The organism is Pseudoalteromonas sp. SR43-7, from assembly GCF_014163785.1.
GTDB lineage: Bacteria > Pseudomonadota > Gammaproteobacteria > Enterobacterales > Alteromonadaceae > Pseudoalteromonas > Pseudoalteromonas distincta.
Map to the genome: position 1 here is coordinate 57,672 of NZ_JACJDY010000005.1, position 115,343 is coordinate 173,014.

A 115,343-nucleotide genomic window follows, 5' to 3' on the forward strand; every position below is an offset into this window, starting at 1 on the left:
CGCAGGTAGGATATAAAATGAAAGCGGTCGGTGTAGCGCCGTTTGAGCTTTAAAATGAAGGTCCCGCTTTTAAAGCTGGCCCTTAAATATCATTAAATTTAGAGTCGGTAAAATTAAAATAACTACTTTTGGCAATTTGAGCAAAAAATAGTACTGCGCTGCCCCAATCTAATCTCTTCTAATTTGTTTTCGCACGTCATACATGGCTTGCCTTTGCGCCCATATACTAATAACTCTTGAGCAAAATACCCAGGCTTACCATCACTTTGTGCAAAGTCTTTAAGCGTTGTACCACCTTGTGTAATAGCCGCTGCAAGTGTGTCTTTTATAATAGGGATAAGTGCTTGATAGCGTTTGAGCGATACTTTTCCGGCTTCTCGCTTTGGATGTATACCCGCTTTAAATAATGATTCATTCGCGTAAATATTACCAACACCAACAACCACTGCGTTATCCATAATAAACTGCTTTACCGGTACTTTTTTATTGCGCGATTGTTCGTACACGCGTTTAGCAAAAAAATCATCTGTAAGCGGCTCAGGACCTAGCTTAGAGAGTAGCTTATGCACTTCACCGGGCTCTTGCCATAAGCAACAACCAAAACGACGAGGATCGTTTAAGCGCAGCGCTTTACCGTTGCCAAAAATAAACTCTACATGGTCATGCTTTTTAAGCGGCTCACTTTTATCTACTACACGCAAATTACCTGACATACCCAAATGTAAAATAGTGCTCCCAAGCTCACAATGTAAAAGTAAATATTTAGCTCGTCGTTCAATACTTGTAACAATTAGCCCTTCAAGTTGATACACGTCATCTGGCACAGGCCAGCGCATACTGGCATTGTAAATATTTACCTTTGTAACAACTTGGTTTTGTACGTGGGGAGTGATGCCCATTCGGCTCACTTCTACCTCTGGTAATTCAGGCATTAATTAGACTCACTTTGTGAAAAATCAAAACTAGGGAATAACTGCTGAGCAGTTTTTAAATCGAGTGCGAGTATTCGCTGGCTTCTCTTTTCGAGTAAATAATATTGTCCATCGCCTTTGTAGAGCAAATAAACCCACGGCATACTTTCGCCAGCTAACTCAAATGTAGCAACGTATAAAGGCGCATTAGGATTAAAAACAACAGACTCATTAACCCCCATTAACGCCGCGCTTTGCCATTGGTTAACTAAATCACTAAGCTGCTGCTCAGACGCTTTCCAAACGAGCGGTATATCTTTTTGTAGTGGTGTTGTACGCCAACTTGTTCCTATGCGCTCAATTTTTTGATCAACAAATTGCAGTGTCAGTACAAAACTTTGCTGAGGGAGTACAGCTTGTAACGCTGGTTTATCCTCACCTCCTAAAAATTGCTTATGCCAGCCATTTAAAAAGAAGATCATAATCAACATCGAAAATATTATAACGTTGTTCCAACCTTTACGGCCCAGTCGCATACAAATACACCTAGTAAATTCAAGATTTTAAAGTGTAACTAAAACTTAATTGCGCTGTCTATATGTTAAAGGCCGCAGACTTTGTTAGAATATCGGCAAATTTAAAGGAGTTCCGTCAATGTCTATGTATGTAGTGGGCCATAAAATCCCAGATTCAGATTCTATTTGTGGTGCAATTGCACTGGCTTATTTAAAAAACCAAATTGATGAGCCAGCAATTCCAACTCGTCTTGGTGAAGTTTCACCTGAAACTCAATTTATTCTTGATAGATTTGGTTTTGAAGCACCAGAGCTTAAGCTAAGCTACGCTGGTGAAGATGTGTATATTGTAGATCACACAGAAAAAACACAAGCACCTGATGATATCGACCAAGCTCGCGTTGTTGGTGTGGTAGATCACCATAAATTAGGTGACTTAACATCATCGACTCCGCTTGAATGTTGGATTCGTCCTGTTGGTTGTTCAAACACCATTATTAAAATGATGTATGACTTCTACAACGTAGAAATCCCTAAAGACATCGCTGGTATCATGATGTGTGCAATTTTAAGCGACACAGTTATATTTAAATCGCCAACATGTACCACAGCCGATATTAAATGTGTTGAAGCGCTAGCTGAAATTGCAGGCATCGAAGACTTTAAAGAGCTTGGTATGGATATGTTCCGCGTTAAATCTGCGGTAGAAGACACACCAGCACGTGATTTAGTAATGCGTGACTTTAAAGATTTCAACATGAACGGTAACCTAGTAGGCATTGGCCAGCTAGAAGTAATCGACCTTGCTGTTTTTGACGATATTAAAGCAGACCTTGCAGCCGATATTGCTAAGCTAAAAGTTGAGGGCAACCGCCACTCTGTATTTTTACTGCTTACCGATATAATGAAAGAAGGCTCAGAAATGCTAATTGTATCTGACGATGCAAACTTAGTTGAGCAGGCTTACGGTGTAAAACCAGAGAATGATAAAGTATGGTTAGATGGTGTACTGAGCCGTAAAAAGCAAGTAGTACCACCACTACAAGATGCATTCACAAAAATCTAATGATATCAATTTTATTAAAAACATGATTATTTTATCGCATTAAATAAATCACTAATTTAATGCTATTGGTATAACGTTTTTTGATTTAAAAGCCTTGTTGGTTATGCCAACGAGGTTTTTTTATGTCAATTCGCTAATCATAGTTTAAAAACAAAAAACCCAGCCTAAGCTGGGTTTTTAAATTCTAAAAGAGATAAAATTACTTAATTTTAGCTTCTTTAAAAAGAACATGTTTACGAATCTTTGGATCAAACTTTTTGATTTCCATCTTCTCAGGCATGTTACGTTTGTTTTTGTCAGTAGTGTAGAAAAAACCAGTACCGGCAGTTGAAACTAAACGGATTTTATCGCGCATGATTCAGATCCTTAAACTTTTTCGCCGCGAGCACGGATTTCTGTAAGAACCGTGTCGATGCCTTTTTTATCGATAATACGCATACCTTTAGTAGTAGTGCGTAATGTTACAAAACGTTTTTCACTTTCAACCCAGAAACGGTGTGTTTGTAGGTTAGGTAGGAAACGACGTCTAGTCGCGTTTCTCGCGTGTGAACGGTGATTACCAACCGCAGGACGCTTACCTGTAACTTGACATACTTTAGACATGTCTATATATCTCCAATAACTTCGCTCGAGCTTAATTTAATCTAAGGCCGTGTATTTCCGCCCTAGAGATAAATCGAAGGGCGCTCTTTATACAGCTTTTACAGGCAAAGATCAAACACTGATCTATCCAATCAGCTCATATATGTAAATTTGATAGCGGCTAATTATAAAGATCGAATGCCCTTAGGGAAAGTAAAAACTGCATTTAAATTAAACTAATTTGCCGAAATACGTTAAACAGCTCATTTTTAACACACTTCTGTATCTAACAAAGCTAAATAAGGCCTCTCTCTGCAAACGAAACACACGTTTCCCCACCAACAATGATGTGATCAAGCACACTTATGTCAACCAATTGCAGTGCTTGCTGCAATTTATTCGTAATAAGTTTGTCTGCTTGGCTCGGTTCTGCAATACCACTTGGGTGATTATGTGCAAAAATAACAGCGGCTGCATTATTTTTAAGAGCAGCCTTTACCACTTCACGCGGATACACACTGGCAGAATTAATTGTGCCGTAAAAAAGTATTTCATCTTTTACTAATCTATTTTGGCTATCTAGGTATAACACCATAAATACTTCTTGTTGCAAGCCTCGCATTTGAATTGTTAGATAGTCATAAACTGAGTTTGGCGAATTAAACACTGCATCTCGTTGGCAACGCTCCTGCATATAACGTTGGCTTAGCTCTAATACAGCTTGTAGCTGCACATACTTAGCGGTCCCTAACCCCTTTTGAGAGCAAAACTCCTCAATACTGGCATTAAACAAATTATGTAGGGTTTTATTTTCATTTAGTAGATGCTGAGCCAACTCAATTACATTCATTCCTGGTAACCCTGTTCGTAAAAATATGGCAAGGAGCTCAGCATCAGTAAGTGCTTTAGCTCCTTTGGAGATGAGTTTTTCACGAGGTCGAAGTGAGTTTGGAAGTGAAGTAAGTTGCATTGTTCATCCTTGAGAGGCGAAAGTGTCTTATAAATGTAATGCAAATTTAAAATTTAGCCTGTTATTTCGAATTAAAAAACTTCGCTGTACGGGTAAAGATTTGTTATTTTAAGCCCAATATTTAATAAAAACTGATGAACATTCATGACTAACTTAACAAACAAAAAAATTGTACTAGGTATTACCGGCGGTATTGCAGCTTATAAATGCGCAGAACTTGTTAGGCGATTAAAAGACGCTGGTTGTGAAGTAAAAGTAGTTATGACTGAATCAGCTAAACACTTTATTACACCACTGACCATGCAAGCCGTTAGTGGAGAAACAGTCTCTGACTCATTGCTAGACCCTTCTGCTGAAGCTTCAATGGGGCATATTGAATTTGCAAAATGGGCTGACTTAATTTTAGTTGCCCCAGCTACCTGCAATATTATTGCAAAAATGGCAGCCGGCATTGCTGACGACCTACTAACGACGTTACTACTAGCAACGCCTGCAAAAGTAGCTGTAGCACCAGCCATGAACCAGCAAATGTATGCACACGCAGCTACACAAGCAAATTTAGCCACATTAAAAGCACGTAACGTACTTCTTTGGGGCCCAGGTAAAGGTGAGCAAGCCTGCGGCGATATAGGCGCTGGGCGCATGTTAGAGCCACATGAGCTAGTTGCACTATGTATAGCAAAAGAGCAACCGCAATTACTTGCAGGAAAAACAATTACAATAACGGCAGGCCCAACGCGTGAGCCTCTCGATCCGGTACGTTTTATATCAAATCACAGTTCTGGAAAAATGGGTTATGCACTAGCAGAAGCCGCTTTGCAATTCGGTGCTAAGGTTAATTTAATTTCGGGTCCTGTCACTATAAAAGCCCCTACTGGCGCAAACCTTATTAATATAGAAAGCGCTGAGGAGCTATTAACTGAGTCACTTACCTATGCACCACAATCTGATGCTTTTATAGGTTGCGCTGCAGTTGCGGATTATCGAGCTGCAAACATTGCGACTCAAAAAATGAAAAAGCAAGGCGACGAACTCACCCTTACTTTAACTAAAAACCCTGACGTAATTGCAGCTATTGCAAACCTTACACAAAACCGCCCTTATACGGTTGGATTTGCCGCCGAAACTCAAAATGTAGAAAGCTATGCTAAAGGTAAACTACAAAATAAAAATCTAGATATGATTTGCGCTAATGACGTATCAAAAAGTGGCTTAGGGTTTAATTCCGATCATAATGCTTTAACACTGTACTGGCACAATGAACAACTAGAATTACCAACAACAAGTAAAATAGAAATAGCTCGCAAGGTGATCGAACAGCTGGCTAAACATCTATAAAAAGGCTGGAAACAAACTGAATAAAACATTAACATACGCCAATCATTTGAACAAAAAATGACTAGGGTTCTTAACTGCGCCACTAAGAATAACTAATAAAAAGGAATGTTCATGCCTGCGACAAAAAGAAGTAATCGCAAAGAGCAAATACTGCAAGCACTCGCACAAATGTTAGAAACTAATTTAGGCCAACGTATCACCACAGCAAAACTAGCTGCTGAGGTGGGTGTGTCTGAAGCTGCGCTATACCGTCATTTTCCGAGCAAGGCGCGTATGTTTGAGGGCTTAATTGAGTTTATTGAAGATACCCTTTTATCTCGTATAAATATTATTATTGAAAACGAAAAAGAAAGCCAAACGCGCATTTATAACATTCTATTATTACTTCTAACCTTTGCTGAAAAAAACCCAGGTATTACTCGTATTTTAACGGGCGATGCTCTGCAAGGTGAGCAGGAACGTTTACGCGAACGTGTACAAACCTTGTTTGAAAAACTAGAAACTCAGTTTAAACAAGTGCTTCGTGAGCGCAAATTACGTGAAGGTAAAAACTTTCAAAGTGATGAGCTTACACTTGCAAACTTTTTACTTGCCTACGTTGAAGGCAAAATGAATCAGTTTGTACGTAGCGACTTTAAAGCAAAACCAAGTGTTCAATTTGAAAAACAATGGCTTGAGCTACAAAAAATTTGGCTGTAATGTTTGCTAAATTAATAAATTAAATACTAAAAAACGACCTGCTGGTCGTTTTGTCGTATGTAGCTGCCATTTATCTGATCCGCTCGAATTATGAACCAAACTCGTTACAATGAAACAATGTCATAATACGAGAATCAATAATGAAAAAAAAACTCACCTTATTAAGCACGGCACTCTTTGCCAGCTTAACTAGCACCGGCATACACGCCAAAGAATCGCTACAATTTAAAGACGTATTTAGTTTTAAATCAGCTAAAAGCACACAACTATCTGACAATGGTCAAGTACTCACTTTTAGTGCAACGCCGTATCGTGGAAATGCAACTGGTCAAGTTTACTCACTACAAAGCAATACACTCATCGCAGAAGTAGAACGCGGCACTAAGCCTCATATTAATAAAGCCGCTAACTGGGTCGCTTTTACACAAGTACCTACCTTACTTGAAAAAGAAACAACCAAAAAAAAAGACACACTTAAAAACAATCTGGTACTTGTAAACACACAATCAGGTGCCCAACAAAGCTTTGCTGATGTAAAAGATTACACGTTATCTGATGACGGTATGTGGCTTGCTTATCGTTTAAATAAAAAAGACGATGACGCAAAAGTAGAAGATAAAACCGATAGCACTAAAAACGAAGAAGGCAACGCTATCACGCCCGATAAAAAAGATAAGAGCTATGCGCTTGTTATCGTAAATTTATCTGATAAACGCACTCATACAATAGAAAACGTATTTAGCTACGCTATTAACTCAGCTAACAGCCAGCTATTAGTGAGTCAAAGTTACAGCGATGGTAATAAAAACCAAATAGCGTTAATTGAGCTCAGTGACTTTAATAGCAGCGTATTAATTGATGAACCGGGCGTAATCGCAAATAAAATAGCGTGGCACCCCACTGACAATATTGCAGCGTTTACATTGGGCAACTATGTAAATGATGACACGCGCCGCCGAAGCTACACTTTACAGCTATATAAAAACGAGAAGCTCTCAACTATTGATTCACCTAATAAAGCATGGACGTTAGGGAAAACAGCCACCCTTGAATGGTCAGAAAATGGCGAGCGCTTATATTTTGAAAACCATCCAAAATTAGCAGCTAAAGTAAAAACTAAAGAATATACCGACGAAGCCTCACTATACGACTTTGATACCATACGTGAACACAAAGGTCTTAATGTATGGCACAACAACGATGCGCAAATAAAACCACGTGAAGAGCAGCAATGGAATGAAGTTAATAAAAATCGCCATTACAGTGCGGTGTATCACGTTAACTCGCAAAAAGTTGCGCAACTTAGTACACCAAACATGCCTGAGGTTGCACTAAACCCTCAGCGAGATGTGTCTTTACTTGGCTCATCTAACATCCCCTACCTAGAAAAAATAATGTACGGCGGTTTTTTTGCTGATTACTTTGCAGTAAATATAAATACCGGTAAACAAACTCCAATTATAAGTAACTACCCGTTTAGACCGAGCCTTGCCCCTAATGGTGAGTTTGCAGCTTATTTTAGCGATAGCCAAATACAGTTAAAAGATTTAAAAAATAATAAAGTAACACCGCTTACAAAAGCGATTCAGGCAACCTTTGCTGATGATAAACACGACTACCCATCTACTCAACCTGGTTATGGTTTTGCAGGTTGGATGACCGATAGCAGCCAAGTCCTTGCTTATAGTAAATACGATATTTGGGCGTTTGATGTAAAAACGCAGCAAGCTAAACGCCTAACTAATGGTAAGCAAAGCAATACGCAGTACCGTGTTATTAAGCTTGATAAAACCCAAGTGGGCTTTAAAAAAGGCGATACATTACTTGTCTCTGCTATTAACTTACAAACTAAACAAAGCGAAGTTGCAAAGCTCGACTTAACCACTAACACACTAACTAAGGTGCTTAGCGGTGATAAACGCTTTGATATGGTTAAAAAAGCCAAAAAGGCTGACAAGTACTTATTTACCTCGCAAACTTATAGCCAATTTCCTGATTACTACCAAACAGATTTTAGCTTTAGTTCACCAAAACAAGTGACCACGCTAAACCCACAAATTAGTAATTTTGCCTGGGGCGAAAAGCCAGAGCTGATAAGCTATAAAGGTTTTGATGGCGAAGACTTACAAGGCGTACTAATAAAACCTGCGGGATATAAAAAAGGCGATAAAGTGCCTGTGGTTGTGTATTTTTACCGTTACATGAGCCAGCGTATGTTTGATTTTCCAAAAATGGAATTAAACCATCGCCCTAATTTCCCTATGTTTACCTCAAACGGTTATGCGGTATTTTTACCTGATATTCGTTTTGAAATAGGTCACCCGGGTAAATCGTCAACGCAAACCATGATAAACGCCACCCAAAAATTAATAGATTTAGGCATAGCCGACCCAGATAAAATAGGTTTACAAGGTCACTCTTGGGCGGGCTATCAAAGTGCGTTTATGATAACCCAAACAGATATGTTTAAAGCGGTTGTATCTGGCGCGCCAGTATCAAACATGACCAGTGCTTATAGTGGCATACGTTTAAAATCAGGTCTTGCTCGTCAGTTTCAATACGAAACAGGGCAAAGCCGTATAGGTAAAAACTTATTTGAAGCACCAGAACTGTACATAGAAAACTCACCGGTGTTTTTTGCAGATAAAGTAAATACCCCTATTTTAATTATGTTTGGCGATAAAGACGATGCAGTGCCTTGGCACGAAGGCGTGCAGTACTACTTAGCACTTCGCCGCGCTGGTAAAGATGCAACCTTTTTACAATACGAAGGTGAACCACACCACTTGAAAAAGTTTCCTAATCAGGTCGATTTTTCAGTACGTATGATGCAGTACTTTGATCATTACTTAAAAGGCAAACCAGCTGCAAAGTGGATGACACAAGGCGAAGCATTTATAGAGGAATAGATATAGCATTTATTCAGAGCTCTACGTAAGCGATAACGGCGAGCTCTGCGTCAATTAAATCAAGGCGAGGCATATTACATTTAAGTAATCAGTAACTACCTAGTCCTTCATACCTTTGAAAAATGCTGTAATGATCTTTAAACTTTTATAAACACCACCGTATATAAGCGTTTTAATCAAAGTAAAAAACTATAATAAAAGCCTAATATAAGTAATAATCACTAAATTCAGAGGCTAAAGAGTCGTTCATTATGCTAGGTTTTTGGTACAAAGAGTTTCCACAATACCCAAAAGACCATAAGGATTTTTGGCGTACTCGCTTAATAGCCCACTCTTTACTAATAACTACATGTTACTTTTTAGTTTTAACACTCCTCAATCTTTTTTATTTTAAAAGCTATGACATTGCTTTAATTGATGCCTTAGGACTTACGATATCGTTAGGTATTTATACTTGGTTTAATAAAACAGCCAACGTAAATGCAGCAGCGTGGGCTGTTACCCTTATGGTCGTTAGCTTAATAATGATGTTTGTGGTTTCTGTAGGTGGGCATGCGCATTCTTTATTTTGGGCGACGTTAATCCCGCCTTTTAGCTTTTTTTTAGTTGGAAGAAACTGGGGAAGCCTATTTAGTGCAGCCGCTTTTGCTATTTGTGCGTATCTTGTGTATTTACAACAACAGCAAACTGTAACAATTGGCTTAGGCTCTTTATTTAATCTTATAGAGGTAAGCCTTGCTCATATTTTAATTTTTAGGTTTTACGAAAAAACACGGTTTTCGGCATACACTCGATTATCTATCCGTAACTTAGAAATTCAACACTTAGCAGAAACCGATAAGTTAACGGGGCTTTATAACAGGCAAAAATTTGATTTTGAATTATCACAGTTAATTGCTAAAAATGACGTTTTTAAAACCCCACATTGCTTACTTATTTGCGATATAGACCACTTCAAAAATATAAACGATACCTACGGGCATTTGGTTGGTGATAAAGTGCTAACTGAATTTGCAAAAATATTAAAAAGCCGTATGGGAAATGACGCACTTATTGCGCGATGGGGTGGAGAAGAATTCACTATTATTTTATCCAACACCTCTTTAAATGATAGCGCTAAAAAAGCCGATGACCTGAGAAAGTATATTGCCGAAAACACAGTTACAAATGTAGCATTTACTATAAGTATTGGATTAGCAACGATACAAAAAGACGATACAGTGCTAAAACTACTGGAGCGGGCTGATACAGCGCTATATAAGGCTAAAAATAATGGACGCAATAAAGTATGTGTTAGCGATAACGATTCAACCGTTATCGCTCAATCAACTTACTTAAATGGGTTTATAGCCTAAACTTAAGCGTGCTGCCCACAAGCAAATCCACAGCTCCACGCATATTGGAAGTTGTAGCCTCCAAGCCAACCTGTTACGTCAGTTACTTCGCCTATAAAGTATAGGCCTTTAGCTTTTTTAGCTTCAAAGGTTTTTGAGCTCAACTCGTCGGTATCTACACCGCCCAATGTTACTTCTGCTGTTCTATAACCTTCTGTGCCATTGGGTTTAATTTGCCACGCATGAATATAATTTACTAACTCATTTATTTGAGCATGGGTAAGCTGATTAATATTACAATCTGGTATCGCTTTGCTTTCGTGCAGTATTTCTATAAAGCGTTTAGGTAAAATAGTTGCAAGGCTATTTTTTAAGGACTTTTGGGCTTGTGTTTCTCGCCAATCAGCAAGTTGCTGCCTTAAATCAATTTCAGGTAATAGGTTTATAGTTACAGCCTGCCCTGCTCGCCAAAATGAGCTTATTTGCAATATTGCAGGGCCCGATAACCCTCGGTGAGTAAAGAGGATATTTTCTTTAAATACGGTGCCGTCTTCGCTTGAAACTTCACATGGAATACTAATTCCCGAAAGCCCTTCAAAACGCTCTTTATCATGCTGATGCAAAGTAAACGGCACAAGTGCAGCCATAGTTGGTAACACGCTTAAGCCAAACTGCTCTGCAATTTTATAACCTATTGGTGTAGCCCCTAGTTTTGGCATAGTTAAGCCACCTGATGCTATAACTAACGACTCACAGCTTAAGGTTTCTTGCTCTGTAGTAACGCTATAGCCGGTTTCGGTTTTTGATACGCTGATCACTTCACTGCGTAGTTTTATATTTACTCCGGCCCACTCGCATTCGGTTAGTAAAATATCAACAATGTCTTGTGCATTGTTATCGCAAAAAAGCTGGCCTAGTGTTTTATGGTGATACGCCAAGCCATGTCTGTCTACAAGCTCAATAAAGTCATGCTGTGTATAGCGACTTAAACATGATTTAACAAAATGAGCATTTGCGCATAAGTAGTTATCAGGGGTTGCGTTTTCATTTGTAAAATTGCAACGCCCACCACCACTTATTAAAATTTTACGACCTGGTTTTTTCCCCATATCAAGTACTGTAACGCTTCGGCCACGGTATCCAGCTTGCGCTGCACACATTAATCCTGCTGCTCCCGCACCTATTACAATTACATCTACTTGACTCATTATTTTACCCTACTAAAAAATTTTTCCGATTATAGCAAAGTTTGATAGCTAACAACGTAGCATTTAAATTATTAGCAATTACACAACAAAAACGCATCAGTAATAAGTCGGGAATAATTACTCGCACAACAAACCAACCCTTTATACTTATTTTTAATTTATATGACAAATACTAAACAACGAGTAAACCGCTAAAAACCTGAGTTATAACTAAATGAAAGAGGTACATAATAAATTGATATTTTAACCTAGTTAACAGATCGTTTACTTTTGTTCCCGCATCGTGATCCTACATCACGAAATAATAAATAAAAATCTAGGGATAATTATGACAACAAGTAAAACTTTTAAAAGATGCGCAATTGCAATTACAGTTAGTACGCTTTTTGCTGCAACATCTGGCATGGCTCAATCAGTTTCAAGTTCAATGGCTGAAACATCGGCTAAACTACAAAGCCAAGGCGGTTTCGAAACTCAGTTCATTATTAAATATAAAAATAATAACGAAATGGCGAGCCTCTCAACTGCAGACGCAAGCCCAGCTAGCATGAAAAAGCGCGCACAAAGCTTTGTTAAAAACTTCGCTTCTAAAAAAGGCAAAGTAAAAGCAAAATACGTTCGTGCAATGGCACTTAATAATCATCACGTAATGCGTGCTGATAAAAAATTAAGTGCGGCAGAAGCTCAAGAGTTTATGCAAGAAATGGTTGATTCTGGCAATGTGGAATACATTGAAGTGGATCAAATGCTAAAGCCGTTTTCAACTCCTAACGATCCACGTTTTGATGACCAATGGCACTACTACGAGCAAGCCGGTGGTTTAAACTTACCGACCGCATGGGATACCGCAACGGGTAGCGGTGTAGTTGTAGCTGTACTAGATACGGGCTACCGCCCTCATGCTGATTTAAACGCTAATATTTTACCGGGTTACGATATGATCTCTAACCTTTCGGTAGCTAATGACGGTGGTGGTCGCGATAGCGATGCACGTGATCCTGGTGATGCAGTTGCTGCGAATGAATGTGGCACTAACGGTGCACAAAACTCTAGCTGGCATGGCACGCACGTAGCCGGCACAGTTGCTGCGGTAACCAATAACGGTGAAGGTGTTGCAGGCGTAGCTTATAACGCAAAAGTAGTGCCTGTTCGTGTACTCGGTAAGTGTGGTGGTTTAACCTCAGATATTGCAGATGGTATTATTTGGGCATCTGGTGGAAGTGTTTCAGGTATTCCTGCTAACTCAAACCCTGCTGATGTAATTAATATGAGTTTAGGTGGCAGCGGTTCATGTAGCTCTACAACTCAAAATGCAATTAACACAGCACGTAGTAACGGCACTGTGGTAGTTATTGCTGCAGGTAACGATAACGATAACTCAGCAAACTACAACCCAGGTAACTGTAACGGTGTAGTAAACGTAGCCTCAGTGGGCCGTAATGGCGGCAGAGCTTATTACTCAAACTACGGTAGCAATATTGATGTTGCAGCACCAGGTGGCGCTCAAAGCTTTGCAAACGACTCTGAAGGCGTTCTATCAACTTACAATTCAGGTTCGTCTACACCTTCAAGCGACAGCTATGGCTTTTCACAGGGTACATCAATGGCTGCGCCCCACGTAGCAGGTGTTGCGGCACTTATTAAGCAAGCAAAGCCAGATGCAACGCCTGACGAAATAGAAAGTATTTTAAAATCAACTACCCGTTCGTTCCCTGCGACATGTACTAGCTGTGGTACGGGTATTGTTGATGCAGCCGCAGCTGTTGCAGCAGCAAGTGGCGGCACTACTCCACCTACAGGCGGCGATAGCGAGCTTATTAATGGTGAAGCTAAAACAGGTTTAAGTGGGGCTGCAAATGCACAAGCATTTTACACGATGACAGTACCAAGCGGTGCAACTAACGTAACATTCACTATGAGTGGTGGTACTGGCGATGCTGATTTATACGTACGTGCAGGCAGTAAACCTACAACTACTACCTATGATTGTCGTCCATATAAAGGCGGTAATAGCGAAGAGTGTTCTATTGATAACCCTACTGCGGGAACTTACCACGTAATGCTTAACGGCTACTCTGCGTATTCAGCTGTTAGCTTGGTAGGTAATATTACTGGTGGTTCATCATCGGGTGGCGGTTCAGGTACTCCACAAGCAGGCGGAGGCACTATAAGCGATGTGTCAGCCAATACTGGGCAGTGGAAACATTACACGTTAGATGTACCAGCTGGAATGAGTACGTTTACAGTAACAACATCGGGTGGCAGTGGCGATGCTGATTTATTTGTAAAATACGGTAGCCAACCAACAGCAAGCTCATACGATTGCCGCCCTTATAAAAATGGCAATGCAGAAACATGTACATTTACTAATCCACAAGCAGGTACTTGGCACTTAAGCGTTAACGCTTATAGCACTTTCTCTGGTTTAACGCTTAGCGGGCAATACCAACCGTAATTTAAAGTTTGAGTCTTTAATAAAAAAACCGATGTTGTTCCAACATCGGTTTTTTCAATAATAACTAGCTGATTAGTTAAAGCTAAAATCTACACTTTATTACTGTTATAGCTTCTCTAATACTGATTCTGCGCGGCTTACAACAAACTCTTTGTCTTGTTCTACAAATAAACCAGTTACTAGTGCATTTTCAATAATCATAGCGTAACGCATTGAACGTATACCACCAAAACTAGCAGTATCTTTATCAAGCCCTAACGATTTAGTGAAACTTCCATCGCCATCCCCAAGCATTGTAATTTCTTGCGCGTTTTGTGAGTCACCCCATGCTTTCATAACAAATGCATCATTAACTGATACACAGTAAATAGCATCAACACCTTTTGCTTTAATTTTATCAGCAAGGGTAATAAATTCAGGTAAATGGGCATTTGAACACGTTGGTGTAAACGCACCAGGTACTGCAAATAACACGACTTTTTTACCTTCAAACAATTCTTTATTTGTAAGAGATTGCATACCGTCGTCAGTTAATTGCGTTAACGTCACTGCTGGTAATTCTTGGCCTTGCTCAATCATGGTAATTCCTTGAAAAGATTAATACAGAATAAGTAACAATCGTACTACGTAGCCTACTACTAGGTATAAAAAGTACGGCTAACTTAGTAGCTCAAAATAGCCTACCATAGAACGAAGAATACGCGCTGTATTAAGGTAAATTCAAATCATTTATAAAACTTGAAAAATCATTACCTAGCTTTTCATCTCGCAGACTGTACTCAACAATTGCTTTTAAGTAGCCTAACTTATCTCCACAATCGTGAGAGCGACCACTCATATGAAATGCTTCCACGGTTTCTTGTGCCATTAATGCGTCAATAGAATCTGTAAGTTGTATTTCACCGCCAGCACCTACAGACGTTTTTGCAAGTAGAGGCCAAATATTCTTACTCAGTACATATCGCCCTACAACAGCTAGATTAGAAGGCGCTAAATCTGCATCAGGTTTTTCAACCATTGCTTTAATTGCAGCACTTTTACCTGGCATTAACTCAACACCATTTATATCAGCAATACCATATTTACTAACGTCTTCTTTAGCTACCGGCTCAAGCATTATTTGGCTTGCTTCAGTTTCTTTAAAGCGTTTAATCATGGCCGCTAAGTTTTCAGTCTCTTGATCCGCAGTATAGGCATCAAGTATCACATCTGGCAGGAGCACAACAAAGTTGTTATCACCAACTATTGGTTTAGCGCATAAAATAGCATGTCCAAGCCCTTTAGCTTCACCTTGGCGTACACTCATAATAGTTACATCATTTGGACAAATAGAGCGAATTTCATCTAATAAAGCTCGTTTAACACGCTTCTCAAGAGTCGCTTCTAGTTCATAACTTGTATCAAAGTGGTTTTCGATTGCATTTTTAGAGCTATGCGTAACTAACACAATATCTTTAATACCAGCGGACACACATTCGCTGACAATATATTGAATTAGAGGCTTATCGACTATTGGGAGCATTTCTTTTGGGATAGCTTTTGTCATAGGGAGCATTCTCGTCCCTAAGCCAGCTACTGGAATTACAGCTTTCATATCTGTCCTTAGTGATTAAGTTTGTAAATAATATCAATTCGCTTAATTAAGTGATCTATTTTTAGGATGGAAAAACGTGTTGATAGCTAGGCAAAAAATTCGCTACTTAGTTGTTCTAAATGAGAATTTTTTAACACAGGTGCGACACGTTTAGCCCCGCAAAATAATTAAGTATCATTGCGTATTGGTACAAACTAGCAGATACAAAATAGATACCAGCTGAATAAAGTTACCTCTTTTGAAGAAGTAAATTTGAAGCTGTTTATTAAACAGAGACTCTACATTTTTGGTTATTTAAAATGAGCAGGTAAGTTATGAAGTTTATTAATGATTTTGTTGTGGGGTGAGATTACATTAGCTAAACGAAAAAAGCCTGGGTTTGCTATAAATAACAAACCCAGACCAATAAATTTCTAACTAAAGGTCGCGTTACAAAACCTTTTTATAATTAAAGACCTGCACGCTCTTTAATTACTGCAATAAGCGGTGAGCTGGCAAAATTCCCTTCAGCCCAAGCAATATCAGCACCATCTGTTAACGCACTTTTTGATAAGTTTTTAACTATATACTCACCAGTATCTACTGCATTACTAGCAACAGCATGACGTAATAAGTTATTACCATTACATTGTACTGCATCATAAATATTACGAATTTTTACACGAGAGCTTTTAAGCTTGCTGCGTAATCGGTTTTTATCGTCTGCCGCAATATATTCACAAATAGATACTGCTAATTGATCTTCAGCATTTACAGGTGCTGTATACGAAAACGAACTAACAGCTACAACGGCAGTAAGTGCAACTAGCTTTGGTAATTTAAACATGACAAACCCTTTATAATACTTTGTTCTTATATAGACTATCGAATATTATATCAATCTATCAAAATTTACGCAATAATGTTAACGTTCTTTATATAAAGTTACGAATTTATAACTAGATAAATTCTTGTCATCCGTATGGTTTTCTTGCTCTTCTTTCACGTACCAATTAGCAACTTTATTGTAATCAGGAAACTGTGTATCGCCTTTAACATCTAAATCAATAAAAGTTAGATACAGGCGCTCTGCTTTTGGTAAAAATTGCTCATAGATATTACCACCACCAATAATCATTACTTCTTCAGCAGTAGCAACGAGTTCTAATGCGGCATCTGGCGTAGTTACTACTTCAATACCCTGTGCAGTATATTCGCTGTTTCGAGTAATAATAATATTACGGCGCCCAGGTAATGGACGACCTATAGACTCAAAAGTTTTACGACCCATGATCACAGGCTTACCCGTAGTGACCTTTTTAAAATGCTGAAGATCTGCAGGTAAATGCCATGGCATTTTATTATCTAGACCAATTACACGGTTATTTGCCATTGCTGCAATCATTGAAATTATCATAATATACACCTAGTACTTTATTCTTAAACAAAGAAAAAGGAGCATAAGCTCCTTTTTAGTAAATTCTATTTAATTAACGCTCGTAGACAACTTCTACGTCGTAATCATCTTCATCCCAGTCATCCCAATCATCATCATTGCCCTTACCTTTAGTGGCTTTTTCATGATAGGTATCCCACTTAAATTCAACTTCTTCATCTTCCACTTGTACAAACTTCTCTTTAGGCATGCTATCAAGTAGTGTCATTATGTTGTGGATTAATGGTTGAGTGTTAAGTTTATTAATTGCTGAAATGTGATAGATATTTTCAGTTTCGCCCAGCTCTTCTGCAATCGATTCGCATAACGCTTTTGCTTCATCCTCTGGTAATAAATCTATTTTATTAAATACTAACCAGCGTGGCTTCTCAGCTAATTTAGGGCTGTATTGGTGCAGTTCGTTAATAATCGAAAACGCATTATCAACAGGGTTTGAACCATCTACCGGCATTACATCAATAATGTGTAACAACACACGACAACGCTCTAAATGTTTCAAAAAGCGAATACCTAGGCCTGCGCCATCAGATGCACCTTCAATTAGACCCGGAATATCGGCTATAACAAATGATTTATTTGCTTCAGGACGTACTACACCTAAATTAGGAATAAGCGTCGTGAATGGGTAATCAGCTACTTTTGGTCTTGCTGCAGATACACTGCGGATAAACGTAGATTTACCGGCATTTGGTAATCCAAGTAAACCAACATCAGCTAATAATAGTAACTCTAATTTTAAGTTACGTACTTCACCTGGTGTGCCTAATGTTTTTTGACGAGGTGCTCGGTTAGTACTTGATTTAAAACGCGCATTCCCCAAGCCGTGGAAACCACCTTTTGCAACCAAAATTCGTTGACCATGTTGCGTTAAATCGCCAAGTCCCTCTTGGGTATCAACATCCATGATGCGCGTGCCTACAGGCACCATAACAAATAAGTCATCAGCTTTTCGGCCTGTACAGTTACGGCTACGACCGTTAGTACCACGTTCAGCTCTATGGAAGCGCTCAAACTGATAATCAATTAAGGTATTTAAGTTTTCATCAGCTTGTAGATAAACACTACCACCGTCTCCACCGTCACCGCCATCTGGTCCACCATCTGGAACATATTTTTCACGACGGAAAGACACGATGCCGCTGCCACCGTCTCCAGCTTCTGCGCGAATTTCTACTTCATCTACAAACTTCATGATTACTCACTTTAGGGATTGGCTTGTTTAATAACTCTATTATATACCCAAGCCAGCACAAATGCAGGCTTGGGTATATATTGGCTGACTACAAAACAAAAAACCCCGCAAAGGCGGGGTTTTTAACTACCTTACTGATTACTCAGTTACGATAGTTACGTATTTACGGTTTAAAGGACCTTTTTGTTCAAACTGAACTTTACCATCTGCTTTTGCGAAGATAGTGTGGTCTTTACCGATACCTACGTTAGTACCAGGGTGGAAACGAGTTCCACGCTGACGAACAATGATGCTACCCGCTAGAACTGATTCGCCACCAAAACGCTTAACACCTAGGCGTTTGCTTTCTGAATCGCGACCGTTACGAGTACTACCAGCTGCTTTTTTATGTGCCATTTCTAAGTACCTCTAATTAAGCGCTAATGCTAGTGATTTTAACTTCAGTGAACCATTGACGATGGCCCATTTGCTTACGAGAATGCTTACGGCGTCTAAATTTAACAACCTTAATCTTCTCACCGCGACCATGTGAAACAACCTCAGCTGTTATCTTGCCACCGTTTACGAACGGTACACCGATCTCGATTTTCTCACCATCAGCAACTAAAAGTACTGAATCAAATTCTACTGCCGCACCAGTTTCAACGTCTAATTTTTCAAGACGAATCGTTTGACCTTCAGTCACACGATGCTGTTTACCACCACTTTGGAAAACCGCGTACATAATTAACTCCGTCTGTGCACCCTCAAATCGGCGCAACTAAAATATTCTTCGATAGGGCGCGAAGTTTACGCTAACGCGAAATAACTAGCAAGCCTATTTTGTAATTAAAATGAATAAAAAGTAGCTGCTTTGAGAGCAATTCAATATTTACCCCATTTTATATTAATTGGCCCTTTTGCCAAGCGCTTTTTAACTCTTAGCCGAAATAAATTAATGTACTCAAATATGACCCTCACAGCTCAATATCTAAGCACACCATAAACTCTATATTGATTATCAATTAATCAGTTATCTTGGCTAATTCAGTCTAAATTAAGTACTTTAATAGTGTTTTTTCAATCAATCGTCACAAAATATCGAGCTAGTGCATTTTTTGTTGTACAATCTGCGCCGTTCACACATAAAAATTGGCTCGGAGATCAATGGATATAAAAGCTATCCAGGCGTTAATCGAAAGCGACATGAATGACGTCAATCAACTTATACACGCGCAAATGCGCTCAGATGTGGCGTTAGTTAATCAGCTTGGTTTATATATAGTTAGCAGTGGCGGCAAACGCGTTCGTCCAATGCTGGCTATTTTAGCAGCCAAAGCGCTCGGTTATCAGGGTAAAGATCACATAACACTTGCAACAATTGTTGAGTTTATCCATACAGCAACGCTATTGCATGATGATGTTGTAGATGAATCAAACTTACGACGTGGCACGCCTACAGCAAATGCTGAATTTGGTAATGCTGCTAGCGTATTGGTTGGTGACTTTATTTATACTCGCTCATTTCAGCTTATGGTTGGCCTTGGAAAAATGCAGATTATGCAAGTACTTGCCGATGCAACAAACATTATTGCTGAAGGTGAAGTATTGCAGCTGATGAACTGCAATGACCCAGATACGACTGAAGCCAGCTATATGCAGGTTATTTACTCTAAAACGGCTAAATTATTTGAAGCAGCTACAGGCCTTGCTGCCATTATCACAGAGCAAGACCAAGCGACACTTGATGCACTAAACTTATACGGTATGCATTTAGGTACTGCGTTTCAACTAGTAGATGACGTACTCGATTACAATGCAGATGCTGAGCAGCTAGGTAAAAACATTGGCGATGATTTAGCTGAAGGCAAACCAACCCTTCCGCTTATTTATGCTATGCAACATGGTAGCGAGCAGCAAACACAGCTCATTCGTGATGCAATAGAGCACAGTAATGGTATGGAGCATTTAGAAGAAATTTTAACTGCACTAAAACAAACTAATGCGCTTGAGTTTACAATGCAAAAAGCAGAGTTTGAGGCCGAAAAAGCCATTGCCTGTTTAGACTTTTTAGCTGAGTCTGACTATAAGCAAGCACTTATAAGCCTTGCCCGTATTGCGGTTGACCGCGACCACTAGTTTTAACTAGTTACATAGTGTGACATTAATTCTGAGCAATAAAAAAGCCTGCAAATGCAGGCTTTTTTATATACCAATTTTATCAAAACATTAAGCATTCTTTCGGGCTAAATAACTCATTAGCTGCGTTAAATATTATTTATATAGAACAACTATACATCGTAATATTTGCCTTGCTAACGAGCTATTTATCCATCGTAATAACTGCTCATTTATTTAATGCAATTGGTATCGCTCAAACCGGCTATTACGCCATGAAATCAACACCTTCTTTGATGTCTTTTTTCAGAGTTTCAAGCATGTCATTTTTTGCTTTTGTTTCAAATGCGCTTAGTTCGCCGTAAGAAAGAATTTCTTCTACACCGTTTTTACCTAAACGTACTGGATGTGCAAAGTACTCTGCATCGCCATTTTCAACAGCAACGTAAGCGTAATCTACAACTTCTTCACCTTGTAGGCCTTTAACTAAAGACATACAAAAACGAGCTGCAGCAGCACCCATAGATAGCGTAGCTGAACCACCGCCTGCTTTAGCATTTACAACTTCAGTACCCGCATTTTGGATACGTGGAGTAAGTGCAGCAACTTCTTCATCAGTGAAAGAAACACCTTCAACTTGAGAAAGTAGAGGCAGAATAGTTGTGCCTGAGTGACCACCAATTACTGGTACTTTTACAGTTGCTACGTCTACGCCTTTAAGTTCAGCAACAAATGCTTCTGAACGAATAACGTCAAGCGTAGTAATACCGAATACGCGTTTAGCGTCGTAAGTACCTGCTTTTTTGAATACTTCAGCAACAATTGGAACTGTGCCGTTTACTGGGTTAGTAATAATACCTACTAACGCTTTAGGACAGCTGGCAACAATGCCTTCTGCTAACGTTTTGATGATGCCAGCATTTACATTGAATAAATCAGCACGATCCATACCTGGTTTACGCGGCATACCCGCTGGGATAAGAACGATGTCAGAGCCTTCAAGCGCTTTATTTAAATCGTCTGCGCCAAAGCCTGCAACTTTAACATCTGTTGGGATGTGAGAAAGGTCAACCGCAACACCTGGTACAACTGGTGCAACATCATAAAGTGATAATTCAGAGCCAGCTGGTAAGCCTGTTTTTAATAATAAAGACAACGCTTGGCCGATACCGCCTGCAGCACCTAATACAGCAACTTTCATTGGAATTCTCCGTAATTTGAGGTAGGAAACATTTGTGGCTCTTAAGATAATGAAATTAGCGACTAAAAACAAATTTATCCTGTCTATTTCAAGTATATTTTCGACCATAGTCGTAAACTTATGTGATTTAACGCATCAAACTGGCAAGTTAACTAAACAACTGCTGCATAATTATTCATTTTTGTGTAGAATTTGCGGCATAAATAACAAAAACGAATAAAGACTATGCAACCACAAGATAAACAAGAAGCACTGGTAAAAGCATTTAAATCACTATTAAAAGAAGAAAATTTTGGCTCTCAAGGCGAAATAGTTGATGCGTTAAAAGATCAAGGTTTTGACAATATAAGCCAAAGTAAAGTATCACGCATGTTAAGTAAATTTGGCGCTGTACGCACACGCAATGCCAAACAAGAAATGGTTTACTGCTTACCTGCTGAAATGGGTGTACCTACGGCTAAAAGCCCATTACGCCAATTAGTAATCGACATTATGCACAACGAAATGATGATCATCATTCGTACCAGCCCAGGTGCTGCTCAGCTTATTGCACGTTTATTAGATTCATTAGGTAAAGCAGATGGCGTACTAGGAACTATTGCCGGCGATGACACTATTTTTATCGCTCCTGCTAAAATATCTGAAATAGATGTAACACTTGAACGCGTTCGCATTTTATTTGATACGGTTTAATAGCAAATTAAATTTGTTTTAAAAACCCTATTGAAGGTGCAAAGAAAGCAGAGCCCATATCGGCTTGAGTAAAATCAAGCCAGTGGTCGTAGCAATCCCCTTCCCCTAAACGACTATTAAGTACTTTTTCAAATGCGGTGCCCGTACAAGCGCATGTAATTGATAACATTCCCTGCTCATACACGTCGCCATAAGGCATGCTTTGATTTAATAGTAGCGGTTGTCCGTCTTCGTCTTTTAGCTCACTTCGCGAAGCATGGCTGGTTTCGATCGCTGGGGTAATTAGCGTGTTATCAAGACGCGTACGTCCCATTATTTGCTCTTGCTCACTCAATGATAAATGCTGCCACATAGTTAAATCATGTTTATAACGCTGAACATGAATATAACTCCCCTGATCTTCAAAGCTACCAGGGTTGCTGATTAAAGCCGTAGCGCGCTTTTTTCTTCCATGTGCGGTGTCGCCACCATAAATAAAACCGTTAAAATCACGACCATCTAAAAAACGAAAATTACGAATTTGCTCCACCAGCTCAACATCGGGGGCAAATAATTTTAAAATTTGCAGCGCAAATAAATGGTTAACATCTTCACGGTCAGAGCGAATTTGCACAAATAAATCGCACGGTTGTACGCTCATTTGGTGATCGCTATGGGTTATATTGGGAAAGCTCTGTAATTCGCTTGGAATGTATTCAGGGAGGATATGCGGCCAGTATTGCGCACCAATAGCAACCATACAAGAGAGCATTGATTCTGAAAATTGATCGCTAAACTCTTCTTCTATAGCGCTTACTTGTTTTAACTTTGCGCGAAGTGATTCGTCTTGACCATCAAACACATTAAAAAATAAGTGCAAACCGTGTAAGTTTGCTTCAGCACAAATCCCTGATTGCGCTTGCGCCATTGTTATTCCTTAGTTTTACAGATAAAAACACAGCGAATAACAAATTAATTACGATTCGAAAAAATTCACCGTGTGAGGTTTTATTTTTATTATAACCTGATCATTATTTTCAAATGACTGGCCATATTGTGCAGCAACTTCAATTTCTTGTTCATCAATAACAAGCGAATAAACATACGCCGAACCAATAAAGCGACGACTTATGATTGTAGCTCGCTTGCTGAATTTGTCACTTTGGTTATCTGCCACTAATTCTATTTGATGAGGGCGCACATATATAAGCCCTGCACTTACATTATGCTTACTCTCAACATAAGATTCGACTAAACCAAATGGTGTTTTATATTCAGTTGCGGTTAACACTTCTGCGCTTAAGTATATGCCCTGACCCAGAAACTCTGCAACCTCCTTTGAACATGGAGCTGCAAAAAGCTGCTCAGGCGTGCCTTGTTGCTCAATTTTACCGCGATGCATAATGGCAAGTGTATCTGAAAACGCAAACGCCTCTTCTTTTGAGTGTGAAACAAACACAGCAGATACTTGAGTTGCCTTAATAATTCGACGTATATCGGCAATTAATTCAAAGCGTACTTGTGTGTCGATGTTTGAAAAAGGCTCATCAAGGAGTAATAAACTAGGTTTATAAGCTAATGCACGAGCGATAGCGACGCGTTGCTGTTGGCCACCCGATAACTGGTGTGGAAACCTGTCTGCACAGCCAATTAAATGTACAAGCTTAAGCATTTCATCAACGCGTTGCTGCTTTTGAGCTTTGCTCATATTACTAAGCCCGAATGCAATATTATTTGCCACCGTTAAATGCGGAAACAACGCATAATCTTGAAACATCATGCCGATGTTACGATGCTCAGGTGAGACAAACGATTGCTCATCACTCACTAATTTACCGTCTATAAAAATAGACCCTTGCTTGGCTTCAATTAAACCTGCAATCGCCTTTAATGTGGTTGTTTTGCCGCATCCACTCGCCCCGAGTAGACAAACAATTTCATCTTTACCCACTGTTAAATCTAAATCGTGAATAACCTTTGTGCCGTTATAGTGATAGCTCACGCCTTGTAAAATTAAACTACTCATTTAACTACGCTGCTCCATAGAACGATTAATAAAATACAAAGGAATAAACCCAACAATAACAATAAATAATGCAGATATTGAAGCAAGCTCTAATTGCTCATCACTCACATACTGAAATACATGAGTAGCTAAGCTTTCAAAATTAAACGGTCTGAGCAATAGCGCAGCTGGCAACTCTTTCATACACTCAATAAATACCAATAAGGCAGCAGTGAGCAATCCTCTTCGCAGTAAAGGTAGGTGCACTAAACGCAGCGTTTGCCCTTGGCTTTTACCCATTGATTGGCTTGCCATATCAAGTGATGGACTAACACGTAAAAAACTCGACTCAATTGCTCCGTGTGCAATGGCGTAAAACCTAACAATATAAGCAATAATAATAGTAAGAATGCTACCTGTAAGCAGTAAGCCAATGTCTAAGTTATACTTCTCGAGCGCTGTGTTAATGGTGTTCTCTAATAATGTAAGAGGTAATAAAACCGCAATAGCGAGTACAGTTCCTGGCAATGCATAACCAGTGCTTGCTAAACGCCCAGGAATAAGCGGATACGCTTGCTTTGCAACACGCTGATAAAAAACCACAAAAACACTCAATGTAATGGTTATAACACTTACAACTCCTGCCACTTTTAAACTTTGCCAAGCGTAGCTAAAAAACTCAACATTCCATGCTTTATCAAAGTAGGTAATGGCGTAATTTATAAGTACTGCAATAGGAATTACAAAAGCGATAAGTAAAATAAAGCTACAAAATGACGTTGCGAGCCAAGCAGATTTTCCTTTTAATACATAGAGAGATTCGCTATTTACACTTGATTGTCGCTCAAATACCGCTTGGTTTCGGCGACTAAAACGCTCTGCCATTAATGCTAAAAATAACAGAAGTAACATCACACCCGATATTTTAGCGGCCGCTGTAAGTGAGTAATAACCAAACCACGTATCGTATACGGCGGTTGTTAATGTACTTACGGCAAAATAACTCACTGTTGCAAAGTCGGCCATGGTTTCCATACTAATAAGTGCAAGAGCCGCCACAATTGCCCCACGAGAGAGCACTAAACTGACTTTAAAAAAGCTTTGCCAAGGAGATAGCCCCATTAACTGGCTAGCTTGTACTAATTTGAATGACTGCTCGCGAAGGGCTGTTTTAAAAATTAAAAATAAATACGGGTAAAGTACCAAGGCAATCATAACGATGGCGCCGGGTAATGTTCGTATATCAAAAAACCAATAGTCGTTAGGTGATTGCCAGCCAAACCATTCTCTCAATGCTATTTGCACCGGGCCCGCATAATCTAATAAATCAGTGTATACATAGGCAATAATATAGGTAGGCATAGCAAGGGGCAGCATAAGTGCCCATTCAAACTGTTTTTTACCCGGGAAACTACAGTAAGCCGTTAGCCACCCAAGTGGCAAAGCTATGGCGCAGCTAAGGACGCAAACACCTAAAACTAACAATACGGTATTGGTTATGTAGTCCCAAAGCACGGTATCCCACAGGTGAGAAAACACCTCAGAGCTACCTTGTAGAGATTCAAAAAGAAGAAAAAACAACGGGGCCGATAGTATTAAGCCAGTCGACCACGCAAAGAGCTGCCATTTAGACAGCTTAAATTTATTAGTCATTAAAGATCGAACTTCACCTCATCAATTAGCTTAAGTGCTAACGGACGATATTTACTAATCTCATCAAGTGGCAAGCTGTCTTCTTTAAAGCTACCCCAAGAGGCAACCAAAGTTGATAATTCAACACCCGACTTAACTGGATACTCCATATTTAATGAGGCATACATGTTTTGTGCTTTGCTGTCGGTCATATATTCTATGAGCTTTAATGCATTTTCAGGGTTTTTAGCGTATTTGGTAATAACCGCACCCGATACATTTATGTGTGAGCCACGATTAACTTGATTCGGAAAGTTAATATTTACGGCCTCTGCCCAACCTTTTTGTTCTTTATCTTCTAGCATTTTGCCAAGGTAGTAACTATTACCTAATGCCAAGTTACATAAACCTTCTTTAACAGCTTTAACTTGAGCACGATCGTTACCTTGAGGCTTGCGTGCTAAATTAGCCTTAACACCTTCAAGCCACTCTTTAGTTTGCGCTTCACCATGGTGTGCAATCATAGAAGCTACTAAACCTAAATTATATGGATGTTTGCCAGAGCGCGTACAAATTTGTCCTTTGTATTTAGAGTCTGCTAAATCTTCATAAGTGAGCTTAGGTAACTCACCAACTCGCTCTTTTGATGAATACACATTACGCACTCGCTTAGTAAGCGCAACCCATTGGCCATCACCGTCACGAAAGGCGGCTGGAACATTATTATTTACACTGTCACTTTTTATAGTTTGTGTTATTTTTAAATCTTCTAATTGAATAAGCGCACTAAAGTTAGAGGTTAATACTAAATCAGCTTTACTGTGCTTGCCTTCGCGTTTAACACGCTCAATTAGCCCTTTTTTAGCAAAAACAACATTGGTTTTTATGCCTGTTTGCTTTGTAAAGTCTTCTAAAATTGGCTGAATTAAAAACGGTTGACGAAAAGAGTAGATGTTAACAACATCGTTTGCAAAGACTGGTGCCGATGCAACTACCCCTAAAACAAGTGCAAATACTTTCTTCATTATTCCACCTAAATAACTGTTATTATCAACGAATTCTACCGTGCTCATTCTAAAAGTGCACACTTTAAATAAATGTAAATATGTAAATAACGCCCAAAAAGGAAATACGGTGTAAGAGATATCTTACGGATGTGACAGCTAATGAGTAAAAAACAAGATAAAAAACAACCGAAAAACAGTTAAATACATGATTAATATGATATTTGTTTTTATTACTATTGCAAAAACACTAATTGAATGTAGTTTTATCTCTATTTTAGTTGCTCTATTGCACTATAATTTACGCATCAACCAAGCAATGACGCTTATTGAGTAAAAGGAAATGGACTGCTTACTCAACCAACCAATGATTAGGTTATCAGGACAACACGGATTTTAGGACAGGCTCAGGATGAGTATCACAACGCAATGTTGTAAAAAGGACAGCGTCAGGAAGATGCGAAAAGGATAACAACAAGGCTAAGTTGTTCAACAGGATGTTGAAGGAATAAATGGACAGGCCTTTAAGGCAACACAAGGGATTGGTTAAAACAAGGATACACTAGGAAGTGTAATTAAGGATTTGGTAATAGTATTTACCCTACAAGACGTTTAGGAATTTAAGGATACAGGCCCGGACGGTCTACATTACATAGAACTAAAAAGTAATATAGTAATAAACATGGATTAGTGAAAATTGGAGTTGATTAAGTTCAATTGCAGGATGCAGAAAATTAGAAGATTCCGCAAGCGCGCCTAGAGATAGAGCGCGCTTTTCTTTGTCTAAAATTTGGGTTGAGTAAAGCTCTGAGCAACTATCACTAATTTTTACTGAGTAATATATCGCATCCCTGCCAATCAATGCTAAGACCTTAAAATACTTTACTTATATTTTAAATTTCGCTAAGTTTTTTATTAATTGCGCCGATAACTAAATAACGCAAGGATCATTAATACTCAATGGATATGAATTTTAACACATCTCAAAGTAATACCTTTTTATGTAAAGTATCAGACGCAATTACAGCAAAACCAATTGGTGTATTTAGTGCCCAACCCCCCAGCGAAAATCCGTATAAAGCTTTATTTAACCCCAAAGGTTATAACTTTTTAAATATGCCAATGAGTGAGTTTAAAAATATACTTAACGAAATTATTCAGTTAGAACGCGACATTCGTATTAGCAAGTGGGGTGAAGGTGCTCGACCTGATGAGTTTAGCTATCAACTTAATAGAATAGCAGACGCAATTGCAACGACTCAATTTAATGGCAAAATAGACATTAGCTGCTACTTTTTAAAACGAGTTGAAGAAGCAAAAGAAATGATTGGTGAAGACTGTATCTCGTTTATTCAAGTGCATAATAGTATAAGTCAATTGTATAATACTGTTTTACAATTAACATCTGAAGAAGGTTTCAGAGCAATTCAAAATAAAGCACTTGCTCACTTAAAAAATCAGCAAGCATTTGCTTAACTTCGTAAAATTAATCTTCTAGCGGTCGTCCCTTGTTGCGCTTACCCAATAAATACGCATCACGAAACTTAATAAAATGCTGCTCTAATTTTGTCGATGCATCCATTTCGCCCGCAAGTGCTAATACCATAATAGCCACTTCAGCAGTGCCTAGTTGATGTGCATGAGGGGCTACACGTAATCGGTAATCAGATAGTTTATCAGCAGTAACAGAAAGTACAGGCAAGTTATCTAAATAAGGGCTTTTGCGAATCATTTTCTTAGCTTCGCGCCACGTACCATCTAAGAATATAAATAGCGGCTTTTTACCTGATTCAATACTCACTTCTGTAATGGCTCTGCCCTCTTCTACATCTTCAGCGGGAAAGACGACCATAGGCTGATACTGCGAATCATTTATTAAAGCTAAAAGAGCGGGGTTAGGATCTGTTCTATCCCATCTAAATGCGTGGTTATCTGGCACTATTTCAGCAATTAAACGCCCTGTATTAGAAGGTTTAAAGCTTTCATTATGATACATCAGTAAGCACACAGCGGCCTTACAATCTGCATGCTCAACACCTTTACAAATACAGTAGTGCTTGGCAATCAGGCATTGTTCACAACGATCTAATTTACCGCCTCGAGCATTAAACTCTCGACGAGATTCACTTATTTGTTGAGCGCGTAATGCTAGAACTGAGTTTTTCACTGTATTTACCTTCAATTAATTAAGCGCGCATTGTAACGACTTCTTGTTATTTAATCTTATATTTATCTAAGTTAAAAATAGACATAAAAAAACCCAACCGAAGTTGGGTTTTTCAAGCAAATACTAAAAAGTTAAATTACTTCTTTTTAGCTGCTTTTTTGTTTGGTAAATCAGTGATTGAACCTTCAAAAATTTCAGCTGCAAGGCCGATTGATTCATTCAATGTTGGGTGAGCATGAATTGTAAGCGCTAAGTCTTCACCATCAGCACCCATTTCAATACCTAAACCGATTTCGCCAAGCATTTCGCCCGCGTTAATACCGATCATAGCACCACCGATTATACGGCCACTTTCTTTATCAAAGATAAGTTTAGTAGAACCTTCAGTACGAGCAGATGCAATTGCACGACCAGATGCTGCCCACGGGAATACCGCAGTTTCAACTTTTAAGCCTTGCTCTTTTGCTTCTTTCTCAGTAACACCTACCCAAGCGATTTCTGGGTCTGTGTACGCAATTGAAGGAATACATTTAGGGTCGAAGAAATGCTTCTGACCAGAAATAACTTCTGCAGCAACATGACCTTCATGAACCGCTTTATGCGCAAGCATAGGTTGACCAACTAAGTCACCAATTGCAAAAATATGGCTTACGTTAGTACGTAATTGCTTATCAACATTAATAAAGCCACGCTCATCAACGTTTACGCCCGCTTTTTCAGCATCAAGTAAGTTACCGTTTGGAGTACGGCCAACTGCAACAAGTACTTTGTCGTAACGTACTGGTTCTGCTGGTGCGTTTTTACCTTCAAACGTTACGTATAAGCCGTCTTCTTTAGCTTCAACACCAACAACTTTAGTTGAAAGCATTACGTTGAATTTTTTGCTTACGTATTTTTGGTAAATTTTGATAATGTCTTTATCAGCTGCTGGTACTAATTGATCAGCAAATTCTACAACATCAATTGCAGAACCTAGCGCACGGTAAACCGTACCCATTTCAAGACCAATAATGCCACCACCCAATACAAGTAGTTTTTCTGGTACGTCTTTAAGTTCTAATGCACCAGTTGAATCAATTACACGGTCATCTTCTGGGATGAAAGGTAAGTTAACTGGTTTAGAACCTGCTGCAATAATCGCGTTATCAAACGTGATAGTTGTAGCGCCGTCTGCGCCTTCAACTACTAAAGTATTGCTGCCAGTGAATTTGCCGTATCCAGATACAACTTTCACTTTACGCATTTTGGCCATACCTTCTAGCCCACCAGTTAACTGGCCAACTACAGAATCTTTCCAAGTACGAACTTGGTCAAGATCGATTTTTGGTGCGCCAAAAGTAACACCGTGAGATGACATTTCTGCTGCGTCATCAATCACTTTAGCTACGTGTAAAAGTGCTTTAGAAGGAATACAACCAACATTAAGACATACGCCACCTAATGTTTCGCGAGATTCTACTAATGTAACTTCTAAGCCCAAGTCAGCAGCACGGAAAGCCGCAGAATAACCACCAGGACCACCGCCTAGTACAACAACTTGAGTTTTTAATTCGTTGCTCATGCTTTTACCTTAATTGTTTGAACGGGACACTGCCCTAAAATTTAACTGCCATGTTTCTGCAAGGCAGAAAGAGTGAGCAGCGCACAAAGTGATGCAATTCGTACAAAGATTGTATCATTGCAAATGGTAAAAATCCCAGCTAAAAACAACTGGCTGGGATTTGATTCTATTTATTTTATTGCGTATACCAATTTTACTAAACTGGTTACATCACCAACTGGCGAATATCGCTCATGTAACTTGCAAGAGTCACAGTAAAGCGTGCAGCTAATGCTCCGTCAATAACCCTATGGTCGTATGACATAGACAGCGGAACCATTAGTTTTGGTTCAAACTCTTTGCCATTCCATTTAGGTTTCATCTCAGATTTAGATACACCTAAAATAGCAACTTCTGGCGCATTAACAATCGGCGTAAATGCCGTACCGCCGATACCGCCAAGGCTAGAGATAGTAAAACAGCCACCTTGCATATCAGACGATGTAAGCTTACCGTCACGTGCTTTAACAGATACTTCCATTAGTTCACGTGATAATTCAATAATGCCTTTTTTATCAACATCTTTAAACACTGGCACTACTAAACCATTTGGCGTATCAACAGCAACACCAATGTTAATGTACTTCTTAAGAATTAAACTTTCGCCGTCATTAGACAGTGAAGAGTTAAATGTTGGGAAGTCTGCAAGTGCTTTAGCCGCTGCTTTCATCACAAACACAAGTGGTGTGATTTTAACGCCAAGCTTTTTCTTCTCGCTAAGTGCATTTTGCTCTTTACGGAATACTTCAAGACTTGTGATATCAGCTTCATCAAACTGTGTAACATGTGGGATTTGTACCCAGTTACGGTGTAAGTTTTTACCTGATAGCTTTTGAATGCGAGACAGTTTTTTCTCTTCAATTTCGCCAAATTTAGCAAAATCTACTTTAGGCCATGGAATAAGACCAAGCTCACTACCACCTGCGCTACTACCTGCAGATAATTGACCAGATTCAACTTGCTTAACTAAGTTTTTAACGTAGTTTTGCACGTCTTCTTTAACTATACGGGCTTTGCGACCAGTGCCTTTAACGTTAGCTAGGTTAATACCAAACTCACGCGCTAAACGGCGAACAACGGGTGATGCATGAGCATACGCGCTGTTCTCTGTGAAGCTTTCATTACTTGCTTTTGTAGGTGCTGCTTGAGCCGGTGCTGACTCAGTTTTAGCCGCTGCTGCAGGTGCTGATTTTTCAGCTGGTGCAGATGCTGCTGGCGCACTGCCTGCAACTTCAAATACAAAAATTAATGAACCAGTCGATACTTTATCGCCAGCGGCTACTTTAATTTCTTTAACTGTACCTGCAAATGGAGCTGGTACTTCCATTGCAGCTTTGTCGCCTTCAACGTTTAAGATTGATTGATCTTCTGAAACCTCATCGCCAACGGCAACCATAATTTCAGTTACTTCAACTTCATCGCCACCAATATCAGGCACATTAACTTCTTTAGTGCTTGGTGCTGAACTTGCTGTTGAACTATCAGCTGGCGCTTCTACAGGAGCCGACTCTTTAGCCGGTGCTGCAGATTCACTTCCTGCTACTTCAAAAACAAACACTAACGAGCCAGTTTTAACTGTGTCGCCAGCGGCTACTTTAATTTCTTTAACTGTGCCGGCAAATGGAGCTGGAACTTCCATTGCTGCCTTGTCGCCTTCCACGTTTAAGATAGATTGCTCTTCTTCAACAGTGTCACCAACAGCAACCATGATTTCAGTTACTTCAACTTCATCATCGCCAATATCTGGTACCGTTACTTCTTTAATTGAAGAACCTGTAGAAGCAGCTGGTGCTGCATCTTCAGATTTGGCTGGAGCAGCGGCTGATGTATTTTTCTCATCAGTGCCTTCACTCTCGCCTTCAAACAAAAATACTAAAGAGCCTGTTGTAACGGTGTCGCCAACGTTAACTTTAATCTCTTTTACAGTCCCCGCTTGAGAAGCAGGTATTTCCATTGATGCTTTGTCACCTTCAACATTTAGTAATGATTGGTCAACATCTACTTTATCGCCAACGCTTACTAATATTTCGGTTACTTCTACTTCGTCGTCACCAATATCAGGTACTTTAATTTCAATACTCATTGCAAACCTCTTATGCGTATAGTGGGTTAAGTTTGTTAGTGTCGATGTTGAACTTTTTAAGTGCTTCAACAACTACTGACTTCTCAACTTCACCGCGTTTAGCAAGTTCAGATAACGTAGCAACAACAACGTAGCTTGCGTTAACTTCAAAGTGACGACGTAGGTTTTCACGGCTATCAGAACGACCGTAACCATCTGTACCTAACACTTTGTAGTTGCTGCTTGGAATGAATGAACGCGCTTGTTCTGCGTAGTTTTTCATGTAATCCGTTGCTGCAACAGTCACAGAGTCGTTTAATACGCTTGTGATAAATGCTGTTTTTTGCTCGCTTTCAGGATTAAGCATGTTGAAACGCTCAACATCTTGACCATCACGCGTTAGCTCATTGAAAGATGTTACTGAGTAAACATCTGATGCAATACCATATTCTTCGCTTAAGATTGAAGCAGCTTTGCGCACTTCAGTCATAATAGTACCTGAGCTTAATAGCTGTACGTTGGCTTTTTTACCTTCGTAACTTTCAAGCTTGTAAATACCTTTACGAATACCTTCTTCAGCGCCTTCTGGCATAGCTGGCTGATGGTAGTTTTCGTTCATAAGCGTTAGGTAGTAGTAAATATTTTCTTGGTCGTCACCGTACATACGACGAATACCGTCTTGTACAATAACTGCAACTTCAAACGCGTAAGTTGGGTCATAAGAAACACAGTTAGGAACCGTGTTTGCAAGAATGTGGCTGTGACCATCTTCGTGTTGTAAGCCTTCACCATTTAGCGTTGTACGACCCGCTGTAGCACCTAATAAGAAACCACGTGCTTGTTGATCGCCCGCCATCCATGCCATGTCGCCAACACGTTGGAAACCAAACATAGAGTAGTAAATGTAGAATGGGATCATTGGTAAATCGTTAGTGCTGTATGAAGTTGCAGCAGCAACCCATGACGACATTGCACCTAACTCATTGATACCTTCTTGCAATACTTGACCTGAAGTTGCTTCTTTATAGTAAGAAACAATATCACGATCCTGTGGCGTGTAGTTTTGGCCATGCGGATTGTAAATACCGATTTGACGGAATAAACCTTCCATACCAAATGTACGCGCTTCATCTGCAATAATTGGTACGATATTTTTACCAATGCCTTTATCTTTTAATAAGATATTAAGTGCACGAACAAAGCCCATAGTAGTAGATATATCACGCTTTTGCTCTTCAAGTAGTGGCTTAAATGCATCTACTTCTGGCAACGTAAGTTTTTCACTAAAACGTGGGATACGCTTAGGTGTGTAACCTTTAAGCTCATCACGACGCGCATGTAGGTACTTGTACTCTGGTGAACCTTCTTCAAGCTCTAGGTATGGTAATTCTTTTAATTGCTCTTCAGATACTAAGTCATCAAGACCAAGGCGTGAACGTAAATGTGCAACATGCGACATGTCCATTTTTTTCACTTGGTGCGCAATGTTTTTACCTTCAGCGGCTTCGCCCATGCCGTAACCTTTTACAGTTTTAGCAAGAATTACAGTTGGACGACCTTTTGTCTCTTCTGCTTTTTTAAATGCAGCAAATAGTTTTGATGGCTCATGACCACCACGCTTAAGCGCAAAAATTTCATCATCTGTCATATCTGCAACAAGGGCAGCTGTTTCAGGGTAGCGACCAAAGAAATGCTCACGCACGTATGCGCCATCTTTAGCTTTATATGTTTGGTAATCACCATCAATTGTTTCGTTCATCAATTGTAGTAATTTACCTGTTGTGTCTTTAGCAAGCAGAATATCCCAACCGCTGCCCCACACTAGTTTAATTACGTTCCAGCCAGCGCCTTTAAACAAGCCTTCTAACTCTTGAATAATTTTACCGTTACCCATAACTGGGCCGTCTAAACGCTGTAAGTTACAGTTGATTAAATAACAAAGATTATCTAGTTTTTCACGTGCAGCGAAAGAAATAGCACCACGTGATTCTGGCTCATCCATTTCACCGTCACCTAAAAACGCATATACACGTTGGTTTTTAGTGTCTTTTAAGCCACGACCATCTAAGTATTTTAAGAAGCGTGCTTGATAAATTGATGAAATAGGACCTAAGCCCATTGATACCGTAGGGAACTGCCAAAACTCAGGCATTAACTTAGGGTGTGGGTACGATGGTAAGCCTTCGCCATCAACTTCTTGGCGGAAGTTATCTAGTTGCGCAGCCGATAAACGACCTTCAACAAATGCTCGTGCATAAATACCTGGAGAAATATGACCTTGGTAATAAACTAAGTCACCACCGTCTACATCATTTGGTGCTTTAAAGAAGTGGTTAAAACACACTTCATAAAAAGCAGCAGATGATTGGTAAGACGCCATATGGCCGCCTAAGTCGAGATCTTTTTTAGATGCACGTAGAACGATCATAATCGCGTTCCAACGTATAATTGAACGAATACGACGTTCAAGATTTACATCACCTGGGTAAGCAGGCTCTTGATCTACAGGAATAGTATTAACGTAGTTCGTGGTAATACCCGTTGGCATATCAACGCCGTCTAAACGGGCTTGCTCTAATACTTGCTCAAGTAAAAACTGAGCTCGTTCAACACCTTCTTCGCGCACAACTGATTCAAGAGCTTGTAACCACTCTTGTGTTTCTAGCGCGTCTACGTCAATTTTATTGACTTCAGACATATGGAGGTTTCCTTATGTTTAAAATACGAATATTGTTAATTTAATATCACAGCTACTTAATTTGTGTGTTCAAAGTAGTTATGTACTAACTTAATTTTGTTTAGTGCGTCTTAAACTACGTTCAATTCGCGAATGCTCTTTGCCTGCTTCAAGTAGTGCTTCTTCGATAAATGCTAAGTGCGCATTACTTGCTAAACGGGCTTGTTCTGGATTACCGTCAATAACGGCATCCATTAATAAACGCCTGTGTTGGGCTAACTGACTGCTAATATCTGACTTTTTTAATAGAACAGTTAAATTTTGCAATACATTTTGCTCAAGCAGCGCTTTCATACCTCTAACTAAATGCAGTAACACCACATTGTGCGAGGCTTCTGCCACGCTAAAGTGAAATGCATTAATTGCTTTTGCTTTTTGCTGTAAATCATCATTAACTAAGGCAATTTCATCAAAGCTTTGTTTTACTTTGCTAAAATCGTTACTGGTCCCGCGCAGTGCTGCGTAGTAAGCAGCAATCCCTTCTAATGCATGACGAAATTCAAGTAAATCAAACTGCGACTCAGGGTGTTTACTAATCAAATCAAAAAGTGGATCAGTAAGCCCTTCTTCGAGCTGATTTTTTACAAACGTGCCGCCACCTTGGCGACGTGTAACTAAACCTTTCGCTTCTAATTTTTGAATTGCCTCACGCAGTGACGGGCGAGACACTTCAAATTGCTTTGCTAGTTCACGCTCTGGTGGCAACTTTTCACCTGGTGCTAACGAGCCTTCAAGAATCATATTCTCAAGTTGCTGTAAAATAACATCAGATAATTTTGCTGCTTTAATCTTTAAAGACATGAATCAACGTCCGCGTTGTATAAATACCAAGAGCCCATAAAACGGGGCTTTAAGTAGTATGATTTACCCAAAAGGTAAATTGGTCATACCAAAAATTTTCAATACGGTATCAAAAACACTATTAGCTGTCAATTTACAGGTAGTTTGAGCAATTAAAGTAGCGTAACGCATTTTGAACGAAGATCAAACAATGCGCAATTTGCAAAAATTGTTATAACGTATTTGGGATGAAAACAATTGGTCTGACCAGAATGAATTAGAATATTAGCTCTATTTTATTGAATTTAAAAACTGCAGGAAGAGATTAAAGCACCTTACATTGCATAAGGTACTTTATTAAAAGGCATCAACTTAAGACAGCCCACCAAATAATGTAAGCAACGCTATAAGTACTAAGTAAAATAATACATTACGCTTAACAAGTTTAATCATACAAGTGGCCTCGTAGGTACAGCCGTAATAACGCTTTTCAACTTGCTCTGCAGCAAGTGCAGTACATGTTACTACTTCGCGATTTGGAGATTTAAAGTTAAGTACGTAACGTAGCCAACAACTTGTGCCTTTATTAAAGTTACCTATTACTAAATAACCAAAGCTGGTGATGCGTGCAGGCAACCAGTCAAGCCAAAACAGTAGCTTATGTATAAGCTTAAAACGCTTAGCAAATATTACTTTATGATCTTCTCGTACTAAATCAGCTAAAGTACGTACCAGTGCATATAAAACTGCGCCCGGCGCGCCTAAAACAACAAACCAAAAAATCACCGCACAGTAAAATCTAAAGTTTACCCATGCCAATGTTTGCCCAAAGGTTTCACCACCATCTTGATCATCAGTACGCTTTTGACCAATTTGCAGCGCATATAAAGATGCAGCAGTACCGTCATCTCGCGTTAAGGCATTTAAGTAAGACTTATATAAAGCGCGCTGCTTAGCACAACCAAAGCAAACCAAAAGCACAGCAATATTAATAGCTAACTGCCATAGTACAAAATCAGATAAACAATAAATAAACGCTATTGCTATTACTGGGAGTAAAAGCCAAATTAAAAAGCCCGGTGCAGAACTAAATAACCCTTTGTCACCTAGTAGTTTATTAGAGCGATTTAAATAACCATTTGTGTAGTAGCTTATCTGCCAGTAATTAGACCGAGCCCCTAAACGCTCCAGAATTAATGCAATTATTATAGAAACTAAAATCATGGGAATAACTCTCTTAACTTAGTTGTTCAAGCATATTAAAAAACAATGGCCAATTAAAGCTACTGCCAGGATCGGTTTTACGTCCCGGGGCAATATCGCAATGCCCAACAATACGCGAAGGGGTAATTTTTGAATAGCGTTGTATTATAGATTTACTAAGTGTAGCTAATACTTCGTATTGCGCTAAAGAGTATGGCGTGGTGTCGGTACCTTCAAGCTCAATCCCAATGCTAAAGTTATTACAAGCAGATACGCCCTCAAACTCAGATTGCCCGGCATGCCAAGCACGTTTTTCAAAAGGCACGTATTGTATAACCTCACCGGTGCGCTTTATAAAGCAATGGGCCGATACACGTAAATTTTTTAAGTCACTAAAACTCGAGTGAGCATTGCAGTCAATGCTACCCATAAATAACTCATCAACAAAAGGTGTACCAAACTGCCCTGCTGGCAAAGATATATTGTGAATAACCAATAAAGAAATATCAGCCTCATCAGGGCGCTCATCAAAATGCGAACAAGGCCGCTGCGCTACAGTACTTAAAACACCGTCTAAATCTATTTTCATGATACGTTTATTATATAAATATCAAGATATACATAGCACTGATGCTAAAGGATTTATTAAAACAATGATAGTAACAAACAGGTATAAAACCCTACCTGCAAATAATTCAAACCCACACGTAGGTGCTAATTTACCTCCGCTCATGTAACGTAACTTTTGAAATTAAAAGCGAGGTATAAAACCTCACCTACAGATAATACAAACCCACACGTAGATACTAATTTACTATACGCGCTTATCTTTATATTGGTGAAAAGGCAATCGCTTCTCTTTCTTTTATAAACATAGTAAAATTTGCTTAATTTATTAACGCTTATGAGCATTCCATGTCTATTTCGCACACTCTTATTACTCAGCTTGTTACTCTAGCACTTGACGAAGATTTAAATTATCAAACAGCACAAGAAGGCGATATTACCGCGCAATTGATCCCCAAAAATGAGCAAGCAAACGCCAAAGTAATCACTCGTGAAGACTGCATTTTTTGTGGAAAAGACATCATCCTTGAAGTATTTAAACAGGTAGACCCAAGCGTTAAGGTTAATGTACTCATTAATGATGGCGACGCAGTTAAAGCAAACAGCACATTATTTACAGCCACTGGTTCAGCACGTTCAATATTAACCGCCGAGCGCACTGCACTTAACTTTGTGCAAACGTTATCGGGCACAGCCACTACTACAGCACATTATGTAAAAGAGCTAAGCGGCACAACAACGCAACTACTCGATACACGCAAAACCATACCAGGCCTTAGAGCACTTCAAAAATACGCAGTAAAATGTGGCGGGGGGGCAAATCATCGTATTGGTTTATTTGACGCATTTTTAATAAAAGAAAATCATATAGCGGCTTGTGGCACAATAAACAAAGCCGTAACTCAGGCTAAACAAAATCACCCAAACAAACCTGTCGAAGTAGAAGTAGAATCACTCCCTGAACTTAAGCAAGCAATTGAAGCTGGCGCCGACATAATTATGCTCGACAACTTTAGCGTAGAGCAAATTAAGCAAGCTGTAATTTTAACCAATAAGCGCGCAAAATTAGAGGTTTCAGGCAATATGACCCTAGAAACGCTCAAAATTTATTCACAAGCAGGTGTCGATTTTATATCAAGCGGGGCATTAACAAAAAACTTACAATCAATCGATTTGTCGATGCGTTTTGAACAATTTTAAAGCAATAATGGGTAATTAATACCGCTAATCAATTGACAAGTTAAGTAAAAAAGCATTAAATAACCCAAAAGGCTTACTTTGTAACAAATTGTTAAATTAAATCGCTTTTTTATAATAAGATACGTGCTAAATACTAAAATAAAATGGTAGACTAATTCTGTTGTACTATTTTATTTAAAAAGATAGTCATAAATAACTAGTACCTTTACTTTTTAAAGACATAATTAAAAACTAAAGCAACTAAACTACTTACTTTATGCCTATACTATTTGTTGCTACAACATGTAGTGCACTTAGTAAACTTTTATAATTAGTACTAAACATAATGAATTCACATTCGGCTTTTGTGTTTCATACTCTAAAGCTAAAGTGTAATAAAATTAATTTTAAGTAAAACTGTAAAGTAAATCAGTTAAATTAAGTGAGGCATTTTGCCGCTTAAGTGATTTAAGTTACAAAAATCTATCCTTTAGGAGAGGAAACATGAAAACAATGACTCAAAAACAACAGGGTTTCACCCTAATTGAATTAATGATTGTAGTAGCAATCATCGGTATTCTTGCTGCAGTAGCGCTACCTGCTTATCAAGATTATACCTTAAAAGCTCGCTTTGCTGAGGTAAAAACCTCTGCAGCTTCGGTCAAGACAACTATGGCACAATGTCTACAAGAAAATAATAATATCATAACAGCTTGTGATACGTTTGCCGATCTTGGCATAGCTGCACCTGCTGCTAATGACAACTTAGCATCAGTCGCAATCGCTGCAACAACAGGTGTAATAACTGCAACTGGAACAGATAGTGCTGGCGCGTACACCTACACTTTAACACCACCAGTAATCGCAGCTGGCGCTCCACCTCCATCAACTTTTGTATTTACAGTTGGTGGTACATGTTCTTCGCAAACAAGAATACCTAACCTTTGTTAATAAACAATTTATAAAAGGGCTGTTTAGCCCTTTTTTATTTGATGAATTATGAAAAAAACAAATAAGCTAGATACATTCCAATGGATAGGTGTAAGTGCTCGAGGTAAACGCCTTGAGGGAGAGCTAGCGGGTTCTAGTATGGCCTTGGTGAAAGCCCAATTACGTAAACAAGGCATAACACCATCTAAAGTTAAGCGTAAAGCAAAACCTCTGTTTGGTTTAGAAAGCGTACAAAAAATAACCCCTAAAGATATATCCTTAGTTACTCGTCAAATTGCTACTATGTTGATGGCCGGTGTTCCGTTAATACAGTCTATCGAAATGATTGGTTCAGGCTCTACTAATAAAAGCATTAGTAAACTAATGATAAATATCGCCGATGAAGTTAAAGCTGGCCAGCCTCTTAATTTAGCACTAAGAAAACACCCTCGCTACTTTGATGATTTATATTGCGACTTAGTTGCATCAGGTGAACAATCGGGGTCTCTTGATAAGATATTCGATCGTGTAGCGTTATACAAAGAAAAGTCTGAAGCACTCAAATCAAAAATTAAAAAAGCCATGTTTTATCCGATTGCTGTTCTAGTAGTCGCACTAATAGTTACGTCCATCCTTTTAATATTTGTAGTCCCTCAATTTCAAGATATTTTTAATGGCTTTGGTGCTGAACTCCCTGCTTTTACTTTATTTGTAATTGGTATATCAGAATTTATGCAAGAATATTGGTGGGTAATTGCATTAATTATTGCTGCGTTTGGCTATGGCTATAAAGAAGCACTGCTGAAAAGTCAAAAATTAAGAGATGCAACTGATCGACTAATACTAAAACTCCCTGTTATTGGCATGATTTTAAATAAAGCAGCAGTTGCTCGCTATGCACGAACTCTTTCGACTACGTTTGCTGCAGGTGTGCCTCTGGTTGATGCGCTTGACTCTGCCGCAGGCGCTTCAGGTAATGCTGTTTACCGCTACGCCATTTTAGATATTAAAGCAGAGGTAAGCTCTGGTAATCAGATGAACTGGGCAATGCGTAACTCAAAAATATTCCCTGATATGGTTATTCAAATGGTAGCGATTGGTGAAGAGTCAGGATCGCTAGACGGTATGCTTGCTAAAGTAGCGACTATTTACGAGCAAGAAGTTGATGATGCAGTAGACGGCCTTTCAAGCCTACTTGAGCCACTTATTATGGCCGTACTGGGTGTACTTGTTGGTGGGTTGATTGTTGCGATGTACTTACCTATTTTCCAACTTGGCTCTGTTATTTAATTACCAAGAATAACAATTTACAGGAAATAAAAGAGAGACTTACTTTTTTGTTAAGGTATAGCTATTAATGCCTTCTCAATCACTCTCTTTCACTTCTCTTTGTGATAAATACTTCACTTAATTTTTAAACGCTTAATTTTTAAAATAATTTTCAGGTAATATGATGCAAAGTATTATTGAAGTAATGCAAAGCCAATTGTGGTTTTATTTAACCACAATTGGCTTAATTAGTTTATGTATTGGTAGTTTTTTAAATGTAGTTATTTATCGCTTACCGTTGATGATGCAACGTGAGTGGCAAAGCGAATGCAGACTACTGTTGGAAAATGAACTTACAGGGAATAAACCTAAACAAGCTAATACCAACGAGCCTTTTAACTTAGTAAAACCCAACTCTACCTGCCCTAAATGCAAAACAGCCATTAAGCCTTGGCAGAATATTCCTATTATCAGTTGGTTAATACTTAAAGGTAAATGCGCAAGCTGCAGTAACCCTATTTCGGCCCGTTATCCTGCTGTAGAGCTAATTACTGCCCTATTAAGTTTAATTGTTGCCTATAGCTTTGGTGCGACCGAGCAAGCCCTTTTATATATTTTTGTAACGTGGATTTTAGTAGCACTAACCTTTATTGATATTGACCACATGCTACTGCCGGATCAACTTACACTTCCGCTTGTTTGGCTTGCACTCATTGCCTCGGTAATGGGTTACACAATTACACCAACCGATGCCATTATTGGCGCGGCTTGTGGTTATTTAAGCTTATGGAGCGTGTTTTGGCTATTTAAGTTATTAACCGGCAAAGAAGGTATGGGTTATGGCGATTTTAAGTTGCTTGCTGTATTTGGGGCGTTACTTGGCTGGCAGTCATTGCTTACTATTATTCTGCTTTCGAGCGTAGTGGGTGCCATTATAGGTATTGCGCTGTTAAGCATACAAGGTAAAGACAAAGCGACCCCTATCCCTTTTGGCCCTTATTTAGCGATAGCAGGCTGGATCACCATGCTTTGGGGCAACCAAATTCAAGGCGCTTATTTTAATTTAATAGGTTATTAAAATGAGTGAGCAAATTACTAAAGTAAACAGCTGGGTATTAGGTTTAACAGGCGGTATTGGCTGTGGTAAAACGGCCGTAAGCAATATGTTTGAAGAGCTTGGTATTACAATAGTTGATGCCGATATAATTGCGCGTGAAGTAGTACTCCCAAATAGCAAAGGGCTAAAAGCGATTACAGCCCGTTTTGGCAAAGATATTTTATTACCTGATGGCACATTAAATAGAGCAGAGCTTCGCCAAAAAATATTTACTAACAACAGTGACAAAAAATGGCTTAATGCGTTGCTACACCCTCTTATACGGATAAAAATACTAAACGATTTAAATAATGCAACTAGCCCTTATGTTGTTTTAGTAGCGCCTTTATTATTTGAAAACAACCTTAATAAATATTGCGACCATACCTTACTTATTGACGTACCAACCTCTGTGCAAATAGCGCGTACAGCAAAACGTGACAACACAAGTAGTGAGCAAGTTAAAAGTATTATTGCCTCGCAAATGTCACGTGCCGATAAACAGCAAAAAGCGGATGATATTTTAAATAACGACCGTAGTTTAAACCTAGTGCATATAGAACTTGTTGATCTACATAAAAAGTACCTACAATATGCATTACGCAACAAAACTAACTCACATTAACACTGTCCTAACTCACACAAACTCGTATTTTAGTCAGTAATATCACAACAAAGAATGAAAGGTGATGTAATCCCCTTCTTTTTTCTGATAAATTGCTTACTATTGAAGGAATAAAACAGGTGCGCAATGAATATTAACTCACCGTTATTGAGAAAATTTATAACCCTTGGCCGCATTGATGCCGACACGGTTAAAAACAAACAAAATGAATTTGCCTCAACAGCTGAGCTTATTTCTAAATGTGGAAAAATCGATAGTAAAGATTTAGCTGAACAATGTATTGATTTGTTTCGCGTACCTTATTTTGATTTAAAAGACTTTGATCCTACAAGAATCCCGGCCGATCTCGTAAAAGAAAAACTCATACGTAAACATCACATTTTACCGCTTGTTCAAAAAGATCGAAAAGTTTATATAGCAGCATCAGACCCAACAGATTACGGCGCATTCGAAAACTTTGAGTTTAGTACCGGTCTTTCATGCGAAATTGTTGTTGTTGATTATATTCAACTCGATAACAAAATTGAGCAGTTGCTAGATGCCACTGGCAGCTTAAATCTAACTGATGACGAGTTTCAAGAATTTGCTGATTTAGACTCAGAAAGCCAAAGAGATACAGCACCACAAGATGACGATAAAGATGATGCGCCTATCATCGTATATATCAACAAAATTTTAATGGATGCCATTAAAAAAGGCGCCTCTGATTTACACTTTGAACCGTATGAGCACAAATACCGTATTCGCTTTCGTATTGATGGTATTTTGCATGAAGTTGCAAGCCCACCCAATACATTAGCCACCAAGCTTTCTGCGCGTATTAAGGTTATGTCAAGACTCGATATTGCCGAAAAACGCAAACCACAAGATGGTCGTATTAAGCTAAAAATTACAGAACGCAAAAGTATCGATTTTCGTGTAAGTACCATGCCTACCTTGTGGGGCGAAAAAATAGTAATGCGTATTCTTGATTCATCAAGCGCTATGTTAGGCATTGATGTATTAGGCTATGAGCCTGAGCAGAAAAAGCTCTACATGGACGCGCTTGCCCAGCCTCAAGGGATGATACTAGTAACAGGGCCAACCGGTTCTGGTAAAACAGTATCGCTATACACAGGTTTAAATATATTAAACCAACCTGAGCGTAATATTAGTACTGCGGAAGATCCGGTTGAGATTAACCTTGAAGGTGTAAACCAAGTACAAATAAATATTAAAGCCGACATGACTTTTGCCAACGCACTGCGCGCATTTTTACGTCAAGATCCTGATGTAGTTATGGTAGGTGAAATACGTGACTTAGAGACCGCAGAAATATCAATAAAAGCGGCGCAAACAGGTCACTTGGTTTTATCAACATTGCATACAAACTCAGCGCCGGAAACAATCACTCGTTTATTAAATATGGGTGTACCCGCTTATAACGTAGCAAGTTCGATTAGCTTAATAATAGCCCAGCGTTTAGCGCGTCGCTTGTGCCCTAAATGTAAAACGCCAGAACAACTTCCGAGTGAAGAACTTGCTCGCCAAGGATTTAGTGCCGAGCAAATTGAAGAAATGACGTTATATATGCCTAAAGGGTGTGATAGCTGTACTGATGGTTACAAAGGGCGTGTGGGTATTTACGAAGTAATGCAAATTACTCCTGAAATTGCCCAAATTATTATGCGCGGTGGTAATTCGCTTGAAATAGCAGACGTATCACTTAAAGCCGGTTTTAATAATTTACGTTTATCAGGTTTACGCAAAGCAGCCGATGGCCTTACATCCCTTGGTGAAATTAACCGCGTAACCAATTTTTAAAAGTCCCACAGTAAAATATATGAGTCTCTAGCTCTAAGCTTTAAGCTTTAAGCTTAGAGCTAGAGACTCATATTTAAGTAATGTAATATGCACCAAAAATTTGTAGAGAGTAATTTATGCCTACTGTTGTAAACTGCCCAACCTGTAAAACTAAAGTTGAATGGTCAGAGCAAAGCCCATTTCGCCCTTTTTGCTCAAAGCGCTGCCAACTAATTGATTTAGGTGAATGGTCGTTCGAAAATAATAAAATTTCTGCACCAATCACCTCGGCACAAGAGTTTAGCCAAGACATGATTGAAGATATTGAAGCAATGATGGCTAAAAATGAAGATGACTTTTTTAAATAATTTTTCTTCATAATGCCCTAAATACAAAAACCAGCATTACGCTGGTTTTTTAGTATTTACAAAAAAGTAAAATTAGCTTTTTTGTTTACGGTGCTTTTTATTCATACGCTTTTGCATTTTAGCAAACTTCTCTTTTTGCTCAGCGTTAAGCACTTGCATTACTTGGTGCTGCGTTTTTAGTTTAATTAAACCAAATTGCTCACCTTTTGCATGACGTTCATTTAATAGCTCTTTTGCTGCATTTTCGTCAAATGTTGCAGCCGAAAGTAACGCATCCATTTTTGCTTTGTGCGCTTCACGCATCGCTTTACGGGCTTCTTTATCGTCGCCACGCAGTGCTTTCATTTGTGTTTTTTGCGCTTCAAAAATAGCCTTTAGCTTAGTTTGCTGCTCATCTGTTAGGTTTAATTTTTCAACGCCGCGCTCAGAAAGTAAAAAACGAGCTTGAGAATGGCCTTGCTTATGCCCATCGCCTTTAGCTAATACGCTACCAGCACCAAGCGTTGCTGTTGCTAAGCCACAGATAAGTACTAATTTTGAAAGTGTGTTTAATTTAGTCATAATCATTACCTTAATTATTTGGTTTAACTATTGGTTCAGTTCGGTTGTTTGTAACTGCTTAATCAACTGAGTTAACTATACCTAACTCAACGCAAAGTAACGCAAAGCAGTGTAAAGGTTGTGTAAAGATTCACCTTTGCACTATTTAGCGGGTAAAATAACGCTATAAACAACTCTAAGGGTTTGTAAATGAAACTATTAATGATTGATGACGACACTGGCCTTTGTGAGCTATTAAGTGAATATTTAACTGCCCAAGGCTTTGAAATACAAAGCGTACACGACGGTGAACAAGGCCTTAAACTAGCACAAGCAAATGACTACGCCCTGATATTGCTAGATGTAATGTTACCAACGCTTGATGGTTTTGAAGTACTTAAACAACTTAGGCAAACAAAACTCACACCGGTAATAATGCTTACAGCAAAAGGTGAAGACTTTGATCGTATTTTTGGTCTAGAGCTAGGCGCTGATGATTACATTCCAAAGCCTTTTAATCATCGTGAATTACTAGCCCGCGTAAAAGCGATAACTCGCCGTATAGAGCACATTAATAGCTTAAATGTAGCTACAACGAGTAAGTTACTCGTTAATGGCATTACTGTTAACCTTGCAGCTCGAGAAGCCTCAATAGACGGCTCTATATTAACCCTTACTGGTACAGAGTACGAAATACTCACGCTATTGTGTAAAAATGCAGGTGAAGTGGTTAGTAAAGAGCAAATTAGCGAAGAAGTACTAGGTAGGCGTTTAGCTTCTTTTGATCGCTCTATCGATATGCATGTAAGTAATATCCGCAAAAAAATAGCAGAGCATATTCCAGGTGAGCGAATTAAAACAATGAGAGGTACGGGTTATGTCTTTATCCAAGGCGAATAAAAGCACTTACTTTGCTTGGTTAAAACACCCTGGGCACTACCTGTTTTTTAAAATATTTATTTGGTTTTGGTTAACTATAATCGGCACCGTTGCAGCGCTTATATTTTTAAGTAACATTACCGCTATTAACGCGGTAACTAACGAGCCGCTTTATGGCCCTATGAAAAAAAACTTAATATATACCGCCAAAAGTATTGAGCGCACTGCAATTAAACATAAGCGCAGCCTAAGCGATGTATTAGTACACCCTCGCCTATCAAAGCGTAAACTTTTATATTTAAGCGCAGCTCAAAGCGAAGACTCCCTTAGTAGTAAAGAGGTGCCAGAGAGCATCGATTTAAGTTTATTAAACTTTACTCAAAATATGTCACCACAAATTATTTTCACTGAAAAATATCAAGCCTTCGGCCCTGTTAACATAAACGTGCCTGAAGGAAGTTTTTATCTTTATGAAATAGATATTAACCATCAACCGCCTCTATTAATGCGCTTTAAGCTTATGCCTAATTGGATGAAAATAGTCATCGCAATTGTTGCCTCTCTTATTTTAAGCTTTGTATTTAGCCGTAACTTAATAGCCCCTATAAATAGCCTTAAAAAAGCAGCTATTAAACTATCAGCGGGCAACCTAAGCGCAAGGGCCGACATTTCTGTAAACCGAAAAGATGAGCTAGGAATACTTGGGCGAGACTTTAACAGCATGGCCAATCAATTAGAGCTTTTAATTAGTTCACAAAAACGCTTATTAGCCGACATATCACATGAGTTACGCTCGCCCCTTACGCGTTTAAAAATGGCTACCGGTCTTGCGCAAATGCAAGCTAACGACGCTAGCCAATCGTATTTATTACGCATAGAAAAAGAAGCAAACCAACTCGATAAGATGATTGCCGACGTGCTGCAAGTTTCTCGCTTAGAAGCAAAAAGCCAAGCGCTTTCATTGCAAAAACAATCATTACAAATAATTGTAGCTCACGTTATTAACGATGCGCAGTTTGAAGCAAAACAAAATAATAAGCAGCTAAATATAGTGGGCGCTGTAGACGTAAATATTAATTGCGACGAAACCCTTATTGCCAGTGCGCTTGAAAACCTACTTCGTAACGCTATTAAATATGCAAACAATACAATTAGCATTACTCTAAAGCACACAGATGCCATTTATATAGAAATATGTGATGATGGCTCTGGTGTGCCCGATGATCAACTGAGCAAGCTTTGTGAGCCCTTTTTTAGGCAATCAGATGCGCGGGATCGCGTAAGTGGTGGTACGGGTTTAGGGCTGGCGATTGCTAAAAATGCTATTACTGCGCATGGTGGCAGTTTAGTATTATCAAATAAAGAACTAGGTGGCTTGTGTGCTAATATAACCTTGCCATTAATAAAAGAGTAAAGCATGTTTTATAGTTCAGAAGCCCAGCTTGAGAGCAATCAAGAGGCCATTAATGTTTTTTATACTTCAAATTTAATTAAAAGCTACTTAGATACGCCATCAGGAAAGCTATTTTACGCATACGCAATCCCTAAAAACGCGACAACCGCAATAGTAGTAAGTACAGGGCGTATTGAAGGCCTAGAAAAATATAAAGAACTGCTCTGGGAGCTGTATTGTAATAATTTTGCTGTGTTTATTATGGATCATCAAGGTCAGGGCCGCTCTTACAGGCACCTTAAAAATAAACATAAAGGCTTTGTAAAACATTATAATAACTACAGCAGTGACCTAAATAACTTTGATCAGCAAATAGTCTCAAAACATTGGCAAGGTAAAAAAGTCATGCTGGCTCATTCAATGGGTGGCGCCATTGCTATTGATTATTTAGCAAAATTTGAAAATAGCTATAAAGGCGTGTTTTTGTCTGCTCCTATGTTTGATATTTTTACAAAAGACGTACCCAAAATACCAACGAAGTTTATTGTTAAATTAGCCACTTTACTTGGTTTACACTCTTGCTATGCATTTGGACAAGGCAACTACAACCCGATCCCATTTACCGAAAACGTACTTACTAGCAGCGAGAAGCGTTACACCTACTTTAGGCAAACCTATAAATTAGAACCTAACATACAATTAGGTGGCGTTACGTTTGGCTGGTTAGCAGCTACAATATCGTTTTTAAAGTCTGTTGATAACCTAAACGTACCAATCCCTTTGTTTATAGCAAGCGCAGCTAGCGATACAGTGGTAAACAACGAAGCACAGTACAGTCTTGCAAAAAGGCATGCTCATGCAACGATTGAGAGTTTTGAAGGGGCTAAACACGAGCTGCTTTTTGAACGTGACGAAATTCGAAAGCCGCTATTAACTAACTTTTATCAATTTTGTGAGTCGGTGACGGCTTAACAATTACTGACAAAGGGTCGAGGTGGATCAGTATATCTACCTCAGACTCAAAACGTTCTTTGAGCATTGCCTCTACTTCATCAGCCACATTGTGCGCGCGAATCAAACTTAAATGATCATCAAGCTCTAAGTGCATTTGAATAAACTTAACTTTACCACCTTGGCGAGTACGAATGTCATGCACGCCATGCACATCAGCATGGGCTCTGGCAATGTCAAATATGCTTTGTTTTTCATCATCAGGGAGCTCTTTATCCATTAAGTGATCGGCACTATCGCGAGCTATATCCCAGCTGTTATAAAGTAAGTAACCCGCTACACCTATTGCAAAAATAGGATCTGCATACAACACGCCATAATAAGCTAACAAAATAGCTAACAGCACAGCAGCGTTTAATATTAAATCGCCTTTGTAATGTACTGAGTCGGCTTTTATAGCAATTGAATCGGTATACTTAACCACTTTGTTTTGTACGAATACAATGACGAGCGTACACGCAATAGCAAAAATACTTACCCACACACCTAATAAAGAATGGCTTAACTGTATAGGGTTAAATAATCGCTCAATACCATGAAAAGCTAGTAGGCAACCTGAGCCTGCAATAAATGCGGCTTGGCCAAGTCCTGCAAGTGCTTCAGCTTTTCCGTGCCCAAACCTATGGTCATCATCCGCTGGGCGCAGTGCGTAACCCAACACTAAAAAGCTCATTGCGGTAGCAGTAATATCCATTAACGAATCAGTTAACGAGCCAAGCATTGAAGCCGAGCCAGAAGCCAGCCAGGCCCATGTTTTTGCGCCGATCATTAAACTAACCATGACCATGGTAACAATGCTGGAAGTTTTAACCCAAAATTCGTAGCTACGGTTATGCACGCGTGTATCCATTAATCACTGTATTGAATGTGTTGAGTATATCATTTTTTTAAAAGGTTTCGTGTATACTGCCCTTCGTCAAACTACAGATTATTTTATAAGGCTCATTATGCTGGATATTGTTTTATACCAACCTGAAATACCGCCTAACACAGGTAATATTATTCGCCTATGTGCCAATACTGGCTATGCATTACATTTAATTGAGCCATTAGGTTTTGAATGGGACGATAAACGCGTGAAACGTGCGGGCCTTGATTATCATGAATTTAGCCATGTTCAACGCCATGCCTCATTTGAGGACTACCTTGAAAAATGCAAACCTAAAAAAGTGTATGCCTGTACAACTAAAGGCAGTCAATTTCATCATGAAGCAAGTTACGAAGCTGGCGACTGTTTAGTGTTTGGTCCTGAAACACGCGGCCTGCCTGATGAAATGATTCAAGCATTACCAAACGATCAACGTGTACGTATTCCTATGCAAGCAAATAGTCGTAGTATGAACCTGTCAAATGCAGTCGCCGTGTTTGTCTACGAGTCGTGGCGTCAGTTGGGCTTCCCTAACGCCCAGTAAATATAATCCGTTAGGCAATAAAAAACCGACATAATGTCGGTTTTTTATTTAAGGCCTAGCTCAAGCGCTTATTCAGCGCGTTGTTCTCGTCCTAAAAGAGCCATAGCGGCTTCTTTCATGTCTTTATTTTCATAAAGTACTTTATAAATTTGCTCAGTGATTGGCATTTCTACGCCAGCACGCTGCGCTAGTAAATACACTTCTTTGGTATTTCTAAAGCCTTCAACTACTTGGCCAATAGACTCAATAGCAGCATCAACACTCTCGCCTTTACCTAACGCTAAACCAAATCGACGATTACGTGATTGGTTATCTGTACACGTTAGTATTAAATCGCCAAGGCCTGCCATCCCCATGAAGGTTTCTGGCTTAGCACCCAGAGCGCAACCTAAACGAGTGAGCTCTGCAAGGCCTCGGGTAATGAGCGCGGTACGCGCATTAGCACCAAAACCTACACCGTCCGAAATACCGGCGCCAATTGCAATTACATTTTTAACCGCACCACCGAGCTGTATACCAATAAAGTCATCATTGTTATACACACGGAATGAGCGACCACAATGAAGTAAATCGGCCAGCTGCTGCGCAAATTCAGGTGACGTTGAAGACACTGAAATAGCTGTAGGTGACCCCATCGCCATTTCTTTTGCAAACGTAGGACCCGAAAGTACCGCAAGTGGAATGTCATCACCTAATTCTTGCAAAGCCACTTCTTGTAACAAACGTCCAGTATTAGGCTCAAGCCCTTTAGTTGCCCACGCTACTTTAGCACCGTCTTGCAATGCAGGTTTAATCTGCGCAAGCGTGTCGCCAAAAGCATGGCTTGGCACAACAACAAGTACAATAGCACTGCTAGCAACGGCATGTTGTAAGTTAGCTTCAAGAGTAAGAGTATCTGGGAAAGGAGCATCAGGTAAGTAACGTTGATTTTTCCGCTCAGCTGCAAGCGTGGCAACGTCGTCGCTATTTCTTCCCCAAAGTGTCACCTGGTGACCATTTCGGGCTAAACAAATAGCAAGGGCGGTGCCGTAAGACCCCGCCCCTAATACAGTAACAGCTGTAGTTGCTGTACTCATAAGTTATGCGTCTGCTGAAGCCTGGTCAGCTTGCGCAGTACGTTGTTGCATGTATTGTGCAAATAACGCATCAAAATTAACTGGCGCAAGGTTAAGCTGTGGGAAAGTACCACGGTTAACAAGGTTTGAAACAGCTTCACGTGCATATGGAAATAATACGTTAGGACAAAATGCACCTAGCATGTGCGCAAGTTGCACTTCTTCAACTTCAGCAATAGTAAAAATACCTGCTTGTTGAATTTCACATAAGAACGCAGTTTCTTCACCAATAGATGCAGTTACAGTTAGCGCTAAAACAACTTCAAATACACCTTCGTCCAACTTGTTTGAGCGTGTATCTAGGTCTAGCTTAACTTCTGGAGTCCATTCTTTTTGAAAGATGGCCGGAGAGTTTGGCGTTTCAAACGATACATCTTTAGTGTAAATGCGTTGAATAGTAAATTGTGCGCCAGCTTCTGCAGCTGCTACGTTTTGATTTTCTTCGTTCATTGTTATTCCTAACTTGTTCGTTATTATAATTAAATTAAGCGTTTAGCTTAGCGTCAAGTTTACCTTGCGCTTCAATAGCCATCATGTCGTCGCAGCCACCGATATGTTCATCATTAATAAAAATTTGCGGTACTGTGCTTGCACCACCTGCTTTGGCAATCATTTCATCGCGTAGCTCAGGCTGCACACCAATATCATAATTTGTGTATTCAACGCCTTTGCTGTTTAAAAGCGAAAGAGCACGCTGACAAAATGGACAATACGCCTTGGTGTATAAAACAACATTACTCATAATAAATCCTCTATCGGCCTAGCTAAACTGATTAGCGACCTGTTGTAGTTGGTAAGCTGGCAGATTGCCACGCACCCATGCCACCTGCTAATAAGTAAACTCGTTCAAAACCAGCTTTACTCATAGCGGCTGCAGTACCTTGGGCAGTCATACCTGTAGTACATACAACTATAATGGGTTTAGTCTTGTACTTTTCAAGGCTTGAAAAGTCAGATTTTTTCGCATTCTCTGGGCTTAAGTGCTCAGCACCAGAAATACGCCCTGCATTAAACTCTTTTTGCGCACGTATATCGATTACTTGACCGTCATCACGGTTAATAAGTAACGTAAGCTGCTGGGGATTTATTTGACGAACAGCTGAAAGCTTACTTTTTATCCAGCCACTAACAATAAGGAAAACAATACCAACCCAAGCAAGGCTTAAAATGGGATGATTTGTAATAAATTCAATATATTGATCCATTCTACTTCCACTATGAAATTATGTTTTAAAACGTGATGTTTTAATTATTTTGTACTTTAGCCACGCAAGTATACCCAAACCAACCTAAAATGCGAGTTTAGGAGCACTTAGAGACGTTTAAAAAACGATAAAGCCCCCCATATATAGTTAACAGAACTCTGGATAATAAATCTATCTCAAGCAGAGTTCATGTTAGTCAATAAGGTATAAGTAAAAATATTTAATATCTTGTTTTCAATGCTGATCCTAGCTTAAAAACACGGTATGCTAAAACCACGCTAATAAACCTTTTTAGGTGCACAGTATCCATCAACAGATACTAATTTTCAGGAGCTATTATGACAGAGCATAAAAAACCACTGGTATTAATGATTTTAGACGGTTGGGGACACCGCGAAGATACGCAAAGTAATGCTATTCTTGCAGCTAACACACCTGTATTAGACAACTTATGGGCCACCCGCCCACACACATTAATATCTGCTTCGGGTTTAGATGTTGGTCTTCCTGATGGTCAAATGGGTAACTCAGAAGTTGGCCATGTAAACTTAGGTGCCGGGCGCATTGTGTATCAAGATTTTACCCGTATCACCAAGGCAATTAACGATGGCGAGTTTGATTCAACCCCAGCCTTAGTTGAAAACATAGACAAAGCAGTAAGTGCTGGTAAAGCGGTTCACATAATGGGTCTTTTAAGCCCAGGTGGTGTGCATAGCCATGAAGATCATATAGTTGCAAGTATTGAGCTGGCGGCAAAACGTGGTGCTAAAGAAGTCTATTTCCATGCATTTTTAGATGGCCGTGACACACCCCCACGTAGCGCAAAAGCATCAATAGAACGAATTGAAGCGTTATTTAGTAAACTTAAGTGCGGACGTTTAGCATCACTTATTGGCCGTTACTACGCAATGGACAGAGACAACCGTTGGAACCGTGTAGAAAAAGCTTACAACGTAATGACGCTCGCCGAAGGCGACTTTAACTTTGATAATGGTGTTGAAGCACTTAATGCAGCGTACGAGCGCGACGAAAACGACGAGTTTGTAGCAGCTACGACTATTACGCCAACAGGTGCCACTCCGGCTTCAATAAACGATGGCGACACCGTTATTTTTGCTAACTTTAGAGCAGATAGAGCCCGCGAAATTACCCGCGCTTTTGTTGAGCCTGAATTTGATGGTTTTACTAAAAAAAGAACGCCAGAGCTTAGCGCATTTGTAATGATGACAGAGTATGCAGCCGATATAGACGCACCTGTTGCATTTGGACCTACACCACTAATAAACGTACTTGGTGAATGGTTTGAAAAAAATAATAAAACACAGCTTCGTATTTCAGAAACCGAAAAATACGCACACGTTACGTTTTTCTTTAGTGGCGGACGTGAAAGTGAATTTAAAGGTGAAACACGCGAGCTAATTCCTTCGCCGCAAGTAGCAACCTACGACCTACAACCTGAAATGAACTCAGAAATGCTAACCGACAAACTAGTAGAAGCAATTAAAAGCGGTAAATACGATGCTATTATTTGTAACTACCCTAATGGCGATATGGTTGGTCACTCAGGTGTATTTGAAGCCGCTGTTAAAGCTTGTGAAGCTGTAGATAGCTGTATCGGACGTGTTGTTGATGCACTAGAAGAGTTTGGTGGTGAAGCACTAATTACAGCCGATCATGGTAATGCTGAGCAAATGGCTGATCTCAAAACTGGCCAAGCACATACTGCCCACACTAGCGAACCGGTGCATTTTATTTATGTAGGTCGCGATGCAGAGCCAATGCAAGGTAAAGCCTTAAGTGATGTAGCCCCAACAATGCTTCACTTAATGGATATGGAGCAACCAAAAGAAATGACTGGTACGCCTATCATGATGTTGAAATAACACATGAATAAACGTATTAACCGGTTAATTAAGTGCGGTTTGATACTAACTTCATTAGTGGCTGCATCTGCAGTTGCTAATGAAGATCGTACTAAAAAAGATTTATCAGAGGTTCAAAATGCACTTGAGCAAAGCCAAGCTGAATATAACGCCCAAAGAAAAAAAATAGCGTCGCTACAAAAAAATCTAAAAAGCCATGAACTCGATATAGCTAAAAATGCTAAAGCACTTAACATGGCAGAGCAATCCGTAAAAGAGACTAAAACACAGCAAAAAGAGTTACAAAGTAAAGCCGATGAGCTTGATAAAAAGCACACTCAGTTTCAGAAAATTTTAGCCGCGCAACTCAAAAGTGCCTATATGGCCGGTGGCGACGACTACTCTAAAATGCTGTTGAATCAAGAAGACACAGCCAAGTTTGAGCGCACACTTAGCTATTACAATTACTTAAATAAAGCCCGTATTGAACAAATCGAAGATCTAAAAGATCTTCAACAGCAAATAGTACAAAACCAAGAAGAGCTCGTTAAAACACAAGAAAAACTAGAGCTTTTATTTGATGAACAAAAAAGGCGCCAAACTGCATTACTTAATGCACAAAGTGAACGCCAAGCTAATCTTAAAAACTTACAAGCTCAGCTCAACAGCACTAAAAGCTCAATAAATTATTTAAAAGAAAACCAACAAACTTTAGTAACAACGATTAAAGAGCTCGAAAAAGAAAAAACACAAAAAATAGAATTACTTGGCCTAAATAAGAGCAAGGGAAAATTAGACTGGCCGAGCAAAGGCAAGTTAGAGCACACATTCGGCCAACGTAAGCATGGTGGTATTGATTGGAAAGGCGTATTAATTGGTGCAAAAGAAGGTACTAATATTAATAGCGTGCACAACGGCCAAGTTGTATTTGCCGATTGGCTAAAAGGCTATGGGTGGGTAATTGTTGTAGACCATGGTGAAGGTTTTATGAGCCTATATGGCCACGCTCAAACGCTACTAAGAGATGTAGGGGATATGGTACGTGAAGGCGAAACCCTCGCTTTGGTAGGCCAAAGCGGCGGACAGGCAAGTTCTGGTCTATACTTTGAAATACGCCACAAAGGACGCGCAGTAAATCCTGTAAAATGGTGCAAACGTATTTAATTAGATAAATCGCTGCACCGCCCTGGAGCAGCTGATGACAACTAAAAAACACACAATAAATACCGTTAATAAAAAAAGTGCAGACTTTTATATAAGTCTGTACTTGCTTGTATTACTAACCCTAATTACCTTTACTAGTAATGCACTAGCAAGCTCAATTAAAGATCTTAAAAGACAACAAATAGACGAAATACTCTTTAACATTCATACCTATTACGTTGAAGATCTCACCTTACAAAATAGCCACCATATTAAATATAACAACCAGCAGTTTGAGCGTTTATATTCAAAACTCGACTCCTATTCTAAGTACTTAAATGAGTATGAATTAGCCTCATTATTTGATAACACAAATGGTAGTTACACAGGTATTGGTATAGAAGTTAAAAACATAGACGAGAATATGACTATTGTTAACGTGGTTAATAATTCGTCCGCAAAAGCGGCAGGTATTTTACCAGGCGATATTATTGTAAGTGTAAACAACAACGCAGCCCAAAACCGTACTATCGACGAAGTAGCAACACTAATAAGAGACAGTGAATTTTCGAATATAGATATAATTGTAAATCGCGATAACAATAAAAACCCACTTACTTTTCATGTCACACGTCGCCAAATAAACCTCGAAAGTGTAACAAGCGAACTTTTAGATTTTGGAACTGGTTACATAGCTATCAATAACTTCTCTAACCACACATTACATGAAGTTGCACTACAAGTTGCCGCCCTGCAAAGCCATTTTGGCTACCCACTTAAAGGCTTAGTAATTGATTTACGTGATAACCCAGGGGGGACGTTACAAAGCGCAGTGGCTGTATCAGACCTATTTTTACAAAGTGGCACTATAGTGACGACTAAAGGACGTTTTTACGATGCCAACCAAGCATTTTATGCAAAGCGTGGAGACATTCTAAAAAATGCGCCCATAGTTGTGCTTATAAACGAAAATTCAGCCTCTGCAGCCGAAATACTCGCAGCAGCACTTAAAGATAATAAACGAGCAACCATTGTTGGCAGCCAATCTTTTGGGAAAGGCTCTGTACAATCACTCATTCCACTCGGTGATGGCAATACCGCATTAAAGCTCACCACAGCGAAATACTTCACACCGTTAGGTAAATCGATTGATGGAATAGGAATAACCCCAGATGTGGCGGTTAATCAAACAAACCTTTCACAAAGTAATAAAGCCGTTATAATAAAAAATGAACACACTAACAATAATGCGCAATTACTTACTGGTAATCTAACCGATTTACAGTTGGTTAAAGCAAAACAATTACTCAGCATGCAGTAGCTTGTTTAAGCTGTTAAACAAAGCTAAAAAGATAATAAAAACTATAAACGTGAAAATAATAAAATGGCTAACATTAGTTATTTGTTTTAGCTCTGCAACAATTAGCGCCAAGCAAATAGCAATAGTGATAGACGATATAGGCTATCATCAACGGGACTTAGAGTTCCTTTCCTTACCTGGGCAATTGTCGTATTCAATTTTGCCCCATACCCCTTATTCGCAAATTTTTGCAACACTTGCCAGTCAATCAAATAAAGAGTTATTGCTTCATGTACCTATGCAAGCACTTAACGGTAAAGAACTAGGGCCTGGTGCGCTTACTTTAAATATGAATAAAGAGCAGCTTCAGCAAACTCTTGGAACCGCTCTCGCTAGTTTACCGCAAGTTAAAGGCGTTAATAACCACATGGGCTCAGCGCTTACGCAAAAAAGCCAAGCTATGAAGTGGACAATGGAAGTACTTAAAAAGCGTCATTTATATTTTTTAGATAGTCGCACAACCGATTTGAGTCAAGCACAAAATGCCGCTAACTTTTTGGGTGTTGCTAATATTAGTCGCCAAGTGTTTTTAGACAATATAACTACACCAGAACAACTGCAACTAAGGCTTGAAGAGTTAAAACAATTAGCCATTTCCCATAGCTTTGCCATTGCAATTGCTCATCCCTACCCTGAAACCATCGAATTTTTACGCCATGCCTTACCAGAGCTAACTAAGCAAGGTTTTGAACTCGTACCGGTTTCGCAATTAGTTGAACGTAAGTACATTCAGTTAGCGCATGCTGAGGGAAAAGGAGTGAGTGCTAGGTAATATAGCTTTAAATAATGCTATATCCGAATAATAAACTAATACCAATTCGCTTAATTAAGTGGTCTATTTTAAGGGCGGAAAAACGTGTTAATAGCTAGGCAAAAAATTCGCTATTTAGTTGCTCTAAATGAGAATTTTTTAACGCAGGTAGCAACACGTTTAGCTCCGTAAAATCATTAAGTATTATTGCGGACTGGTATAACCATTCAATAATGCAGAATATCGGTATTACTTAATTAGATATTTTATCGTTGGGTTTCGCTTCGCTCACTCCAACCTACTCAAAAGCAAAAAGCCCCGCATTTTCATGCAGGGCTTTTTAAATTTTGCTGCTTGAGCAATATTAGCTCATAGCGCTTTGTAACTTTTTCATCGCTGTTTTTTCAAGCTGACGGACACGCTCAGCAGATACACTATACTTTTGTGCAAGCTCCTGAAGCGTCGCTTTATCATCAGACAACCAACGTGCGCTAACAATATCTTGCGAACGCTCATCTAGTGTTTTAAGTGCGCTAAATAAACGAGTATGCGCTTGCTCTTTCCACTGCTCTTGTTCAACGTCGTCAGCTAAGTCAGCTGCGCCATCTGTTAAATACTGTACTGGAGAGTATGTACTTGTTGGTGCATCGTCGTTATCGTCACCAGTTAGGTCAAAGCCCATGTCTTGGCCGCTCATGCGCGATTCCATTTCACGTACTTCTTTTTCACTCACACCTAGCTCGCTAGCAACAGTGCTAACCTCAGCTTGGTTGAACCAGCCTAAACGCTTTTTGTTTTTACGAAGATTAAAAAACAATTTACGTTGCGCTTTAGTGGTTGCAACTTTAACTATGCGCCAGTTTTTAAGAACAAACTCGTGAATTTCGGCTTTAATCCAATGCACTGCAAACGACACTAAACGTACACCCACTGTAGGGTCAAAACGTTTAACCGCTTTCATCAGGCCTATATTACCTTCTTGGATAAGGTCAGCTTGTGGTAAGCCGTATCCCGAGTAGCTTTTAGCAATATGTGCTACAAAGCGTAAATGCGACATAATGAGTTGCTTGGCAGCACTAAGATCGCCTTCTTCCTGAAGTCTTTTAGCAAGTTCTTGCTCTTGTTCAACTTTAAGCATAGGAATAGTGCTTACCGCTTGAAGGTAACCGTCCATGCTTGCGCTTTGTTGTCCGACTGTAAGTGCCATTGCGTATAAATCTTTACTCATTTTTCACCTCGGTGATAAACATTTGAAACTATCTTAGCACTCTTTCTCTAAGAGTGCTAACCCCAATTTAAAACTTTTTAAAAGTATAAATCAAGCAGTTTTTAGTATGTGTTTAGTCTACTACAAGCGACTGAATAAGTGATGAATTGAGGGATTGCAGCCAATTAACCTAACCGCATCATCTTATTTACAACTCATTACTTTATGGGAGGATAGTACACAAATATGACAGTTTTAATAACGGGAGGTACAACCCAGTCCGATACGATACGCATATCAAGCTGGGTTAGTTCACTTATAGTTTGCAGGGGTTTTTATACTTTATCGGGTTCTATTTCTTTAATATATCGATTTACAGAAAGGTACGATCCTACAAATCCTAAGCTTGTTGCTAGTAACACTAAAAAGCCGAGTTCATTAAGCGATAATCCTATTAACGAAAAACTTGTTTGATACACCCCCGCCACACTGCTCACTGCGCTTGAAAGCCACCACATCATCAAACCTACGCATATAAAGGCAAACAAACCACCTATTACACCATACCAAATACCGGTCCACAAAAATGGGGCATGTATAAAGGTGTTCGTTGCGCCTACTAGCTTCATTACTTGTATTTCTTCTTTTTTATCCATGATCGACAAACGAATGGTGTTACCAATAATAAGTGTCACTGAGGTAAGTAGTAATAATGCGATGGTTATTACACTTTCTTTAAGTAAATCTAGTAATGCATTTAAACGCTCTAACCAGGCTATATCGAGCTTACCAAAATCAACTTCACGTTCACTTTCTAATTTAGTTAGCAGTACTTTAGCGGCATTTGGGTGTCTGTGACGTTTTGTTGGAGTAACGAGCACCACATCCGGTAATGGATTTTTATCTAAATACTCCAAAGCTTGCCCAAAGCCAGATACGTCTTTAAATTCAGTTAATGCCTGTTGTTTTGAAATAAACTCAACACTTTCCACTTCTGGGTAAAGTGCTAAACGCTTTACTAATGTTTGCGTTTCTTGCTCGTTCATACTTTCTTTAACGAACAACGATATTTCACTCGCCTCTTCAAAGCCACTACTCACCTGCTGTACGTTTTTAACGACTAAGTAAAGTGTTGCAGGTAACGTTAGGCTCAAACCAAGTACAGCGATAGTCATCATAGATGCAAGCGGCGTGCGCCACATTTCACCTAAGCTATGCACACCTTGGCGAAAAATATTAATAATAAAAAAATAACTGCCAGCTAATACTGATTTTTTTTGCTTGTCGTTACTATTTTGGCGACCTTTAAAAAGTAAACTCATAGTGCCCCCTCAGCAAGCGGGTCTTGAAGCATACGGCCATCTTTTAAGGTTAAGCTACGATACTTCATACGTGCAACCAAACCCAAATCATGCGTTGCGATAAGAACAGTGGTACCGTGTTTATTAAAGTCTTCAAACAACTTGAGTATTTCCATTGAAAGCTCTGGGTCAAGATTACCTGTTGGTTCATCAGCTAGTAAAATTGGTGGGGAGTTTACAATAGCTCTGGCAATACCAACACGTTGTTGCTCGCCTCCAGAGAGCATTGAAGGATGACATTTCACTTTGTCAATTAGGCCTACCTTGTCAAGCGCGCCATGGACCCGTTTAGCTATTTGCTTATGGTGAGTCCCCTCAATAATGAGAGGTAATGCCACGTTATCAAAAATAGTATAGCGCTCTAATAACCTATGATTTTGAAAAATAATACCTATATCACGACGAGCATAAGGAATTTGACGCGAGTTTACTTTGTTTAAATCAACACCGTTGATAAATACACTACCTGCCGATGGACGTTCCATTAAGCTAATTAACTTAAGCAACGTACTTTTACCCGCACCACTGTGGCCAGTTAAAAAGGCAAGTTCACCCGGTTTAATATGAAAATTAACTTTTTCGAGGGCGCGGTGCCCTCCAGGATAGGTCTTACTTACTTGCTGAAAATTTATCATCTTTTTATTATGCCAACTCCATTAACACATTAATGAAATTAGTATTCCTCGCAATTAAAAAGGGAGCTAGCTCCCTTTTTTGGTAAATTAAACGTCGTCCTCATCTTGGCTAAATAACGCATCAATAAAATCATCGCTTTTAAAAGCGCGTAAATCATCAATACCTTCACCAACACCAATGTAACGAATTGGAATATTAAACTTATCTGCAACCGCAAAAATAACACCACCCTTTGCAGTTCCATCAAGTTTTGAAAGCGTAATACCAGTTAAGCCAACACATTGATTAAACAGGTTTACTTGGCTAATTGCATTTTGCCCTGTGCCTGCATCGATAGTTAACATCACTTCGTGCGGCGCATCAGGATCAATCTTTTTCATTACACGAGCTATTTTTTCAAGCTCTTGCATTAAATTATCTTTATTTTGCAAGCGCCCAGCTGTATCAGCAATTAACACATCTATATTACGTGCTTTAGCCGCTTGGAATGCATCAAACACAACTGATGCACTATCTGCACCTGTATGCTGTGCAATAACGGGAATGCTGTTACGTTCACCCCAAACCTGAAGCTGCTCAACAGCTGCCGCTCTAAACGTATCACCAGCAGCCAGCATAACCGACTTACCTTCGTTTTGAAATTGCTTAGCCATTTTACCAATAGTCGTTGTTTTTCCAACACCATTTACGCCTACCATTAAAATAACAAACGGCTTTTTCTCTTCGCTTATGACTAAAGGCTGTTCTGCCGTTTTAAGCATCGCAGCCATTTCTTGTTTCATTAATTCATAAAGCGCATCACCATCTTTTAACTGTTTACGGTTCGCTGCATCAGTTAAACGATCAATCAACTTCATGGTGGTATCAACACCTAAATCGGCGGTGAGTAATTGAGTTTCAAGATCTTCAAATAATTCGTCGTCTATTTTTTTTCCACTAAAAATAGACGCAAAACCAGAACCTATATTAACGCGAGTCTTTAACAAGCCTTTTTTAAGACGAGAGAAAAACCCTTCTTTTTTTGGCTTTTCGGCTTTTTTAGCTTCTTCAATTGCAAGTTCTGCTGTGATACGTTCTTGCTCTAAGCGTTCCTTCTCTGCCTCTTCAGCAGCAAGGCGTTCTTGCTCTAAACGCTCATTTTCTGCTTTTTCAGCTGCAATACGTACTTGCTCTAAACGCTCATTTTCTGCTTTTTCAGATGCAATACGTTCTTGCTCTAAACGTTCATTCTCCGCTTTTTCAGCTGCAAGGCGTTCTTGCTCTAAACGCTCATTCTCTGCTTTTTCAGCTGCAAGGCGCTCTTGCTCTAAACGCTCATTTTCTGCTTTTTCAGCAGCAAGGCGTTCTTGCTCTAAACGCTCATTTTCTGCTTTTTCAGCCGCAATGCGTACTTGCTCTAAACGCTCATTTTCTGCTTTTTCAGCTGCAATACGTACTTGCTCTAAGCGCTCATTTTCTGCTTTTTCAGCCGCAATGCGTTCTTGCTCTAAAAGCATCTGCGCTTCTTGTTCTGCTAAGCGCTTCGCTTGCTCTTGCCTTTGAGCTTCAGCATCCGCTTGTTCTTTTGCTAATAAATCAGCATTCGCTTGCTCTATTGCCAGCTTTTCGGCTTTGATTGCCTCATCTTGTTTTTCAAGGCGTATTTGCTCTAGTCGCTCAGCCTCTACTTTTTCTGCCGCTAATCGTTCTTGCTCTAAGCGCATCTCTTTTTCTTGATCGGCTAAACGTTGCGCATGTTCTTGTCTTTGCGCCTCGGCATCTGCTTGCTGTTTTGCAAGCAATTCAGCATTGGCCTGCTCAATGGCAATCTTTTCCGCGTTTTCAGCACGCTGGCGTTCTTGTTCTAAACGCTCTGTTTCATCCTCTGCTTTTAACCGTTCAGCTTCAGCTTGCTCTTGCGCTAGTTTTTCTTGCTCTAAACGTGTTGCTTCAATTTTTTCAGCAGCGATACGCTCTTGCTCTAAGCGCTCTGTTTCAGCCTCAGCTTTTAAACGGTCAGCTTCAGCTTGCTGCGCTAGTTTTTCTTGCTCTAGCTTCTGCGCCTCTTCTTGCGCTAATACTTGTTGTTTATCAGCTGCTGCTTTTTGCTCTGCTTCTTTTTTATCTGACTTGCCAAAACCGAGCCACGACATGAATTTACTTTTTTTTGTCATACTTGCTAATAACCACTTATAAAAATCTGATAAACTAAAATTTGAAATAGCTTGGCAATGCCCAGCAATAGTTGCTAATAAATACAACCATTCAAAACGTAAGTGTTCAATAGTAACACTTTTAATGCGGTTGAAAAATGAAGCTACACGTAATCGCCCATAATATTATCTGAGCTAGATACCATATACCATTTTTTAGTGAGCTAAATGAGAAAAAAAACAACGCAAAATAAAGCTACTAACAAGCCCAGTGATGGCTTTATTAGAGTGATTAGTGGTCAATTTAGAGGCCGTAAACTCCCTGTTAAAAACGTAGAAGGCTTGAGACCTACTACCGATCGAATTAAAGAAACTGTATTTAATTGGCTAATGCAAGATACGCGTGACGCAAATGTACTTGATTGTTTTGCCGGTTCTGGTGGATTGGGATTTGAAGCACTATCTCGATTTGCTAAAAGCGCTACATTCATCGAGCTCGACTCATTAGCTGCTAAGCAATTAGAACAAAATATTAGAACTTTAAAGCTCGACAACGCATACATTAAACATACCAATTCGCTCTCCTTTTTAGAGCAAAAAAACACAAACGAAGCTTTTAATCTTGTATTTGTTGACCCACCATTTCGTAAAGATTTAGCGCAAACAACCTGCAATTTATTAGAAAAAAACCAATGGTTAAGCAACGACGCTTTAATTTATGTTGAAGTAGAGGCAGAGCTAGCCGCCTTAGAAACACCAACCAAATGGTTGTTAATTAAAGAAAAAAAGGCGGGACAAGTACTTTGCCAACTGTACCAGCGCCAAGCAAATTAATACTGTTTAACGTAATGCGTTTCTGTTAATATTGTCCTTTACATGTGGTGTTGCTTCGGATTACAATACCGCACCATTTTTGAACCACTTGATCAATGTTTGATCAACTTGAGCAACGCTCATAATTTAGGTAGGTGAATTTTTAATGCCAGTAATTAAAGTAAGAGAGAACGAACCGTTTGACGTAGCACTTCGTCGCTTCAAGCGTTCATGTGAAAAAGCAGGAATCCTTTCAGAAGTTCGTCGTCGCGAGCACTATGAAAAACCAACAGCTGAGCGTAAGCGTAAAAAAGCTGCTGCAGTTAAACGTCACATGAAAAAACTTTCTCGTGATAACGCTCGTCGCGTTAAATTATACTAATATATTAGGTCTTGTATAAATGAGCCTTTTAATAACGCTAAAAGATGCGCAAAAAGATGCGATGAGAGCTAAAGACAAGCAACGTCTTAACCCTATTCGTATGGTACTTGCTGCAATCAAGCAACGTGAAATTGACGAGCAAATAACGCTAGACGACGCAGGTATTACCTCCGTTATAGTGAAGCTTGTTAAACAACGTCGTGACTCTTACACTCAGTACAAAGATGCTGGGCGTGATGATTTAGCTGATATTGAAGCCAATGAAATAGTAGCGCTTGAAACTTTTTTACCTCAACAATTGAGTGAAGAAGAAATAATTGCTCTCATTGACGCGGCTATTGCTGATACTAATGCAGCAGGCATGCAAGACATGGGTAAGGTAATGGGTGTAATCAAAAGCAAAGCTGAAGGTCGAGCCGATATGGGTAAGATTTCTGGTTTAATTAAGCAACGATTAACTGCCTAATACTCCCACATACATTAAAGTATGATTGAAGTAAACCGAGCCTAGCGCTCGGTTTCTTTGTTTTTAACTTTAATAAAAAGTACACCGATTAGGTTACTTTAAAATGAAATTTTTTATAGCTTCCCTATTTATTTCGCTGTCATTTTGGTAAGTTAAAGCACACTATATTTCGCATCAAGCAAGTATAAAAAAGTAAATTTCATATTCGTTCTTCTTCTTATTATTTCAGGACTGTATTTTACTAATGGCCGGAAAGATCCCACGTAACTTTATAGACGATTTACTTGCCAGAACCGATATTGTCGACCTGATAGACTCAAAAGTAGGTCTAAAAAAAGCAGGTAAGGATTATCAAGCTTGCTGCCCATTTCATAACGAAAAATCTCCCTCATTTACTGTATCGCAAGACAAACAGTTTTATCACTGCTTTGGGTGTGGCGCTAATGGTAATGCAATTTCGTTTGTAATGGAGTACGAAAAGCTAGAGTTTGTAGATGCTATTGAAGAAATAGCCAGCATGCTTAACTTAGAAGTACCTCGAGAACAAGGCGCAAATTCAGCACCAGAGCGTACGGCTGCGCAAAAGCGCTCCGATTACGACTTAATGCTTCATACTGCTCGCTTTTATCAGCACCAATTAAAACACCATAGTAATTCTGCTGCTGTTATTGAGTATGTTAAAGGCCGTGGTTTAAGCGGTGAAACTGTTAAAAAATTTATGATTGGCTACGCTCCCAGTGAATGGGATGGGCTATGCCTACAGCTTGGTCGTAATAAAGAACAAAAAGAGCAATTAGTTGAGCTAAAGCTAGCTTCAGAAAAAACACCAGGCAGACAATTTGATTTTTTCCGCGATCGCCTAATGTTCCCTATTCGCGATAAACGCGGACGCGTTATTGCATTTGGTGGGCGTGTAATGCAAGCCGACCAAGGGCCAAAATATCTAAACTCGCCAGAAACCCGAATTTTCCATAAAGGCTTTGAGCTTTATGGACTTTACGAAGCAAAGCAAGCCCATAAAAAACTTGACCATGTAATGATTGTTGAAGGTTATATGGATGTGGTGGCTCTTGCTGAGCAAGGGATTGAATATGCAGTTGCATCACTGGGGACAGCAACAACAAGCGAGCACATGCACACTTTATTTAGAACTACTGATAAAGTAATCTGTTGTTACGATGGCGACAGGGCTGGCCGTGATGCAGCTTGGCGGGCACTTGAAAATGCACTCCCTTATTTAAACGATGGTAAAGCACTACAATTTGCATTTTTACCCGATGGCGAAGACCCTGACTCGCTTGTACAAAAAGAAGGTAAGGAGCAATTCGAATTGCGCCTAAGCCAAGCAGATGACTTTACCAAAGTATTGTTTAATAAATTAAGCCAAGAAGTTGATTTAACACTCGATTCAGGAAAAGCTAAACTTCTTAGTGCAGCACTTCCACTAATTGAAAAAATTCCAAGTGAGTTTTATCAAGAAAACATTCTTGAACAATTAGGACGCTTAATTGGCAGAACGCGTGAGCAGTTGAATAGCCGTTTAAAAACGCCTAAACAGCAACACTCTATTGAACGTAAATTTAAAATAACACCTATGCGCCAAGCTATCGGTATATTGATCCAGCACCCTAATTTAGCTAAAAGTGTGCCGTATTTACCTGAGCTTGCACAAATGAACATTGCTGGCATAGGGCTGTTATTACGATTACAAGAACAAGCTTTAGAAAAAGAAAATGTGACCACTGCGCAACTGCTCGAGTTTTTTCGAGGAACTGAAGATTACGAGCCATTAATCAAGCTTGCAACGTGGCAACATGAAATAAATGAAGAACGTTTAGAGACGGTTTTTAAAAATACTTTCAAGTTTATTGAAGATCAGTGTTTAAATTATCGACTCGAGACCCTATTAATAAAGGACAAGACTCAAGGCCTTAGTAGCGACGAAAGACTTGAGTGTCATTTGTTAATGACAGCGTTAAAAGCGACTAACAGTTAGGGTCTGTTTATCTTTCGAGGTTAAGTTTACAGCAGTGTGTTTGGTATTTAGACAAGACAGAGCCTATGTAGTGTGGTTATTCCACATAAATAGGCGATAACGCAGCATAAATGCCAAACACGCGCTGCCCTTTGGGTTCGACCAAAGGGAGGTTTACTCTTTGTTGCTCGGTTTTTACTTAGCTCACTAGGTTACAAACCTCGCGCCGCGATTAAACCACCCTTGGATAGAACAAACTTTAATCCTGAAAGACCAACAGACCCTAGTCAAAATTGATTTAAACTGTTATACTGTGCTATTCACTGCGTCACATTATTCTAGTTAGCTTTAATGCAAGCTACATGATGGCGCCTGTTGTATCAACTTATCAGAGTGGAAGAAACAATCTCTATGGATCCAACTCCTCAGTCACAATTAAAACTTCTGATTCAGAAAGGTAAAGAGCAAGGCTACTTAACTTTTGCAGAAGTAAATGATCACCTTCCACAAGACATTATAGACTCAGATCAAGTAGAAGATATCATAAGCATGATTAATGACATGGGTATCAAGGTTAGCGAAAACGCGCCTGATGCTGATGAATTAATGATGCAAGAAACAACGACAGACGAAGACGCAGCTGAAGCTGCCGCTGCAGCCCTTGCGACTGTAGAAAAAGAAATTGGCCGTACAACGGATCCAGTTCGCATGTACATGCGTGAAATGGGTACTGTTGAACTTCTTACACGCGAAGGCGAAATTGTAATCGCTAAACGTATTGAAGAAGGCATTAATCAAGTACAGATTTCTGTTGCAGAGTACCCTGAAGCAATCACTTACCTACTAGAGCAGTGGGATAAGTTTGAAGCTGAAGAAATGCGTTTAAGCGATATTATCGTTGGCTTTATCGATCCTAATGAAGATACAGCGCCAATTTCAGCAACTAACATCGGTTCAGAATTAAGTGCTAAGCAACTTGAGGACGACGATAAAGATGACAAAGATGATGCTGATAGCGATGATGATGAAGATGAAGAAGAGATAGACACAGGGCCAGATCCTGAAGAAGCTCGTATTCATTTTGAAAATTTACGTGATTTATATAATAAAGCACGTGATACGTTTGAAGCTAAAGGTCGTTCGCATCCTGAATCACAAGCAGCCATTTTTGAAATTGGTGAGCTTTTCAGAACATTTAAATTAATACCTAAACAGTTTGACCGCATGGTAAATAACATGCGTGAAATGATGGATCGTGTTCGTGTTCAAGAACGCCTAATCATGAAGCAAGCTGTTCAAATTGCTAAATTACCAAAGAAAACATTCGTTAAGCATTTTGCTAATAACGAAACTGACGCTTCTTGGGTTGATTTAGAAATTTCAGGTAACGAAAAGTATTCAGCTAAACTTGAAGAAGTTAAGCCAGAAATCATTCGTAGCATTAATAAATTATCTGTTATTGAACAAACAACAGGTTTAAGCATTGAGCGTATTAAAGACATCAACCGTCGAATGAGCATAGGTGAAGCGAAAGCACGCCGTGCGAAAAAAGAAATGGTTGAAGCTAACTTACGTCTTGTAATCTCAATTGCTAAAAAATACACAAACCGTGGCTTACAATTCTTAGATTTAATCCAAGAAGGTAACATTGGTCTGATGAAAGCGGTTGATAAGTTTGAATATCGCCGTGGTTATAAGTTCTCTACTTATGCTACGTGGTGGATACGTCAAGCAATCACACGCTCTATTGCTGACCAAGCAAGAACAATCCGTATCCCTGTACATATGATTGAAACGATTAATAAACTTAACCGTATCTCTCGTCAAATGTTACAAGAAATGGGTCGTGAGCCAAATCCAGAAGAATTAGCAGAACGCATGATGATGCCTGAGGATAAAATCCGTAAGGTACTTAAGATTGCTAAAGAGCCAATTTCAATGGAAACACCAATCGGTGATGATGAAGATTCTCACTTAGGTGACTTTATCGAAGATACCACTATTGATTCGCCAATCGATTCGGCAACAATGGAGTCTCTTCGTGGCGCAACTAACGACGTACTTGCAGGCTTAACAGCTCGTGAAGCTAAAGTACTACGTATGCGTTTTGGTATTGATATGAATACCGACCACACCTTAGAAGAAGTAGGTAAACAGTTTGACGTAACACGTGAACGTATTCGTCAAATAGAAGCGAAAGCGCTGCGTAAATTACGCCACCCTTCTCGCTCAGATTTACTGAAAAGCTTTTTAGACGCTAAATAATTTAGCGCTACTATATAAACCAAAAAGGCCGCTATAGCGGCCTTTTTTCTATTTGAAGGAAATAACCATGGCTTGGATCCAAATTCGTATTAATGCCAATGCTGCAACAGCTGATGCCGTAAGCGATCTATTAATGGAAGCTGGTAGTGCTTCAGTAACCTTTATTGACGCAAAAGACACCCCTATCTACGAGCCTAAAATTGGCACCGTTGTGTTCTGGGCTGATACCACAGTTATTGGCTTGTTCGAAGCTAATCATGATATGAACGCAGTCGTTGCGTTATTAAAGCGCCATGAGGAGCTAAAAGACAATTTAGTATACAAAATCGAGCAACTTGAAGATAAAGACTGGGAACGTGAATGGATGGATAACTTCCACCCTATTCAGTTTGGCGAAAAACTATGGATTTGCCCAAGCTGGCGCGATATTCCTGACCCTGATGCTGTAAATGTATTGCTAGACCCTGGCCTTGCTTTTGGCACGGGCACACATGCAACAACGGCCTTGTGCCTTAAATGGTTAGAAAGCCAAGATCTGACGGGTAAAACGGTTGTTGATTTTGGTTGTGGTTCAGGCATTTTAGGTATTGCAGCTATAAAACTAGGTGCAGAGCGTATGATTGGGATAGATATTGACCCTCAAGCGCTTGAAGCAAGCCTTGATAACGCGAACCGAAATGGTGTTGCAGACAAACTCGAAGTATACCTTCCAGAAAACCAACCTGAGTTTAGTGCAGATATAGTAGTGGCTAATATTTTAGCCCAGCCACTTCGCGAATTACATAGTGTGATTTTAGGGTTATTAAAGCCAGGTGGTAAAATTGCCATGTCAGGTATTTTAGAAGAACAAGCACAATCGGTTGCTGACATTTATGCACCGTTTATTGAACTAGATGACATTGCCGTTGAAGGTGATTGGACTCGAGTAAGTGGCACTAAAAAAGCGTAATAAATCGAACAATCAAATCTAGAGCATTAACTCAAAACATGCATGTAAAGCCTGTATTTAACAGGCTTTACTATTTTTTTACATATCAAAAAATTTTCTAGTTATCTTGTAAAAAATAAAATCTGTATGAATTTCAAACAAATCAACCTACTTGTCATGTGGTTATCAAATGTCAATACGAAAAGGGCAAAAAAAAGTTACTTTTGTTCAATTTATAGCCTTTGATTTTTGTGAAAAAAACCGTAAACTTAGCGCCCCTTGAAAAGAGGCCTATTGAATATAGTGCGTATCGGTAAATACCAACTTGAGAATAATGTAATTGTCGCGCCAATGGCAGGCATTACAGACAGACCATTTAGACAACTTTGTCGACGCTTAGGTGCGGGCTTAGCTGTGTCTGAAATGCTATCGTCAAATCCTAAGGTTTGGAAAACAGAAAAGTCGATGAACCGTATGGATCACAGCGGTGAGTCGGGTATACGCGCGGTGCAAATTGCAGGAGCAGATCCTGAGCTTATGGCGCAGGCCGCACAATTCAATGTTGCTAATGGTGCACAGATCATAGATATCAATATGGGGTGCCCAGCAAAAAAAGTGAACAAGAAACTCGCAGGCTCTGCCTTATTACAGTTTCCTGAACTTGTGGAAGAGATTATTGATGCAGTCGTTAACGCTGTAGATATACCTGTAACACTTAAAATCCGTACAGGATGGGATCCGGATAACCGTAATGGTGTAGAGATTGCGAGAATAGCTGAACGTTATGGCATTGCATCACTTGCTGTACATGGGCGTACGCGCGCATGTATGTACAAAGGTGATGCTGAGTACGCCACGATTAGGGATATAAAACGTTCAGTGTCGATTCCTGTTGTTGCCAATGGTGATATTACATCACCAGAAAAAGCAAAACAGGTTTTAGACTATACGGGTGCAGATGCCATTATGATTGGCCGAGCCGCCCAAGGTCGCCCTTGGATATTTAGGGAGATAGACCACTATTTGCGAACTGGGGAACATTTACAGCCGCCTGCTATTGCAGAGGTGCGCAGTATATTAATGGAGCATTTAACAAACCTCCATATGTTTTACGGTGAGCCAATGGGAGCGCGAATTGCTCGCAAACATGTATCTTGGTATTTGCAAACCCATGACAGTGATGGTCAGTTTAGGCGAGTATTTAATGCGCTCGACAACCCACAGGCACAGGTCGTCGCATTAGAGCAATACTTTAAAACACTAGCAGCTAACTAAGAAAGAAAGAGACTTAATAATGTTCGAACAAAACGTGACTTCTCCATTTATCACTAACCCTCATGTTCAGTCACACGAGAAACCGCAGCCATTGCGTGATGCAGTAAAAAAAGCTGTTCACCACTATTTAAAGCAGCTTAACGGTCAAGATGTGCAAGATGTTTACGACCTTGTTCTTTCAGAGCTAGAAGCGCCATTACTTGAAGAAGTAATGACATATACACGTGGTAACCAAACTCGTGCAGCAATTTTACTAGGTATCAACCGTGGTACTTTACGTAAAAAGCTTAAAAAATACGGCATGAACTAATATGCTGGCTGTGAATTATCACAGCTAATTATTAAAAAAGCACCTTAGGGTGCTTTTTTTATGCCTACAGTTTATTAACTAAATTGCAAAATGCTCACGCTTATTGAGCCTTTATAAGTCGTTTTTTGAGTAGTAATCAGTTAAAATGCCCGCTTCTAAGCTAGCTCATTAACTGAGGAAATCAAACTACAATGGATACTCATCGTCCCATTCGTCGCGCACTATTAAGTGTGTCTGATAAAACCGGTATTGTTGAATTTGCCCGCGCACTTGAAGCGCAAGGCGTTGATATTTTATCAACTGGCGGCACATGTAAACTACTTGCTGATAACGCCATAAAAGTGACTGAAGTATCAGATCACACAGGCCACCCTGAAATCATGGATGGTCGCGTAAAAACTCTTCACCCAAAAATTCACGGCGGCATATTAGCCCGTCGCGGACAAGATGAAAGCGTAATGGCAGATAACAACATTTCTGCTATCGACATAGTTGTAGTTAACTTATACCCCTTTGCGAATACAGTCGCTCAAGAAAACTGCAGCCTTGAAGATGCCATTGAAAATATTGATATTGGCGGCCCTACAATGGTTCGTGCAGCAGCTAAAAACCACAAAGATGTAACAATCGTGGTAAACGCAAGCGACTACGACCGTGTTATTAGTGAAATGCAAAACAACAATGGTTCAACAACGTACAAAACACGTTTTGATTTAGCGATTGCCGCCTACGAGCACACAGCACAATACGATGGCATGATTGCTAACTACTTCGGTAAAATGGTGCCTGATTACACCGAGGAAGCTGCTGTAGAGACTAAATTCCCACGTACTATCAATATGCAGTTCACTAAAAAGCAAGATATGCGTTACGGTGAAAACTCACATCAAGATGCTGCTTTTTATGTTGAAAATGACATTGCTGAAGCATCAGTTGCAACAGCAACTCAATTGCAAGGTAAGGCCCTTTCGTTTAACAACATTGCAGATACCGATGCAGCACTTGAATGTGTTAAAGAATTTGACGTACCTGCGTGCGTAATTGTAAAACATGCTAATCCGTGTGGTGTTTCAATTGGGAGCAATATTCTACAAGCATACGAGCGCGCTTTTAAAACAGACCCTACATCAGCATTTGGTGGCATTATTGCCTTTAACCGAGAGCTAGATGCAGCAACTGCTCAAGCAATTGTTGACCGTCAGTTTGTTGAAGTAATTATTGCACCTAGTATTTCGAGCGACGCTGCAAAAATTGTTGAAGCTAAAAAGAACGTGCGCCTATTAGAGTGTGGACAGTGGACAGGTAAAGCCGCAGGCCAAGATATTAAACGCGTTAACGGCGGTATTTTAGTTCAAGACCGCGACTTAGGCATGGTAACGCAAGGCGACTTAAAAGTTGTTTCTAAGCGCCAGCCTTCTGAGCAAGAACTTAAAGATTTACTGTTTTGCTGGAAAGTAGCTAAATTTGTTAAATCAAACGCAATTGTTTATGCCCGTGACGGTATGACCATTGGTGTGGGCGCAGGCCAAATGAGCCGCGTATACTCAGCTAAAATTGCAGGTATAAAAGCAGCAGACGAAAACCTTGAAGTTAAAGGTTCAGTTATGGCGTCTGACGCATTCTTCCCATTCCGTGATGGCATTGACGCAGCCGCAGCCGCTGGCATTACAGCGGTAATTCAGCCTGGTGGCTCAATGCGTGATGAAGAAGTGATTGCAGCTGCTGATGAAGCTGGCATGGCAATGGTACTAACTGGTATGCGCCATTTCCGCCACTAATCACACAAAGGGTTAAACGTTGGTTTAACCCTTTTTGTTTGCTATAAATTCACGTATTCTGATTATTCAATAACCTATTTAAAATTATAATGTGAAGGAACAAACAATGAAATTTGCGCTAAAATCGCTACTTGTAGCCACACTAACAATGACATCGACTATGGCGCTTAGCCATAACCACGAATCAAGCCTTGAACATGCACTTCAATCAAGCGAACGCAATGCTAAAAACAGCGCTCGTGATGAATATCGTCACCCAGCTCAAACACTTGCATTTTTTGGCTTTAAACCAACCATGACAGTTGTTGAAATTGCACCCGGTGGTGGTTGGTATAGTGAAATTTTAGCGCCAGCATTAAAAGAGCAAGGCACTTATTATGCCGCGCACTTTCCTGCTGATTCATCAGTTGGCTACTACCAGCGCTCTCTTGCAGGCTTTAAACAAAAAGTAGCTGAAGATGAGCGCTTTAGTAGCGTTAAAATTACTGAATTTGCACCTGTAACACATTTAGATATTGCGCCAGCTGGCAGTGCCGATATGGTTTTAACATTTCGTAATGTACATAACTGGTATATGGGCAAAGATAAAAGCGGTGCATTAAGTGCATTCCAAGCTTTTTATAAAGCCCTTAAACCAGGTGGTACATTAGGTTTAGTTGAACACCGTTTAGCTGAAGAACGTGCTGATGAAGATCAAAAAACATCAGGTTATATGAAGCAGAGCTACGTAGTAGACCTTGCTGAACAAGCTGGGTTTGAATTAGTAGCAAGCAGTGAAATAAATGCAAATCCAAAAGATACAGCCGATCACCCTAAAGGTGTATGGACGCTACCACCAAGCTTAAGACTCGGCGAACAAGATGCTGACAAATATAAAGCCATTGGTGAAAGCGACCGCATGACGCTGAAATTTAAGAAACCGCTTTAAATAGGAATTTTCGCCATGAATGTTTTAGTCATTGGCAGCGGCGGCCGCGAACACGCACTTGCGTTTAAAGCCGCTCAAAACACCAAAGTAAATACTGTATTTGTAGCCCCTGGTAATGCAGGTACTGCACTTGAACCAAAACTTGAAAACGTAGCAATAAACGTTGACGACTTAGATGGTTTACTTAATTTTGCACAGCAAAATAAGGTAGAGCTTACTATTGTAGGTCCAGAAATACCGTTAGTACTGGGTGTTGTTGATAAGTTTCGTGAACATAACATGGCTATTTTTGGACCAACGGCGGGCGCAGCTCAGCTTGAAGGTTCGAAATCGTTTACTAAAGACTTTTTAGCACGTCATAAAATCCCAACGGGCGACTACCAAACGTTTGAACAAATTGAGCCTGCCCTTGCTTATTTAAAAGAGAAAGGCGCGCCAATTGTTGTAAAAGCAGATGGTTTGGCTGCGGGTAAAGGCGTAATTGTAGCCATGACGGAGGCCGATGCCGAAGAAGCGATTCGCGATATGCTTGCGGGTAATGCTTTTGGCGATGCGGGAAGTCGTGTTGTTATTGAAGAGTTTTTAGACGGTGAAGAAGCGTCTTTCATCGTAATGGTTGATGGTAAAAACGTATTACCATTTGCAACCAGCCAAGATCATAAACGCGCTTACAATGGCGATGCGGGTCCTAACACGGGTGGCATGGGTGCATACTCACCTGCACCAGTTGTTACTGATGAAATCCACCAGCGTATTATGAACGAAGTGATCTACCCTACGGTAGAAGGCATGGCAAGCGAAGGCCATCCGTACACCGGCTTTTTATATGCAGGTTTAATGATTGACGAAACAGGCACCCCTAAAGTAATTGAGTACAATTGTCGCTTTGGCGATCCTGAAACTCAACCAATGATGCTACGTTTGCAATCAGATTTGGTTGAATTGATTGAAGCTGCTAACCGTGTAGAACTTGATAAAACAACAATTGAGTTTGACCCACGCGCAGCCGTTGGTGTTGTACTTGCCGCTAAAGGCTACCCTGGTGATTACCCTAAAGGTGACGCTATTTCGGGGCTAAAAGTGGATTACCCTGCAGGTGAAAAAGTGTTTCATGCGGGTACTAAACAAAGTGGCAATGACGTTGTAACCGCAGGCGGTCGCGTATTATGCGCAACAGCACTTGGTAACACTGTTACGCAAGCGCAGCAACGCGCCTATGAGCTTGTTAAACAAATTAGCTGGGATGGTATGGAATATCGTACAGATATAGCTTACCGTGCTATTGCACGCGAGCAATAGCCTATAATACCTATTCATTGGTATAACCAATTAATTTAACTAAAAAAGCGCAGTTTCCCTGCGCTTTTTTAGTGCTACACTAATTAAAAGGTTTTTTAAAAGTAAATTAACGTTGGAACTAAGAACTTTACGTTACCATGCAATTGCTGTTGCCATACTGATTTTTATATTTTTTATAATCAGTACATTGGCATCAAACTTAGTCGTGCCTACACGATATACAATTGATAAAACGGCTCCAATGTACCTCGATTACGCCTACTATATTGACGAAACCAAAACTAAAACATTCGATACCATCATTAACCAACCTGAATTACTTACTCATCAACCATTTTCAGATGTTCCATGGAGCTTTAGCCAACAAAATTATTGGTTGTTTCTTGATTTAGAAAATAAAAGTCTTAACAAGCAAAATGTTGTAGCACATTTTGACAACCCTATGGTCGATCACCTTACGGTTTATCGCCTCGATAAAAATAACAAACTAATTGAAACATACAAACTCGGCGATAAAGAAGAAGCCCTCTCTTTATTTGAATACAGCGTACCGCATATTCGCTTTTTAGTAGAAAGAAAATCATCACAACGCCTAGTAATAAAAATAGACACAATCGGCATAAGTAAAACACCTGTAAACTTGTATCGTGATAAAGAGTTTATTGACTTAGTGCGATCTCAAACTGGGATCTGGGGTATTTTTGTAGGCGTGCTATTGATGGCTGCGCTTTACAACTTGGTGCTTTATTTTGGTATAAAAGACCGTGTTTATTTAATTTATATTGGCTACATCGTCAGCGCTATTACGCTAATGGGTGCAGTACTGGGCTTTGGTTTTTATTTATGGCCTAAGCAATGGCAGCTCTTTATTCACGAACAAATTGTATTTAGTAATTATGGGGTCGCCTTTTTCACCCTTGCTTTTTGCACCATGTTTTTGCGCTATCATAAAGATAAATGTTGGCGTTACAAAATGAGCATAGCTCTACTTTGGCTTATGTTTACTCTTGCTGTATGTAGCTTGTTTATTCCTGAAAATATAGCGGCTCCTATATTTTTTGGTGTAATGGTACTGCTTTATATTACTTGTATTATTTTAATATATAACAAGTTACGCAGTGGTTTTAGGTGGGCTAAGTTTTATGTTTTATCATGGATACCGCTAATTTTTGGTGCGGCAATTCAACCCATGGAACTCACTGGCGTTTTACCGTATACCTTTGCAACCCGCCATGCCTTTTTAGTCGCTATTTTGTGTGAGGTTATTTTAATGGCGATGGCATTAGCAGACAGGGTAAGGTATCAGCGAGAACGTGCGCTTTATCATGCCACGCATACACAACAAACACGATTACTTAATAGCTCCAAGCTAAAACAAGCATTTATGGCACTACAGAGCCAAAACCGCTCAACAACGTTGTGTTTAATAAAAATACGTCACTTTAATTCACTCAATACGATTATTACCTCTACTCAGGGCTACACACTTATAAAGCATATAGCCAAAGAGCTTGAATTAGAACTCAGCCATGAACGTGAATTTACAAACCTCGAAACAGATTTAAACACCAGTCCTCGCTTAGCCGATTTAAGCAGTGGTGTATTTGCCTGTATTTCTACAAAAACACAAAACCAAGAAATGCTAGAAGCACTACTGACTAAAATAATTAGTAGCCTACCAAAACAATATGAAATTAAAGGGCTAAACCTGCAGCTTAGTTACAGTATAGGTATTAGTAGTGCAGGCAAGACTAACGACTTTGAATATTGGTTAAAGCGTGGTTATTTAGCGCTTAAAAAAGCAAAAGGTAGCGTTAATCAAGTTGGGTCATCGTCAAACGGTAATAATCTGATGATGGACGTTGCTCTAGCCGCTAAGCTGCAACAAGCAATCAAAACAAATCAACTGGCGCTTTATTACCAACCTCAAATAAACTTATTAAGTAACCACGTAAGTGGTGCTGAAGCTTTATTACGTTGGCCCGACCCAACTTACAGCAACTTATCAATTGAAGAGCTAATAACACTTGCTGAACACACAGGTATTATTAACGAGCTAACACTGTGGGTAATAGAGCAAGCTTGTAAAGACATAGTTGAGCTTACAAAAAATGGCTATAACGAGCACACAATTAGCGTAAATTTAAGTGCTAAAAACTTAACCATAAATAACTTAGCCGAAAAAGTAGAAAATATTTTAATTAAATACCAAGTGCCGGCACACTTACTTAAATTTGAACTAACCGAATCGGCCTTTGTAGACAGTCAAGATGCACTTATAAAGTTAGTTGATGAGTTAACCGCATTAGGTATTAAAGTGGTACTGGATGACTTTGGGACAGGCTACGCGTCACTTAGCTACTTAGTTAATTATCACTTTAGTGAGCTTAAAATAGATAAGTCATTTGTTTTTGATTTGCCTAACAACCCAACTCACCAAGTTATTGTACAAACAGCCATTGATATGGCGCATAACCTCAATTTATCAATAACAATTGAGGGGGTAGAAACCCAAGAAATCCATCACTTGCTCAAAGATATGAACGCTGATTCCGCCCAAGGTTATTTATACGCAAAAGCACTGCCTTACACCGACTATTTACACTTCTTAAAAAGCCAATATAGCTTAAAAATGTTAGACTCCTCTTTTTAACATCTTTAGGGGCCAAGTAAAGATGCAAGGCACACTGCGTAAACTAAAATCGAGCTTAACCGAACCAGTACAATATCACCTACCTGTGGGTGAGCACTTAGTAGACTTAAATGCATTTATAGGTAAGGAGCTTACGCTTACCTTTAGTGGCACTATTTTATGTTCTAACTGCGGTAAAAAAACCAAAAAAAGCTACTCTCAAGGTCACTGTTTTGTATGTATGCGAAAGCTTGCTAGTTGCGATATGTGCATAATGAAACCAGAAACCTGCCACTACGATCAAGGCACTTGCCGAGAGCCGCAGTGGGGCGAAGAAAACTGCATGATCCCACACTATGTATATCTCGCTAACACCTCTGGATTAAAAGTAGGTATTACCCGCCACACACAAATACCGACTCGCTGGGTTGATCAAGGCGCCACTCAGGCATTACCTATTTTTAAAGTGCAAACTCGCCTGCAATCTGGTTTAGTAGAAGTTGCATTGGCTGAATTTATTGCCGACAAAACTAATTGGCGCAATATGCTAAAAGGTCAAAACGACGCAATTGACTTAAAGGCAGCGGCAGCCGAGCTGATCCCACAAATTAGTGAAAAGCTAAACGAGCTCAGTGAATTATTTGGCGCAACAGCAATAGAGCAACTTGATGAAGATGTGGTTGATTTAAACTTTCCAGTAACCGAATACCCAACAAAAATCAGCTCATTTAACTTTGATAAAGACCCTGTTGTAAGTGGTGTTTTACAAGGTATTAAAGGTCAGTACTTAATCTTTGAAAAAGGCGTTATTAATATACGTAAATTTACGTCTTATGAAGTAACCGTAGGCTAACGGGCCATGTTAAACAGCTACCCACAATTATTGGTTATTTATAATGAGCTTGAGATAGCCCATAACCAACAAGAGCAACAAGAGTGCTTGCACAGCGTTACGCAAAGTGAGCTAAGCGATGTGCGAGTACTTAACAAGCAAGGTGACTACCTTAATTTACAAGGCACTGTTTGCCCTAAATTGAATGGCGAGCAACTAGCACAGCTTGTTACAGCTTACTTATTAAATGAAGGACAATGCTGCCTTGGTAAAATCAAAACCCTAAGCACAGCGCAGGCGTTTGATTTACTAGGGCTATAAACACTCTCTTTATTTAAACCTCAGTAAGCACTTTTATATGCGCTACAGCACTGCGACCTAAAGCTGATAGCGCATAGCCACCTTCTAAATACGAAATAACCCCTTTGCAACCGCCCTCTTTAGCAACACCACATAGTTGCTCGGTAAGCCAAATATAGTCATCTTCAACAAATTTTAAGCTTGCCATATCATCTTCTAGGTGAGCATCGAACCCTGCGCTTATAAAAAGTAATTCAGGCTTAAACGCTTTTAATTTTGGTAACCATTGCCCAGTAAACACCTCTTTTAAATCGTCGCCATTACTAGCAATTGGCAGAGGTGAATTAACTATATGACTATTATTTTTAACCGCTGTATTTGGGTAAAACGGATACTGAAATAACGAACAAAGCAGTACGTTTTCGTCATCAATAAAAATATCTTGCGTGCCATTACCGTGGTGTACATCAAAATCAGCAATAGCAATGCGCTTAACCCCTTTGCTTTGTGCGTACTTAACAGCAATAGCTAAGTTATTAAACACACAAAACCCAGATGATGAGTTTTTATTAGCGTGATGCCCTGGCGGGCGTACTGAGCAAAAAGCAGCATCGAGTTTATCGGCAAGTATTTCATCAACCGCTAACAATCCGGCACCGACTGCCCGCTCAATCGCTTTAAACGAATCGGGGCACAGCCACGTATCGCCATCTAAATTAGCGAGCCCTTCTGTTGGTAGCGTATTTTCTACGTGTTTAAGTAAAGCTTCATCGTGAGCAAGTAGATAATGTTCACGCTCGGCCTTGGGTGCTTGTAGGTGTGTTAAGCCAACATCTACGCCGCTGGCAAGTAATCGGTCTGTTATGGCATCTAGACGTTCTGGGCACTCGGGGTGGTCTTCTATCATTTTATGCTTACGGCAATGAGGATGAGAAATAACAGCGGTACGCATAAAAAGTCCCTTACAAGGTGTAAAAACTTAATATAGCAAAGCCACCGATGGGTGGCTTTGCGACTTTGGTTTATATCAATACTTTAAATATCAATATTAGCTATTTTGCTTTTAAATGTAGGTTTCTAAAGTCAAAGCTAAAGTCGGTCACTTGTGTTGATACCGCACGCATTTTGGCACTGTTTACACGATTTTGTGAGCTCATTTCAAAACGAATAAACGCATCTGCTTCTAGTAATTTTTCATCCCACTTAACAATAAATGTATTACCAGTGTAATGCTCAAGAGTGCCTTTCAAGCGTTTAGTGTGGGTAAAATCAATGCGTAATTTACCATCTAACTGCTCAATAATTACATCGCCGTACCAATCATCGTGTAATGTACCGGTGTAATTAATGTTTGGTAATTGTGGTTGGTAGTCGGCGGGGGCTTCTGGTTTTGCATTAGCGTACGCGTGTTGTTTACCTTCAAAATGACTTTTAGCTAAATCCTCTACCCAGTCTTTATCTTCGAGCTCAAGTGCATCTTCAAGCACTTCATGGGTTACAGCCGAAAGTGCACCAAAAGCTTGTTGATTAGATAAAATAACAATACCGAGGTTTTTCTCAGGCAATAAAGTAACTTGCGATACCATTCCCAAAATACCACCGCCGTGACCTAGCTTTTTAAAGCCGTGGTAGTCTTCAATACTCCAGCCTAACCCATAACCCCTAAACTGCTGATGATACGATTCAAACGCACTTTTAGACGCCATAGATGTAATATGTGGGTGCCACATTTGCGCTTGTTGCTTTTCACTAAATAGCTGCTCGCCACTTGGCATTTTACCGCCTGCTAATTGCGTACGTAGCCATTGACTCATATCGCTTACACTTGAAGCAATGGCGCCTGCGCCTCTAAAGTCCTCAAGGTAGTTTACAAAAAATGGATGAAGCGTGCCATCCATAGGAATATGGCCTGTCGCCCAGTTTTTATTACTTTTGGGAATACGTGAAAAGCCCGCGCGTGAGTTATCCATGTGCAGCGGCTGTAATATATTTTTTTCGATGTAATCATTCCAGCTCATACCCGACACACGTGCAACCACTTCACCAGCGGTAACAAACATCAAGTTGTTATAAGCGTACTTACTACGAAAGCTGCTCGCTGGTTTTAAATACTGTAATCCCGCTAAAATTTCATCAACTGATTTATCGGTACTTGGCCAAATCATTAAATCGCCTTGCCCAAGCCCAAGCCCACTGCGATGGCTTAATAAGTCACGAATACGCATTTCGCGTGTTACGTACGAGTCGTACAATCTAAACTCTGGTAAATGATCAATTACGCGGTCATCCCAGCTTAATTTACCTTCATCAACCAACTTTGCCAGTGCCGCAGTAGTGAATGCTTTTGTGTTTGAAGCAATACCAAATAAAGTGTCTTTGTTTACTTTTTTGTTGGTATCGAGATTAGTTACACCAAAGCCTTTAGCAAATATTACTTTATCGTTTTCAACAATGGCAACTGCCATACCGGGTACGTCAAAACGTGCCATTGACGCTTTAATTACATCGTCAACTTTGTTGGTATCAACTTGTGCCCAGCTGCTAAACGTAGAGCCTGCTAATAGTGCAATTGCGGCAAGTTTGGTTAATTTCATATCAATCCTATTTTATTATTTTTGATGAACTGCAAATTCAATTGCTGCGCGCTCTTGATTGGTGTCGCTTTTTTGTGCGCGATTTAATATGGCATCACTGTATTCTTTTGGTACGCCCGCTTCAAGTGAACCGCGATGAACGTGTTTTATGTACCAATCATATGGCAGTACATCGCTGTCATGGGTATTAGCTATATAACAATGTGCGGCTACAGTCTCACCCGTTAAAAGCGTTGGGGCTATATCTACACAATCGTAACCTGGCCCTTCAATACTGTCTAAAATAGCTTTTTCTTCTTCATTGAGCTTATAAATAACGCCGTAAACCAATGCATCTTCTTTATCGCTTGGACAAATACTGCATTTACCTGAGCCATCTTTAAATAGCATATCAAAAGTAAGCTCGTAGCCTTTAAGTATCGCAGTTCCTACACGCTTTACATTGGGCAAGCGCGCTAACAAACGATTAGATGACATATTAGAACCAAACGAAAAATTATATAGCGGCATTTTTATCTCCTGCGCTTTTTGAATAAGTTAAATAACAACACGTACTGCAAGTGCAATTAAAATAATGCCAATTCCACGGTCAAACCAATAACCGCGTTGTTGGAAAAAGCCCCTTACATTATCGCGAGAAAGCATCATTGAAAGCATTGAAAACCACGCCCAAGTAGCCAATGCCATGTACACGCCGTAGCCGACCTGTACGCTAGTAGGTGTTGTTGGGCTAATCACGAGTGTAAATAACGACATAAAAAATAACGTGGCTTTTGGGTTTAATGCATTGGTGAAAAAGCCGCGCCTAAAAGCCACCCAAACGGGTTCCTCTTGAACGGTTTTGTTTTCAACATCTTTTACAGCCTCGCCTTCATTACTTTCAGGCGGTTTTGCAGCTCTAAGAGCTTGTACGCCTAAGTAAGCTAAATATGCACCAGCAAGGTACTTGAGCGCCATAAATAAACTAGGCGATTGCGTTAAAATAAGCGCAACACCTAAAACGCAATAGGCAACGTGCAGTAAAATAGCAGCGCCAACACCTGCGCTTGTCCACAATGCATTGCGCCTTCCTTGTTGCACACTTTGCTTAAGTACTACGGCAAAGTCGGGCCCAGGGCTTGCTACTGCAAAAAAATGAGCAATAACAATCAGTAAAAATTCATCTAAGTATTCCACGCAAATCCTTGCTAGTTTGGCGAATAAGCTAATAACAGCGGGTTGGCCGAGTTATTTACCAATGCTTTAATTTCTTTTTGTGCTTTTTTAAACTGGCCACGTAAATGCGGCTTTAAATGTTTTTTAGACACCTTATCGTTTTTAAAGTAACTAATTAGGGCATGCATAAATACCGTATGCGTTTCACTTAACTTAGCTTCACGGTTAGCGTATGGGTTATAGCAAGAGCCACACCCGCCTTTAAACTGATACACCGTGTTGCTCAACATCACACCAAACCCTAAAAAACAAGCAAGTGCATCAGCAGCTTGTGGTAAATACTCCCTACCACCAGGCGGCAGCACCCCAACGTGATGAATAAGTATGGTGGCCAGAGTACCCGCATAACTTGCCACTAAATCTTGTGGCTGATTAATCTGATTAGGATTAAAAGAAATATTAATCGTATGGCTTGGCGGCACAATTAAATGGCTGCCTTCGCCACGTATTTCATTGCTAAATTCGAAGTGTGGAAAAACTTGCGGTTGTAATTGCTGCGGTGCAACTAGTTGGATAGGCCATGCGTTCATACCCGCGTAATTAGTAACGCGGTTAAAAACATTGCTCGCCATTTCTTCAATGCTCGATACCGAATCAGGGAAAAAAGTGGCCGTTGGCAGTATTATTTGAGTGTGCTTTGTAAAAAACTCAGCATCAAAGTTTTCTACAGCCCAAATAAATGTATCAATAAGCCATTGCTGCTCTTGCTGCTCTAATAATGGCTTTGATTTAAATAAAGCTAACATAGTGTGCTCTTTTAGGTTTTAGTTTAGGTGCTTACGTAGGTGCTAACTTAGTCTTTTTGTGTAAGCGCCCAGTCCCACGCTTGAGTATTGTATAGCGGCACTGTTGATAGCGCATGGTGGTGGCTACCACTGGACTCTTTAGTTGAGTACGATAAGTACAATAAAGTACGATTTTCAGCATCGTAAATACGACGCACTTTTAGTGATTTAAATAATATACTTTTAGATGATTTAAAGATCACTTCGCCCGACTTGCTACGGTCTATTTTTTGTAGCTGCTGCGCTGTAATTGGCCCCGTTTGACGACACGCTATAGACATATCAGAGGGATCAGAAAAGTCCAAATTAGCCTCTATATGACTAATATGACAAGTAACGCCCTCAACAATAGGATCTTGCTGCGAATTCACCACAACATCTTTAGTTGTAAATAACCCAAGGCTTACCGACGCAACATCGTCAGAGCAAGCACTTAACGTAACAATTGCACCTGCAAGTAAAGCTAAACGTTTAAATTTTTGTGGTAATTTCATACTTATCCTTAATCAATATATAGGTAACTTAGTAGATAAGTTACTAAGCGAAGGTTCACCTGTTTGTTTTTATACTAACATCAAAAATAAATACGACTAAATTAGTTTAAAGTAAAGATTTTAGATAGCTCAGGGTTTAGTGACCCCTCTTGTATTTGGTACAATTACCTCTCGCTCATGTAGTAACTCATAATAGGAAACGCCTAAATGCCGCACATTATTATTGAACACTCAGAAGACCTCCCCGTTTTACCTCAAGTACTGGTAGAAAAAATTCATACTACCGCTTTCGAAAGTAACTTGTTTGAATTAGAAACCATAAAAACACGTGCTATTGCTTATCAGCAATATCAACTTGGCGCAGGAAAATCAGGGTTTATACATATCGCGGTACATATTTTGGCAGGACGCTCAATTGAGCAAAAACAAATGTTAAGCGAACTGCTACTTTCATGTTTAAAAACATATTGCAGAGCATCAGACAGTCTAAGCGTAAATATTTACGATATTGAGCATGAGATATACCGTAAAAATTAGTTAACTCTTGTAGTTTTGAGCAATAAAAGTAAACACTAGTAAGTAAAAAGCCCCAATAGGGGCTTTTTTGTCTTCTGAAATTAAATGCTGAACACTGTCACTTATAAAGCAAAGCATCTGATCTAACGCTGGAATTTAATAGTGCATTCGCACTATTCCAAATTTAAGAAAGCTTAGCTTAATCTATGGATTAATTTTATTTAGATTACGTTTATTATTAGGGGTAACTAAAGAATAAAAATTACACAATATTAAATTAATGTAGCTTTAAATAATTTGGATAGGTATTTACTTGGGAAATTTGTAAAAGTGGTGGCCCCTCCCAGACTCGAACTGGGGACCTAACGATTATGAGTCGTGTGCTCTAACCAACTGAGCTAAGGGGCCAACTTTATATAACTGCCAGGCAGTTAATTTTTGAAGCGTTCAGTCACAGAGCGACTAAAGCGGGTTGCAGTATAAAAACTTTTTAGGTGCTTGTCACTACCAAAAACCTTTATTTTAACAATCAACAAGCTAACTGCTTAAATAGTAATCTTTTAAGTGGGCATAAACATAAAATGTAAGGTATTTACCGTGCTATTCACTGTATTAAATTATAAACAAAACCCATCCCATATAGTCTTTTATATTTAACCCTCTACTTTTTAAGCAAAGCTGACATATATGTGTAGGCATACAAGGCTGTAAAAAATATGCTTGGGGCTACTGTAAGTGCCAAATTAGGTGTCTGATTAATTACATTCACCATAATCACTAAGCTTGATTGGACAGTAATCGGAATAATAGGCGCAAAAAGTACACCTGCTATTTTTTTGTTACTTAAATACGAGGCGCTAGAGTTAATTGCATTATTGAAGCTTTGTCGTATTGCTACGTTTTGTGGTGTTTTAGAATGAAACATACAAATAATTGGAGTTACAAACGCAAGCGTTACATAACTAAACTTATACTTGTTGACGACCACTTCTAAAATAAAGGTAAAAAACAGCGTTACAAATCCACTATACAAACCTTGCACTAATGCAGCTTGAAGCGTAACCGATTTAGCAATGTCTGCCGCACTATTTGCCCAGTAGGCCCAACTAAAATAAAAAACGAAAGACACAACGCCTGACATTATAAGTCGAATATTCAATTAACTGCCTCAATATGCCTAAAACCTAGTTTAATGATAACACTAGAAGTGAAGGTAATATTGTCACTAAATAATAAAGTATTTGATTGTATATTATAGATGTATAAACACACTAATGTTGAAGATTTCCTAAATGGCATCAAGTCAGAATCTGAGCGCGGCTGTTAGCTGGAAAGCTTATTAGTAAACAATAAGTATAGTTTTAAAATAATATTGGGAGTGAGTTAAGGAAGTGAATCAATGGGTTGGAGGGCGTTAAAAATTGGATTTAACCTAAAAAACTATTTAAAAACTATCTAAAAATTCTTTAAAAACTAATATTGTGAGCCGATCGGTACTAAAGTATTTAGCTAAACCTCAGTAGTCGGCTTACACAATATATAATCTGTCATTATTTTTTCGCAATAATGTAGATTGCATGTATTAACCCTGGGAAATAACCTAGCAGTGTTAATAGAATATTTAACCAAAAATGCATACCTAAGCCAACTTGCAAAAACACACCTAATGGCGGTAATAAAACCGAAAGTATTATACGAATAATATCCATAATCAAACTCCATTTAAATTAAACATTGAAAAGACTTAAAGCCCAGTATTACTGGGCCTTAACTATACTGTATTATTCAGCAACAATAGCTAGTTTATCAACTACGTCGCGAACATCTTCAGCATTTTTAGCAATTTTAACTGCTAGTTGCTTTTCAGCTTCAGACTCTACAGAGCCATTCAGAGTTACCACACCGTTGTCGGTATCAACGTCAATGTCTGTACCACCTACTTCTGAGTCAAACAGGAAGCGAGTTGTGATTACAGTGGTGATTTTAGCGTCCGTTAGGTCGTTATCATCATCGTCCATCATGTCGTTGCTTTTATCTTCGGTGTCCATGCTTTTAACGACAGTAAGGCTGTTATCAACATCAGTTACACCATCTAGGCTAAGTACAAGTTCTTCTGCTAGCTCTTTATCGAGTTCGCTATTAACTTTACCTGTAAGTACTACCTTGCCATTTTTTACATCAGTGTTAATGTCAAAGTTGTTTAGATTAGTGTTCATAAGTAGAACGGTTTCTGCCTTACCATCAATCCAAGCATCTTTACTTTCGTTTTCCCAGCTGTTTGCTTGGGCACCCATAGCCGTAGTACCAAGAACTAGAGCTGCGATAATAGATTTGTTAAATGTTTTCATAATCTTTCTCCTTTTGATTAAAGACACTTTAACTAATGCGAGCTTCAGGCCAACTTTATTTATACTTAAAATTCAAAGACTTGAATTAATTAAAAGATAAAACCTTATCTATGTTTGTGTAACTATTTACAGGCTACTCGGTAAAACTTTCTCAAATAGTGAAAATAGCTAGATAATTGCTCTTTTGGTTAATCTATCGTTAATATAACAAAACAAAAAACACCGTTAAAAAATAACCAATTGATAATTAATGAAATTATATTTGGTACGCGGTTTGCAGCCTAACTACAAGAGCAGTATCAATAGTAAATATAATAAGGAATAACTCATGTCTGTAAAAGTTGAAGACCGCCCAATAGAGCAAGTACGCGAACAAGTGATTGATCAATTAATTTATAATTACAGTCATGGTGTTATTTCTGTTGATGCATTCGAAAGACGTTTAGATAATGCGATGGATGCACCTAATAACGAAGCTCTGCTAGCCTTAGTAGAAGACTTAACACTTAATACCGATCAGCAATATAAAGCAGAAAAACAATCGCAATTTACGCCACATTATAGTGCACAGCAAAACAGTGATGATGATTTTACATTGCGCAGTATTTTAGGATCTAACGAGCGAAGTGGTCAGTGGGTTGTGCCAAAAAATATATATTTGAGTAACTTTATGGGATCGGTGGTGCTTGATTTTACTGATGCCATTTTTGCGCATCAAAATGTGACTATTCACGTTAACTGTATTTTTGGTAGCGATGAAATTTACGTACCAGAGCATGTCAATGTAGTGTCTAAAATGTTTTGTATTTTAAGTAGCCTTGAAAATAAATCTGTGTCGCTTAACAAACGCCAAGGCCCTACAATTCATATTGAAGGAAAGGCAGTTATGGGCTCGGTTGAAGTGAAAATAAAGCGCACAATTAAAGAAAAATTTATAAGCTTTGCAAATGAGCTAAAAACCCAGTTTGGCACGGGTAACAATAACCGCTCACTATAATTGAGTAGCAGCACTTTAACGTGCTGCTTGGTATTTTATTATAGATCGTTATTGCGCTCGCTTGGTATGTCACTTAGGTATTCTACAAACTCAACTTCAAACCCTGCAGGATCAATAAAGTAGACATTCTTTCTGAAAGGATTCTCGCTACCTTGCTTGCTTAGAGTAAAACCCACTTTATTTAAGCGCATTACTACTGCACTTAAATTATTAGTTACATAAGCAAAGTGTGCAAAACCAATTTGATGGCCCGATAAGTTTCTGTTTTCACCTTCACCATGGTCACTTATCGCAATGTAATGCGTGTCATCTCCAAAGTGTACCCAGCGTCTTGGTTTTCCATGCCAGTCACCTCTGCCCTCACTTCTGATTGACCAATGCGGAAATACAGCGCGATAAAATGTAAGCATACTATCTATATCACTCGCGACTAAGTTTACGTGCTCTAAATACATAATGTTATCCTATCAGTTAAGTTAGGAGTAAGATAAAACCTCAAGTTAACTTTAGGTAAAGTGTTATTTAAAATTAATTTATTTAAATGCAGATAATTATTTTTTAAAAATATATACACTTTTCAATCTTGTATAAAAAACAAACATAAGTATTTGGGGTTTATTGTTTACTTTATGTCAAAAGTCGCTAAAATACGCCGGCTGAAATATATAAACGTTCTTTTACAACCCAAAGGTAATACCATGCATCCAATGTTAAACATTGCGGTTCGCGCTGCGCGCAACGCAGGCAAAATTTTACTTCGCGCAAGTGAAGATTTATCAAAAGTTGAAGTGCAACAAAAAGGCGCTAACGACTTAGTAACTAACATTGATAAAGAAGCCGAAGCCGTAATTCGTGACACTATTTTACAGTCTTACCCTACTCACTCAATTGTTGGTGAAGAACTAGGTGAGCATAAAGGCAAGGATGATGATTACCAATGGATTGTAGATCCTATCGATGGAACAACTAACTTCATCAAAGGTATCCCTCATTACGCGGTTTCTATCGCACTTAAAGTTAAAGGTCGTTTAGACCAAGCCGTTATTTATGATCCAATTCGTGGTGAGCTTTTCACTGCATCTCGCGGTCAAGGCACTCAGTTAAACAGCAAACGTCTACGTGTTAGCAAAACTACGGTTCTTGCAGGTACTGTACTTGCTACTGGTTTCCCTTTCAAAAACAAAAACCACATGGATGCATACACTGAAGCGTTTAAAGCATTATTTGTACACACTGCTGATATTCGCCGTGCAGGTTGTTCTGCTTTAGATATGGCATACGTTGCAGCTGGCCGTGTTGATGGATTTTTTGAAATTGGTTTAAAACCTTGGAACTCTGCTGCGGGCGAACTTATGGTTAAAGAAGCGGGCGGTATGGTTGTAGATTTCGCCGGTGGTAATAACTATAACCACAGCGGCAATATTATCTGTGGTTCACCAAAACTGACTCAAGCAATTATTCGCGAAATTCGTCCAGTATTAACTGAGTCGTTACTTCGCTAATTAAATGCTATTAATAGCATACTAGAAAGGAGCCCAGGCTCCTTTTTTTGTGCCTAAAAATAAGGGTTATCTAGCTTCAACTCTACTGTTTTACCTTTTTCATAAGGTAACGAGTTTAAATCTTTTGCGAAATATTCATCAAATAAAGCATCAAACTCGCCATTTTTTTGCATTATCTCAAGCCCTTTTTTAATTGCCACTGCAAGCTCTGGCTTACTATTTGATACAAAATAATAAAACCCTGTTGGATAACTCATATATAAATTAGGTACTATCACTAGGTTACTTTGTTTATTTGCCGCTAGCTCTGAATTAACCTCGATAAATGAACGTGGGAAGTAATCAATACGCCCTGCACTTGTTAAGGCAAACATAGCCTGATAATTTGCAAACGGCCTTATATGCAGGCCATTAAACGCCATTATTTTTGTATCAGGCCAATCATGACCTTGTACCGCAGAAAGCCTACCTAACTGCTCTAAGCTAGTAATACCTTTAAATCTAGCAATGCTGTTCTTACTTGTTAATAGTGCCCTTTTACCTATGTAGCCTTTAAATAATGGGATTTTAATCGCAATAGCTAAAGACTCTCTTTCGGGGCTGCTCATACTCCAGTATAAATCTAAATTTTTTGTATCTAGTGCTATTAAAGTACGTTGTTGATGGGGATGAATTAAAACGGGGTTAATCTCTGCAGGGTATTGTGCGCTTACCAATGCTTTTTCTAATAGCTCGTTAAGGTAGTCGTCACGAGCATATTGCACACGCTGCTCCTGCGCTACATTTACGATATTTACCTCACTCGCTAAAGCGCTGCATACAAACAAACTTACTACGTTAATCAAATACTTTAATGGCAACATAATTATCACCCTAGTTATTATCGGTAGTTTTAACAGTTATTATTGATAGTTTAAATTATCGCGTTATTTAAGCTAAACAGCTTCCAGCGCCTAAATAAAAGATGACGATATTATGTAACTGTACTTATTAATAACCGCGCTATTCATACTTATCTTAAATACATAGTACGACGTTACACTCATGGCGTGCTCTACAAAGTTAGCACTGTTTATTCATACTTGCACAGTAAAGCTAAAACAATCGTGAGCATAAATATATTACAGGCAATAAAAAACCGCTCAATGAGCGGTTTTTTAAAGTAGTTACAAAACCATTACGGCATAGCGTCTTGGTCTGCGCCTTCTTTTTCAATTACTTCTGGTATTAAATCTTCTTTGCTTACGCCCATTGCTATAGCAACAGAGCTTGCAACATAAATCGAAGAATAAGTACCAATAAACACACCAAACAGTAATGCAGTTGCAAAACCATGAATGGTTTGTCCGCCCCATGCAAACAAGGCAATCAATACTAAAATAGTCGTGATTGATGTTACAAGTGTACGGTTAAGTGTTTGCGTAAGTGAAATATCAATAATTTCTATCGTATCGTCAATGCGTACCTTACGGAAGTTTTCACGTATACGGTCTGATACAACAATCGTATCATTGAGTGAATAACCAATTACCGCAAGAATTGCCGCTAATATAGTTAAATCAAACTCTAAACCTAATACCGAAAATAAACCCACAGTAATGATAACATCGTGTAGTAGTGCACCTACCGCACCTACTGCAAAGCGCCATTCAAAACGAAACGCAACGTAGATTAAGATACAAATAAGCGCAGTTAACATGGCAAGGCCACCCTGCTCTTTTAAGTCTTCACCTACACTTGGGCCTACAAATTCAATACGGCGCATTATTACGCTGTCGTCTGCTTTTTTAAGTGCATCGATTACTTGGTTACCAATTACTTCAGCTTTTACATCGCTACCGCGTGGTGCTAAGCGAACTAAAATTTCTTGGCTTGAACCAAATAGCTGCACTGATGCATCAGCAAAACCATTATCAGCTAGTGCATCACGTACTTTTTTAAGGTCAGCCGGTTGTGAAAAACCCACTTCTACCGCAGTACCGCCGGTAAAATCTAAACCAAAGTTTAGGCCTTTGATAAAAATTGATGCAAACGACGCTAAAATTAGTAGCGTCGAGAAACCCATAGCCACTTTTCGAAGAGACATGAAACGAAGGGTTCTACTACCCAAACTTAAAATTTGCATGTCTGCTCCTTAAATCGAAAGTTTATCAATGCGTTTACCACCAACAAATAAGTTGATTACCGCACGGGTACCAACGATGGCTGTAAACATTGAAGTTAAAATACCAATCGCAAGTGTCACTGCAAAGCCCGCAATCGGACCAGTGCCCACTGCAAACAGTATAATGGCAGCAATTAGTGTCGTGATGTTGGCATCAAATATAGTGCTAAATGCGCTATCGTAACCAAAATGAATCGCTTGTTGAGGGCTACGGCCATCGGCCAGCTCTTCACGAATACGTTCAAAAATAAGTACGTTAGCATCAACTGCCATACCTACTGTTAATACAATACCGGCAATACCTGGTAGCGTAAGTGTAGCGCCCGGAATTAAAGACATAACACCTACAATTAGTACTAAGTTAGCCGCAAGCGCAAGGTTTGCAACCATACCAAAACCTTTGTAGTACACAAGCATAAATACAAGCACAAACGCAAAGCCAAGTGCAACCGCAGTCATACCCGCTTCAATATTTTCTTGTCCTAAGCTTGGACCTACTGTGCGCTCTTCAACAATTTGAATTGGCGCTACAAGTGCACCAGCACGAAGTAGTAAGCTTAAGTTATGAGCTTCTGCTGGGTTATCAATGCCGGTAATACGGAACGAGCGATCAAGACGGGCTTGAATCGTTGCTACGTTAATAACTTCTTCAACCTTAATAGGCGGAAGCGCTTTACCGTCTGCATCTTTTTTACCTGATGGCTTGTACTCAATAAATACCGTTGCCATACGCTTACCAATAGCACGCTTGGTAAAGGCATTCATTTTTGCCCCACCTTTGCTATCTAACGTAATACTTACTTGCGGACGTTGGTATTCATCAGCGCCAGATTGCGCGCCCGTAATATGGCTGCCCTCTAAAATAATACGCTTTTTAAGTACAACAGGGTAACCGTCGCGGCTCATGATCATTTCAGTACCCGCTGGGATACGACCTTGAGCAGCAGCGCTAATATCTGCGTTTTCGTCTACTTCACGAAATTCAAGTGTTGCTGTCGCGCCTAAAATTTCTTTAGCACGTGCAGTATCTTGAATGCCTGGTAGTTGAACAATAATACGCTCAGCGCCTTGGCGTTGTACGTTAGGCTCTGCAACACCAATTTGGTTGATACGGTTACGAATAATCGTTTCATTTTGCTTGATAGCGTAGTCACGAATCTCTTTGAGTTTTTGCTCACTCATTGTCGCAAAAAATGCTTTATCGTTACTGCTGTCATCAATGTAGACATTTAGCGGGTAGCGAGTTTCTAAGAAACTCTCTGCAGCATTTTTGTCTTCTTCGGTACGCATTTCTACACGCATACGATCGGAGCCTGCTACGCGGCGAACACTACGATAACGTAGTTTTTCTTCGCGCAAGTCACTGCGAAAATCTTGTTCCATTTGCTCAAGCTGGTTATCAACCGCTGTTGCCATGTCGATTTCCATGGTGAAATGTACGCCACCACTTAAATCAAGACCTAGCTTCATAGGGTTACCACCAACCGCTTTTAACCAAGCTGGTTGAGCAGGTGCCATATTAATAGCAGAAATGTAATCATCGCTCAGCGAATCACGAAGTAAGTCATGCGCTTTAAGTTGCTCTTCAACATTTTTTAAACGAACTAAAATTTGTCCATCTTCAAGTATTGTCGATTTAGCGGTTACATTATTTGTTTTAAGGATTGCGTTTACTTTGTCTACAACACTGAGATCGACATCAGCGCCTTTAGCACCTGAAACTTGTATGGCCGGATCGCGACCATACAAGTTTGGAGAGGCATATAAAAGGCCAATGGCTACCACAGCTAAAACAAGTAAATACTTCCAAACTGGAAACTTGTTTAACACGGGGTCGTCCTTATTATTTTTATAGCGACTTCATTGTGCCTTTTGGCAATACTGCAGATACTGCAGATTTTTGTACTGTAACTTCTGCTTGCTCGTTTAAAGAGATAACGATGAAATCTTTCTCTTCAGAAATTTTCACAATTTTACCCACTAAACCGCCTTGGGTAAGTACTTCATCACCTTTAGCCATCATACTCATTAAGCTTTTGTGCTCTTTAACGCGCTTAGCTTGTGGGCGGTAGATTAAAAAGTAAAAAACCAAACCGAAAATAGCTAACATTATTAGCATTTCCCAACCACCGCCTGCCGCAGGTTGACCAGCTGCTGCGTGTGCATTTGAAATAAATAAACTCATGATACTTCCTCTTTAATTTTAAAGTTTAATTTTTTATATCTGCTAACTCTGGCACATCTTGGCCTCGGCGAGCATAAAAATCTTGTACAAATTCTTCTAATTTACCTTCGCTAATTGCATTACGTAAACCTTCCATAACACGTTGATAGTAACGTAAGTTATGAATTGTGTTTAGTCGCGCACCTAAAATTTCGTTACATTTATCAAGGTGATGCAAATAAGCTCGTGAATAGTTTTTACACGTATGGCAATCACACTCAGGGTCAAGTGGCCCTGTATCTGTTTTATGCACTGCGTTACGTATTTTTACTACACCCGTGGTAATAAATAAATGGCCGTTACGCGCATTACGTGTTGGCATAACACAGTCAAACATATCAATACCACGGCGAACCGACTCAACTAAGTCTTCTGGCTTGCCTACACCCATAAGGTAACGAGGCTTGTCTTCTGGCATTTTAAACGCACAATGATCAAGGATATTCATCATTTCGTTTTTAGGCTCACCTACTGATAGGCCGCCTAATGCATAACCGTCAAAACCAATTTCTTCAAGACCAGCTTGTGATTGTGCACGTAATTCTGGGTACATACCACCTTGGATAATACCAAATAAAGCAGATGGATTATCGCCATGCCCTTCTTTTGAGCGCTTAGCCCAACGAAGAGATAACTCCATAGAATCTTTAGCTTCTTTTTCAGTTGCTGGGTATGGCGTACACTCGTCAAAAATCATAACGATGTCTGAGCCTAAGTCGCGCTGTACTTCCATCGACTTTTCAGGCGACATCATAATTTCATCACCATTTACTGGAGATTGAAATAAAACGCCTTCTTCAGTGATTTTGCGCATTGCGCCTAAGCTAAATACTTGAAAACCGCCTGAGTCAGTTAAAATTGGGAAGTCCCAATTCATAAAGTCGTGTAAATCACCATGTTGTTTAATGATCTCAGTACCTGGGCGAAGCATTAAATGAAAGGTATTACCTAAACATATTTGCGCACCAGTGGCTTTAACTTCATCTGGCGTCATACCTTTTACAGTACCGTAAGTACCAACAGGCATAAAAGCAGGTGTTTCTATTACACCACGGTCAAAAATTAAGCGGCCGCGGCGCGCTTTTCCGTCAGTACAATCTAATTCAAATTTCATATCATCCTCAATGTCGGAAAAACAGTCCAACAAGCTATAATTTAACCGCCTGATTCTACCCTTTTTGCCTCACTAATACTATTAGCTGCGATAAATTCAGTTTTGCCAATTGCCGCAAACAAAAACCCCAGCAACTAAGCTGGGGGTTTTAATATATTCGACTGAGTATTAAACAATATTTTGTTACTTACGTGTTAAAAACATCGCGTCGCCATAACTAAAAAAGCGGTACTGCTGCTCTATTGCAGTATTGTAAGCGCCCATAATATTGTCTTGGCCGCTAAATGCGCTGACTAACATTATAAGCGTTGATTCTGGTAAGTGAAAATTTGTGACCATGGCATCAACAACATTAAATTGATAACCCGGAAAAATAAATATATCGGTATCACCAAAATACGTATCTAACTTGCCGCCGTGAACTTTAGCAGCCGACTCTAATGAGCGAACTGAAGTTGTGCCTACCGCAATTACACGCCCACCATTTGCTTTAGTTTGCGCAACAGCTGCAACTACGTCATCAGGTACTTCTATGTACTCTGAGTGCATTACATGCTCATCAACACTATCAACTCGTACCGGCTGAAAAGTACCAGCGCCAACGTGTAGCGTAACAAAAGCCATATTTACGCCTTTATCTTTGAGTGCTGTCATTAACTTATCGTCAAAATGTAGACCTGCAGTTGGTGCTGCAACTGCACCTGGCTTTTCTCCATAAACAGTTTGATAGCGCTCACGGTCAGCATCGGTATCAGGTCGGTCAATATAAGGAGGCAGTGGCATATGGCCAATATCATTAAGTATATCTAGCACGTTTTGGCTATGATCGAACTCAAGCTCAAATAAAGTATCGTGGCGTGCAACCATTATTGCCTTGGCTTTGCCTTCTAAAATAACTTCGTTACCGACCTTAAGCGACTTGCTTGCCCGTACATGCGCAAGTACGCGATGCTCATCTAATACCCGCTCTACAAGTACTTCAACTTTTCCGCCTGAAGCTTTTTGACCAAACATACGTGCTGGAATAACGCGTGTATTGTTAAAGACCAATAAATCGCCTTCGTTTACTAAATCAAGTATATCGCTAAACACTTTATGTTCTAAAGTTCCGCTTGGGCCATCTAAAGTGAGTAGACGGCTGCTGGTTCTGTCCGCTTTAGGAAAGCGAGCTATTAATTCATCAGGTAAGTCAAAGCTAAAGTCAGCCACGCGCATAATTAGTAATCCACATCATTTAAAATCGCGCCAAGTGTATATGTATCGGATATTAAGCTCAAGAAATCAGCCAAACTTATAATGTCTGTTTGCGTGTTTGCCATTAAATTCTCTTGTTCTTATGGTTAAATGTCACTATTCTTATTCGGCTAAATTATTATAAGTTATATTAGGGGTCTTCAACTCGTGCCAAACCAGCTTAAATTGCTAATATTAAACGCAAGTAGTGCTGAACGTCGCGCGATTAAGGGCACTTTAGATAGCTTAAATGTATTTACCTTTATTGATGCCCAAGACAGTCAACAAGCTTTAAAGCTTTTAAAACAACACCCTGTTGATATTATAATAACGGGCATTAATGTTGGTAAAATTGATGGCTGGCGCTTTTCTAGGATGATCCGCTCAGGATTATTAAAAACACCAAAAAACACACCAATCTTACTTATTCCGCCAATTTACTGTGAGCGGATTGCCGAAACAACAGCCCGAAGCTATGGGATAGATGCTGTGCTACCGTTTGAGCACAAAGATATGCTCCCTCAAGTACTTGCGAATGTTTTATCTACTCACTTAGAAAAAAGTAGCCGGCTAAACTTATTATTATTAGAGCCACTTCAAAATACGGCCGACAAAATAAGTGAACAGTTAAAGTTAAACTTTGCTATCACTCACGTAACTTCAGCTAAAGCGGCACTTAACGCTTATAACCAACAGCAGTTTTCAATTGTGCTACTCGATGCCACTACATCAAGTGCAGAGAGCTCGAGTGTACTCGTTGAAGAAATCCTCCAGCACAATTCTAAACAAGCTATTGTTACAATTATAGAAAGTGACGATGCCGATTACGCTGAGCAGCTTTTGCTTTCGGGTGTTACCGACTTTATCAGAGCCCCTTACGATCCTTCATTTTTAAACAAAGTGTGTGACCACGCCGCACGACGTGAAGATTTTATGGTGAGTTATGCTGAATTTGCTTACAAAGTAGAACAATTGAGCGTGAGCGAAGTGCGTTACAAAGAGTTATTTTCTGCTCATCAGCGTATTTTATTGCACTTAAATACAGTTGTTTTAGAGCTCGATCAGCAAGGTAATATTCGTTTTATTAACCCCGCATGGGAAACATTAAGCGGTTTTGGTGTTAAATCATCACTACAAAACCCATTAAGCGCTTATTGTAATAACGAAGATAAAGAAAGAGTTGACTACACTATTAACGATATTTTACATGGTGGCGAGCAACAGCAACAAATAGAAGTAAAGTTAACCCACAAAAATGGTAATTTAATTTGGGTTGAATGCAGATTGCAGCTAATAAAAAATAGCCGTAATAACGCGACCATAACCGCAACTATCGACAATATACACGAACGAAAGCAAGCTGAGATTCAACTACGTCATTTAGCACACCATGACCCATTAACTGGTTTACATAATCGTTATTACTTTGATCAACAGCTTAATAAAATATGCCAAGATAAGTATACCTATGATGCCATAGAGCATGCTGTTATTTATATTGACCTAGATCACTTTAAAATAATAAACGATAGTAAAGGCCATCATCAGGGCGATATAGTTTTAAAAGAAGTGGCGCAATTATTTAAAGCAAATATTGGCGACGATCACCTGGTATGCAGAATTGGTGGGGATGAATTTGCAGTCATACTTACCAATATGAATTTACTGGATGCACACCTTATTGCAGAAGGTGTGTGTAGTGCGATAGAAAAACATGCTTTTAAATCAGAAGATCAGATATACACTATTAGCTGCTCTATTGGTTTAACTCAAATCACGACACAAAATAACGACCCTAATGAGTGTTTAAAACAAGCCGATATTGCTTTGTATATTGCCAAAAACCTAGGGCGTAACTTAGTACATTGCTATTCAAAAGAAGATGCTCAAAACAATACACTACAAACAGGGCTTGAATGGGGCCACGAAATTCGCCAAGCACTACAGCAAGATAATATTGAACTACATTACCAACCTATTTGGGATTTTAAAGAGTGTAAAGTTGCTTATTTTGAAGCGCTTTTACGCTTAAAACTAAAAGGTGAACTCGTATACCCAAATCAGTTTATTCCCTCTTTAGAAATGCTTAACGACACATTTTTGATGGATCAATGCGTTATACGTAATGCTATTGCTTGTGTATCTAAGCACCCAGAGTTAAACCAAGTTGCTATTAATTTGTCAGCACAATCGTTCTTAGATGAACGCTTATTGCCATTAATTGAATCAAACCTTGAAAAGTATAACGTGCCTGCTTCGCGGGTAATTTTTGAAATAACTGAATCTGCGAGTATTAATAACCTAAAGGCCACTCGTAAAATGATTGATAAGCTTAATAGCTTAGGCTGTCATTTTTCTATCGATGATTTTGGAACTGGATTTAGTACATTTAATTATTTAAAACAGCTACCAGCACAGCATGTGAAAATTGACGGCTCATTTGTAAGTGATATGCTCAATGACCCTATAGATTTAGCGTTAGTAAAAGCAATAAATGATATTAGTCGGTCTCTCGATAAGCGCTCTGTAGCTGAGTACGTTGAAAACGAAGAGATATTTTTTGCACTAAAAGAAATTGGTGTTGATTATGGGCAAGGCTACTTTATTGCACGCCCAATACCTGTTGAAAAAGTAAAAGATGAACTCGAAAAAATTTCTAAAAATAAAACGTTTTACCAACAACAAGCTAGCCCAAAATAAACAAAATTAAACAATTTTAATCATTTTATTACTACCAATATTACCTTTCTTGCCTATACTTTCAGCATCAAATAAAAAATGTCGTGCCTTTTTATGTATTTCACTTTAAAAACATGACATTACCTTTTGGCGGCGTAGTACCGATATTTATAGTGGGTTTCAAAGCTATTTAAGCTTTTAAGGAAGAAGGTATGACACAACTAGTTATGTTATTATTGATTATACATTTTGCAATCGCGTATCAGTGTTACCGCTACGCGAATATTAAAGGCTACCCAGTTAAGGTATTTACTGTATTAGGCTGCGTGCCTTACTTTAACTTGGTGGTATGGATTTATTTATTATTTTTACCTGAACTTGAGCCTTTTGAAAGTCATCTTCAAAATCAAAAGCAGCCTTTGTAGGCTGCTTTAGTTCACTTATTATTCTGCTTTAGAAAAATCTAAACTACATTGACGCTTTAAAAATACCTCAAGCTGTTGACTAAATAGCCTAAAGTCTCGAATTCGGCCCGTAGTTTTACGCCACAAGATACCAATATCTCTATATGCATCACTTTGTGATGGTGTAGCCACCATATTTTTATTATCTAAAATACCCGCATTAATCGCCATCTGTGGTAAAAAAGTCACCCCGAGCTGATGCTCAACCATGCTTAATAGAGTATGTAAGCTTGCAGCTTCAAATGGGTTAATACAACTGGCACGGTTTAAATGACATGCACTAAGCGCATGGCCCGTCATGCAGTGCTCGCGCTCTAATAAGAATACGCTAGCCTCTGGTAATAGGTTAAAGTCGACTACGCCCTTTGCAGCGCTGTAATCCTTATGGTGCACTAAACTAAACTGATCTTTTGCCAATACTTGTGTATGAAATTTATCTGTTTCGTACGGCAGTGCAAGTAGCGCTAAGTCAATATGCCCATGTTCAAGTTTATCCAGTAGCTTGTCACTCGTATCTTCAATTAATACCAGCTCTAAATCACAAAAGGTTTCTTTACAAAAATGATAAAGCGGAGCCGCTATAAAGCTTGCAATTGTAGGTATAACCCCCACAGTCAGCTTACCACTTAGTGGTGTTAAAAAGCTTTTTGTAAGCTCTTTTAAACTAATTGTATCGTTAATTATTTTACGAGAACGCTCAACAACTTCTTCACCAATACTGGTAAACATCAGGCTGCGATTTTCACGCTCAATTAGCTGACAGCCTAGTGTTTCTTCAAGATTTTGAATAGCGCTACTTAAAGTAGATTGTCCTATAAAGCAGGCGCTAGCGGCTCTGCCAAAGTGCTGATGTTGATGAACAGCTAATAAATACTGTAGTTGTTTAATACTTGGAAGGTTAGTCATTTTTTCTTTCCACAAATAAAAAGACCCCAACACCTAGGGCATTGAGATCTTTTCAAGCTAAAAGTCTTTGAGTACTTTTTTATTAAACCCCAAATGCGGTTCTTAGTACGTAGAAAATAACAATAGCAAGGGCAGCGCCAACTGGCAATGTAATTACCCAAGAAACTACAATGTTTCTGATAACACCCATGTTAAGCGCGCCAATTCCACGTGCCATACCTACACCTAATACCGCACCCACTAGGGTTTGAGTAGTAGAGATTGGCATACCAGTACCTGAGGCAATAACAACGGTAGAAGCAGCAGCTAGTTCAGCAGCAAAACCACGGCTAGGTGTTAAATGTGTAATACCTTCACCGATTGTTTTGATTACTTTTTTGCCTAAAATAGCAAGACCAGCAACAATACCAAAACCACCTAGAGGTAGAATCCACCAAGCAATAGCTGCTTTTTTAGCAATTTCACCATTGTTTTCTACAATGTTTACAACAGCTGCTAGTGGACCAATTGCATTAGCAACGTCATTGGAACCATGTGCAAATGCCATACAACATGCTGTTAGTACCATAAGAACAGCAAATACTTTTTCAACATTGTTGAACTGCATTTGTTTATCTGCTTTTGGATCAATATTTAAGCGAGATATGGCAATTTTACCAATCACAGCAACAACTATTGCAACACCTACTGACAGTGCATAGCCTTCAGCTGAGCCTAGGTCTATACCAACGTGCTTTAAGCCCTTTTTAATTGTAACCAATGCCATGATAAAACCTGCTAAGCCCATATAAAGAGGGACATAACGTTTAGCATTTTTTAGTGGTGCATCTGTATTAAAAATAAGTTTTTGTGCACTCATGAATATTAAGTATGCAATAAAGCCTGATATGGCAGGTGTTATAATCCAACTACCTACAATACCACCTACTTTATCCCATTGAATCGCCTCAGTACCTACTGCAACTAACGCAAAACCAATGATTGCACCAATGATTGAGTGAGTTGTAGATACAGGCCAGCCTAAGAAGGAGGCCATTAATAACCAAGCGCCGGCTGCAAATAAAGACGAAATCATACCCAGAACCATTAATTCCGGAATATCTGCAAATGGTGCTGCATCAATAATTCCTTTACGAATTGTTGATGTAACCTCACCACCTGCTAAATAGGCGCCTGCAAATTCAAAAATCATCGCTATAAAAATAGCTTGTTTGATTGTTAGCGCTTTTGAACCTACAGATGTACCCATGGCGTTCGCTACGTCGTTCGCGCCAATACCATAAGCCATAAAAAAGCCGACTGCTGCGGCAATTAAAATTAATACCGTGCCGTAAGATGCAATGATATCCATTGTAAAACCTTAATCTTTCGTGTTTGAACTGATTTTAAATTAACGAGCTAACATCAGCTCAAGACGTGATCCTACGCGCTCTGCAATATCTGCAAGCTCGCCAACCCATTCAATGATTTTGTACAAAAACATAACATCAATTGGATTTAACTCACCCTCTACATCACGTAGCTGGCGGCGTACTTTTATCTGCATTTCGTCCGTGTCTTGTTCTATGGCATCCAATTCAACTAACATTTTTTCTACTAAGGTGACTTCTCGACCTTTAAAACCCGTTTCTAGCAATTCTTCTAATTCGTTAATTGCTTTAGATGCTTGTTTAGTCGCATCTACACAACGGGTTAAGTAAGCTAAGAAATCAGCTTGCATAACTTTAGGAATGGTCATTTCACGACCAATCACTCGTCCCGCAATATCTTTTGCTTTATTGGCAATTTTATCTTGTTGAGTTACTAATTCGAGAAGATCTGTACGCTCTACCGGCATGAATAAACCACGTGGCAATTGTAAGCGTATATCTCTTTTCATATCATCAGCTTCACGTTCTAAATTGCGAATAGTGATGCGAAGCTCTTCAGCTTGTACCCACTCTTCTTTAAATACGTGATTAAAAAAAGGTATCAAGGCTTTACTTGCTTGATGAACCTTCTTGATGTGTTCTTCCATTGGTTTGATAGGAGATTTTGCAAATACTCCTAAAAACGCGTTTGTAGGCATAACTGACCCTTTAATCAAATTGATATGCTTTGCAGCATGAATTTTACAGTATTAACCAAGATTGTGAACGCTTTTTATTACTTCACTAAGGCTTGCAATGCACAAAGCGGCACTAAGCCGCTTTAATAAAAAAGAAAAATAGGTAAAAAATTATAGCGATTTTTCTATATCTTCTTGAGATGTATGACGAATATCTTTGCCATTTACAAAATAAATAATGTATTCCGCAATATTTTGACAGCGATCCCCTATGCGCTCTAATGAACGAACAGACCAAACTAAGTCCATAATTTTAGGGATTGAGCGTGGATCTTCCATCATATAAGTCATTATTTGACGTGTGATAGCTTCATATTCACGGTCAACTTTTGCATCTTCTTTATGTACTTGAAATGCGCGCTGCACATCCATACGTGCAAATGCGTCTAGTACATCATGTAACATCTTTAAAACTTGGCGGCCCATATTCTCAATATTTACTAGCAAGTCTTGTTGATCTTTAGTAAATGAGTCTAGTGCAACTTTAGCAATTCGCTCAGCTTCATCGCCAATACGTTCTAAATCTGCAATAGTTTTTGCAATTGCAATCACTAAACGTAAGTCACTTGCTGCAGGCTGACGACGAGCAATGATACGCGTACATTCTTCATCAATGCTGACTTCCATTGCATTTACTTTGTAATCGTTCTGACGTACCTTTTGAGCAAGCTCAGCATCGTTACGACTCACCGCATCAAGCGCGCTATTTAATTGCTGCTCAACTAAGCCACCCATACTCAATACATGGTTACGTACATTTTCTAGTTCTTGGTTAAAGCGCCCAGAAATATGCTTATTAATATTATGTTCCATAGTTACCTTCTCTCTTAATCTTGTACAACACGCTATAACGGGCTAATTAACCGTAACGACCGGTAATGTAATCTTCAGTCTTTTTCTTCGTTGGTGTAGTAAATAAGGTATTTGTGTCTGAGTATTCAATCAATTCGCCCATATACATAAAGGCTGTTTGATCAGATACACGCGCTGCTTGTTGCATGTTGTGTGTAACAATAACAACGGTAAATTTGTTTTTTAAATCGTTTATTAGCTCTTCGATTACCAAAGTAGAAATAGGGTCGAGTGCTGATGTTGGTTCATCAAGTAAAAGTACCTCTGGCTCAATTGCAATTGAGCGAGCTATAACTAAACGTTGTTGCTGACCACCCGATAAGCCAAACGCGCTATCGTGCAATCTATCTTTTACTTCATCCCACAAAGCAGCACCACGAAGTGATTGCTCTACCACTTCATCTAATTTACGTTTCTCTTTAATGCCTTGTAAGCGCAGGCCATAAACTACATTTTCATAAATTGATTTAGGAAATGGATTAGGGCGCTGAAACACCATGCCTACATTACGACGAAGTGCTGCTACATCTACGCTCTTATCGTAAATATTTTGACCATGGAGTAATATTTCACCTTCAATACGGCAAATATCAACCAAATCATTCATGCGATTAATACAACGCAGTAATGTTGATTTACCACACCCAGACGGCCCGATAAACGCAGTTACTTGGCCTTTAGGAATGTTCATATTTACTTTATTAAGCGCCTGCTTATCACCGTAGTAAAGATCGAGGTCTTTAATCTCTAGCGCTTTTTGATCATCCGTTAAATTTTCTAGGTCTAACTTTTGACCAATATTAGCTTGGTTTACTTGTGGAGCGACTGTAATCATTTTTGTTACCTATAAAATCTTTACTAATTAGTGTTCAAGCGATCTGAATTTTTCACGTAAATGGTTACGTATACCAATGGCCGTTATGTTTAGGGTAATAATCACCGACACCAATAAAAAGGCAGTGGCGTATACCAGCGGACGTGCCGCTTCAACATTAGGGCTTTGGAAGCCAACATCGTATATATGAAAGCCTAAGTGCATGAACTTTCTATCTAAGTGAAAATACGGGAAGTTACCATCAAGTGGTAATGTAGGGGCCATTTTTACAACGCCTACTAACATTAATGGTGCAACTTCACCTGCAGCACGCGCAACTGCCAGTATTAAACCAGTCATAATTGCAGGGCTTGCCATTGGAATAATTATGCGCCATAACGTTTCAACCTTTGTTGCGCCAAGCGCTAGTGAACCGTCACGTACGGTACTTGGAATACGAGATAAGCCCTCTTCAGTCGATACAATAACAACTGGCAAAGTTAATATAGCAAGCGTTAACGCCGACCACATTACACCTGGCGTACCAAATACTGGCGTTGGTGCCGCTTCAGGGTAAAATAATTGGTCTAAGCTACCACCTAACATGTATACAAAAAAGCCGAGGCCAAATACACCGTACACAATTGAAGGCACACCGGCCAAGTTAATCACCGCAATACGAATCATCTTAGTGACTGCATTTTTAGCGGCATACTCGTGTAAGTAAATTGCAGCAACAACACCAAACGGCGTCACTATTACAGCCATCAGCATAACCATAAACACAGTACCAAATATAGCAGGGAAAACACCGCCCTCTGTATTTGCTTCACGTGGGTCATCAGATACAAACTTACCTAGCTGCACAAAGTAGTGCCCTAGCTTTGCAAAAAAGCCCATATCATTTGGAAACCAAACATCAAGTACTTGATACATTGGAATCGTAACTACTTCACCGCGCATATCTTTTACAGTTACGTGGTCACGTTTAGCTTGTTTACGTAGTGCAAATAAATCTTTTTCAAGTACACCATACTGCGCACGTAATTCAGCACGCTCTTGAGCAAGCTCAGCAACACGTTCATCAGTGAGTGCGTTATCTAGTAAGTAGCCCTTTTCTTTTAAACGAAGACGCTCAAGCTCATAGTTAATATGCCCAATGTCACCATTTTGTAAATCAAGTGCTTCGTCGTTTAAATCCACGGCACGCTCTACAAGTTCATGTAGAGCTTCGATTTTATCGCCTTCGACTGGTTTACCATCTTTAATTACACTTTCAACATAACCATAAAAATTACCGTTTTTACTACGCTCAAATACAGCAAGCGTTGCTGGCGTTGTTTTATTTTTAATATCGGTTTCTAATATCCAACGAAAGTCTAAATCTACATACTCACGATTACCTGTTTTAATAAGTAAGCGCTCTATTTCTTCTTTTTCAAATCCGCTAACGTCAATACCTGTCGCGGCTAAACGCGTTTTTGGTACTAATTCACGGTCATAAACTTCGCCAATAACGGTTTGTTTTGAAATTGACCCTTCAAGTTCAAACTGTACAACTTCTGAAGGCCAGAAAAAACTTAATCCTTTCCAGGCTATCATTGCTAATAAGCCTAAAACTGAAATTAAACTGATGCTCACTGCACCACCGGTCATCCAAATCCAAGGAGAACCAGACTTAAACCACTGCTTTACCATGTCATGTCTCTCCGCTTACATTGAGCTATATTTTTCACGCAGTTGCTGGCGAACAAACTCAGCGACTGTGTTAAAAATGAATGTGAATATGAATAGTACAAAGGCCGCTAAGAACAATATTCTGTAATGCGAACTACCTACTTCTGACTCAGGCATTTCAACTGCAATATTTGCTGCAAGCGTACGCATACCTTGGAAGATGCTCCAATCCATAATAGGTGTATTACCCGTTGCCATAAGTACAATCATGGTTTCGCCAACGGCGCGGCCAAGTCCCATCATTACCGCAGAGAAAATACCAGGGCTTGCTGTTAGTAATACAACACGTATTAGTGTTTGCCACTGCGTTGCACCTAATGCTAATGAGCCATTTGATAAATGCTTTGGAACACTAAATACGGCGTCTTCTGCAATTGAGAATATAGTTGGAATAACTGCAAAGCCCATCGCAATACCTACAACAAGCGAGTTACGTTGATCGAATGTCATACCTAGCTCATTTGTTAAGTACTGACGTACATTGCCGTCAAACATCCAAAGCTCAACAAATTCACTCATCGCAAACGAAAACCAGCCAATAAGTAAAACGACCGGAATAAGGATAATTGAATGAGATCCTTCAGGAATTCGATGACGGATTTTGGTTGGTAATTTAGTCCAAGCTAAACCTGTCGCTAACATACCTAAAGGTAATAATATGAGTAACCCAACAATTGCAGGTAAGTGCTCTTCTATCAATGGAGCTAACCAAAGACCGGCTAAAAAACCTAAAATAACGGTTGGTAATGCTTCCATTATTTCAACAGTGGGCTTAACTACCTTACGTAATTTACTCGACATAAAGTATGCCGTGTAAATTGCCGCCGAAAGCGCAATAGGCACTGCAAATAACATCGCATAAAGGGCTGCTTTTAATGTACCAAACGAAATTGGCACTAATGAAAACTTAGATTCAAAGTCATCACTGGCTGATGTTGACTGCCATATATAACCTGGCTCTGGGTAACCTTCGTACCACACTTCTTGCCAAAGCGCTGACCAAGTGACTTCTGGATGCTCGTTATGTATTTCTAATACTGTTAGTTTGTTATCCGCCAAAATTAATGCAGCATTTGAACGCGGTGAAATTGCAAAGTTTTGTATTGCGCCTTCACTTACTTTACCTTGCCATAATTTTGCTTCGCTTGTTGTGTAGTACACCCCAAGCTCACCGTTACTGCTGGTCGTAAAAAAAGTACGACGGTAAAACTCTGTAAATACATTTAATTTACTTTGCTTAGTCGTTTCAAATGAACGTATTTTTTGATATTCGCGGCCAGTGTCAGTGTTAACTTCAAACCACTGCGAAACTTCGCCGTTATCATTGGCAAGCATTAATGAGTTTGCACCTGCTAGTAATTGTGCAGATACAATATTGGCATTTTCTTCGTTAGCTGAAAGTAACTGAATTTGCTCTACATCACTTGGGTCACGTGTATCGTATACGTAAACTTGATTAGCAGAACGTACAAAAGTACGGGTTGTATCTGGCGACATTAATAGCTCATCTACACGCCCTTCAACATCTAGCTCTGTGCGCTCAACAACCCACTCAACTTCGCCAGTAAACATATTCTCTTCAGCAACAAAACTGCTAAACAGCACCCGTTTGTCTTCTGTAAGTGCGACAACGGCTGTTCTGTCTTCATAGTGGCTAAATGCAAAGCGTTTAATAGCTGAGCCTTGTTCATCTACTTCCAAAGCCATTTCCCCAAGAGGAAAGTCTAAACGAGGCGTTAATTTACGCTCGTTATTAGGAAAGGTGACCAAAAATTTAGGTGCTACGACCATTACAGTGCCATCTTTTAAACCAAACGCATAATTCCCTTGAAAAGGCGCGCTAGTTGCAAAGCTTGTTGCATCACTTGGTAGCTCGGCGTTTAATGTTTTAAGCTTTTTACCAAAGCTGCCATCTTGCACACTGTAAAAATCAACCTGCCCTTGCTGACTGAGTAAATAAGCAACTTCAGTTTGCTCTTCTACACCTAGGCCTGCTATTTGCTGCGAATTAGCGACCGGAAAGCTATCGCGTTTTTCTACTTTTGCTGATTCAAAAATTGGCTGTACTACATAAAGAAGGTAAAAGAATATTAATAGCAGTGCTACCAATACCATTATCCCACCTGCGGTTATACCAAATTTGGCAAACCGATCTTTAAATAGACGGCTTCGATCCGTATTAAAAGTCGGTTTATTCGGATTGGAAGTCATCAAAACACCCTTAAATCTTAACGTTGTATAAATTATATTTCATCAAGATGACAGTAATGTTACAGCAGTAATAATAAGCACGTTAAAACGGTTTTAAATAAAACTAGCGAAGAAAATCGCTAAATAAGTCTCATATAGATGATTTTTAAGTGAACTAAATTATAAAATAATTGGACAAAGCATTTATCGAGGTCAATACTAAAAGAGTACTTACTAAAAAAGAATGACTATTAATACCGCGTATAGTCAACACAACCACATTTATTTTTATTACTTTAAAATCAACGTTTTATAAAAAGTACAACAACACAATTTAGATTAGACAATACACTTAATGCCTATGCATTTACTTTCTTTGGGCTTAAAAAGAGAATTATTTATGAAGCAGTTGGTTATAACTATTCTAGGGCAAGATCGCCCTGGTTTAGTAGAGAGTATCTCATCCGTCGTGTTACAAAATCATGGCAACTGGCTAAGCAGTAACTTAAGCCATTTATTAGGTCATTTTGCAGGTATTATTCAACTTGAAGTTGCTGAGGAACACTTTCAATCATTACAAAGCGCTTTAAATAAGTTACCTAAGTTAGACGTTCGAATTGAAACCGGAAACACAGAAATTGAACCATCAACATTAGAACAAATCAATCTGGTTATTACAGGTAACGATCGCCCAGGTATTGTTCAAGAGTTGGCGAGTGTAATACGCCACAAAGGCGCTAACATTACTCATTTAAATTCAAGGCAGCAAAGTGCGCCTAATTGGGGGGTGCCTATTTTTAGCGCTGTTGCTACCGTTACTTTACCCAATGGTATGAATAAAGATGAAGTCATTGAAGCATTGGAATCAATAACAAGTGATTTAATTGTAGATACAGAAGAAGTTTGATCTCCCTAGGTGCGTGCCACACGTTGACACGCATATTATTCTAGCCAGTTTATCAAAGCCCTCTGCGGGTTATTTAACGCAGACATAAAATAAGCCGATGCAAGCATCGGCTATTTTGAATAGTTATCTTATAAAGCTACATATCCATATGACGATTCGTACTTTGCATCATTTGCTTTATACCTTGCTTTTCCAGCTCTAGTATTTGTTGCAGCTTTTCTTGGCCACTTTGAGTTTCAGCGCGCTCAAGTAAGTATTCGTATAATTCAATTACCTTTTGATGCTGCTCTGATAAGTAAGCTTGAATAACTTTCTCATCAAATTGCTGGTCTTTACTAATGTCTTCGAAAGTAATTAGCTCAGGATTTTTAGCAAAGTATTCATAACAGTACGTATCGAGCGTATTTATTTCGGTTATCGCTTTAAACCCGACTAAATCTTCAGCGAGTTTTTTTTCGTAATTTAGGTAGTAGTCCACCAGCATTGCATTATGTTCATCGAGTAAATCCTTTACGCTATGAAAATTAGCCGCCATTTGCGTATGAAACAAAACGGTCCAATCGTATACCTCTTTAATTGTTTTAACTTGCATGTGCATTCCTTACTTAGTTGACTGTATAGGTACTACACTGCGTAAAGCGTGCCAATTAAAAAACCATTTAAAAACAGAAGGTTAATTTCAAAATGGATATTAGTTAGCAATTTAATAGAATAACTTACAAATTATAGGTAATTTTTATAGAGCAATGCGTGGGTAGTAACCGCACTGCTCTATCGTCTTGTTGCTTTATATTATTTAAGTCCTTGTTTGCGCCACAGTAGGTAAACCGCAGGAATAACAAGTAAGGTGAGTACAATTGCACTGCCCATACCGCCAACCATAGGTGCAGCTATTCGACTCATTACTTCGCTTCCGGTGCCTGTGCCATACAGCACAGGTAGCAAGCCAATAATAATTGTCGCGACAGTCATCATAACCGGGCGTACTCGAAGCCCTGCACCTTCAATAATAGCTTGCTGTAATTGCACTAAACTAAGTGGCTTATCTGCCTGCTCTGCTTCGATGCATTTTTCTTGATAGGCCTGGTTTAAATACACCAACATAATGACCCCAATTTCCACCGCTACCCCAGCTAAGGCAATAAAGCCCACACCTACTGCAACTGAAAAGTTAAAGCCCTCTAAATACATTAGCCATACGCCACCAATCATTGCCAGTGGCAACGTAGCCATAATAATAGTGACCTCAGCAAAGCTTCTAAAATTAAGATAAAGCAACACAATAATAATCGCTAATGTAAGTGGTAATACATAAGTCAGTTTGTCTTTAGCGCGCTGCATGTATTCATACTGCCCAGCCCACGTAATTGAGTAGCCAGCTGGTAGTATTAGGTCTTTATCGAGCACTTGCTGAGCGTGCTCGACATAAGTACCAATATCAACGCCATCTATATCAATAAAACTCCAACCGTTTAAACGTGCATTTTCGCTTTTTATACCAGGCGGTCCATCTTCAATAAATACAGCAGCTACATCACCAAGTGCTATACGCTGCCCTGTAGGCGTTACAATAGGTAACAACATTAGCTCTTCTGGCGAGTCTCTGTATGCTTGCGGATAACGTAAATTAACAGGGTAGCGCTCTTGCCCTTCAACGGTTTGAGTTACGTTTGTACCACCTATTGCAGTAGATACAACTTGCTGTACGTCGCTAATGTTTAAGCTATAACGCGCCGCTTTTTCACGATTTATATCTACTTTTATATAACGCCCACCAGCTACTCGCTCTGAATAAACCGATGCGGTGCCTTGTAGATCTTTTAAAAGCACTTCTATTTGTTGACCAATTTTTTGAATTTCACTCAACTTTGGTCCCGCAACTTTAATGCCCACGGGAGTTTTAATACCGGTTGCGAGCATATCAATACGTGTTTTAATTGGCATTACCCACGCATTCGTCAACCCCGGAAACTTAACCAAACCGTCGAGTTCTTTTTTAAGTTTTTCAAGGGTCATACCATCGCGCCATTCATCTTTTGGTTTTAACTGAATAAACGTCTCTATCATTGTAAGCGGCGCAGGATCTGTTGCAGTTTCTGCTCGCCCAACTTTACCAAATACTGTTTTAACCTCGGGTACTGTGGCAATTAGCTTGTCGGTTTGCTGTAGTATTTCGCGCGCTTTACCTACCGATAAACCAGGATACGTTGTGGGCATATACATTAAGTCGCCCTCATCAAGTGGCGGAATAAATTCACTGCCTATTTTGTTTACCGGGTAAAAGCCAATAACAGAAACAACCACCGCGAATACCAATGTCATTTTTGGGAATTTAAGCACCCAGTTAAGTAGTGGGCGATACGCTGCGACGAGTAATCGGTTAACTGGATTTTTTTGCTCCGAAATAACTTTACCTCTAATAAAGTAACCCATTAATACCGGCACTAAGGTAATCGCAAGCCCAGCAGACGCCGCCATAGCATAGGTTTTAGTGTAAGCCAGTGGCGCAAACATACGTCCTTCTTGCGCTTCTAAAATAAATACAGGCATAAAGCTGACGGTAATAATTAATAAACTAAAAAATAATGCAGGACCCACTTCACTCGCCGATTTAGCCACAACTTCCCAGCGGTTTTCGTTGGTAAGTGGCGTTTTTTCCATATGTTTGTGCATATTTTCAATCATGACGATAGCGCCGTCGGTCATTGCGCCTATCGCTATTGCAATTCCCCCTAAAGACATAATATTGGCGTTAATCCCCTGCCAATACATAATTATAAATGCCGTTAAAATGCCAAGCGGTAACGTAATAATTGCCACCAATGATGAGCGCACATGAAACAAAAACACCACACACACTAAAGCAACTACAATCAGCTCTTCAATTAGCTTACTTGTTAGATTATCTACCGCGTTATTTATTAAGTTGGAGCGATCGTACACAGGGACTATTTCAACGCCCTCTGGCAATCCCTTTTTAAGCGATTCTAATTTTGCTTTTACCAGCTCAATGGTTTTTTGTGCATTTTCGCCATAGCGCATAATAACGATGCCGCCGGTTACTTCGCCTTCGCCATTAAGCTCTGCAATACCACGGCGCATTTGCGGCCCGACTCTAATATCGGCTACATCACGCAATTGCAGCGCAGTACCATTAGCGTTTACACCAAGCGGAATAGCTTCCAAGTCGGCAACACTTTTAATGTAGCCTGTGCTTGTTACCATGTATTCAGCTTCAGCCATTTCAACTACCGAGGCGCCCATCTCTTGGTTGCCTTGTTGAATCGCCGTTTGAATAAGGCTAAGCGGGATACCATATGCACGTAATTTATCAGGCTCTACATTGACTTGGTATTGCTTAACCATGCCACCAACAGCAGCCACTTCAGATACACCGGGCACAGTTTGTAGCTCAAACTTTAAAAACCAATCTTGTAAGCTTCGTAGCTGACTAATATCGTGTTTATTTGTTTTATCAATTAGTGCGTATAAGTAAATCCAACCTACGCCTGTTGCATCAGGGCCAAGCTCTGGCGTAGCGCTATCGGGCAATCGGTTTGCTGCTTGGCTTAGGTATTCTTGTACTCGGCTACGCGCCCAATACAAATCAGTTTTTTCATCAAAAATAACGTAAACGTACGAGTCACCAAAAAACGAAAAACCCCTTACAGTTTGCGCACCCGGCACAGAAAGCATTGCAGTGGTGAGCGGAAATGTAACTTGGTCTTGCACTACTTGCGGCGCTTGCCCCGGATAAGTAGTTTTTATAATGACCTGAACATCAGATAAGTCAGGTAAGGCGTCCACGGGCGTATCTTTTAGTGCAAACAATCCTCCACCCAGTAAAATTAATGTAAGCAACAACACAAAAAAGCGATTGCCAACAGACCAGCGAATAATGGCAGTTATCATAATGGCTCCTAGTGAGAACTATGTTGCATAGGTTGCATAGGTTGCATAGTAGAATGATCAATCGCCTCTGCGTTTTGCGCTTTAGTGATTACAAATTCATCATTAATAATGCTAAAAGTAAAATTAATATACTGGGCATTTTCAAACTGACTAATATCAATATCTGGCGCTAATACAAAGTCCATTGTGGCGGGTTCTCGATTCCATTTTTCAATGGCTTCTCGACTAATATTTATAATGCGATTTTGTGTATCTATGGCATTAATAGTTCCGTTAACCGTGGCGCTTTGTGGCTGCATATCCATGTTCATATTAAAGCCTGAACCAGAATCCGACCCCATACCTGAGCTAATACTAGAACTAGGTATTTCCATTCGTTTAAAGTCAGAGCTCTTACTTGACTCAGAATCTATTAAAAATTGTGCTGAGGTCACTACCGTGTCACCTGTCATTACACCTGACAAAATGACCGCTTCATTACTATTAATTTGCCCAACTTCGACTTCTACCGATTTAAAACGACCCTCACCTAATGCAATAACTACACGGTTTTGATGCTGCGTGCGAATTACCGCTTCTTTTGGTACTGTAAATTGCGCCTTACTCGCTTTAGCGTGAATGCTCACTTGTGCAAACATATTTGGTTTTAACCGATGATCTGCATTTTCAAACCTAAGCCTTACACGCAAAGTTCGGTTTTTAGCATCAAGCGCGGGGTAAATGTAATCAACCTTACCTTCCCACTTTTGACCTTTTAAGTAATCAAGCGTCATTGTTACAGGTAAACCAACGCTCACTTGTTCTGATTGGCGCTCGAATACTTCTGCCTCTACCCAAATTTCATCAAGCTGAGCAATACTCATCATTGATGTGCCTGGTTTAACGTAAAAGCCTTCTCGTACTGTTAGCTCATCTACCACACCACTTTGCTTTGCGTAAAAAGTAATATTTTGCATTATCTTTTTATTTTTTTGTAAACGTTCAATAAATCCATCAGACACATTTAACGACTCTAAACGTGCCTTTGCTGCGCGAATTAACACGGTATTATTACGATTAACCGCCAATAAAAACTCTTCCTGTGCATTCACCAATTGTGGTGAATACAAAGTATATAAAGGCTCACCGGCTTTAACTTGTGCTCCTTGTGCTTTAACGTACAAGCTTTCAATCCAGCCCTCTACACGCGGATGAATGTGAATAAGTTGGTCTTGGTTATATTGCACATACCCCACAGTATTTATATCGCTGTGAAGTGTTTTAAGCTCTACTTTGGCAGTTCTTACACCCAAGTTATTAATGACTGCAGGCGAAATAGTTACTGCACCTGGTCCATCATGAGCGTTGCTATCGTTTTCATATACAGGGACTAAATCCATTCCCATTGGCGACAGCCCTGGCGCGTCACGCCTGTAATTACTATCCATAGGGGCTACCCAATATAAGGGCTGTTTTTCAGCACTTTGCTGTTCATGCATCGCCGAGCTGCTAGGTAAAAACTGCATCACTGAGGCGCCAATTAACGCAAATGCGCCCGCACCAACTAAGGCAGCAACAAGTAACTTTAAATTAGTATTCATTATGTAATTCTCCAGTTTTATCGCTCATTACTTGGGGGTCTAAGCTACTTGCATAATAATTAAGGCGAGCGGTAATAATATGCTGATCTACTTGAATATTAAGCGCGTCTATTTTGGCGTTAAGCTCACTAATGCGCGCGCGCATCACGTCAGAAAAATCCCCATCGTCGCGCGTATAAGCATTTAGTGTTGCTTGAGATTGCTCTGACATTTGCGGTAATAACGTATTTTGATAAAGCGCATCGCGTTTTTGCAAACGAGCGAGTTGGCTAAACTCCTTAAAGTACATGCCTTTGAGTTTTTGAAGCGCCACCAGCTTTTGTGTTTTAGTAGCTTCTGCACTAGCAATAGCCGATTTAACCTGTTGATCTTGTCTATTATCAGTAAACAATGGCAAATCAATGCTAAATCCTACTGAAAGTAAATCAGCTCGCGACTCCCCCATAGGCGTATCATCTCGATAACCATAACCCACATTAACGCCCATTTGAGGTTTGTAACTTTGCTTGGCGAGTGCAACTTCGGTTTGCTTTGCGGTGGCGGTTTTGTCTATCGCAATAATTGCGGGATGCGCCATAAGCAACTGTATTAATTTATCAAATTCAAGGTTTGCAAAATCAACCAGCCCTGTGGTT

Annotated in this window: 107 protein-coding genes and 1 tRNA gene (2 of these 108 cut by a window edge); 45 read left to right on the top strand and 63 right to left on the bottom strand. The window is 39.5% G+C overall.

Annotated features, from left to right (window positions below; translation table 11 throughout):
* A protein-coding gene (locus H5087_RS05455) for a DUF3299 domain-containing protein (RefSeq protein ID WP_039488291.1) crosses the window boundary here: on the top strand, positions 1 to 53 show its 3' portion. It extends 448 nt beyond the left edge of the window; 53 of the gene's 501 nt are visible here — the last part of the coding sequence; its start codon lies off the left edge, out of view; its stop codon occupies positions 51 to 53.
* Positions 54 to 122: 69 nt separating this feature from the next.
* Here H5087_RS05455 and mutM read toward each other — a convergent pair whose 3' ends face one another.
* Complete coding sequence (mutM, locus tag H5087_RS05460) at positions 123 to 932, bottom strand: bifunctional DNA-formamidopyrimidine glycosylase/DNA-(apurinic or apyrimidinic site) lyase (RefSeq protein ID WP_182671411.1); 810 nt, start codon at positions 930 to 932, stop codon at positions 123 to 125.
* Complete coding sequence (locus H5087_RS05465; protein ID WP_004335529.1) at positions 932 to 1,447, bottom strand: hypothetical protein; 516 nt, start codon at positions 1,445 to 1,447, stop codon at positions 932 to 934. The genes mutM and H5087_RS05465 overlap by 1 nt, the downstream gene beginning before the upstream one ends.
* Before the next feature lie 118 nt (positions 1,448 to 1,565).
* On the opposite strand from H5087_RS05465, the gene H5087_RS05470 reads away from it, so the two are divergent.
* Positions 1,566 to 2,492 (top strand): manganese-dependent inorganic pyrophosphatase, encoded by a 927-nt coding sequence (locus H5087_RS05470; protein ID WP_004335532.1) that lies wholly within the window; start codon positions 1,566 to 1,568, stop codon positions 2,490 to 2,492.
* Between the two features lie 199 nt (positions 2,493 to 2,691).
* On the opposite strand, the gene rpmG is transcribed toward H5087_RS05470, so the two are convergent.
* The 3 genes from rpmG to radC form a co-directional block, all read right to left on the bottom strand.
* Positions 2,692 to 2,847 (bottom strand): 50S ribosomal protein L33, encoded by a 156-nt coding sequence (gene rpmG / locus H5087_RS05475; protein WP_004335545.1) that lies wholly within the window; start codon positions 2,845 to 2,847, stop codon positions 2,692 to 2,694.
* Between the two features lie 11 nt (positions 2,848 to 2,858).
* The gene (gene rpmB, locus H5087_RS05480; protein ID WP_016708423.1) at positions 2,859 to 3,095 is read right to left on the bottom strand and encodes a 50S ribosomal protein L28; all 237 of its coding nucleotides are present in this window, start codon (positions 3,093 to 3,095) and stop codon (positions 2,859 to 2,861) included.
* Positions 3,096 to 3,369: 274 nt separating this feature from the next.
* Positions 3,370 to 4,044, bottom strand: coding sequence for a DNA repair protein RadC (gene radC / locus H5087_RS05485; RefSeq protein WP_024590645.1), 675 nt, complete (start codon positions 4,042 to 4,044; stop codon positions 3,370 to 3,372).
* 144 nt (positions 4,045 to 4,188) lie between these two features.
* Here radC and coaBC point away from each other — a divergent pair, with 144 nt between their 5' ends.
* The 4 genes from coaBC (at position 4,189) to H5087_RS05505 (ending at position 10,345) form a co-directional block, all read left to right on the top strand.
* On the top strand, positions 4,189 to 5,382 hold the full coding sequence (coaBC, locus tag H5087_RS05490) for a bifunctional phosphopantothenoylcysteine decarboxylase/phosphopantothenate--cysteine ligase CoaBC (protein WP_182671412.1): 1,194 nt from the start codon (positions 4,189 to 4,191) through the stop codon (positions 5,380 to 5,382).
* 111 nt (positions 5,383 to 5,493) lie between these two features.
* Positions 5,494 to 6,081, top strand: coding sequence for a nucleoid occlusion factor SlmA (gene slmA, locus H5087_RS05495; RefSeq protein ID WP_004335558.1), 588 nt, complete (start codon positions 5,494 to 5,496; stop codon positions 6,079 to 6,081).
* A 140-nt stretch (positions 6,082 to 6,221) separates the two neighbouring features.
* Positions 6,222 to 8,990 (top strand): prolyl oligopeptidase family serine peptidase, encoded by a 2,769-nt coding sequence (locus H5087_RS05500; RefSeq protein ID WP_182671413.1) that lies wholly within the window; start codon positions 6,222 to 6,224, stop codon positions 8,988 to 8,990.
* Between the two features lie 251 nt (positions 8,991 to 9,241).
* The gene (locus tag H5087_RS05505; RefSeq protein ID WP_182671414.1) at positions 9,242 to 10,345 is read left to right on the top strand and encodes a GGDEF domain-containing protein; all 1,104 of its coding nucleotides are present in this window, start codon (positions 9,242 to 9,244) and stop codon (positions 10,343 to 10,345) included.
* Positions 10,346 to 10,347: 2 nt separating this feature from the next.
* Here the strand turns inward: H5087_RS05505 and H5087_RS05510 are convergent, their stop codons facing one another.
* The gene (locus H5087_RS05510; RefSeq protein WP_024595536.1) at positions 10,348 to 11,532 is read right to left on the bottom strand and encodes an NAD(P)/FAD-dependent oxidoreductase; all 1,185 of its coding nucleotides are present in this window, start codon (positions 11,530 to 11,532) and stop codon (positions 10,348 to 10,350) included.
* A gap of 328 nt (positions 11,533 to 11,860) precedes the next feature.
* Between H5087_RS05510 and H5087_RS05515 the strand changes: the two genes are divergently transcribed.
* A complete protein-coding gene (locus H5087_RS05515; RefSeq protein ID WP_002957741.1) occupies positions 11,861 to 13,987 on the top strand; it encodes a S8 family peptidase in 2,127 nt (708 codons plus the stop codon).
* 105 nt (positions 13,988 to 14,092) lie between these two features.
* Here H5087_RS05515 and H5087_RS05520 read toward each other — a convergent pair whose 3' ends face one another.
* The 7 genes from H5087_RS05520 to rplU form a co-directional block, all read right to left on the bottom strand.
* Complete coding sequence (locus H5087_RS05520) at positions 14,093 to 14,566, bottom strand: peroxiredoxin (RefSeq protein WP_182671415.1); 474 nt, start codon at positions 14,564 to 14,566, stop codon at positions 14,093 to 14,095.
* A gap of 130 nt (positions 14,567 to 14,696) precedes the next feature.
* The gene (galU, locus tag H5087_RS05525) at positions 14,697 to 15,581 is read right to left on the bottom strand and encodes a UTP--glucose-1-phosphate uridylyltransferase GalU (protein WP_182671416.1); all 885 of its coding nucleotides are present in this window, start codon (positions 15,579 to 15,581) and stop codon (positions 14,697 to 14,699) included.
* A gap of 448 nt (positions 15,582 to 16,029) precedes the next feature.
* Positions 16,030 to 16,407: a DUF3718 domain-containing protein gene (locus tag H5087_RS05530; protein WP_024594810.1), complete on the bottom strand. Its 378-nt coding sequence runs from the start codon at positions 16,405 to 16,407 to the stop codon at positions 16,030 to 16,032.
* 78 nt (positions 16,408 to 16,485) lie between these two features.
* Positions 16,486 to 16,977 (bottom strand): type 3 dihydrofolate reductase, encoded by a 492-nt coding sequence (folA, locus tag H5087_RS05535; protein ID WP_182671417.1) that lies wholly within the window; start codon positions 16,975 to 16,977, stop codon positions 16,486 to 16,488.
* Positions 16,978 to 17,050: 73 nt separating this feature from the next.
* Entirely contained in the window at positions 17,051 to 18,208 is a 1,158-nt protein-coding gene (gene cgtA / locus H5087_RS05540; RefSeq protein ID WP_002957746.1) for an Obg family GTPase CgtA, read from the bottom strand.
* 138 nt (positions 18,209 to 18,346) lie between these two features.
* Positions 18,347 to 18,604 carry a 50S ribosomal protein L27 gene (rpmA, locus tag H5087_RS05545; protein ID WP_002957747.1) on the bottom strand — a complete coding sequence of 86 codons (258 nt, stop codon included), beginning with the start codon at positions 18,602 to 18,604 and terminating at the stop codon, positions 18,347 to 18,349.
* A 16-nt stretch (positions 18,605 to 18,620) separates the two neighbouring features.
* The gene (gene rplU, locus H5087_RS05550) at positions 18,621 to 18,932 is read right to left on the bottom strand and encodes a 50S ribosomal protein L21 (protein ID WP_002957748.1); all 312 of its coding nucleotides are present in this window, start codon (positions 18,930 to 18,932) and stop codon (positions 18,621 to 18,623) included.
* A 422-nt stretch (positions 18,933 to 19,354) separates the two neighbouring features.
* On the opposite strand from rplU, the gene ispB reads away from it, so the two are divergent.
* On the top strand, positions 19,355 to 20,326 hold the full coding sequence (ispB, locus tag H5087_RS05555) for an octaprenyl diphosphate synthase (protein ID WP_007378733.1): 972 nt from the start codon (positions 19,355 to 19,357) through the stop codon (positions 20,324 to 20,326).
* Between the two features lie 247 nt (positions 20,327 to 20,573).
* On the opposite strand, the gene mdh is transcribed toward ispB, so the two are convergent.
* Positions 20,574 to 21,506 (bottom strand): malate dehydrogenase, encoded by a 933-nt coding sequence (gene mdh / locus H5087_RS05560; protein WP_002957751.1) that lies wholly within the window; start codon positions 21,504 to 21,506, stop codon positions 20,574 to 20,576.
* 225 nt (positions 21,507 to 21,731) lie between these two features.
* Between mdh and argR the strand changes: the two genes are divergently transcribed.
* Complete coding sequence (argR, locus tag H5087_RS05565; RefSeq protein ID WP_002957753.1) at positions 21,732 to 22,199, top strand: transcriptional regulator ArgR; 468 nt, start codon at positions 21,732 to 21,734, stop codon at positions 22,197 to 22,199.
* Positions 22,200 to 22,206: 7 nt separating this feature from the next.
* On the opposite strand, the gene H5087_RS05570 is transcribed toward argR, so the two are convergent.
* The 4 genes from H5087_RS05570 to H5087_RS05585 are packed head-to-tail and all read right to left on the bottom strand — an operon-like array spanning position 22,207 to position 26,840.
* Positions 22,207 to 23,106, bottom strand: coding sequence for a Dyp-type peroxidase (locus H5087_RS05570; RefSeq protein WP_182671418.1), 900 nt, complete (start codon positions 23,104 to 23,106; stop codon positions 22,207 to 22,209).
* Between the two features lie 48 nt (positions 23,107 to 23,154).
* Positions 23,155 to 24,204: an ABC transporter ATP-binding protein gene (locus H5087_RS05575; protein ID WP_182671419.1), complete on the bottom strand. Its 1,050-nt coding sequence runs from the start codon at positions 24,202 to 24,204 to the stop codon at positions 23,155 to 23,157.
* Positions 24,205 to 25,836 carry an iron ABC transporter permease gene (locus tag H5087_RS05580; protein WP_182671420.1) on the bottom strand — a complete coding sequence of 544 codons (1,632 nt, stop codon included), beginning with the start codon at positions 25,834 to 25,836 and terminating at the stop codon, positions 24,205 to 24,207.
* The gene (locus H5087_RS05585) at positions 25,836 to 26,840 is read right to left on the bottom strand and encodes a Fe(3+) ABC transporter substrate-binding protein (RefSeq protein ID WP_182671421.1); all 1,005 of its coding nucleotides are present in this window, start codon (positions 26,838 to 26,840) and stop codon (positions 25,836 to 25,838) included. Before H5087_RS05585 ends, H5087_RS05580 begins: the two co-directional genes overlap by 1 nt.
* A gap of 939 nt (positions 26,841 to 27,779) precedes the next feature.
* On the opposite strand from H5087_RS05585, the gene H5087_RS05590 reads away from it, so the two are divergent.
* A complete protein-coding gene (locus tag H5087_RS05590; RefSeq protein WP_182671422.1) occupies positions 27,780 to 28,295 on the top strand; it encodes a hypothetical protein in 516 nt (171 codons plus the stop codon).
* 10 nt (positions 28,296 to 28,305) lie between these two features.
* Here H5087_RS05590 and H5087_RS05595 read toward each other — a convergent pair whose 3' ends face one another.
* From H5087_RS05595 to ampD, 7 genes are all read right to left on the bottom strand, one after another.
* A complete protein-coding gene (locus H5087_RS05595; protein WP_138489694.1) occupies positions 28,306 to 28,986 on the bottom strand; it encodes a tRNA-uridine aminocarboxypropyltransferase in 681 nt (226 codons plus the stop codon).
* Between the two features lie 136 nt (positions 28,987 to 29,122).
* Positions 29,123 to 30,547, bottom strand: coding sequence for a dihydrolipoyl dehydrogenase (gene lpdA / locus H5087_RS05600; protein ID WP_002957761.1), 1,425 nt, complete (start codon positions 30,545 to 30,547; stop codon positions 29,123 to 29,125).
* Positions 30,548 to 30,752: 205 nt separating this feature from the next.
* On the bottom strand, positions 30,753 to 32,669 hold the full coding sequence (gene aceF / locus H5087_RS05605; protein WP_182671423.1) for a pyruvate dehydrogenase complex dihydrolipoyllysine-residue acetyltransferase: 1,917 nt from the start codon (positions 32,667 to 32,669) through the stop codon (positions 30,753 to 30,755).
* A 10-nt stretch (positions 32,670 to 32,679) separates the two neighbouring features.
* A complete protein-coding gene (gene aceE, locus H5087_RS05610) occupies positions 32,680 to 35,346 on the bottom strand; it encodes a pyruvate dehydrogenase (acetyl-transferring), homodimeric type (RefSeq protein ID WP_002957763.1) in 2,667 nt (888 codons plus the stop codon).
* A gap of 90 nt (positions 35,347 to 35,436) precedes the next feature.
* The gene (gene pdhR / locus H5087_RS05615; RefSeq protein WP_002957764.1) at positions 35,437 to 36,186 is read right to left on the bottom strand and encodes a pyruvate dehydrogenase complex transcriptional repressor PdhR; all 750 of its coding nucleotides are present in this window, start codon (positions 36,184 to 36,186) and stop codon (positions 35,437 to 35,439) included.
* 351 nt (positions 36,187 to 36,537) lie between these two features.
* Positions 36,538 to 37,389, bottom strand: a complete 852-nt coding sequence (ampE, locus tag H5087_RS05620) for a beta-lactamase regulator AmpE (RefSeq protein WP_182671424.1) — start codon at positions 37,387 to 37,389, stop codon at positions 36,538 to 36,540.
* Positions 37,390 to 37,402: 13 nt separating this feature from the next.
* Complete coding sequence (gene ampD / locus H5087_RS05625) at positions 37,403 to 37,957, bottom strand: 1,6-anhydro-N-acetylmuramyl-L-alanine amidase AmpD (RefSeq protein ID WP_182671425.1); 555 nt, start codon at positions 37,955 to 37,957, stop codon at positions 37,403 to 37,405.
* A 326-nt stretch (positions 37,958 to 38,283) separates the two neighbouring features.
* On the opposite strand from ampD, the gene nadC reads away from it, so the two are divergent.
* The 7 genes from nadC to yacG all read left to right on the top strand — a co-directional run bounded on the left by nadC (position 38,284) and on the right by yacG (position 45,184).
* Complete coding sequence (gene nadC, locus H5087_RS05630; protein WP_182671426.1) at positions 38,284 to 39,135, top strand: carboxylating nicotinate-nucleotide diphosphorylase; 852 nt, start codon at positions 38,284 to 38,286, stop codon at positions 39,133 to 39,135.
* A 483-nt stretch (positions 39,136 to 39,618) separates the two neighbouring features.
* Positions 39,619 to 40,065 carry a prepilin-type N-terminal cleavage/methylation domain-containing protein gene (locus H5087_RS05635; protein ID WP_310736461.1) on the top strand — a complete coding sequence of 149 codons (447 nt, stop codon included), beginning with the start codon at positions 39,619 to 39,621 and terminating at the stop codon, positions 40,063 to 40,065.
* Positions 40,066 to 40,113: 48 nt separating this feature from the next.
* Complete coding sequence (locus H5087_RS05640; protein ID WP_182671427.1) at positions 40,114 to 41,334, top strand: type II secretion system F family protein; 1,221 nt, start codon at positions 40,114 to 40,116, stop codon at positions 41,332 to 41,334.
* Positions 41,335 to 41,497: 163 nt separating this feature from the next.
* Complete coding sequence (locus tag H5087_RS05645; protein ID WP_182671479.1) at positions 41,498 to 42,391, top strand: A24 family peptidase; 894 nt, start codon at positions 41,498 to 41,500, stop codon at positions 42,389 to 42,391.
* A 1-nt stretch (position 42,392) separates the two neighbouring features.
* The gene (gene coaE / locus H5087_RS05650; RefSeq protein WP_182671428.1) at positions 42,393 to 43,034 is read left to right on the top strand and encodes a dephospho-CoA kinase; all 642 of its coding nucleotides are present in this window, start codon (positions 42,393 to 42,395) and stop codon (positions 43,032 to 43,034) included.
* A 126-nt stretch (positions 43,035 to 43,160) separates the two neighbouring features.
* Positions 43,161 to 44,837, top strand: coding sequence for a type IV-A pilus assembly ATPase PilB (gene pilB / locus H5087_RS05655; protein ID WP_149603263.1), 1,677 nt, complete (start codon positions 43,161 to 43,163; stop codon positions 44,835 to 44,837).
* A 116-nt stretch (positions 44,838 to 44,953) separates the two neighbouring features.
* Positions 44,954 to 45,184 carry a DNA gyrase inhibitor YacG gene (gene yacG, locus H5087_RS05660; protein WP_024597564.1) on the top strand — a complete coding sequence of 77 codons (231 nt, stop codon included), beginning with the start codon at positions 44,954 to 44,956 and terminating at the stop codon, positions 45,182 to 45,184.
* Between the two features lie 72 nt (positions 45,185 to 45,256).
* On the opposite strand, the gene H5087_RS05665 is transcribed toward yacG, so the two are convergent.
* Complete coding sequence (locus H5087_RS05665; protein ID WP_002957775.1) at positions 45,257 to 45,745, bottom strand: periplasmic heavy metal sensor; 489 nt, start codon at positions 45,743 to 45,745, stop codon at positions 45,257 to 45,259.
* 189 nt (positions 45,746 to 45,934) lie between these two features.
* Here H5087_RS05665 and H5087_RS05670 point away from each other — a divergent pair, with 189 nt between their 5' ends.
* From H5087_RS05670 to H5087_RS05680, 3 genes are read left to right on the top strand one after another with little or no spacing between them, the layout of a single operon-like run.
* Entirely contained in the window at positions 45,935 to 46,624 is a 690-nt protein-coding gene (locus tag H5087_RS05670) for a response regulator (RefSeq protein ID WP_182671429.1), read from the top strand.
* Positions 46,602 to 48,017: an ATP-binding protein gene (locus tag H5087_RS05675; RefSeq protein ID WP_182671430.1), complete on the top strand. Its 1,416-nt coding sequence runs from the start codon at positions 46,602 to 46,604 to the stop codon at positions 48,015 to 48,017. The genes H5087_RS05670 and H5087_RS05675 overlap by 23 nt, the downstream gene beginning before the upstream one ends.
* A gap of 3 nt (positions 48,018 to 48,020) precedes the next feature.
* On the top strand, positions 48,021 to 48,968 hold the full coding sequence (locus tag H5087_RS05680; RefSeq protein WP_182671431.1) for an alpha/beta fold hydrolase: 948 nt from the start codon (positions 48,021 to 48,023) through the stop codon (positions 48,966 to 48,968).
* On the opposite strand, the gene H5087_RS05685 is transcribed toward H5087_RS05680, so the two are convergent.
* Positions 48,931 to 49,794, bottom strand: a complete 864-nt coding sequence (locus H5087_RS05685) for a cation diffusion facilitator family transporter (protein ID WP_138490041.1) — start codon at positions 49,792 to 49,794, stop codon at positions 48,931 to 48,933. The two genes, H5087_RS05680 and H5087_RS05685, sit on opposite strands and share 38 nt — an antisense overlap.
* Positions 49,795 to 49,954: 160 nt before the next feature.
* Between H5087_RS05685 and trmL the strand changes: the two genes are divergently transcribed.
* On the top strand, positions 49,955 to 50,419 hold the full coding sequence (gene trmL, locus H5087_RS05690) for a tRNA (uridine(34)/cytosine(34)/5-carboxymethylaminomethyluridine(34)-2'-O)-methyltransferase TrmL (protein ID WP_002957780.1): 465 nt from the start codon (positions 49,955 to 49,957) through the stop codon (positions 50,417 to 50,419).
* A gap of 68 nt (positions 50,420 to 50,487) precedes the next feature.
* Here trmL and gpsA read toward each other — a convergent pair whose 3' ends face one another.
* Genes gpsA through H5087_RS05710 form a run of 4 tightly spaced genes read right to left on the bottom strand, consistent with a single transcriptional unit; the run spans position 50,488 to position 52,739 of the window.
* Positions 50,488 to 51,495, bottom strand: coding sequence for an NAD(P)H-dependent glycerol-3-phosphate dehydrogenase (gene gpsA / locus H5087_RS05695; protein WP_002957781.1), 1,008 nt, complete (start codon positions 51,493 to 51,495; stop codon positions 50,488 to 50,490).
* Between the two features lie 3 nt (positions 51,496 to 51,498).
* Complete coding sequence (gene secB, locus H5087_RS05700; RefSeq protein ID WP_002957782.1) at positions 51,499 to 51,984, bottom strand: protein-export chaperone SecB; 486 nt, start codon at positions 51,982 to 51,984, stop codon at positions 51,499 to 51,501.
* A gap of 34 nt (positions 51,985 to 52,018) precedes the next feature.
* Complete coding sequence (grxC, locus tag H5087_RS05705) at positions 52,019 to 52,276, bottom strand: glutaredoxin 3 (RefSeq protein WP_002957783.1); 258 nt, start codon at positions 52,274 to 52,276, stop codon at positions 52,019 to 52,021.
* A 31-nt stretch (positions 52,277 to 52,307) separates the two neighbouring features.
* Positions 52,308 to 52,739 (bottom strand): rhodanese-like domain-containing protein, encoded by a 432-nt coding sequence (locus H5087_RS05710; RefSeq protein WP_002957784.1) that lies wholly within the window; start codon positions 52,737 to 52,739, stop codon positions 52,308 to 52,310.
* 338 nt (positions 52,740 to 53,077) lie between these two features.
* Between H5087_RS05710 and gpmM the strand changes: the two genes are divergently transcribed.
* The 4 genes from gpmM to H5087_RS05730 are packed head-to-tail and all read left to right on the top strand — an operon-like array spanning position 53,078 to position 57,876.
* The gene (gene gpmM / locus H5087_RS05715; RefSeq protein WP_182671432.1) at positions 53,078 to 54,622 is read left to right on the top strand and encodes a 2,3-bisphosphoglycerate-independent phosphoglycerate mutase; all 1,545 of its coding nucleotides are present in this window, start codon (positions 53,078 to 53,080) and stop codon (positions 54,620 to 54,622) included.
* A gap of 3 nt (positions 54,623 to 54,625) precedes the next feature.
* Entirely contained in the window at positions 54,626 to 55,765 is a 1,140-nt protein-coding gene (locus tag H5087_RS05720) for a murein hydrolase activator EnvC (protein WP_024603730.1), read from the top strand.
* 34 nt (positions 55,766 to 55,799) lie between these two features.
* Positions 55,800 to 57,065: a S41 family peptidase gene (locus tag H5087_RS05725; protein ID WP_182671433.1), complete on the top strand. Its 1,266-nt coding sequence runs from the start codon at positions 55,800 to 55,802 to the stop codon at positions 57,063 to 57,065.
* 49 nt (positions 57,066 to 57,114) lie between these two features.
* Positions 57,115 to 57,876 (top strand): divergent polysaccharide deacetylase family protein, encoded by a 762-nt coding sequence (locus H5087_RS05730; protein WP_100218332.1) that lies wholly within the window; start codon positions 57,115 to 57,117, stop codon positions 57,874 to 57,876.
* Between the two features lie 343 nt (positions 57,877 to 58,219).
* Here H5087_RS05730 and rpoH read toward each other — a convergent pair whose 3' ends face one another.
* The 4 genes from rpoH to ftsY form a co-directional block, all read right to left on the bottom strand.
* On the bottom strand, positions 58,220 to 59,083 hold the full coding sequence (gene rpoH / locus H5087_RS05735) for an RNA polymerase sigma factor RpoH (protein WP_002957791.1): 864 nt from the start codon (positions 59,081 to 59,083) through the stop codon (positions 58,220 to 58,222).
* A gap of 314 nt (positions 59,084 to 59,397) precedes the next feature.
* Positions 59,398 to 60,384, bottom strand: a complete 987-nt coding sequence (gene ftsX / locus H5087_RS05740; protein ID WP_165744576.1) for a permease-like cell division protein FtsX — start codon at positions 60,382 to 60,384, stop codon at positions 59,398 to 59,400.
* Positions 60,381 to 61,058: a cell division ATP-binding protein FtsE gene (gene ftsE, locus H5087_RS05745; protein WP_002957793.1), complete on the bottom strand. Its 678-nt coding sequence runs from the start codon at positions 61,056 to 61,058 to the stop codon at positions 60,381 to 60,383. Before ftsE ends, ftsX begins: the two co-directional genes overlap by 4 nt.
* Before the next feature lie 87 nt (positions 61,059 to 61,145).
* Complete coding sequence (gene ftsY, locus H5087_RS05750; RefSeq protein WP_182671434.1) at positions 61,146 to 63,212, bottom strand: signal recognition particle-docking protein FtsY; 2,067 nt, start codon at positions 63,210 to 63,212, stop codon at positions 61,146 to 61,148.
* A 207-nt stretch (positions 63,213 to 63,419) separates the two neighbouring features.
* On the opposite strand from ftsY, the gene rsmD reads away from it, so the two are divergent.
* From rsmD to H5087_RS05820, 14 genes are all read left to right on the top strand, one after another.
* Positions 63,420 to 64,025, top strand: coding sequence for a 16S rRNA (guanine(966)-N(2))-methyltransferase RsmD (gene rsmD / locus H5087_RS05755; protein WP_182671435.1), 606 nt, complete (start codon positions 63,420 to 63,422; stop codon positions 64,023 to 64,025).
* Positions 64,026 to 64,170: 145 nt separating this feature from the next.
* A complete protein-coding gene (gene rpsU / locus H5087_RS05760; RefSeq protein WP_002957797.1) occupies positions 64,171 to 64,386 on the top strand; it encodes a 30S ribosomal protein S21 in 216 nt (71 codons plus the stop codon).
* A 19-nt stretch (positions 64,387 to 64,405) separates the two neighbouring features.
* Positions 64,406 to 64,852: a GatB/YqeY domain-containing protein gene (locus H5087_RS05765; RefSeq protein WP_182671436.1), complete on the top strand. Its 447-nt coding sequence runs from the start codon at positions 64,406 to 64,408 to the stop codon at positions 64,850 to 64,852.
* Positions 64,853 to 65,096: 244 nt separating this feature from the next.
* Positions 65,097 to 66,848 (top strand): DNA primase, encoded by a 1,752-nt coding sequence (gene dnaG, locus H5087_RS05770; protein WP_165744708.1) that lies wholly within the window; start codon positions 65,097 to 65,099, stop codon positions 66,846 to 66,848.
* 390 nt (positions 66,849 to 67,238) lie between these two features.
* Positions 67,239 to 69,092: an RNA polymerase sigma factor RpoD gene (gene rpoD / locus H5087_RS05775; protein WP_182671437.1), complete on the top strand. Its 1,854-nt coding sequence runs from the start codon at positions 67,239 to 67,241 to the stop codon at positions 69,090 to 69,092.
* Between the two features lie 67 nt (positions 69,093 to 69,159).
* Entirely contained in the window at positions 69,160 to 70,041 is an 882-nt protein-coding gene (prmA, locus tag H5087_RS05780) for a 50S ribosomal protein L11 methyltransferase (RefSeq protein ID WP_182671438.1), read from the top strand.
* A gap of 282 nt (positions 70,042 to 70,323) precedes the next feature.
* Positions 70,324 to 71,295 (top strand): tRNA dihydrouridine synthase DusB, encoded by a 972-nt coding sequence (gene dusB, locus H5087_RS05785; protein ID WP_024603689.1) that lies wholly within the window; start codon positions 70,324 to 70,326, stop codon positions 71,293 to 71,295.
* 19 nt (positions 71,296 to 71,314) lie between these two features.
* Positions 71,315 to 71,605 (top strand): DNA-binding transcriptional regulator Fis, encoded by a 291-nt coding sequence (gene fis / locus H5087_RS05790; RefSeq protein WP_002957804.1) that lies wholly within the window; start codon positions 71,315 to 71,317, stop codon positions 71,603 to 71,605.
* Positions 71,606 to 71,796: 191 nt separating this feature from the next.
* Positions 71,797 to 73,383, top strand: a complete 1,587-nt coding sequence (purH, locus tag H5087_RS05795) for a bifunctional phosphoribosylaminoimidazolecarboxamide formyltransferase/IMP cyclohydrolase (protein ID WP_182671439.1) — start codon at positions 71,797 to 71,799, stop codon at positions 73,381 to 73,383.
* A 106-nt stretch (positions 73,384 to 73,489) separates the two neighbouring features.
* Positions 73,490 to 74,311 (top strand): class I SAM-dependent methyltransferase, encoded by an 822-nt coding sequence (locus tag H5087_RS05800; protein ID WP_182671440.1) that lies wholly within the window; start codon positions 73,490 to 73,492, stop codon positions 74,309 to 74,311.
* 15 nt (positions 74,312 to 74,326) lie between these two features.
* Positions 74,327 to 75,610 carry a phosphoribosylamine--glycine ligase gene (gene purD, locus H5087_RS05805; protein ID WP_165744701.1) on the top strand — a complete coding sequence of 428 codons (1,284 nt, stop codon included), beginning with the start codon at positions 74,327 to 74,329 and terminating at the stop codon, positions 75,608 to 75,610.
* Positions 75,611 to 75,722: 112 nt separating this feature from the next.
* Positions 75,723 to 78,263, top strand: coding sequence for an EAL domain-containing protein (locus tag H5087_RS05810; protein ID WP_182671441.1), 2,541 nt, complete (start codon positions 75,723 to 75,725; stop codon positions 78,261 to 78,263).
* Positions 78,264 to 78,285: 22 nt separating this feature from the next.
* Positions 78,286 to 79,095, top strand: a complete 810-nt coding sequence (locus H5087_RS05815) for a DUF2797 domain-containing protein (RefSeq protein ID WP_024597548.1) — start codon at positions 78,286 to 78,288, stop codon at positions 79,093 to 79,095.
* 6 nt (positions 79,096 to 79,101) lie between these two features.
* Positions 79,102 to 79,395: a hypothetical protein gene (locus H5087_RS05820; protein WP_002957811.1), complete on the top strand. Its 294-nt coding sequence runs from the start codon at positions 79,102 to 79,104 to the stop codon at positions 79,393 to 79,395.
* 13 nt (positions 79,396 to 79,408) lie between these two features.
* Here H5087_RS05820 and H5087_RS05825 read toward each other — a convergent pair whose 3' ends face one another.
* The 6 genes from H5087_RS05825 to H5087_RS05850 all read right to left on the bottom strand — a co-directional run bounded on the left by H5087_RS05825 (position 79,409) and on the right by H5087_RS05850 (position 84,462).
* Positions 79,409 to 80,326: a histone deacetylase family protein gene (locus H5087_RS05825; RefSeq protein ID WP_182671442.1), complete on the bottom strand. Its 918-nt coding sequence runs from the start codon at positions 80,324 to 80,326 to the stop codon at positions 79,409 to 79,411.
* Positions 80,327 to 80,426: 100 nt separating this feature from the next.
* A complete protein-coding gene (locus H5087_RS05830) occupies positions 80,427 to 81,968 on the bottom strand; it encodes a serine hydrolase (protein ID WP_182671443.1) in 1,542 nt (513 codons plus the stop codon).
* A gap of 15 nt (positions 81,969 to 81,983) precedes the next feature.
* Positions 81,984 to 82,478: a gamma-glutamylcyclotransferase family protein gene (locus H5087_RS05835; protein ID WP_182671444.1), complete on the bottom strand. Its 495-nt coding sequence runs from the start codon at positions 82,476 to 82,478 to the stop codon at positions 81,984 to 81,986.
* A gap of 27 nt (positions 82,479 to 82,505) precedes the next feature.
* Complete coding sequence (locus H5087_RS05840; RefSeq protein ID WP_182671445.1) at positions 82,506 to 83,144, bottom strand: LysE family transporter; 639 nt, start codon at positions 83,142 to 83,144, stop codon at positions 82,506 to 82,508.
* A gap of 11 nt (positions 83,145 to 83,155) precedes the next feature.
* On the bottom strand, positions 83,156 to 83,929 hold the full coding sequence (locus tag H5087_RS05845; RefSeq protein ID WP_182671446.1) for a hypothetical protein: 774 nt from the start codon (positions 83,927 to 83,929) through the stop codon (positions 83,156 to 83,158).
* 47 nt (positions 83,930 to 83,976) lie between these two features.
* Entirely contained in the window at positions 83,977 to 84,462 is a 486-nt protein-coding gene (locus H5087_RS05850; protein ID WP_002957817.1) for a CreA family protein, read from the bottom strand.
* 207 nt (positions 84,463 to 84,669) lie between these two features.
* Here H5087_RS05850 and H5087_RS05855 point away from each other — a divergent pair, with 207 nt between their 5' ends.
* Positions 84,670 to 84,999 carry a 5-carboxymethyl-2-hydroxymuconate Delta-isomerase gene (locus tag H5087_RS05855; RefSeq protein WP_002957818.1) on the top strand — a complete coding sequence of 110 codons (330 nt, stop codon included), beginning with the start codon at positions 84,670 to 84,672 and terminating at the stop codon, positions 84,997 to 84,999.
* A gap of 310 nt (positions 85,000 to 85,309) precedes the next feature.
* Here H5087_RS05855 and H5087_RS05860 read toward each other — a convergent pair.
* The 4 genes from H5087_RS05860 to H5087_RS05875 all read right to left on the bottom strand — a co-directional run bounded on the left by H5087_RS05860 (position 85,310) and on the right by H5087_RS05875 (position 87,326).
* A tRNA-Ile gene (locus tag H5087_RS05860) sits at positions 85,310 to 85,386 on the bottom strand.
* Positions 85,387 to 85,639: 253 nt separating this feature from the next.
* Complete coding sequence (locus H5087_RS05865) at positions 85,640 to 86,137, bottom strand: hypothetical protein (RefSeq protein ID WP_259397743.1); 498 nt, start codon at positions 86,135 to 86,137, stop codon at positions 85,640 to 85,642.
* A 391-nt stretch (positions 86,138 to 86,528) separates the two neighbouring features.
* Entirely contained in the window at positions 86,529 to 86,687 is a 159-nt protein-coding gene (locus H5087_RS05870) for a YqaE/Pmp3 family membrane protein (RefSeq protein ID WP_002957822.1), read from the bottom strand.
* A gap of 72 nt (positions 86,688 to 86,759) precedes the next feature.
* The gene (locus H5087_RS05875) at positions 86,760 to 87,326 is read right to left on the bottom strand and encodes a BON domain-containing protein (protein WP_024597541.1); all 567 of its coding nucleotides are present in this window, start codon (positions 87,324 to 87,326) and stop codon (positions 86,760 to 86,762) included.
* A gap of 328 nt (positions 87,327 to 87,654) precedes the next feature.
* On the opposite strand from H5087_RS05875, the gene H5087_RS05880 reads away from it, so the two are divergent.
* Positions 87,655 to 88,323, top strand: coding sequence for a LiaF domain-containing protein (locus H5087_RS05880; RefSeq protein WP_039488234.1), 669 nt, complete (start codon positions 87,655 to 87,657; stop codon positions 88,321 to 88,323).
* A 38-nt stretch (positions 88,324 to 88,361) separates the two neighbouring features.
* Here H5087_RS05880 and H5087_RS05885 read toward each other — a convergent pair whose 3' ends face one another.
* A complete protein-coding gene (locus tag H5087_RS05885) occupies positions 88,362 to 88,778 on the bottom strand; it encodes a VOC family protein (RefSeq protein WP_149593795.1) in 417 nt (138 codons plus the stop codon).
* A 243-nt stretch (positions 88,779 to 89,021) separates the two neighbouring features.
* Here H5087_RS05885 and suhB point away from each other — a divergent pair, with 243 nt between their 5' ends.
* On the top strand, positions 89,022 to 89,825 hold the full coding sequence (gene suhB / locus H5087_RS05890; RefSeq protein ID WP_002957826.1) for an inositol-1-monophosphatase: 804 nt from the start codon (positions 89,022 to 89,024) through the stop codon (positions 89,823 to 89,825).
* A 53-nt stretch (positions 89,826 to 89,878) separates the two neighbouring features.
* Here the strand turns inward: suhB and H5087_RS05895 are convergent, their stop codons facing one another.
* The 6 genes from H5087_RS05895 to queA form a co-directional block, all read right to left on the bottom strand.
* Entirely contained in the window at positions 89,879 to 90,688 is an 810-nt protein-coding gene (locus tag H5087_RS05895) for an ABC transporter substrate-binding protein (RefSeq protein ID WP_182671447.1), read from the bottom strand.
* A gap of 314 nt (positions 90,689 to 91,002) precedes the next feature.
* Entirely contained in the window at positions 91,003 to 91,950 is a 948-nt protein-coding gene (gene secF, locus H5087_RS05900; protein WP_182671448.1) for a protein translocase subunit SecF, read from the bottom strand.
* A 9-nt stretch (positions 91,951 to 91,959) separates the two neighbouring features.
* A complete protein-coding gene (secD, locus tag H5087_RS05905) occupies positions 91,960 to 93,819 on the bottom strand; it encodes a protein translocase subunit SecD (protein WP_002957829.1) in 1,860 nt (619 codons plus the stop codon).
* A gap of 19 nt (positions 93,820 to 93,838) precedes the next feature.
* Positions 93,839 to 94,174 (bottom strand): preprotein translocase subunit YajC, encoded by a 336-nt coding sequence (yajC, locus tag H5087_RS05910; RefSeq protein WP_002957830.1) that lies wholly within the window; start codon positions 94,172 to 94,174, stop codon positions 93,839 to 93,841.
* A 25-nt stretch (positions 94,175 to 94,199) separates the two neighbouring features.
* The gene (gene tgt / locus H5087_RS05915) at positions 94,200 to 95,327 is read right to left on the bottom strand and encodes a tRNA guanosine(34) transglycosylase Tgt (RefSeq protein WP_002957831.1); all 1,128 of its coding nucleotides are present in this window, start codon (positions 95,325 to 95,327) and stop codon (positions 94,200 to 94,202) included.
* Positions 95,328 to 95,510: 183 nt separating this feature from the next.
* Positions 95,511 to 96,542: a tRNA preQ1(34) S-adenosylmethionine ribosyltransferase-isomerase QueA gene (gene queA / locus H5087_RS05920; protein WP_002957832.1), complete on the bottom strand. Its 1,032-nt coding sequence runs from the start codon at positions 96,540 to 96,542 to the stop codon at positions 95,511 to 95,513.
* 186 nt (positions 96,543 to 96,728) lie between these two features.
* Here queA and H5087_RS05925 point away from each other — a divergent pair, with 186 nt between their 5' ends.
* Together H5087_RS05925 and H5087_RS05930 are read left to right on the top strand one after the other, a co-directional pair.
* Positions 96,729 to 99,260: a GGDEF domain-containing protein gene (locus H5087_RS05925; protein ID WP_182671449.1), complete on the top strand. Its 2,532-nt coding sequence runs from the start codon at positions 96,729 to 96,731 to the stop codon at positions 99,258 to 99,260.
* A gap of 191 nt (positions 99,261 to 99,451) precedes the next feature.
* On the top strand, positions 99,452 to 99,664 hold the full coding sequence (locus H5087_RS05930) for a hypothetical protein (protein ID WP_002957835.1): 213 nt from the start codon (positions 99,452 to 99,454) through the stop codon (positions 99,662 to 99,664).
* 18 nt (positions 99,665 to 99,682) lie between these two features.
* Here H5087_RS05930 and H5087_RS05935 read toward each other — a convergent pair whose 3' ends face one another.
* The 7 genes from H5087_RS05935 to H5087_RS05965 all read right to left on the bottom strand — a co-directional run bounded on the left by H5087_RS05935 (position 99,683) and on the right by H5087_RS05965 (position 108,330).
* Positions 99,683 to 100,609: a hydrogen peroxide-inducible genes activator gene (locus H5087_RS05935; RefSeq protein WP_002957836.1), complete on the bottom strand. Its 927-nt coding sequence runs from the start codon at positions 100,607 to 100,609 to the stop codon at positions 99,683 to 99,685.
* A gap of 82 nt (positions 100,610 to 100,691) precedes the next feature.
* Entirely contained in the window at positions 100,692 to 101,960 is a 1,269-nt protein-coding gene (locus H5087_RS05940) for an inorganic phosphate transporter (RefSeq protein WP_024597536.1), read from the bottom strand.
* Positions 101,961 to 101,999: 39 nt separating this feature from the next.
* Positions 102,000 to 102,677: a TIGR00153 family protein gene (locus H5087_RS05945; protein WP_002957838.1), complete on the bottom strand. Its 678-nt coding sequence runs from the start codon at positions 102,675 to 102,677 to the stop codon at positions 102,000 to 102,002.
* A gap of 150 nt (positions 102,678 to 102,827) precedes the next feature.
* The gene (gene phoU / locus H5087_RS05950; protein WP_007586465.1) at positions 102,828 to 103,529 is read right to left on the bottom strand and encodes a phosphate signaling complex protein PhoU; all 702 of its coding nucleotides are present in this window, start codon (positions 103,527 to 103,529) and stop codon (positions 102,828 to 102,830) included.
* 46 nt (positions 103,530 to 103,575) lie between these two features.
* On the bottom strand, positions 103,576 to 104,403 hold the full coding sequence (gene pstB / locus H5087_RS05955; protein WP_002957840.1) for a phosphate ABC transporter ATP-binding protein PstB: 828 nt from the start codon (positions 104,401 to 104,403) through the stop codon (positions 103,576 to 103,578).
* Positions 104,404 to 104,430: 27 nt separating this feature from the next.
* On the bottom strand, positions 104,431 to 106,080 hold the full coding sequence (pstA, locus tag H5087_RS05960; protein WP_002957841.1) for a phosphate ABC transporter permease PstA: 1,650 nt from the start codon (positions 106,078 to 106,080) through the stop codon (positions 104,431 to 104,433).
* A 15-nt stretch (positions 106,081 to 106,095) separates the two neighbouring features.
* A complete protein-coding gene (locus H5087_RS05965; RefSeq protein ID WP_182671450.1) occupies positions 106,096 to 108,330 on the bottom strand; it encodes an ABC transporter permease subunit in 2,235 nt (744 codons plus the stop codon).
* A gap of 379 nt (positions 108,331 to 108,709) precedes the next feature.
* Between H5087_RS05965 and H5087_RS05970 the strand changes: the two genes are divergently transcribed.
* The gene (locus H5087_RS05970) at positions 108,710 to 109,216 is read left to right on the top strand and encodes a glycine cleavage system protein R (protein WP_002957843.1); all 507 of its coding nucleotides are present in this window, start codon (positions 108,710 to 108,712) and stop codon (positions 109,214 to 109,216) included.
* Positions 109,217 to 109,352: 136 nt separating this feature from the next.
* On the opposite strand, the gene H5087_RS05975 is transcribed toward H5087_RS05970, so the two are convergent.
* The 4 genes from H5087_RS05975 to H5087_RS05990 form a co-directional block, all read right to left on the bottom strand.
* Positions 109,353 to 109,808: a hypothetical protein gene (locus H5087_RS05975; protein WP_002957844.1), complete on the bottom strand. Its 456-nt coding sequence runs from the start codon at positions 109,806 to 109,808 to the stop codon at positions 109,353 to 109,355.
* Positions 109,809 to 110,008: 200 nt separating this feature from the next.
* Positions 110,009 to 113,128 carry an efflux RND transporter permease subunit gene (locus tag H5087_RS05980; protein WP_182671451.1) on the bottom strand — a complete coding sequence of 1,040 codons (3,120 nt, stop codon included), beginning with the start codon at positions 113,126 to 113,128 and terminating at the stop codon, positions 110,009 to 110,011.
* An 8-nt stretch (positions 113,129 to 113,136) separates the two neighbouring features.
* On the bottom strand, positions 113,137 to 114,708 hold the full coding sequence (locus H5087_RS05985; RefSeq protein ID WP_182671452.1) for an efflux RND transporter periplasmic adaptor subunit: 1,572 nt from the start codon (positions 114,706 to 114,708) through the stop codon (positions 113,137 to 113,139).
* Positions 114,698 to 115,343, bottom strand: partial view of a TolC family protein gene (locus H5087_RS05990; RefSeq protein WP_182671453.1) — the 3' end only. 731 nt of this gene lie beyond the right edge of the window; the window shows 646 of its 1,377 coding nt (coding positions 732–1,377); the start codon falls outside the window, past its right edge; it ends in the stop codon at positions 114,698 to 114,700. Before H5087_RS05990 ends, H5087_RS05985 begins: the two co-directional genes overlap by 11 nt.

Excerpts from the sequence above, each read along its gene's own strand:
- mutM (WP_182671411.1), bottom strand. The coding sequence starts at position 932 with ATGCCTGAATTACCAGAGGTAGAAGTGAGCCGAATGGGCATCACTCCC.
- H5087_RS05465 (WP_004335529.1), bottom strand. The coding sequence starts at position 1,447 with ATGCGACTGGGCCGTAAAGGTTGGAACAACGTTATAATATTTTCGATG.
- H5087_RS05470 (WP_004335532.1), top strand. The coding sequence starts at position 1,566 with ATGTCTATGTATGTAGTGGGCCATAAAATCCCAGATTCAGATTCTATT.
- rpmG (WP_004335545.1), bottom strand. The coding sequence starts at position 2,847 with ATGCGCGATAAAATCCGTTTAGTTTCAACTGCCGGTACTGGTTTTTTC.
- rpmB (WP_016708423.1), bottom strand. The coding sequence starts at position 3,095 with ATGTCTAAAGTATGTCAAGTTACAGGTAAGCGTCCTGCGGTTGGTAAT.
- radC (WP_024590645.1), bottom strand. The coding sequence starts at position 4,044 with ATGCAACTTACTTCACTTCCAAACTCACTTCGACCTCGTGAAAAACTC.
- coaBC (WP_182671412.1), top strand. The coding sequence starts at position 4,189 with ATGACTAACTTAACAAACAAAAAAATTGTACTAGGTATTACCGGCGGT.
- slmA (WP_004335558.1), top strand. The coding sequence starts at position 5,494 with ATGCCTGCGACAAAAAGAAGTAATCGCAAAGAGCAAATACTGCAAGCA.
- H5087_RS05500 (WP_182671413.1), top strand. The coding sequence starts at position 6,222 with ATGAAAAAAAAACTCACCTTATTAAGCACGGCACTCTTTGCCAGCTTA.
- H5087_RS05505 (WP_182671414.1), top strand. The coding sequence starts at position 9,242 with ATGCTAGGTTTTTGGTACAAAGAGTTTCCACAATACCCAAAAGACCAT.
- H5087_RS05510 (WP_024595536.1), bottom strand. The coding sequence starts at position 11,532 with ATGAGTCAAGTAGATGTAATTGTAATAGGTGCGGGAGCAGCAGGATTA.
- H5087_RS05515 (WP_002957741.1), top strand. The coding sequence starts at position 11,861 with ATGACAACAAGTAAAACTTTTAAAAGATGCGCAATTGCAATTACAGTT.
- H5087_RS05520 (WP_182671415.1), bottom strand. The coding sequence starts at position 14,566 with ATGATTGAGCAAGGCCAAGAATTACCAGCAGTGACGTTAACGCAATTA.
- galU (WP_182671416.1), bottom strand. The coding sequence starts at position 15,581 with ATGAAAGCTGTAATTCCAGTAGCTGGCTTAGGGACGAGAATGCTCCCT.
- H5087_RS05530 (WP_024594810.1), bottom strand. The coding sequence starts at position 16,407 with ATGTTTAAATTACCAAAGCTAGTTGCACTTACTGCCGTTGTAGCTGTT.
- folA (WP_182671417.1), bottom strand. The coding sequence starts at position 16,977 with ATGATAATTTCAATGATTGCAGCAATGGCAAATAACCGTGTAATTGGT.
- cgtA (WP_002957746.1), bottom strand. The coding sequence starts at position 18,208 with ATGAAGTTTGTAGATGAAGTAGAAATTCGCGCAGAAGCTGGAGACGGT.
- rpmA (WP_002957747.1), bottom strand. The coding sequence starts at position 18,604 with ATGGCACATAAAAAAGCAGCTGGTAGTACTCGTAACGGTCGCGATTCA.
- rplU (WP_002957748.1), bottom strand. The coding sequence starts at position 18,932 with ATGTACGCGGTTTTCCAAAGTGGTGGTAAACAGCATCGTGTGACTGAA.
- ispB (WP_007378733.1), top strand. The coding sequence starts at position 19,355 with ATGGATATAAAAGCTATCCAGGCGTTAATCGAAAGCGACATGAATGAC.
- mdh (WP_002957751.1), bottom strand. The coding sequence starts at position 21,506 with ATGAAAGTTGCTGTATTAGGTGCTGCAGGCGGTATCGGCCAAGCGTTG.
- argR (WP_002957753.1), top strand. The coding sequence starts at position 21,732 with ATGCAACCACAAGATAAACAAGAAGCACTGGTAAAAGCATTTAAATCA.
- H5087_RS05570 (WP_182671418.1), bottom strand. The coding sequence starts at position 23,106 with ATGGCGCAAGCGCAATCAGGGATTTGTGCTGAAGCAAACTTACACGGT.
- H5087_RS05575 (WP_182671419.1), bottom strand. The coding sequence starts at position 24,204 with ATGAGTAGTTTAATTTTACAAGGCGTGAGCTATCACTATAACGGCACA.
- H5087_RS05580 (WP_182671420.1), bottom strand. The coding sequence starts at position 25,836 with ATGACTAATAAATTTAAGCTGTCTAAATGGCAGCTCTTTGCGTGGTCG.
- H5087_RS05585 (WP_182671421.1), bottom strand. The coding sequence starts at position 26,840 with ATGAAGAAAGTATTTGCACTTGTTTTAGGGGTAGTTGCATCGGCACCA.
- H5087_RS05590 (WP_182671422.1), top strand. The coding sequence starts at position 27,780 with ATGGATATGAATTTTAACACATCTCAAAGTAATACCTTTTTATGTAAA.
- lpdA (WP_002957761.1), bottom strand. The coding sequence starts at position 30,547 with ATGAGCAACGAATTAAAAACTCAAGTTGTTGTACTAGGCGGTGGTCCT.
- aceF (WP_182671423.1), bottom strand. The coding sequence starts at position 32,669 with ATGAGTATTGAAATTAAAGTACCTGATATTGGTGACGACGAAGTAGAA.
- aceE (WP_002957763.1), bottom strand. The coding sequence starts at position 35,346 with ATGTCTGAAGTCAATAAAATTGACGTAGACGCGCTAGAAACACAAGAG.
- pdhR (WP_002957764.1), bottom strand. The coding sequence starts at position 36,186 with ATGTCTTTAAAGATTAAAGCAGCAAAATTATCTGATGTTATTTTACAG.
- ampE (WP_182671424.1), bottom strand. The coding sequence starts at position 37,389 with ATGATTTTAGTTTCTATAATAATTGCATTAATTCTGGAGCGTTTAGGG.
- ampD (WP_182671425.1), bottom strand. The coding sequence starts at position 37,957 with ATGAAAATAGATTTAGACGGTGTTTTAAGTACTGTAGCGCAGCGGCCT.
- nadC (WP_182671426.1), top strand. The coding sequence starts at position 38,284 with ATGTCTATTTCGCACACTCTTATTACTCAGCTTGTTACTCTAGCACTT.
- H5087_RS05635 (WP_310736461.1), top strand. The coding sequence starts at position 39,619 with ATGAAAACAATGACTCAAAAACAACAGGGTTTCACCCTAATTGAATTA.
- H5087_RS05640 (WP_182671427.1), top strand. The coding sequence starts at position 40,114 with ATGAAAAAAACAAATAAGCTAGATACATTCCAATGGATAGGTGTAAGT.
- H5087_RS05645 (WP_182671479.1), top strand. The coding sequence starts at position 41,498 with ATGCAAAGTATTATTGAAGTAATGCAAAGCCAATTGTGGTTTTATTTA.
- coaE (WP_182671428.1), top strand. The coding sequence starts at position 42,393 with ATGAGTGAGCAAATTACTAAAGTAAACAGCTGGGTATTAGGTTTAACA.
- pilB (WP_149603263.1), top strand. The coding sequence starts at position 43,161 with ATGAATATTAACTCACCGTTATTGAGAAAATTTATAACCCTTGGCCGC.
- yacG (WP_024597564.1), top strand. The coding sequence starts at position 44,954 with ATGCCTACTGTTGTAAACTGCCCAACCTGTAAAACTAAAGTTGAATGG.
- H5087_RS05665 (WP_002957775.1), bottom strand. The coding sequence starts at position 45,745 with ATGACTAAATTAAACACACTTTCAAAATTAGTACTTATCTGTGGCTTA.
- H5087_RS05670 (WP_182671429.1), top strand. The coding sequence starts at position 45,935 with ATGAAACTATTAATGATTGATGACGACACTGGCCTTTGTGAGCTATTA.
- H5087_RS05675 (WP_182671430.1), top strand. The coding sequence starts at position 46,602 with ATGTCTTTATCCAAGGCGAATAAAAGCACTTACTTTGCTTGGTTAAAA.
- H5087_RS05680 (WP_182671431.1), top strand. The coding sequence starts at position 48,021 with ATGTTTTATAGTTCAGAAGCCCAGCTTGAGAGCAATCAAGAGGCCATT.
- H5087_RS05685 (WP_138490041.1), bottom strand. The coding sequence starts at position 49,794 with ATGGTCATGGTTAGTTTAATGATCGGCGCAAAAACATGGGCCTGGCTG.
- trmL (WP_002957780.1), top strand. The coding sequence starts at position 49,955 with ATGCTGGATATTGTTTTATACCAACCTGAAATACCGCCTAACACAGGT.
- gpsA (WP_002957781.1), bottom strand. The coding sequence starts at position 51,495 with ATGAGTACAGCAACTACAGCTGTTACTGTATTAGGGGCGGGGTCTTAC.
- secB (WP_002957782.1), bottom strand. The coding sequence starts at position 51,984 with ATGAACGAAGAAAATCAAAACGTAGCAGCTGCAGAAGCTGGCGCACAA.
- grxC (WP_002957783.1), bottom strand. The coding sequence starts at position 52,276 with ATGAGTAATGTTGTTTTATACACCAAGGCGTATTGTCCATTTTGTCAG.
- H5087_RS05710 (WP_002957784.1), bottom strand. The coding sequence starts at position 52,739 with ATGGATCAATATATTGAATTTATTACAAATCATCCCATTTTAAGCCTT.
- gpmM (WP_182671432.1), top strand. The coding sequence starts at position 53,078 with ATGACAGAGCATAAAAAACCACTGGTATTAATGATTTTAGACGGTTGG.
- H5087_RS05720 (WP_024603730.1), top strand. The coding sequence starts at position 54,626 with ATGAATAAACGTATTAACCGGTTAATTAAGTGCGGTTTGATACTAACT.
- H5087_RS05725 (WP_182671433.1), top strand. The coding sequence starts at position 55,800 with ATGACAACTAAAAAACACACAATAAATACCGTTAATAAAAAAAGTGCA.
- rpoH (WP_002957791.1), bottom strand. The coding sequence starts at position 59,083 with ATGAGTAAAGATTTATACGCAATGGCACTTACAGTCGGACAACAAAGC.
- ftsX (WP_165744576.1), bottom strand. The coding sequence starts at position 60,384 with ATGAGTTTACTTTTTAAAGGTCGCCAAAATAGTAACGACAAGCAAAAA.
- ftsE (WP_002957793.1), bottom strand. The coding sequence starts at position 61,058 with ATGATAAATTTTCAGCAAGTAAGTAAGACCTATCCTGGAGGGCACCGC.
- ftsY (WP_182671434.1), bottom strand. The coding sequence starts at position 63,212 with ATGACAAAAAAAAGTAAATTCATGTCGTGGCTCGGTTTTGGCAAGTCA.
- rsmD (WP_182671435.1), top strand. The coding sequence starts at position 63,420 with ATGAGAAAAAAAACAACGCAAAATAAAGCTACTAACAAGCCCAGTGAT.
- rpsU (WP_002957797.1), top strand. The coding sequence starts at position 64,171 with ATGCCAGTAATTAAAGTAAGAGAGAACGAACCGTTTGACGTAGCACTT.
- H5087_RS05765 (WP_182671436.1), top strand. The coding sequence starts at position 64,406 with ATGAGCCTTTTAATAACGCTAAAAGATGCGCAAAAAGATGCGATGAGA.
- dnaG (WP_165744708.1), top strand. The coding sequence starts at position 65,097 with ATGGCCGGAAAGATCCCACGTAACTTTATAGACGATTTACTTGCCAGA.
- rpoD (WP_182671437.1), top strand. The coding sequence starts at position 67,239 with ATGGATCCAACTCCTCAGTCACAATTAAAACTTCTGATTCAGAAAGGT.
- prmA (WP_182671438.1), top strand. The coding sequence starts at position 69,160 with ATGGCTTGGATCCAAATTCGTATTAATGCCAATGCTGCAACAGCTGAT.
- fis (WP_002957804.1), top strand. The coding sequence starts at position 71,315 with ATGTTCGAACAAAACGTGACTTCTCCATTTATCACTAACCCTCATGTT.
- purH (WP_182671439.1), top strand. The coding sequence starts at position 71,797 with ATGGATACTCATCGTCCCATTCGTCGCGCACTATTAAGTGTGTCTGAT.
- H5087_RS05800 (WP_182671440.1), top strand. The coding sequence starts at position 73,490 with ATGAAATTTGCGCTAAAATCGCTACTTGTAGCCACACTAACAATGACA.
- purD (WP_165744701.1), top strand. The coding sequence starts at position 74,327 with ATGAATGTTTTAGTCATTGGCAGCGGCGGCCGCGAACACGCACTTGCG.
- H5087_RS05815 (WP_024597548.1), top strand. The coding sequence starts at position 78,286 with ATGCAAGGCACACTGCGTAAACTAAAATCGAGCTTAACCGAACCAGTA.
- H5087_RS05820 (WP_002957811.1), top strand. The coding sequence starts at position 79,102 with ATGTTAAACAGCTACCCACAATTATTGGTTATTTATAATGAGCTTGAG.
- H5087_RS05825 (WP_182671442.1), bottom strand. The coding sequence starts at position 80,326 with ATGCGTACCGCTGTTATTTCTCATCCTCATTGCCGTAAGCATAAAATG.
- H5087_RS05830 (WP_182671443.1), bottom strand. The coding sequence starts at position 81,968 with ATGAAATTAACCAAACTTGCCGCAATTGCACTATTAGCAGGCTCTACG.
- H5087_RS05835 (WP_182671444.1), bottom strand. The coding sequence starts at position 82,478 with ATGCCGCTATATAATTTTTCGTTTGGTTCTAATATGTCATCTAATCGT.
- H5087_RS05845 (WP_182671446.1), bottom strand. The coding sequence starts at position 83,929 with ATGTTAGCTTTATTTAAATCAAAGCCATTATTAGAGCAGCAAGAGCAG.
- H5087_RS05850 (WP_002957817.1), bottom strand. The coding sequence starts at position 84,462 with ATGAAATTACCACAAAAATTTAAACGTTTAGCTTTACTTGCAGGTGCA.
- H5087_RS05855 (WP_002957818.1), top strand. The coding sequence starts at position 84,670 with ATGCCGCACATTATTATTGAACACTCAGAAGACCTCCCCGTTTTACCT.
- H5087_RS05870 (WP_002957822.1), bottom strand. The coding sequence starts at position 86,687 with ATGGATATTATTCGTATAATACTTTCGGTTTTATTACCGCCATTAGGT.
- H5087_RS05875 (WP_024597541.1), bottom strand. The coding sequence starts at position 87,326 with ATGAAAACATTTAACAAATCTATTATCGCAGCTCTAGTTCTTGGTACT.
- H5087_RS05880 (WP_039488234.1), top strand. The coding sequence starts at position 87,655 with ATGTCTGTAAAAGTTGAAGACCGCCCAATAGAGCAAGTACGCGAACAA.
- H5087_RS05885 (WP_149593795.1), bottom strand. The coding sequence starts at position 88,778 with ATGTATTTAGAGCACGTAAACTTAGTCGCGAGTGATATAGATAGTATG.
- suhB (WP_002957826.1), top strand. The coding sequence starts at position 89,022 with ATGCATCCAATGTTAAACATTGCGGTTCGCGCTGCGCGCAACGCAGGC.
- H5087_RS05895 (WP_182671447.1), bottom strand. The coding sequence starts at position 90,688 with ATGTTGCCATTAAAGTATTTGATTAACGTAGTAAGTTTGTTTGTATGC.
- secF (WP_182671448.1), bottom strand. The coding sequence starts at position 91,950 with ATGCAAATTTTAAGTTTGGGTAGTAGAACCCTTCGTTTCATGTCTCTT.
- yajC (WP_002957830.1), bottom strand. The coding sequence starts at position 94,174 with ATGAGTTTATTTATTTCAAATGCACACGCAGCAGCTGGTCAACCTGCG.
- tgt (WP_002957831.1), bottom strand. The coding sequence starts at position 95,327 with ATGAAATTTGAATTAGATTGTACTGACGGAAAAGCGCGCCGCGGCCGC.
- queA (WP_002957832.1), bottom strand. The coding sequence starts at position 96,542 with ATGCGCGTGGCTGACTTTAGCTTTGACTTACCTGATGAATTAATAGCT.
- H5087_RS05930 (WP_002957835.1), top strand. The coding sequence starts at position 99,452 with ATGACACAACTAGTTATGTTATTATTGATTATACATTTTGCAATCGCG.
- H5087_RS05935 (WP_002957836.1), bottom strand. The coding sequence starts at position 100,609 with ATGACTAACCTTCCAAGTATTAAACAACTACAGTATTTATTAGCTGTT.
- H5087_RS05940 (WP_024597536.1), bottom strand. The coding sequence starts at position 101,960 with ATGGATATCATTGCATCTTACGGCACGGTATTAATTTTAATTGCCGCA.
- H5087_RS05945 (WP_002957838.1), bottom strand. The coding sequence starts at position 102,677 with ATGCCTACAAACGCGTTTTTAGGAGTATTTGCAAAATCTCCTATCAAA.
- phoU (WP_007586465.1), bottom strand. The coding sequence starts at position 103,529 with ATGGAACATAATATTAATAAGCATATTTCTGGGCGCTTTAACCAAGAA.
- pstB (WP_002957840.1), bottom strand. The coding sequence starts at position 104,403 with ATGATTACAGTCGCTCCACAAGTAAACCAAGCTAATATTGGTCAAAAG.
- pstA (WP_002957841.1), bottom strand. The coding sequence starts at position 106,080 with ATGGTAAAGCAGTGGTTTAAGTCTGGTTCTCCTTGGATTTGGATGACC.
- H5087_RS05965 (WP_182671450.1), bottom strand. The coding sequence starts at position 108,330 with ATGACTTCCAATCCGAATAAACCGACTTTTAATACGGATCGAAGCCGT.
- H5087_RS05970 (WP_002957843.1), top strand. The coding sequence starts at position 108,710 with ATGAAGCAGTTGGTTATAACTATTCTAGGGCAAGATCGCCCTGGTTTA.
- H5087_RS05975 (WP_002957844.1), bottom strand. The coding sequence starts at position 109,808 with ATGCAAGTTAAAACAATTAAAGAGGTATACGATTGGACCGTTTTGTTT.
- H5087_RS05980 (WP_182671451.1), bottom strand. The coding sequence starts at position 113,128 with ATGATAACTGCCATTATTCGCTGGTCTGTTGGCAATCGCTTTTTTGTG.
- H5087_RS05985 (WP_182671452.1), bottom strand. The coding sequence starts at position 114,708 with ATGAATACTAATTTAAAGTTACTTGTTGCTGCCTTAGTTGGTGCGGGC.